Source organism: Sporosarcina sp. NCCP-2716 (assembly GCF_023707985.1).
Taxonomy (GTDB): Bacteria; Bacillota; Bacilli; order Bacillales_A; family Planococcaceae; genus Sporosarcina.
Genome location: NZ_BRCF01000001.1, coordinates 523,008 through 634,592, shown reverse-complemented (window position 1 = coordinate 634,592; position 111,585 = coordinate 523,008). Strand labels below are relative to the sequence as shown.

Below are 111,585 nucleotides of genomic sequence, written 5' to 3'. Positions count from 1 at the left end.
GATGACGATCCTGATCTGGCAGGGAATGCTCACCAGTTACCTGAATCACAGGATCGACTTGACACCGAAAGAAGCGCACGAACGGACCATCCGCTATATTTTCGAGATCATCGACCAGCATATCCGCTGATCGGCACCGTCCCCCGATACGGGTGAGGCCAAAAAAAGAGCAGCTCCGGATGTCATGTGACTGACTTCCGGAACTGCTCTTCTTCTTTGACTGCAGCAGAATCAGCAACGCTGTCCGGCAGTATTCTCACGAGACTGATGGAATTGCCGACACCGTGCAGGCTTGCGGTGAACGTTTCGATCAATTGGTGAGGCACTGCTGTCCGCAGCTCATCGAACTGGCTCTCGTCGAGGACGATATCCCAGCCCTCACTCTCCTGCTGGACCCGCGCCGCCATGTTAACCGTCCGCCCGAAATAATCGAGCACGCCGTTCGCGTTGACGGCAATGACCGGACCCGTGTGGAGACCCATCTTGATGGTCAGCGGATTCACCAGTGTGCGGTTCAGTTCCTCTGCCGACGACTGGATGGCAAGTGCTGCCCGCATCGCATCGGCACTGCTGCTGAATGCAGCCATCACCGAGTCGCCGATCGTCTTGACAATGGCGCCTTCATGGGCGCTGATGATCATCCGGAGGAATGTAAAATGTTTTTGGACGTCCGTATAGGCCGCTGCATCGCCGACCTGCTCATACAGACGCGTCGAGTCTTTCAGATCGGTGAACAGGATCGTCATCTTTCCGACACCGATCTGCATCCCGGTCGCAAGCACTTCAGTCGGCAGCAAATCCCGGAACAGCTGGAGGGATGTGACTTCCCGTGCGGTGAGTGCGTCCGGATCCCAGTCCGTTTCCTCGATTGCGATGACCAGTTCCGTCACTGTGTCATTCAAGATCGTCAGCATCGGATTCTGATGAAGGACCGATGCGGAAAGACCGGTTTCTGTAATATGCAGGGCGGTCTCTGCCCCGTCTTCCTGTTCGGCGAACGGGATTTTGAAGTTATGCTTCAGGACACGCAGCTGCAGGCCGGGCTGGCCCGGAGTCCAGCTGAAGTTCCGTTCCCCGCCGGCCGGGATGCGGAACTGCGCGACTGTGCCGGGTGAGTTGACCGGACCGTTCACGCAGAACAGCTGCTTCGACGTTTTGCGGATTGTGCCATTGACGCGGAATGTCATTTCGATATACCGGTCGAAATCCAGTTCGTAGTCCGCTCCGCACAAATCACAGTGGACAGTGTTCTTCACCCCTGCCAGCCGGTCCGTATGCTCTTTCGCCACGCGGCAGTTCGGGCACATCAGACTCCATTCGTAGTCGAGGATCCCTTCCTCGCTAGCTAGCAGGAACAGCTGGACGGCTTCCGGTCTAGTGATGCCATACTGACGGGCCCATCGATACGGCTTCATGTGGGCGACGTCTTCGTCAGACGCCGACCGGATGGTTCCTATAAGGGAACTGACGGCATTGCGGCCGAGGCCTAAATCCACCAGATGGCTCTCTGCGTCGTCCAGCAGACGTTCGTCGACCGTAATCGCCCCGCTTCCCTGAGAAGCAGGTTCTCCATCCACTAGCACCACGGCTGTGCTTGCATAATCGAACGTCTTCCGCAGCTGTGGGATCACACCGTTTTTAACAGTCAGTTTTCCGATAAGTGAACTGTATTCAAATGACCCGGCAAGCGTCAGCCGGGTATCCATATTCTCTGTCTCTTCCAGAGCGACCTTCCAGACTACGCGCTCGACAGGCCCTCTCGTATAGTTCCGTTCGATGGAATAGTAAGATTCCTCCACCCATTCGAACACATTCTCCTCCCACTCGAACGTCAGCAGTCCGTATGCCTTCCCCTTCGCTTTCCTGACAAGCCGCTCAGCACTGGAGATGAACGGGGAGAAGTCGACCGGGAACAGTCCGATGTAGCGGTTCAGCCGGTTCGTATCCGAAACGACTGCCCAGACCTCCTTGAGCGGCCTGCGGATGACCTTCGTTTCTTCCATCAGCAATTTCTTCCTCAACGTTCTTCACATCCTGTCTGCAAAGCTATCCCGGATCTCGATGAACTGCGGGAGATTCCCTAAGAACAGATCGACGAGCCTGCCGTCGAACTGGCGGTCGCGCTGTTCGGCGAAATAAGCGGTGATCTTCTCAAGCGGCCATGCTTTCTTATAGACCCGGTCACTCCCGAGCGCGTCGAACACATCTGCGATGGCAGTGATGCGGCCATAGATATGGATCTGTTCCTTCTTTAGGCCGAGCGGATAGCCGGCGCCGTCCCATCGTTCGTGATGCTGACGGGCGATGATCGCGGCCGTCTTCAGCAGCTGGCGTTCGGATTTCCGGAACACATCATAGCCGTAATCCGCGTGCTTCTTCATGATCTCGAATTCTTCATCGGTCAGTTTACCGGGTTTCAGCAGGATGGAATCCGGGATGGCCACCTTGCCGATGTCATGCATGGGCGACGCGAACTTCAGCAGCTGGGCTTCAGCACGCGGCAGGCCCGCCAGTATGGCGAGCGTGTAGGAATACCTCGCTACCCGCTTCACGTGGTTCCCTGTCTCCTGCGATCTGCTTTCCCCGATCTCCCCGAGCGTCTCGATGATCTCCTTCTGGGTTTCAATCAGTTCCATCTGTAAGATGAACGACTCCAGCGACTTACCCGCATACGTGGAGGCGAACGTCAGGAGCGTTTCATCGTCGCTTCCGAACCGTGCTGCCCCTTGTTTGTTGATCGCCTGGAAGGCGCCGATGACGAGGCCTTCCTGGTTAAGGATCGGGATGCAGAGGATCGACCTGGTGCGATATCCCGTTTCGAGGTCGACCGCCTTGTTGAACCGGTTATCCGAATAGGCGTCTTCCACATTCAGCACTTGTCCGGTGCCGATGCTCAGTCCGACAAACCCCTCATCCTCCGGTATTGCAATCCGTTCGACTCCGTGGCCGGCGACAGTCCACACGTTGTTGTGCACTTTGTCGTGCAGCCAGACCGTGCAGCGGTCGGCGTTCACGAGCTTCGTTCCCAAATCAGCCAGCAGCAGCAGCATCTTGTGCATATCCGTCTCCATCGACATCTTGCCCATGTACTCGAAAATCGTCGATAAGAGGACATCGGACTGGGAGAATCGGCTCTCGGCCAAAGAAATCGGACCTATTTGTTTGTTCATTCGGTATTTCCTCTCTCAACATAAGTTAGCAGTTTACTAGGTACTAGTTATAATAGCATGAAAACGAAAGTACTACACTTTCTTTTGGCTCTTTCACTCTTTAAAAACAGTAGAAAAAGACTATCGCCGCCGGGAATCGGACACAACTTGGTCCGTACTCCTGCTATAACCGCCCCTTTTGTTCGTCGTGGAAGCGGAAAAAGCCCGGGGAATCCGTTCTCCCCTGGCCGTGTTCCGCGTATTCAATTGTGTGTTACAAACCAGGTTTGGGCAGACTTATCTGACCAGCTTCCTGATGAGTTCGCGATTGCGTTCCTTGAACACATCATTATGCGAGCTGACCATCCCCCATTGTGTCGCTTGCGGATCCAAATACATCTTCACGCTGTTCACAGCGTTTGCAGCATCCTGGAAAGCACCCGCAATCAGGTTCACTTTGCTTTCATGGAACAGGACGTCACCCGCCGCAAAGATCCCGGCAACGGATGTGCCGCTCATGGACGTGCCAGCAATCCGATGATCTGCCGTCAGTTCCAGTTCTTCAGCGCCCTTGCCGATCAGCGACGTATCCGTTTCATAGCCGTGGTTGATGATGACATCGTCGACATCGACGAGCAGTGCATTGTTGTCAAGGCAGTCGCTCAGCTCGACCTGTTCGATCGTATCGTGGCTGTCACTGGCGATCAGCCGGGTGATCCGGGTGTTGAAGTGGCAGACAACATCACTCTGCAGAAGCTGTTCCACTTGCGCCTCGTGACCGTTCAGATCGCACTTGCGGTAGGTGAGCATGACTTTTTCCGCGATCGGTTCCAGTTCGTTCGCCCAATCGATCGCCGTGTTCCCGCCGCCAGAGATGAGCACACGCCTGCCTGCAAACCGGCGGAGCGACTTCACAGTATAATGGAGATTGGATACTTCAAAACGATCAGCGCCTTCGATGGAGATCTTCTGCGGGCTGAGGATGCCGCTCCCGATCGCGAGGATGACAGCACGGCTCCGGTGCCGGCCGCCCGAACTGCAGGAGACCGTGAAATTACCGTCGCCGTCCTTCTCAATACCTGTCACTTTCTCCCCGAGCACAAGGTCAGGATGGAACGTAGTCCCCTGTTCGACCAGGTTTTCAATGATTGAAGCTGCAGGCGCAGGGGTGACCCCGCCGATGTCCCAGATCATTTTTTCCGGGTAGACGTGCAGCTTCCCGCCGAGCTCCGGCTGGAATTCGATGATTTTGGCGGTCATGCCCCGCAGGCCGCTATAGAAAGCCGAATAGAGTCCAGCCGGCCCTCCCCCGATGATGATTACATCCGTCATTCGCGTTTCCGTCATATGTATCCTCCTAGAAAATATATTTGACAACGAGGCAATCCCTCTTTATAGTTCTTACTATACCGCGAATGATAATCATTATCAATTATTTTTTCAGTTCAGACAGGAGTGCGTGTAAATGGTGCGGTTAGCAACCGAGAACTTGCAAATTGCATATGGCGACCAGCTGATCGTCGATAATTTGTCCGTGACGATTCCCGACAGGAAAATCACGGCGATCATCGGTGCGAACGGCTGCGGGAAATCCACGTGCCTGAAAGGGATGACCCGTCTCATCCCCCGACAGTCCGGGGCCGTTCTATTGGACGGGCACGATATCAGCAGCCAGAAGACGAAAGCGCTTGCCCGCAAGATGGCCATCCTGCCCCAGACGCAGGAAGCGGCGAACGGACTGACTGCGGGCGAACTCGTCTCGTACGGCCGGTTCCCTTACCAGAACGGGCTCGGCCGGCTGACGAAAGCGGATTACGACCATATCAACTGGGCCATGGCGGTGACGAACACATCTGAGTTCAGGGACCGCCCGGTGGATGCCTTATCCGGAGGTCAGCGGCAGCGGGTGTGGATCGCCATGGCGCTCGCACAGGAGACGGACATCATCTTCCTCGACGAGCCGACAACCTATCTCGACATGGCGCATCAGCTGGAAGTGCTGGAACTGCTGGTCGAGCTGAACAAAGACCAGGGGCGGACGATCATCATGGTGCTCCACGACCTGAACCAGGCGGCACGGTTCGCCGACCACCTGATCGCCATGAAGGAAGGCCGTGTCGTCAAGGCTGGGACGGCCAAAGAAGTGATCGAGCCTGCCGTGCTCCGCGAAGTTTTCGGCATCGATGCCTTGATCGGCGAGGACCCGAGGAACGGCCGGCCGATGTGCATTACATACGATCTGCTAAAAGGAGAATAGGAAAATGAAAAAAACAGTTTTAGTACTCACATTGGCACTCATCGTCATGCTCAGTGCCTGCTCTTCAAAGAATGACAGCAAAAAAGAGGACGCCGGGCCGAAAGAGACGCAAAATGCCGACACGATCACTTATGAATCGGAAAACGGTCCTGTCGAAGTCCCGGCACAACCAAAACGGGTCGTCGTGCTGTCGACTTATGCAGGTCACGTCATGGCGCTCGGCACCCCGATCGTCGGCGTGGATTCCTGGTCGAAAGGCAACCCCCGGTTCAGTGAGAAGCTGAAAGATGCCGAGGAAGTGACCGATGCCGACCTGGAAAAGATCATCGAACTGGAACCCGATCTGATCATCGGCCTGTCTACGACGAACAACGTGGACAGACTTAAAGAGATCGCTCCAGTCGTGACGTACACGTACGGTAAACTGGATTATTTGACGCAGGCAGTCGAAATCGGCAAGCTGCTGAACAAAGAGGAAGAAGCCCAGAAATGGGTCGATGGCTTCAAGGAACGCGCAAAAGAGGCCGGAGAGCAGATCAAAGCGAAGATTGGCGAAGGCAAAACGGTATCCGTCATCGAAAACTTCGACAAGCAGCTGTATGTATACGGCGACAATTGGGGACGCGGCACCGAAATCCTCTATCAGGAGATGAAACTGCCGATGCCTGAAAAAGTGAAGGAGTCGGCACTGAAAGACGGGTATTTCGCATTGTCGTCAGAAGTGCTCCCCGATTACATGGGAGATTACGTTATTCTGAGCCGCAACAGCGCAGCCGATAATTCTTTCATGGAAACCGAGACGTTCAAAAACACACCTGCCGCGAAGAACGGACATGTGTACGAAGCGGAAGCGAGTGAATTCTTCTTCAACGATCCGCTGTCACTCGATTATCAGCTGGAATTCTTCAAAGACCATTTCCTAAAGTGAACGTGAACAAAGGAGGATTCCTTCATATTCTATGATGGAATCTTTTTTTCAGTAGAAAAGGAGTGCCCGATATGCGTGGAAACATTTTATCTTTTTCTTTGAAATTCATCATAGCGCTTGCTGTACTTGCCGTCTCCCTGGCAGCAGCGATGCTTTTTGGCGCGGCCCAAGTCTCGCCCGCTGATGTTCTTGGGGCACTGTCCGGCGATACCGGGAAAAACAGTCTGCTGCTGAGGGAACTCCGCTTCCCCCGTGAGTTGGCTGCGCTTTTCGTAGGAGCAGCACTGGCCGTTTCCGGAGCAGTCATGCAGGGCATGACGCGGAATCCGCTCGCTGATCCGGGACTCCTCGGACTGACAGCAGGTGCCAATGCGGCGCTTGCTGTCGCGTTCGCCGTGATGCCGGATATTACAACGGCCGGTATCATGATTGCATGTTTCCTCGGAGCAGCAGCCGGCGCAGGTATCGTATTCGGAATCGCTGCTGTGAAACGCGGCGGATTCTCCCCGTTTCGTCTCGTCCTGGCGGGCGCCGCCGTCTCCGCTTTCTTCTTCGCGGCTGCACAGGGCATCGGCCTGCTGTTCAATGTGTCGAAAGACATTTCCATGTGGACGGCAGGCGGCGTCATCGGCACGACCTGGGCCCAGCTCCGGATCATCGGGCCTGTTGTTCTAATCGCGATCGCCGTCAGTCTCTGCCTTGCCCGGCAGCTCACCCTGCTCAGTCTGAGCGATGAGGTGGCAGTCGGTCTCGGCCAAAACACCTTGCGCGTAAAGAGCGCATTGTTCGTGCTCATAATTATTCTGGCAGGCTCTGCCGTCGCTCTCGCCGGCAACCTGGCATTTGTCGGTCTGATGATTCCGCATATAACACGGGCTGTCGTCGGCACCGATTACCGGTTCGTCCTGCCGATGTCCGCTGTGGCGGGTGGGGCCTTCATGCTGCTTGCGGATACGGTCAGCCGGACGATGAATGCACCGTATGAAACCCCGCTAGCGGCGCTGGTGGCAGTCATCGGGCTGCCGTTCTTCCTGATCATCGTCCGAAAAGGGGGCCGTGCATTCACATGATCCAGACACATCTGCTGCGCAAACAGCGGCTGCTGCTTCTCATACTCAGCCTGCTGACACTCTTGACCGGTATTTTTGCGATCACTCTCGGCCCTGCTTCGATCGAGCCGTCTCGCATACTGCCTGCCTTGTTCGGCGGCGGCACGTTCAAGGAGGATTTCGTCCTCTTTTCCATCCGGCTGCCGCGCATCTTCATCACATTCCTCGCAGGTGCGGCACTTGCCCTGTCCGGCTCGATCCTGCAGGCGATCACGCGCAATGATCTGGCGGATCCGGGAATCATCGGTGTCAATACAGGGGCCGGCACAGCCATTGCCGTCTTCTTCCTCTTCGTGCCGGCGGAAGCGGGAGCGTTCGTCTACATACTGCCGATTGTCGGATTCCTCGGGGCCATCCTCACAGCGGTGTTCATCTATTTTTCGGCCTATGACCGGAAGACAGGCCTGCAGCCGATCCGCCTGGTTCTGACGGGCGTCGGCTTTTCCCTGGCGCTGTCAGGTGTGATGATCGTTCTCACATCCTCGGCCAGTCCCGACAAAGTGGAATTCATTACAAAATGGCTTGCCGGTAATATTTGGGGATCGGACTGGACGTTCGTTCTGGCACTCGCCCCCTGGCTGCTTGTGCTCGTTCCGTTTACGCTCTACAAAGCGAACCGGCTGAATGTGCTCGGCCTGAGTGAGCCCGTCGCGATCGGGATCGGTGTTTCCGTTGAAAAGGAACGCGCTGTCCTGCTGCTGTCGGCAGTAGCGCTTGCTGCGTCGGCGGTTTCCGTCACAGGAGGGATTGCTTTCGTCGGACTGATGGCGCCGCATATTGCGAAGTCGCTCATCGGTCCCCGCAGCCAGCTGTACCTGCCCATCGCCGTGCTGCTCGGCGGCTGGCTCCTGCTGTTTGCAGACACGATCGGCCGGAATGTGATATCTGCCGGAATGGTCCCCGCCGGACTGGTCGTTTCCCTGATCGGCGCACCTTACTTCATCTACCTGCTTCTGCGGAAATAAAAAAGGTGCCTCTTTTGCAGAGAGGCACCTTTTTTGGAGTGTCGTTTAGCGGAGTTTAGTAGCGCCGCCGTCGACCATGATCGTTTGTCCTGTGATATAGGAAGCATCTTCGCTTCCGAGGAACACGGCAACGCGGCCGATGTCCTCTTCCAATTCGCCGAGTCGGCGCATTGGAATGTTGTTAAGCATTTTTTCATACGCTTCCGGCTGGTCTTTTTTCCATTGCTGGATACCAGGGGAATTTGCAATCGGTGAAATGAGGTTGACGTTGATGCCGAATTGGCCCCATTCGTTCGCTGCTACGCGTGTGACCGCACGGATCGCTTCTTTAGCAACTGCATACGTCGACTGCATGACGTCGCCGTTGATGCCTGCGCCGGACGAGAAGTTGATGATCGCGCCTTTCGACTCCTTCAAGTACGGAAGAGCTGCCTGCATGAGGTAGAACGTCGGATAGAATCCTGTGTTGAAAGAGAAGTCCAGATCATCTTGCGTCACGTTCTCGATCAGCACCTGACGGGAAGCGTGTGCGTTGTTGATGAGGATGTCGAGTCTGCCGTAAGTGTCGATCACTTTCGTGATGATGTCTTTCAGCTTGTCCCGCTGTGTCAGGTCCGCCTGGATGAACAGGCTGTCAGGCTGGATGGCCTGCAGTTCCTTCTCCATCGCCCTGCCTGTCTCTTCGTTCAGGTCGACGATGACGACTTTCGCCCCTTCTTTCACATAGGCTTTCGCCATTCCGCTGCCGATTCCGCCGGCGCCTCCAGTGATGATTGCTACTTTGCCATCTAGTTTGCCCATGAAATCACTCCTTTACGATGGATTTAGTTTAACACTTAACGAATAGATTCAGAAACTAATCTGCTCAAGCGGATACGAAGTGTTCTGACGACCAGTCATATCTCATGCTCTGGAGGTGCCTTTGTAACTCCAGGTCGTCACCTTGAAATACCCGGTGGATATTTGGTAAGCTTGATAGGTTAAAACTTTGCGAAAAAGTGACAGACTAAACAGGAAGGGGTTGTATGTGCCGTAAAACGAGGAGGAATCGAATGAATACCAATACAGAGAAGACCAACGTAACTAACGAAGTACTGACCCCAACGACGGGGGACTACTCACTGGACCGCGTTCCCCGCAGTGAACGGAACAAAAGCTGGCTGAGTATCACCAACATCGCTTTCGGTATCGCCACTGCGATCTTCTATTTTCAGATGGGGAGCGTCATGGCCCTGTCCTACGGAGCGGCAAATGCCATGATTTCATCGGCATACGCCATAATAGTAGCTGGTATTTTAGGGACCGTCATCGCCTACTTGTCGGCCAAGACAGGTATGAATGTCAATCTCCTGTCGCGCGGCGGAGGATTCGGCTATATCGGTGCCTCACTGACGTCGTTGATCTACGCATCGAATTTCATCATGTACTGTGCATTTGAAGGACTGATCCTGGTTTCCGCAGTCCACCACTTTTTCCCTTCCCTCCCAAAATGGATTTTCATCATCATCTTCGGATCAATCGTCATCCCCTTGAATTGGTTCGGAATTGAACAGCTCGACAAGCTTCAGAAATGGTCCATGCCGATCTTCATCGTGTTCCTGATTGCGGCGATCGTCATCTCGTTCTTGAAGCCGGCGGTCTATACAGGGCCTGTATTCTCTTACTTCCCTGAAGGCGTGACACTCGGCGGCACGGCACTGCTCATGTGCATCGGCATGCATCACGGCATCATGGGGCTGACCGCCCTGCTCGCCTCGGATTATGCGCGATTCCTGAAGCCCCAGGACATCAAGCTCGGATCTGTCATGATCGGCTTCGTCCCTCAGATTTTCTGTTTCGGGGTGATGGGAGGTCTCGGCATCTGGTTCGGCGTCCGTTTCATGGAGCCGGATCCCGGTGTCTATATCGTGCTGTTGCTCGGTATCGGCGGCGCCCTGTTCACTATGCTCACGCAGCTGCGCATCAACGTCACGAATATTTACAGCAGTTCGCTGTCCCTGTCGAATTTCTTCGAAAACGTTGTCCGTTTCAAGCCCGGCCGCCGATTCTGGGTCGTCGTGTCCGGCATTTCCGCCATGGCACTTATGCTCGGCGGTATCGTCGACCACTTGAATAAACTCATGACCTTCCAGGGGGTATTCCTTCTGTCCTGGGCAGCCGTTCTCGTCACGGATGCACTGGTCTTGAAGAAAGTGATGAAGATCGGGCCGGATTATTATGTAGCCCGCCAGGAGTACTTATATGGCTGGAATCATGTCGGGGTCGTTTCCCTGGTAGCAGCCAGCCTGCTCGGCACGCTGGCTGCACTCGGTTATATGGGATTGTTCCTGCAGTCGACCGCTGCGTTCTTCGCATCTTTGCTGGCAGCTGTCCTGACAATTATCCTGGCCTATTTCACCAAAGGAAAATATTATTTATCGAGCGAGCCGGCCAACATCCATGAGCTTGACCGCTTATCCTGATTATGCACCGACCGCCTGTGAAGTTTCTGTGTTTTTCGCAATGGAGGGAGAGGCTGCGCGTGCATCCTCTCCCTCTCTTTTGTTTTTTTGCTTTTTCCAGTTGTTCTTGCTATAGTTAATACCCGTTAAAACCAAAACGAATATTACAGGGGGAATCATGAGAAAAATATCAAACGTATTCTATATTGCGATCGGACTGATCGTACTGGCAGTTGTCTACGGTGTGCTCGCGCCGGACAGCTTTGCCGAACGGACCGGCCATATCAAGAATCTCGTAGCGTCCGGCTTCGGTTGGTACTACCTGATGCTGCTGTCTGTCCTTGTCCTGCTGTGTGTCTTCCTGATCTTCAGCCCATTCGGCAAGATCCGGCTCGGGAAAGACACGGACAAACCTGAGTTCTCCACGATTTCCTGGATCGCCATGCTGTTTTCGGCAGGGATGGGAATCGGCCTCGTTTTCTATGGCGCAGCGGAACCGTTGTCCCATTATGCTGTACAGTCCCCTACGGGTGAACTGAATACAGCCGCCGCCTATAAAGACGCATTGCGCCAGTCTTTTTTCCACTGGGGCATTCACGTTTGGGCAATGTACGGGTTCATTGCGCTGACATTGGCATTCTTCCAATTCCGCAAAGGGGAGCCTGGGTTAATTTCTTCAACATTAAAGCCGATCTTTGGTGACAAGATGAATGGTCCCTGGGGCACTCTTGTCGATGTGCTAGCTGTTTTCGCAACAGCCTTCGGGGTTGCGACTTCACTCGGCTTTGGCGCTGTCCAAATTAACGCCGGACTGAATTATCTCTTCGGCGTGACGATCAGTACGCAATCGCAGTTTTTCATCATTCTGGCGGTCACCGTACTGTTCATCATGTCTGCGTGGAGCGGACTCAGCAAAGGGATCAAGTATTTGTCGAACCTCAATCTGGTGTTGGCACTGGCACTGCTCGTGCTGGTTGTCATTCTCGGACCGACCCTTCTGATCTTCAATATGTATTCGGATGCGATCGGCGGTTATTTGACCAATTTCATCAGAATGAGTTTCAGCACATCACCGCTGAATGCGGAAAACCGACAGTGGCTCGATGACTGGACGATCTTCTACTGGGCTTGGTGGATTTCCTGGGCGCCGTTCGTCAGTATGTTCATCGCCCGGGTGTCCAGGGGACGTACGATCCGTGAATTCATCGTCGGAGTCATGCTTGCGCCGACCATCCTCTCGACATTCTGGTTCACGACCTTCGGCACGACGGCCATCGAAATCCAGCGGGCCGGCGTGACGAATCTTGCCGATAAGGCGTCTGAGCTGGTCATTTTTGAAATGTTCAACACGATGCCGTGGGGTGTGTTCATCTCGATCGTGGCGATCCTCCTGATTGCTTCGTTCTTCATCACTTCCGCCGATTCGGCAACGTTCGTTCTCGGTATGCAGTCAAGTTATGGCTCCCTGATCCCGCCGAACAGCATCAAGATGATCTGGGGTGTGATCCAGTCGGCCATCGCACTCATCCTGCTGTCGGTGAACGGCCTGAATGCACTGCAGAATACGATCATCATAGCAGCACTGCCGTTTTCGTTCATCGTCCTGCTGATGATCTTTTCACTCATGAAGGGCCTGAACGCAGAAATGGCGCTCATCCGAGCGAAGGCGAGAAGGAAATAGAGCTGACGCCCGCCATCTGTCCTCCCGGATGTCCTGTATGGACATCCGGGAGGTTTTTTGGAGCTCAGTAGAAGATTCCGATTATCGTCAGTGCAGCTACAATCCAGAACCCTCCTATAGCCAGCGAGTCTGACGAGATGATCGGTTTCTTCTGAAGCAGGTCAATGGCGTGGAGATCTTTCTTCAACTCGCTGATTTCCTCTTCCATCTCTTTCACTTGTACACGCAGCATCCGTACTTCTTCTGATACCGTGCTGGGCAGCTGCCCGTTATCGCTCGTCTGCAAACTATTTTCATGCATGTGCGCCACCCCCTGTTCTAGCTTTAGTCAGTAATAGTATATCAAAGATTCCGACATTTTGACACGTACGCTTCCGATCCGTCCCTATATTCCAGACGTATTATATGGTACACTCACAGCAAAGAACAGTCGTATTGGATGGAAAGCTCCCTAAGTAGAGGTGTTGCTCGTGAAAAAGGATGAGGAATTCGATGAATCAGTAAGGACCGGCGATACAGGAAGTATGGATTACTGCGGCCATTTGCAGCAAAATGAGGAGGATTCCGCCTCTGCGGAGCGGGAACTGACACCTGAAGAGATTGAGGAGGAGAACTTCCGGCTGATGGTGCTCGAAGCGCAGCGGGAGGCACTGGAACAGGAAGAAGCGGAACGGCATTCCCCGACGGCAAAGAAGCGGAAGGTCCCCCGCTTTGCGATCTGGCTCATGGCAGCGGTGCTGCTGTTCCAGCCGATCGCCTTCCTGTTCGACATCTACTCACTGCCGGCGATCGACTTCCTGAAGACTTCCGCCGCCCTGTCCAAACAGCCGGACATTGCTAAATGGAAGAAATCGGTCGCCGTCATTCTGACAGAAGACGGGAAAGGGACTGGATTTTTAGTGGGTGATGATGGGAAGGTCATCACCAATCATCATGTCATCGAGGGAAGTTCCGGAATCACGGTCTCCTTTGATAAGGAAGGCCGCTTCCCTGCATCTGTGGTGGCGGAAGACGCAGTCAACGACCTGGCAGTCCTGCAGCTCGAAGGCATGCCGGACGTGGAGCCCCTTCCGCTTGCATCCTCCCCTGATTATGTGCCTGACAGCCCGGTCCGGTTTATCGGCAATCCGCTCAATTTCTATGGTATTGCAAACGAAGGCCACTTGATCGGCGAGACGGAGTGGGCGGGACGGACAGAGCCAATCATTCTGCTGGACGCCCCTGTCTACAGAGGCAACAGCGGCAGTCCGGTGTTCCAGGACGGTGAAGTGATCGGCGTGATCTTTGCCGTGACCGAATTGGAGCAATACGGCAAGGTCGGCATGTTCATCCGAGCGGAAGAGGCTGTGCACTTGCTTGAAACAAGTAAATAACCCGGAACTCCGCTGGTGATCACGGGAGTTCCGGGTTATTTTCACTTGTCGCGCTTATCCTCTGTTTCGCCTGCCTTGTCGGCCTTTTTGAAGTCGCTCGCGTATTCAACTTCCTGAGCCTTTTTCATATCATTGTTCTTGTCCGTCAACGTTTCGTGCGGCGGTTTCTTTTCTGTCATGGTGCACCCTCCTTTTATTCGCTGTCCAGCAAGTTTTCCCTGATGGCGGAGGGTTAAACGTTTTTCTTCACTGTCCGTTGAATTTCGGCTCCAGACGCTCCATGAATTCCTCGAGCGCGCTGTAGCCCTGCTGCTTCAGATACCAGTTGTTCGCGGCAGCCTCGATCAGACCGGCGACATCGCGGCCGGGCTGGAGCTGGATCTGGATATACGGAACCGGAACACCCATGTACTCACTGAATTTTTCATCCAGCTCGAGTTCATTGTTCAGAGAATTGTCTTTCCACTCCGTCAGCTCGATATCGAGGGCGATCCTCGTTTCCTCCTGGAAAGCGGCCCGGCCGTACAGGCGCACGACATTCATGAGCCCGATGCTCCTGAGTGCAAGGAATTCCTTGTTCGTTTCGTTGTGCGTGCCGAGCAGCGTCTGCGGACTGAGCCTCCGCAGGACGACGATGTCATCCGCGACGAGCCGGTGTCCCCTTCCGATCAGCGTGTGGGCTGTTTCACTCTTGCCGACACCCGACTTCCCTCTCAGCAGGATCCCGATCCCGGATACATTGACGATGACGCCGTGGATCGCGATTTCCTCTGCCATGGAACTGATGACGTACGCATCGAGCTTGGCGCTCGCCACGCTCATGGAATCGGGGGTCCGCAGAACGGGGATGCGGTTTTCCGTGCAATAGGTCTGCAGGCCGAACGGCTGATCCTGCTGGGACGTGATCAGGATGCACGGCGGATCGTATGTCACCAGATTGGCGATCCGCCGCTTGCACTCTTCGTCCGTCAGCGTATGCAAGTAATTGACTTCGTTCTTACCGAGTATCTGGATATGCCCTCTTGCGATGAACTCGAAATCGTCCATGAATTCAAGGCCCGGCCGGCGGACTTTCGTCTTGGTCAGCGGACGCATTAGCTGATCTGCACCCGACAGCACTTCGAAGGAAAAGGCCTGTACGATATCCTGCACTGTTAATTGTTTCATGAAGAACACCTTTCTTCGTGCATTTGCTGACTACAGTGTAGCACAGATGCAGCCGCCATGCAGTCGTCTTCTTCAATACGAAGCCGCCCCGAAACGACGGCAGGCAGCGCGCGCATCAGTCGGCAGCGAGCCACTCCGATACGGCGGCTTCCGCTTCCCTGCCCTTCTCACTGTGCAATAGATTCGTCGACATGCCGGAGACCACCGCGCGCCGCGGCGTTCCCGAGAGCAGTTCGGTTTTGATCATCTCTGCGCTGACCCGCTCCTCCTCGGTCGAACCGGTGTCCTCCTGCACCTCATCGAGAAGTCCGATCAGGGTTTCGGACGGCAGACTGTCCCCGTCCGGGACGCAATGGAATTCAATTAGCTCCCGTGTCGACAGGAATGGCGTGCCGACAGCTGCAGTGAGCGCATCCATCGCCTGGCGGATGAACGCCGGCAGCCTCGTATGATCCAGCTCCCCTTTGTTGAACACGATAAGTTCGATATAGCCTTTCAGAATGCCGTTCAGCATCGTGATGAGGTCCGGCATGCGGTCCCTGTATCCTTCTCCGTACAGATCGATGAGCAGGCGTTCCTGCATCCGGTACATCTTCCTCCTGAGATTCTCAAGCATTACACGCAGCGAGTCGCTCATCGGGTTGGCCTGTTCCCGGATCAATGTCAGGATGAATGGTGAATAGTGTTCCAGCTCTTCGAAGTAGACGGACAGCGATTGCTCGAAACGTTCACCACTCGTCAGGTCCTTTGCGAACATCCCTTCCGCCCGCTCGACGATCCTCTCGCTGAAATACGAGATGATCCCGCCCAGCAGGCTTTCCTTCGATTTGAAGGAAAGATAGAAAGATCCTTTCGAGATCCCGCAGGAGTCCGTGATCTGCTGGATCGACGTTGCATCATATCCATTCACCGCAAATAGTTCAGCAGCATTCTTGATGATCAGTTCTTTTTTTGCATTCAATATGTTCCACTCTCCTGGTGAATCCTGATGGCCGATCGTTGACTATGACTGACCGGTCAGTTACTATTACAAAGTATTATAGCAGATTGGTAAAAAATACGCGATGGAGGTAATTATGAACGCGATCATCAACTTTGTCATGAAAAACAAACTGGCTGTCTGGCTTTTGACCATCATCATCACAGTGGCCGGCGTTTATTCGGGAACACGCATGAAACTGGAGACTATTCCGGACATCACGGTTCCGATCGTCAGTGTCACGACAATCTATCCTGGCGCGACACCCCAGCAGGTGGATGATGAACTCGCCGCCCCGCTGGAACTTGCAGTGAGGAACCTGAAAGGGGTCAAGGCGGTCAGCTCGACTTCCTACCAGAACGCCTCGTCCCTCCAGATCGAGTACTCGTTCGGCACGGATATGAAATCGGCCGAAGAGGATGTCAAGGAAGCGCTGAATTCGTTCAAGCTCCCTGAAAATGCCCAGGATCCGTCAGTCGGAAGGATCAGCATCAACGCATTCCCGATCCTCGGACTGAGTGTCTCGGAAGATGATACTTCACTGGAAGAACTGACGGACCACGTCGAAAAGGAACTCGTCCCTGCGTTGGAAGGTATCGACGGTGTCTCGGAAGTGGCGGTCACCGGTCAGCAAGTGGAAGAGGTCCAGCTGACATTCCTGCCGGAGAAACTGAAAAAATATAACTTGGAGCAGGATACCGTCAAACAGCTCATCCAGGCTACTGACATGAAAATGCCGCTCGGCCTGCTGGAATTCGGCAAAGAGGAACAATCGGTCGTCGTCGACGGGAAGCTGACGACATTCGAAGAACTGAAGAACCTGGAAATCCCGGTCATGCCGCAAGCGCCGGCTGGAGCCGCCGGTGACATGCCTTCGGATATGGCAGGCAGTGCCCCGCAGGCCGGCCAGGCAATGCCCGGTCAGCTGCAGGCATCTCTGCCCACGGTGACACTCGGAGAAATCGCAACTGTCGAAACTGTCAAAGAGGCGGAATCGATTTCCAGGACGAACGGGAAAGAAGCGATCTCCCTGCAAGTGACGAAATCACAGGACGCAAATACGGTCACTGTGGCGAATGCCGTGAAAGATAAATTGGATGAATACAAGAAAGAGAACAAAGGTGTCTCCGTTTCGACGACACTTGACCAAGGGGAGCCGATTGAACAGTCAGTCGAAACGATGCTGAGCAAAGCGATCTTCGGTGCGCTGTTCGCAGTCGTCATCATCCTGCTCTTCCTGCGCAACTTCAAGTCGACGCTCATTTCGATCATCTCGATTCCGCTCTCCCTGCTCATTGCAGTGCTGCTGCTGAATCAGATGGATATCACACTGAATATCATGACACTCGGCGCGATGACCGTGGCGATCGGCCGGGTCATCGACGATTCGATCGTCGTCGTCGAAAACATCTACCGGCGTATGCATCTGCCGGACGAACAGCTGCAGGGCCGCGAACTCATACGGGAAGCGACCAAACAGATGATCAGACCGATCCTGTCGTCCACACTCGTGACAATCGCCGTATTCGTTCCGCTCGGCTTGGTAAGCGGCGTTGTCGGGGAGCTGTTCCTGCCATTCGCGCTCACTGTCGTCTTCGCCCTGCTCGCTTCCCTGCTCGTTGCGGTGACGATCGTACCGATGATGGCCCATTCGCTGTTCCGCAAAGAACTTTATGGGAAAACGAAAGCGAAAAAAGAGCATCATGGAAAACTCGCAATCTCCTACCGCCGGCTGCTGGAATGGACGCTGAACCACAAACTCATCACAGCGCTCATCTCCCTTGCCCTGCTTGCAGGCAGCCTGTTCCTCATCCCGAAAGTCGGTGTCAGCTTCCTGCCTGACGAAGAGCAGAAGACGATGTACCTGACGTACACACCTGCGCCGGGCGAACCGTTGGAGACGGTCGATGAAAATGCGAAAAAAGCGGAAGACCTGCTCATGGACCGGAAGCATGTGGAAACAGTCCAGGTTTCCGTCGGCGGAGAAAATCCGATGTCACCGGGTGCGACGAATGGCGGTCTGCTGTTCGTGACATTCGATGACGATACACCGGAGTTCTCGAAAGTGAAGGACGACACATTGGCCGACCTGCAGAAGCTGCCGTCCGACGGCGAATGGAAGTCACAGGACTTCTCCGCCAGCGGATCCAGCAACCAGATCAGCTACGGTATCTACGGCAACAACCTGGAAGACTTGCAGAAGGCTGCTGAACAGGCGGAGGAAATCCTCTCGGCGAACAGCCAGCTGAAAGAACCGAAAACGAGTCTGTCCCGTACGTACAAAGAATATACGCTCGAAGCGGATCCCGAAAAGCTCACCCAAGCCGGACTGACGACTGCGCAAATCGGCGGCGTGCTCTATCCGGATACACGGAAAGATGTTCTGACGAAACTCGATGACGATGGCAAATCGATCGACGTGATCGTCCACAAGGACACGAAACAGCTTGACACGATCGACGACTTGCTGAAGCAGACCGTCCCCTCCCCTCTCGGCACGGAGATTCCTGTTTCGGAACTCGTGACTGTGAAGGAAGGGACGACTTCAGATACGGTTTCCCGGAAAGACGGCAAACTGTATGCGAGCGTCACAGCGGACATTACATCGAAAGACGTCGGCAGCGTATCGGCCGATGTCCAGAAAAAGATCGACAAACTCGACCTGGCACCTGGTGTCCAAGTGAAGTCTGCCGGAGTGACGGAAGACATCACGGAAGCCTTCACGCAATTAGGGCTTGCAATGCTCGCGGCTGTTGCGATCGTCTACCTGATCCTCGTCATCACGTTCGGCGGCGGACTGGCACCGCTGGCCATCCTGTTCTCGCTGCCGTTCACGGTCATCGGGGCACTGGTCGGTCTCCTCATTGCCGGTGAGACGATCAGTGTATCCGCTATGATCGGACTTCTCATGCTGATCGGTATCGTCGTCACGAACGCCATCGTGCTCATCGACCGTGTCATTCATCAGGAACAGGCTGGCGCTTCAACGCGCGACGCCTTGCTGGAAGCAGGCGCAACCCGTCTCCGTCCGATTCTGATGACTGCCCTGGCAACAATCGGAGCCCTCATTCCCCTCGCAATCGGAGCGGAAGGCAGCGGCCTGATTTCAAAAGGGCTCGGCGTGACAGTGATCGGCGGACTCGTCAGCTCAACCTTGCTGACATTGGTCTTCGTACCGATCGTCTATGAGTTCCTCGGAAAGTTCCGGAGAAAAAAGACGCGTACTGATTACTGAGAATAGGTGAAAGCCCGCAGATCCGTCCAAGGATCTGCGGGCTTTCTTTCTGTTATTCCATTTTCTTGAGAAAAAAACGGCGGCCGAGCCGTTCGGTCATCCGCGGAGCGACAGCATGCAGTTTGCTCGTCACCGCCATTATGCGAGGAAGATCCACCTCACGGACGGGTTTCCGGACAGCCGAGACTGCGGCGTCTGCCACTTCAACGGGCGTCAGCAAGTGGCGGCCGACGGATTGACGATAGTTTCCCGTATCGTCTGCACTGTCAAGGAATGCAGTATCGATCGGCCCTGGGTTGATGACTGTTACATCGATGCCGGACGACCTGACTTCCATGCGCAGTGCGTTGGTATAACCGATCAGTGCGTGTTTCGTAGCGGCATAGACGGCCGCTTTCGGCGTGGCCACTTTGCCGGCCTGCGATCCGATATAGATAAAATGACCGTGTCCCCTCGCAAGCCACCCGGGCAGGAGCCGCTTGGTGATCGCGATCGGACTGATCACATTGAGCGCGAACATCCTTTCCGTCTCGGCATCGGCCGTGTCTTGGGAGAGTGCGAAGACGCCGGTGCCGGCGGAAAAGATGACGACATCGGGACTACGGATGTCTTCGAGCAGGCGGTCGGGTGCCCCGTCTTCCAGCAGATCCGTCCTGTACACGGCTGCTCCTGCCGCTTCAAGTTCCGCAAGCGACTCCGCATTACGCCCGGTCACCTGCACGTCATATCCCTCGCCGAGCAGACGGAGAGCGGTCTCATAGCCGACTCCTCCGGTCGCTCCGGTGATCAGTATGTTCTTACGTCTGCTCATACCGCTCAATCCCTTCCGGATCAGTCGTGCGGGTGATGAGGCCGGATGCCTGTAGGTAATCCATCTGGCCGAGTGTCTCCGATAAGGTCAGACCGAGTTCCCTGCGGTAGGCTGACGGGAACAGACGGACGGTCAGCTCGAAGACGGATTTCGGTCCGTCGGCGAGCATTCCATATACTTTCATCGCACGGTCGTGCTGCTTGCCGAGCCGCTGCCGGATGAGTTCGTGGGCATCCGTCACCGGGTTCCCATGTCCGCTGTAGACCGTGCCTACAGGCAGCTCCAGCAGCCGCTTCAGCGAGCGGTTGTACTGCAGGAGGGTTTCCGGTCTGTCTGCCGTCCGGTCGAGCGGCGGCTCGACGATGGGGTTCGACGACACTTTTTCAAGCAGCAGGTCCCCGCCGATAAGCACCTGCTCGTCCGCGTTCCAGAACGACAAGTGGCTCTGTGCATGGCCGAGTGTTTCAAGGGCCGTCCAGCCGGGAAGTCCGGGAAGCTCGTCCCCTTCCCCGAGGATCCGGTCGAGCGGCCGCTCCGCCATCAGCTCTGCAGCGCGCTTCATTTTTTTCACGCTGCCGAGGAATTCGCCGGGCACGCCCTGTTGCTTGAATTGATCGAGATAAAATCGGTCATGGTAGTCAAAGAATTCCGGATTGCGCGTAAGCCACAGATTATTATACACATGCCCGCTGACCTCGGCGTTCAAAAAGCCGTCTGCCCAGCCGCTGTGGTCAGGATGGTGATGGGTGAGGATGACCTGCTCGATATCCTCCATTCGGATGCCGAGCTCCTTGAGGCCGTGAACCAGGGCAGCGTGTGCTTCTTTTGTGCGCGGACCTGCGTCGATCAGAGTAAGGGCATCGCCTTTCACGAGAAAGGCATTTACATCCCCGACGGCGTAGGGTGTCGGTATTGTCAATTGCTGTATCATTCTTGTTTCCCCCAATACTGAATCACTGTTCAGTCCATTGTACAGTCTTTTTGCCCCTGCGTCATGCGCAGCTGACCGAAACACGGTTGACTTATTTTCTGTTTCGCCTAAACTGTTAGAAAACAGTACCTCAGAAGAAAGAAGGCGGAGTGATGAAAAACATTGCATTCATAGGCGCGGGTTCCATGGCGGAAGCCATCATTTCAGGCATCTGCCGGAACCATACCGCAGATCCGGCAGATGTATCGGTCTTGAACAAATCGGATGATGAACGGCTCGTCTTCCTCGGCGATGCGTACGGCGTCGCCACCACCGGATCTGCCCGGGAGAAACTGAAGGAGGCGGAACTGATCGTCCTCGCCGTCAAACCGAAAGATGCAGTGACCGCCATGGCGGAAATCGCTCCATTTGTGCCGCCGCATGCCGCGGTCCTGTCCGTTATTGCCGGGATTCCGATTTCTGCCATTGAAGCGGGGCTCGGCTGCCGCGCTGTCGCAAGGTCGATGCCGAACACATCGGCAGCCATCGGGCGGTCGGCAACCGGTGTCGCCTGGAATGACCATGTGACCGATGAACAGAAAACGGCCATCCGCTCGCTGCTCGCGTCGATCGGTACGGTTGCCGAAGTGACAGAAGACGAGCTGCATGCCGTCACAGCGCTGTCCGGAAGCGGCCCTGCCTACATCTACTATCTGGCCGAGGCGCTCGAAGACGCCGCCCGTGCAGCCGGGCTCGGTCAGGCGACCGCACGGGACCTCATCATCCAGACGATCGAAGGCGCCGGGGCCATGCTCCGCAGCAGCGGGGCGGAACCGGCGGATCTAAGGATGGATGTCACGAGTCCCGGCGGTACGACGGAAGCGGGTATACAGGGTCTCCGCGAAGGCGGGTTCCAGGAAGCGGTGTCGCGCTGCATCCGGCAGGCGGAACAGCGGTCCAGGGAGCTCGGTGCCGTGCCGGCAGTGCCGCCAAGACTCCGGTGAAGGCAGGCTGTTCGAAGTTTGCTATAGTGGAAGCATCCGAAAGAAAGGTGTGATCCACAAATGGCAATGTTATTCGAACCGTATACGATCCGGAACCTGACACTGAAGAACCGGATCGCCATGGCGCCGATGTGCATGTATTCCTGCCTCGAAGAAGACGGCATGGCAGGAGACTGGCACCGTGTCCATTATGCATCACGGGCTGTCGGTCAAGCCGGATTGATCATCCTGGAGGCGACCGCTGTCCAGCCGCAGGGACGGATCAGTCCGCAAGACCTCGGCATCTGGGGTGATGATCATATCGAAGGACTAAGAAGCATCACCTCACTCATCCATCAGCACGGCGCTGCAGCCGGCATCCAGCTTGCGCATGCAGGCCGCAAATCCGAGGTCGAGGGCCCGATCCAGGCGCCGAGTGCGATTGCGTTCAGCAATGACTATCAGACACCCGTCGAAATGAGCCGGGAGGAGATCCGGGAAACTGTCCTTGCCTTTGTCGAGGCAAGCAAACGGGCGGACAAAGCAGGCTTCGATCTGCTGGAAATCCATGCCGCACACGGGTACCTCATCAACGAATTCCTTTCCCCGCTGTCCAACCGGCGGACGGACGAGTACGGCGGTTCCGCGGAGAATCGCTATCGTTTCCTGAGGGAGATCATCGACGGAGTCCGTGCTATCTGGCAAGGTCCGCTGTTCGTTCGGATCTCTGCTGAAGACTATTCCGAAGGCGGCATGACTGCGGAACTGTACACGGAGATGGCTGTCTGGATGAAGGAACAGGGGGTTGACCTGGTGGACGTCAGCTCAGGCGCCCTCGTACCGGCTCCGATCCATCCGTATCCAGGCTATCAGGTGCCTTTCGCTGAAACGATCCGGCAAGGGGCCGCCATCCAGACCGGCGCTGTAGGGCTCATCACAAACGGGATGCAGGCGGAAGAGATCCTGCAGAACAAGCGGGCCGATCTGATCCTCCTCGGCCGGGAACTGCTGAGAGACCCCTATTGGCCATACCGTGCCGCCCGTGAACTGCATACGGAGATCGACCCGCCTGTCCAGTATTCACGCGGCTGGACATACAAGTGAGTTTCCATATGTGAACAGGAAAGAGCGCAGCACCCTCCATGGGCGCTGCGCTCTTTTCCTCCGGCGTATGTCAGCTTTTCTTGAACGCCGTCTCTTTCACTTCACCGTCCTGCAGTGTATATTGCGAAAAATCGTTAGCGACGAACACATTCGGGAAGACTGCCTGTCCTTCTTCCTTGAACGCCTGCAGATCCCCCGGCATGAACCGGGAACTGATATGGGTGGCGATCAGCGCTTTTGCGTCCGCATCTCGTGCCACCGCTGCGGCCTGCCTGATCGTCGAATGGCCGAAATCGCTGGCCAGCTGTCCGGTCTCTTCGTCGAACGTCGCTTCGTGGACAACGATATCCGCCCGTTCCGCCAATCGGCGGGAAGCGGTACAGTCGCTCGTATCGCCGAGGATGGCAATCGTGAAACCATCTTTCGGCTCACCGATGACAGAGGCGCTCCTGACGACTTTCCCATCATCCAGCGTGACATCACGGCCGTTTTTCAACTGCTGGAGCAGCGGACCTTTCGGGACACCCGCTTCCAGCGCCTTATCGATGAGCAATGTACCGGGCCGCGGCTTCTGTTCGATACGGAACCCGTAACTCGGTACTACGTGTGCGAGCAACGCTGCGGTCACGGTGAAATCATCGTCCTCGAACAGCAGGCCATCTTCATGGAATTCATGATACCGCACGTCATACATAAGATGCGTCCTCGTCAGTCGAAGTGTCGTGCGGATCCACTCCTCTATGCCTGGCGGTCCGTAAATATCGAGCGGATCGTCACCGCCGAGAAAGGACCGTGATCCGATGAAACCCGGTATACCGAACAGATGATCCCCGTGCAGATGCGTGATGAACAGCTTGTTCACCTTTCGCGGTTTCAATGTCGTATGGAGCATCTGGTGCTGGGTCGCTTCCCCGCAATCGAACATCCAGTAGCCCCGTTCTTCGGCCGACAGGTTCAGCACGATGGATGTCGTATTCCTCAGTTTCGACGGCATGCCCGCACCGGTTCCAAGAAATTGAAGTTCCATGTACTCATCCTCCTCCTTCCCCTACGAGCTGCTTCCTTTTTGGATCGTTCCTTCGCCGAACTGTTCATTCATATGCGAGACGAGCCGTTCCATCTCGACTTCTTTGCTGTGGCGTTCGAAAGTATCGAACGACAGCTGTTCGTGGATCTCCTCCACGGGTATCACATTCGACACCGTAATGCCGAGCAGGCGGATCGGCTCCCCGTCCCAATGCTGGCGGAACAGCCGGGCCGAATCCCGGAAAATATCCTCTTTGCGGTAAATCGGATTGAGCAGGGTCGTGCTGCGAGTCTGGTTGCGCCAGGCAGCGGTCCGGATTTGGATCGACAGCGATGTGCCTGCCAGATTCTTGGTTCCGAGCCTGTTCTCGACCTTGGCGGCAAGCTGACCGAAAACAGCGATGCAAGCGTCGAGTTCCGTCTCATCGACCGGAAGCGTCGTGGAACTGCCGACACTTTTCCGGTCTTCCGCCGCTTCCGGATCGACAGGCCGGTGATCGTTCCCTTTGGCACGCTCCTTCAGACGGACACCGCGTTTGCCGAGTGCCTGCTTGACTGTGTAGTCATCCGCAGCTGCCAGTTCCCCGATCGTCCGGATATGCACGTCCTCCAGTTTGACGGCACTGCTTTTGCCGACACCGTGCATATCGAGCACAGGCAGCGGCCATAACTTTTCAGCGAGCTCCCGCTTGCGGAGAATCGTGATGCCCATCGGTTTCTTCATGTCGGACGCGGTCTTCGCCAGGAACTTATTCGGTGCAATGCCAATGGAACACGGAAGATCCAGCTCGCGGAGGATCCGCTGCTGCATGTCCTCGGCAATCCCGACAGCATCCGTCAGGCCTCCGATGTCCGTGATATCGATGTACGCTTCGTCAATGGAGACAGGCTCCACCAGATCTGTATAGGTCCTCAGGATGGCGAACACGGCCCGGGAAGCCTCCCGGTATTTCTCGCCGTCCGGCGGCACAAGTACGAGTTCCGGACAGAGACGCTTCGCCTCGCCGACCGTCATCGTCGTATACACGCCGAATGCCCGGGCTTCGTACGAGCAGGTGACGAGGATGCCCCGCCGCGCTTTCGGGTTGCCTGCCACCGCAAGAGCTAGCCCTTTCAGTTCAGGGTTGTGCGCCTGCTCCACGGAAGCGAAGAAACAGTTCATATCCAAATGCAGGATCACCCGGGCCGCCGTCTGTCCTCTCTGCTCCATCTCTCCGCCTCCTTCATGAAAAGGCCAGGCAGCACGCCGCCTGGCCGGGATCGATCAGATTCCGGTCTCCTGCAAACCGACGTATTCCGTGATCTCCTGCATGCCCGTCAGTGTTTCCGACAGGATGGCCGGGTCGACCAGGGTGATGACCCGGTCTTCCAGATTGGCGACCGACGAGAAGTACGGAGTCCGCGAGTACGCCATAAGTCCTTGTGTTGTCAGCTTATCCGACGGAATGTCCAGGATCTCCTTCGCCTCCAGCACCAGCAGACCGAAGAAGAAGCCTTCCGTCTGAACGACAACGACCTTCGCCTCTGGATCATCTTTTGCAGATGTGCCGTACAGGATCTGCTGGAAATCGAGGATCGGCACGAGTTCGCCGCGGATCTTCATCAGCCCGAGCAAGTAGTCCGGCAGATGGGGGATCGGATTGACTTTCTCCAGCTGTTCGATGGAGACGGTCTGTTCGACGGGGATTGCATACTCTTCGTTGCCGCACCGGACGACGATTGCTTTGAAATCAGCCATGACCGTTGTCCTTCCTTCCGCGCGCAGCGACAGTGCGGACGATTTCAAGAAGCAGATCCGCCAGTTTGTTCAGCTCTTCGACAGGCATCCGCTCTTCTTTTGTATGGATCCCTTCGTAACCGACAGACAGGGTGACCGTCGGGAAACCATGGCCATTGAAAATATTGCCGTCACTTCCGCCCCCGCTCGTCAGCAATTCAGGTGTGCGTCCGACAGCACGGATCGCTTCGGAAGCCACCTGCACCACTTCGTCGTCTTCACTGAAGCGGAACCCGGGTGAATTGAGTTTAACATCGGTTTCAGCGCGTCCCCCCATCTCTTCCGCTGTCTCTTGGAAGGCTTGGACCATATGTTCTGTCTGTGCCTGCAATTTCGCGTAGTCGATGGAACGGGCTTCCGACAGAATGTGGACTTCATCACAGATGATGTTCGTCGCCTGGCCGCCTGAGAACTGGCCGATGTTGGCCGTCGTTTCCGAGTCGATGCGGCCGAGCTTCATTTTCGCGACCGATTTCGCGGCGATCGTGATTGCTGAGACACCTTTTTCAGGTTCCACACCGGCATGGGCGGTGCGTCCGTAGATGACCGTCTTCAGTTTCGCATTATATGGCGCGGCTGTGACGATCCCCCCGACTTTTCCGTCACTGTCGACAGCATAGCCATACTTCGCGACCATCAAATCACGGTCGATCTCGCGTGCGCCGACAAGTCCGCTTTCTTCTCCGGCTGTGATAACATACTGGATATCACCGTGCGCTTCCCCGCTCTCTTTCAGCGTACGCATCATTTCGAACAGCGCGGCAAGTCCCGCCTTGTCGTCGGATCCGAGGATCGTATCGCCAGCTGAATAGACGTAGCCGTCTTCTTTCAGCACTGGTTGTATGCCAAGCCCGGGCGTAACAGTGTCCATGTGTGAAGTGAAATAGATCGGATCGGCGTCCGTCAGCGTCCCTTTCATCGTCGCTACGAGGTTCCCTGCCCCGTGGCCTGTCCGTTCCTTCGATGTATCCTCGACGACACTGAATCCCATGTCCTCCAGTTTTTTCTTCAGGACGACGGAAATCTCTTCTTCGTGCCCGCTCTCCGAGTCGATTTTCACCAATTCGTAAAATTCTTCCAGCATCCGTACGTAGTTCATATGACCCCTCCTTATAATGGCATATTGCCGTGTTTCTTTTTCGGCCGCTGTTCCTGCTTGTTGCGCATCATATCGAGCGCCTGCACCAATTTCACACGGGTCTCCCGCGGATCGATGACATCATCGACCATCCCATTCGCTGCAGCGGCATACGGGTTGGAGAATTTCTCGCGGTATTCGGCGATTTTCGCCGCGCGGGTCGCCTCCGGATCTTCGCTGCCTGCGATGTCGCGCGCAAAGATGATGTTGGCCGCCCCTTCCGCGCCCATTACCGCAATCTCCGCATTCGGCCAGGCGAAGACGAGGTCCGCTCCGATCGCCTTCGAGTTCAGTGCGACGTATGCACCGCCGAACGCTTTCCGCAGGATGACCGTGATTTTAGGGACAGTCGCCTCCGAATACGAATAGAGGATCTTTGCGCCGTGACGGATGATCCCGCCGTGTTCCTGTTTCACACCAGGGAAGAATCCAGTGACATCCTCGAATGTGATGATCGGTATATTGAACGAATCACACGTGCGGATGAATCTCGATATTTTATCCGACGAATCGATGTCGAGCCCGCCTGCCATCACTTTCGGCTGGTTGCAGACGAAACCGACCGATTCGCCTTTAATGCGCGCGAAGCCGACGACGGCATTGCGGGCAAATTCTTTCTGGACTTCCATGAATGATCCTTCATCCGCAATCTGATCGATCACTTTGCGAACGTCATATGGACGGATCGTTTCGTACGGCACGACATCTGCGAGATCCGGACGGTAATCATCCTGCTCGGCGTATTCCGCAGCCGGAGTCTTTTCGGTGTTATTCTGCGGCAGGTACGTCAGCAGGCGTCGGACGTCTTCCAGCACTTCCTGTTCCGTCGCTCCGCGGAAATGCGCGTTGCCGCTGATCGAGTTATGCACTTTCGCACCGCCGAGGTCTTCGGATGAAATCTTCTCGCCCGTCACCGTCTCGATGACTTTCGGCCCAGTGATGAACATCTGGCTCGTCTCGTCCGTCATGAAGACAAAGTCGGTGATAGCGGGTGAATAGACCGCACCGCCTGCACATGGCCCTAAAATGACGGAAATCTGCGGGATGACACCTGAGTAGATCGAGTTGCGGTAGAAGATCTCGCCATAGCCGTCGAGCGATACGACGCCTTCCTGGATCCGGGCTCCTCCCGAATCGTTCAGCCCGATGAACGGAGCGCCGTTCTTCGCGGCGAGATCCATTACATTGGCGATCTTCATCGCATGCATTTCGCCGAGCGCACCGCCGAAGACGGTGAAGTCCTGGGAAAACAAGTAGATCGGCCGGCCGTGGACTTTCCCGTAACCCGTCACAACTCCATCTCCCGGTCCTTCCATCGCGTGCATGCCGAAGTCCTGGGTTCGGTGGACGACGAACGGGTTCAGTTCGACGAACGATCCTTCGTCCACGAGCAGGTCGATACGCTCCCGTGCTGTCAGTTTCCCTTTTTCGTGCTGCCGGGCAATCCGGTCATCGCCGCCGCCCAGTTCGATCTTCCGCTTCCTGTCATACAGTTCGTTGATCTTTTCGTAGATATCCATCTCATTCATCCCCCCGTGTCCGTTTTGCACATAATTCGACGAGCACGCCGAATGAGGATTTCGGATGCAGGAACGCGACATCCGCCCCTCCCGCTCCCCGCTTCGGCTCTTCCTGCAGGAGTGTGACTCCGTTTTCGCGCAGATCGGCCATCCTCTGCCGGATATCGCTCACTCCGAATGCGATATGGTGGACGCCTTCTCCGCGTTTGCTGATGAACTTCGAGACGGCCCCTTCCGTTCCGATCGGCTCGAGCAGTTCGAGCTTAATGTTGCCGGCATCGAGGAAGGCGACGGTGACGTGCTGTTCCGGCACTTCTTCGGTACCGAGCAGTTTCAGGCCAAGTGTATGTATGTAATAGTCCATCGATTCCTGCAAGTCCTTCACGGCAATTCCGATATGGTCCACTTTTTCCATGAGAGCACCCCTTTTGTAGTGTAAAGATCCGTAAAATCATGCGCTCCCCTGTTGAGAATTCTGCGGATTCTGTTAAACTGGAGATATCAAACCAATATAAGGGGTTATCGCGCATGAGCAATAAGAAAGTCCAGAAGATCGTCGTCTATGTCATGATCGCTACGATGATTCTTTCAACTGTCGTCATCGGGATCAGCACACTATTCTAATACGGACCGGGAAAGCGCAGGCCGGCATCAGGAAATCTGATGCCGGCCTGCTTTTTTCAGGTCAAAGCTCTTCACAGTGCTGGTCGAACTGTTCCTGCAGGTTCGTCACGACCGACATCGGGTCATGACCTTCAATTTCGTGGCGCCCCACTTCCGCAACCAGTTCGCCGTCTTTCATGAGGACGAATGATGGTGAGGAAGGAAGGTGATAGTCCCCGAAATGCATTCTTGCCTGTGCTGTCGCCTCTTTGTCCTGGCCAGCAAATACAGTGACCAGGTGATCCGGCCGTTTGTCGGAATGGATGGCATGCAATGCTGCCGGCCGTGCGATACCGCCTGCGCAGCCGCATACGGAGTTCACCATGACGAGTGTCGTCCCCGGGCGTTTGAATGCCGCTTCGACCTCGTCCGCTGTTTTCAGCTGCTCATATCCGCCCGCTTCCATTTCGCTGCGTGCCTGTCCTGTTATATCGTCCATGTAGAAATTGAAGTCCATTGTCATGATCTTTGTCCCCCTTGGTGCATGATACTTCTATCATACCAGTTTACGAGGCTGATGAAAACAGTTCAGCTATCCCGGACATCGTCTCCTGCCGTCTCCCCTTCTGCATCGAACAACTGGCTGACCGCCTGTGAAACGGTCATATCATCCCCCAGCAGCCGGGCTTCGAGTGAAGCGACCTGTTCTTTCCTCCCGGGAAGGCCGTAGAACGAATCGACGAGCCTGTCGCGGATCATCGCATGGAACCAGCTCTTCGTCTGTTCCTGCCGGCGCTTCCCCCAATAACCTGAAGCTTCCCCTGTCCTTTTGAAATCCCCGACCATCGACCACGTCTCTCTGAGTCCGGTCAGCTCGATGGATGAGACCGCGAGTGCCTGTGTCGTCCATCCGGGCGTTGCCGGCTGCAGGAAGTGGGCGAGCTGACGGTATTCCCGAACGGTCTTTTTCGCCAGGCGTTCGTTGCTGCCGTCCGCTTTGTGGACGATGATCCCGTCCGCCAGTTCCATGATCCCTTTCTTCATGCCCTGGAGTTCGTCCCCTGCGCCGGTCAGCGCAAGCATCAGGAAAAAGTCCGTCATATCCCGCACAGCCGTCTCCGACTGACCGACGCCTACTGTTTCAACAAGGATCACCCCGTAGCCGGCAGCTTCGCACAGCAGCATCGTCTCACGCGTCTTGCGGTGGACCCCGCCGAGTGTACCAGCAGAAGGCGATGGCCGGATGAACGCATTCGGCTCCCGTGCGAGCAGTTCCATGCGCGTCTTATCGCCGAGGATGCTGCCGCCCGTCACTGTTGAACTCGGATCGACCGCAAGTACGGCGACACGATGGCCCGACGCTGTCAGCATCCGGCCGAACGCTTCGATGAACGTGCTCTTCCCCGCACCCGGGACGCCGGTGATTCCGATTCGGATGCTGTTCCCGCTGTTCGGCAGCAGCTCCTGCAGCAGCTTCTGACCCGCCAAGAGATCCCGCTCGGCGGTACTCTCGACGAGTGTGATCCCTTTGGCGAGACTGAGCCGGTCGCCAGCAGCAATTTTGCCGGCAAGTCCATGGATATCCGCGGATCGTTCCTTCTTTTTGAACACCCGCCGTTTCGAACGATGCAGCCCGTCATGGGATGAAGTGATGCCGCGTGCGACATTCAGCGCCGTCTCCGTTTTCCGGTCATCGTCCTGCCTGCTCACTCGATCACTTCCTCGTAGCCGAGCTGACGGTAGATCTCCTCGATCACTTTCTGTGCGGCGACCGGAATGACTGTTCCCGGTCCGAAGATCGCTGCAGCGCCATTCTCCCGGAGGAACGCGTAATCCTGCGCAGGGATGACTCCGCCGACGATGACAAGGATGTCAGGTCTGCCGATCTTCGCAAGCTCACTGCGTAACGCCGGCACGAGTGTTTTGTGTCCCGCGGCGAGCGAACTGACGCCGATGACATGGACGTCGTTTTCAGCTGCCTGCAGCGCCGTCTCTTCCGGTGTCTGGAACAGCGGACCGATATCGACGTCGAAACCGAGATCGGCGAATGAGGATGCAATAACTTTTGCGCCTCTGTCATGACCGTCCTGCCCCATCTTCGCGACGAGGATTCGCGGCCGGCGTCCTTCGTTTTCCAGGAACTCATCGGTCATCTGCTTCACTTCTTCGATCTCTTCCGCGTTCGAGAAGTTCCCGCTGTACACACCGCTGACGGAACGGATGACCGCTTTGTGCCGTCCGGAGACAGCTTCGATGGCATCGGAGATCTCGCCGATCGTTGCACGGGCACGCGCTGCATCGACAGCAAGCGCCAGCAGATTGCCGGTGCCGGTTTCGGCTGCTTCCGTGATGGCCGCGAGTGCCTCTTTCACGGCTTCCGGGTCGCGTGCAGCTTTCATGCTGCGGATCCGTTCGATCTGCTTCTCGCGCACCAGCGTGTTGTCGATGTCGAGAATGTCGATCGGTTCCTCCTGATCGAGCCGGTATTTGTTGACACCAACGATCGTCTCGGCTTTCGAATCGATCTTCGCCTGACGTTTCGCGGCCGCCTCTTCGATCTTCATCTTCGGCAGGCCTGTTTCGATCGCTTTCGCCATGCCGCCCAGATCCTCGATCTCTTCGATGAGCGTCCAGGCTTTCTCGATCAATTCTTGGGTGAGCGTTTCGACGTAGTACGAGCCGCCCCATGGGTCGATCGTTTTCGTCATCATCGTCTCTTCCTGCAGGAACAGCTGCGTGTTCCGGGCGATCCTCGCCGAGAAATCCGTCGGCAGCGCGATGGCTTCATCAAGAGCATTCGTGTGCAGGGACTGTGTATGGCCCATTGCCGCCGCGTTCGCTTCGATCAATGTGCGGGTGACATTGTTGAATGGATCCTGCTCCGTCAGACTCCAGCCTGATGTCTGGGAATGCGTGCGGAGGGCCAGCGACTTCGGATTTTCCGGCTGGAACGTCTGCATCATCTTCGCCCAAATGACGCGGGCGGCGCGCATTTTAGCGATTTCCATGAAGTAGTTCATGCCCACTGCCCAGAAGAAGGACAGCCGCGGGGCGAACGAATCGATGCCGATTCCCGCTCTGAGACCGGTCCGGACGTATTCCAGGCCGTCCGCCAGTGTATAGGCGAGCTCAATGTCCGCCGTCGCTCCCGCTTCCTGCATATGGTAGCCGGAAATCGAAATCGAGTTGAATTTCGGCATCCGTTCGGACGTGTAGCCGAATATGTCAGCGATGATGCGCATCGACATCTCCGGCGGGAAGATGTACGTGTTCCTCACCATATATTCCTTCAAAATATCATTCTGGATCGTCCCTGCCAGCTCTTCCGGCGGGACGCCCTGTTCTTCCGCCGCGACGATATAGAAAGCCATCACCGGCAGTACAGCGCCGTTCATCGTCATAGAGACGGACATCTTGTCGAGGGGGATGCCGTCGAACAGGATTTTCATGTCTTCCACCGAATCGATTGCGACACCCGCCTTCCCGACGTCTCCTGTCACCCGCGGATGATCCGAATCGTAACCCCTGTGTGTCGCGAGGTCGAACGCAACGGACAGGCCCTTCTGTCCCATCGCCAGGTTCCGCCGGTAAAACGCATTGCTTTCTTCAGCGGTCGAGAAGCCTGCATATTGGCGTACGGTCCATGGTCGTGAGACGTACATCGTCGGGTATGGCCCTCTCGTATTCGGGGCGATTCCCGGCATGCCGCCAAGATGTTCTGCGGAAGCCGTGTCGGTTTCCGTATAGACGGAACGGATCTGTATCCCTTCGTTCGTTGTGACAGGCTCATTACAGGCAGATGCCGGACGGCTGTCCTGCCGGAGTGCGGCCTCTATATCGACATTGCTGAAATCAGACGTGTTCATCGCTGCTGCCTCCTTTGCTGAAGCTGACGATCTCTGTAAGTTTAGCGATCCGGTCCTGTCCTGCATAGATGGATCCATTCAATCCGAGTTTGTCCCATTCCTCTGCAAGAGCATCATCGACCCGGCCTGCGATGTCGACCTTCACTGCGGCAGGTTTCGCTTTAAGCAAATCCCCAGCCACTTGCTCCAGTTTGTCAGGAGCTGCGCAGAGGATCGCATAATCGGGCTGCTCAGCCGACAGCCATGCTGCCGCCTTTCCGCCCGATCCGAATTCCGGACTGATACGGGGTTTCAAACCGCCTGCAGCGAGGAACCCTGCTGCAAAGTCAGCACGGGCTTTGTAGGAAGCCTGCGTGCCGAAGACGACGAGCACACAGTCCGTAGCGTGTTCAGCTGCGGTCTTCCGAAGTACTTCAAAAGGCGCAGCAGGCCGGTTCGGAAAAGTGTCACCTGAAAGGTCCGGTGCAGCGGACGAATCGGGATCTGCATAGACGTTTGTCCCGACAAGCCGCAATTCCCCAGTTGCCGCCTCCTGCTTCCGCTGTGCTGCCTGCTGTTCGAGCTGCCCGGATGCAAGGAACGCCGCCGTGCCGCCGGATTTCTGCATATCCAGGAAGCGCCTCCAGGCAAGACGGATAAGCTGATCGGTCACCAGTTCGACGAAATACGAACCGCCGGCAGGATCAGCTGTCAGCGCGGCGTTCGTTTCTTCCCGGATGATGAGCTGCATGTTGCGTGCATAGCGTACGGATTGCTGGGTGGCGCCGGTCAGCCCATTGTAAGGAGTGACCGACAGCCAGTCGGCACCGCCGAGTACTGCCGAGAAGGCGCTGTTTCCGGCCCGCAGCAGGTTGACGTGCGGATCGATCTTCGAAAAGGACCGCATCGATGTGATTGCGCTGATTGGAACGGAAGACGGTTCGCTGAAGCCATATGCACTGCAGAACAGTTTCCAGAGTGAACGGAAGGCACGGAACTTTGCAATCTCCATGAAGAAATGGGTATCTGCCGCAAAACGGAAAAAGACCCTATCGGCAAATTGTTCGAAGTCCTCAGTCTTTTCAGCGCGTTCCGCCGCCGCTGTGAGCGCGAATGCCAATTCTGTGACGCTGTCGGCGCCTTCCATATGGACCGGTACAGTATCGATGCCGATACGGCGCAGGCTGCTGAATCCTTCCGGCAGCTCGGCTGATCCGGCGTCACAAAGCCCCTTCACCTGCATCCTCTTCTCCTGTTCGATCCGGTTGAAGACTTCAAGGATCCGGTCCTCCCCTTTAAGATTAAACCAGGCAATCGGTGTTTCCGCAATAAGCCCGGCAAGGTCATCGAGTGAACCGCTGTCCCAGTCGATAGGCTGCCCGCCGTCATAGAAGACCGCTTCGTTCCCTTTGGCCAGCCCATCCTTCACAGCTTCCAGCCAGTCCCTGCCAATCCGCCCTTCAGAACCTTGAGCGATCGTCCAGTCAGTATGCTGCGGGCGGACTGGGCTTTTGACGGGACGCTCTGTATACAGCAGATCGAGCTGGATTCCTTCCGGCGTATCCGTTCGAAGTGTCTCGAGCGGCCTGCCTTTCAGCGAATGGACAGCCGCCTGCTTCCATTCCTCCAAAGAGGGCCTGCTGAATGCCTGTTCTTTCATCGTATGTATATCGGAATTGGTCATGTGATTCCCTCCCTGATAACTGTCTGCTCTCATTGTACCTGAATACCGGCAGGATGGAAAAAACCCCCGCGTCCAATCTGCCGCTGGCCGTGGGGGTTGTATTCCTGCTTAGTAGATGGAAGTCGTCTCGGGTGAAACCGATTCGAGGATCTCCTTGACACGTGCCAGGAAGTTTCCGGCAACCAGCCCGTCGAGCACACGATGATCGAGTGACAGACACAGGTTGACCATGTCCCGGACTGCGATCATGCCGTTGTCCATGACGACTGGACGCTTGACGATCGATTCGACTTGAAGGATCGCCGCCTGCGGGTGGTTGATGATGCCCATCGACTGGACTGAGCCGAAGGAGCCGGTATTGTTGACAGTGAACGTTCCGCCCTGCATTTCAGCTGAAGTCAGCTTGCCTGAACGGACTTTCCCTGCCAGTTCCGTGATCTCCCGGCCGATTCCTTTGATCGTCTTTTCGTCCGCCTGGCGGATGACCGGTACGTACAGGGCATCTTCCGTTGCAACGGCGATCGAGATGTTGATGTCTTTTTTCTGGACGATCTTATCTCCCGCCCACATCGAATTCATCATCGGGAATTCTTTCAGTGCCTGGGATACCGCTTTGACGAAGAAGGCAAAGTATGTCAAGTTGAATCCTTCTTTTTTCTTGAAGTCCGCTTTCAGCGAATCCCGGTATTGGACGAGCTGAGTCACGTCGACTTCGACCATCGTCCATGCGTGCGGCGCTTCGTGTACCGATTTCAGCATGTTGTTCGCGATGGCGCGGCGGACGCCGGTGACCGGGATTTCGATGTCTCCGGCAGCTGTCGGTATGCTCGGTGCAGCAGGTGCTGGAGCAGGCGCAGGTGCAGACGTCGGAGCAGCAGCGGCCTGTGCTGCTGGTTGCTGCTGTGCCGGTGCTTGCGGCTGCGGCTTTTCTCCGCTGTCGATGATCGCCTGGATGTCTTTCCGGGTGATCCGGCCGTCGCGGCCTGAACCGTCGACGAGCGACAGATCGATATCATGGTCTTGCGACAGGCGAAGCACGGCCGGTGAATAACGCCCTGCCGCCTTGCCTTTTTCCTTCTTCAGCGGGTTCTCCGGTTTCTTTGAACCGGCAGCCGGCATTTCGTTCGCCGGCTCTTCTTTTGCAGGCTGTGCAGCAGGCTGTTCGGCCTCACCGCCGCCTTCCGTCTCGATCTTGCAGACGATTTCACCGACTGCTACTGTCTGTCCTTCTTCCACGATGATCTCTTTGATCGTCCCGGTGAAGGAGGACGGCACTTCCGCAGTTACCTTGTCGGTGTTCACTTCAGCAAGGGAGTCGTATTTTTCAACGTGATCCCCCGGCTTCACGAGCCATTTTTCAATCGTTCCTTCGGTGACACTTTCCCCGAGCTGGGGCATTGTAATCGATTCGACTGCCACTCGGTTCCCTCCGTCCTTCTTTAGAATTCAGCCAGTTCGCGTGCTGCTTTTTCAACTTTGTCAGGGTTGACCATGAAGAACTTCTCCATCGTCGGTGCATACGGCATAGCCGGTACATCCGGTCCTGCGAGACGCTGGATCGGCGCGTCGAGGTCGAACAGGCAGTTCTCAGAAATGATTGCTGCGACTTCACTCATGACGCTGCCTTCCTTGTTATCTTCGGTGACAAGAAGGACTTTCCCTGTCTTCTTCGCCGCTTCGATGATGCCTTCCTTGTCGAGCGGATAGATCGTCCGCAGATCGAGGATATGTGCGGAGATCCCGTCTTCGGCCAGCCGTTCTGCAGCCTGCAGGGCGAAATGGACGCATAGTCCGTATGTGATGATCGTAATGTCTTCACCTTCGCGTTTGACATCCGCCTTGCCGATCTCAATGACGTATTCCTCTTCCGGCACTTCGCCTTTGATGAGCCGGTATGCACGCTTGTGTTCGAAGAACAAAACTGGATCCTCATCACGGATCGCCGCTTTCAGGAGTCCTTTCGCGTCATATGGTGTTGAAGGGATGACGATCTTCAAGCCCGGCGTCCCCGCGAACATCGATTCAACAGACTGCGAGTGGTACAAGGCTCCGTGGACGCCCCCGCCGAATGGTGCACGGACGACGAGCGGGCAGGTCCAGTCATTGTTGGACCGGTAGCGGATCTTCGCCGCTTCCGAGACGATCTGGTTCACAGCAGGCATGATGAAATCCGCGAACTGCATTTCAGCGATCGGACGCATGCCGTACATCGCTGCACCTATCGCGACACCTGCGATCGCCGATTCCGCGAGCGGTGCATCGATTGCACGGTATTCGCCGTATTTGTCGTACAGTCCTGTCGTCGCTTTGAACACGCCGCCTTTACGGCCGACGTCTTCACCGATGACGAAGACATTGTCGTCCCGTTCCATCTCTTCAGCCATTGCGCTTGTAATCGCATCAATATATGAAATGACAGCCATCAGTCGTTCCCTCCCTGTTCCGCATAGACGTGACGGAGAGCATATTCCGGCTCAGCATACGGAGCCTGCTCTGCGTAATCCGTCGCTTCGTTCACTTCTTTCATGACCCGGTCTGCAATATCTTTACTGATGTCTTCCGTCAGGACACCGGCCTCTTTCAAATACGCTTCGAACTTCGGCAGCGGGTCAAGTTTCCGCTCTGTTTCGAGCTCTTCCGCGTCTCGGTACAGACGATGGTCGTCGTCGGAGGAGTGGGCCGTCAGACGGTAGCAGACTGCTTCGATCAGGCTCGGTCCGTCTCCGCGGCGCGCCCGGTCAGCTGCTTCCTTCACGGCTGCGTAGACGTCGAGCGGATCGGTTCCGTCCACTGTGACGCCTGGCATGCCGTAGCCTGCAGCCCGGTCAGCGACGTGTTCACATGCCAGCTGTTTCTCATATGGCACTGAGATGGCGTACTTGTTGTTTTCCACCATTACGATGGTCGGCAGTTTGTGGACGCCTGCAAAGTTCATCCCTTCGTGGAAGTCCCCCTGGTTCGAGGATCCTTCCCCGAGTGTCGTGAAGGTGATGAAATCTTCGCCTTTCATCTTGCCGGCAAGTGCGACGCCGACAGCATGAGGCAACTGTGTCGTAACAGGCGAAGAGCCTGTCAGGATGCGGTTTTTACGCTGTCCGAAGTGGCCAGGCATCTGGCGACCGCCCGAGTTCGGATCTTCTGCTTTCGCGAAAGCGGAAAGCATCAGATCTTTCGGTGTCATGCCGAAATGGAGCACGACGCCCATATCCCGGTAATAGGGAGCTATCCAGTCCTTATCTTTGTCGAGTGCGAAAGCCGCGCCGATTTGTGCCGCTTCCTGACCCTGGCAGGAAATGACGAACGGGACTTTCCCCGCACGGTTCAGCAGCCACATCCGTTCATCGATCTTTCTTGCCATCACCATCGTTTCGTACATATGCAGAACGTCTTCGTTTGAGAGCCCCAGCTCTTCATGGCGGTTCGTAGCCATCTTTTCTCCCCCTTTGGTTACATATGGATCGCTTTTCCGTCGACAGCCAGTGCTGCTTCACCGATCACTTCAGAGAGGGATGGGTGAGGATGGACGGTATGCGCAATTTCCCAAGGTGTCGCATCGAGCACCATGGCAAGACCTGCTTCGGAGATCATGTCGGTCACTCCTGCGCCGATCATATGGACGCCGAGTACGTCATCGGTTTTGCTGTCAGCGACGATCTTGACGAAGCCGTCCGCTTTCCCGTTAACGAGTGCTTTTCCGACTGCCTGGAAAGGGAACTTGCCGATTTTCACTTCGAAGCCGCGCTCTTTGGCCTGGCTTTCCGTGATTCCGACGCTTGCCGCTTCCGGACTGGAATAGATACAGCGGGAAATCTTGTCGTAATCCATCGGCTCCGGTGTCTGGTTCGCGATGTGCTCGATCGCCGCGATCCCTTCGTGGGAAGCGACATGAGCGAGCTGAAGCCCGCCGATACAGTCGCCGATTGCATAGATATGACTCTCTTTCGTCTGAAATGTCGGACGGGTCTTGATATAGCCTTTATCGATTTCGATTTCCGTGTTCTCGATGCCGATCCCTTCCGTATTCGCCTGACGGCCGACCGATACGAGCGCTTTTTCAGCGGTGAACGGCTGGACGCCGTCTGCTGTTTCGGCGGAAATCGTCACGCTGTCCGCTGACTTCTCGAGAGTTTCCGGCAGCACTTTCGCACCTGTGACGAAACGGATGCCTTTTTTCTCAAGCAGTTTCTTCATCTCTTTGGAAATGTCTGCGTCTTCCGTCGGCAGGATGCGGTCCGCGTATTCCACGACCGTCACCTCTACGCCGAAGTCATTCAGCATCGAAGCCCATTCGATCCCGATGACGCCGCCGCCGATGATGAGCATCGAAGCCGGCAGCGACTCAAGGTTCAGTGCGCCGTCCGAAGACAGGATCTGCTGTTCATCGAGCTCAAGACCGGGCAGTGTCCGCGGTCGGGAACCTGTTGCCAGGACGAGATTCTTCAGAATGAGCATCTCGTTCTCTTCGCCATTGTTCATCTCCACGGAAATCGTTCCGGGCATCGGTGAGAAGATTGACGGTCCGAGCATTCTGCCGGTCCCTTCGTAGACATCGATCTTGCCTTTTTTCATGAGCCCCTGCACGCCTTTGTACAGCTGGTCGACGATCGATTGTTTACGCTGCTGGACAGCCGAAAAGTCGAGCGAGACGGCTTCTGTGTTCACACCGAAGCTCGCGGCCTTCTCTTTCGTCAGCTGATAGACTTCCGCACTTTTCAGAAGGGCTTTGCTCGGGATGCATCCTTTGTGCAGACACGTACCGCCAAGCTTCCCTTTCTCGACAAGCGCCGTCTTCAGTCCGAGCTGGGCAGATCGGATTGCAGCGACATAGCCGCCGGTCCCCCCGCCGAGAATTACTACATCATACTCTTGAGCCATTGAATACAGCCTCCTGTTCCTTGTTAGGATACGTTTTCGGTTCTTCTTCACCGGTAAGAACACGGATTGCCCCTTCCGCAAGGGCCTGCAATTCGTCTTCCCCCGGGTAGACAGCGACGTCGGCGATCCAGTCGACATACTTCCTGATCTCTCTTGTAAACTCCCTGCCATATGCCAGACCGCCAGTCAGGATGATTGCATCCGCCTTGCCGCGCAGCACTGCCGCTGCACTGCCGATCTCCTTGGCTACCTGGTAGGCCATCGCGTCATACACTTTTTTCGCTTCCGGGTCTCCGGCTGCAATCCGCTTTTCCGTTTCGACTGCATCATTCGTCCCGAGATAACCGGTCATACCGCCTTTGCCGACAAGCATCTCCATCACTTCCTGCCGGTAATATTTACCGGAGAAGCAGATGTCGACCAAGTCCCCTGCCGGAACGGTGCCGGCCCGTTCAGGACTGAACGGGCCGTCTCCGTGGAGGCCGTTGTTGACGTCTATGACACGCCCGCCGTCATGGGCGCCTACAGTGATGCCGCCGCCCATATGGACGACGATCAGTTTGAGCTCATCGTATTTCCGGCCGATATCCGCTGCATAGCGCCGCGCCACAGCCTTCTGATTCAGCGCATGGAAGATCGAATGGCGCTCGAGCAGCCTGAAACCGGACAGCCTAGCGACCGGGGCCAATTCGTCCACGACGACCGGGTCGACGATGAACGCCGGGATACCGTGGGCTTTCGCAATCTCATTCGCCAGAATGCCTCCGAGATTGGAAGCATGCTGTCCGGAAATCCCTTTACGCAAGTCTTCCAGCATCGGCTCATTTACGGAGTAAGTCCCTCCCGAAATCGGTCGCAGCAGACCGCCGCGACCGACAACTGCAGAGAGGGCTGCCGGATCGATGCTGTTCTGTTCCAGTGCATCGACGATCAGCTCTTTGCGGAATCCGTACTGCGCAGTGATGGCAGAAAATTGAGCGAGCTCTTCAGTTGAATGACGGATCGTTTCCTCCATCAGCAGGCGGTCGTCCTGGAAGACGCCGATTTTTGTCGACGTCGAACCGGGGTTGATCGCCAAAATAGTCAGACCTTGAGCAGGCATGATCATTCTCTCCTTTCGCAGTACTCTGTTCCTTGTATGATCAGCGGCGGGACAGCACGCTTTTTTCGTTCTGCAGGAACTGGTTGCGCGCTTTCGCGACGCGTTCGATGCGCTCTTCAGCAAGACGGTCTGCGGCTACGTAGGATGGAATGCCGTCACGTTTCGAGATAGCGAAGATCTTTTCGATCGTCTGGTAGATCGTGTCGACTTTCTTCAGAGCGCGCTTCCGGTTGTAGCCGTCGAGTTCGTCAGCTACGTTGATGACGCCGCCGGAGTTGATGACGTAGTCCGGTGCATAGACCAGGCCCATTTCATGGATCTTGTCGCCGTGTTCCGGATTCTTCAGCTGGTTGTTTGCAGAACCTGCAATCACTTTCACTTTCAGCTGAGGGATCGTTTCGTCGTTGATGACCGCGCCGAGTGCACACGGGGAGAAGATATCCGCTTCCTGGCTGTAGATTTCATTGATACCGACTGCAGTAGCGCCGAAGTTGTCGACTGCACGCTGCACCGCTTCTTCGTTGATGTCCGTGACGATCAGTTTCGCACCTTCCTTGTGAAGGTACTCGCACATTGTATAGGCGACGTTCCCGACCCCCTGCACAGCGACCGTCTTGTCTTTGAGTGAGTCGCTTCCGAATGCTTCTTTAGCTGCAGCTTTCATACCTTTGTATACACCGAGAGCTGTGATCGGAGACGGGTTGCCTGAAGAACCGAATTCAGCAGAAACTCCTGTGACATAATCCGTTTCCAGGTGGATCAGGTCCATGTCCGCTTCGGTCGTACCGACGTCTTCCGCTGTTATGTAGCGGCCGTTCAGCCCTTCGATGAAGCGGCCGAATGCGCGGAACATTTCATCGTTCTTGTCCGTTTTCGGGTTGCCCATGATGACCGCTTTCCCGCCGCCGAGGTTGAGGCCGGCTGCTGCGTTCTTGTATGTCATGCCGCGCGCAAGACGAAGTGCATCTTCGATCGCTTCTTCTTCGCTCGCATATGTCCACATGCGTGTTCCGCCGAGAGCCGGTCCGAGCGTCGTGTCATGGATGGCGATAAATGCTTTCAACCCTGTCGTTTTGTCCTGGCAGATCACAAGCTGTTCATAATCGTAAGTTTCCATATATTTCATGATTTCCATTTGTAACTCCTCCAATTTATCGATCAGTTTTTACTTACAAGTAATGCGAGTGCCAATGAGTTCAGTTTCGTTTCCGCACTGTCCGCTCTTGAGGTGATGACGATGGGAGCGGAAGCCCCTTGGATGATTCCTCCGACTTTCGCGCCGGCAAAATATGTGAGTGACTTGTAAAGCATGTTGGCTGCCTCCAGATTCGGCGCAACCAGGATGTCCGCGTTCCCTGCGGCCGGACCGGTCAGGTTCTTATGGCGTGCGGCTTCCAGCGAAATCGCATTATCCAATGCGAGCGGTCCATCCACGATACAGTCCTCCAGCTGGCCTCGCTGATTCATCATCGTCAAGGCGGCAGCATCCAATGTTGCCTGCATCGCAGGGTTGACCGCTTCGACCGCGGCAAGCGGGACTACGATCGGCCGTTCCAGGCCGCACGACCGCGCAACGGCGACGGCGTTCCGGATGATCTGCGATTTGGTCTGCAGATCGGGCAGCAGGCTCATGGCCGAGTCCGTCAAATACAGTAGTTTCTTGTAACCCGGGACTTCGAACAGCGCCACATGAGACAGGACACTGCCTGTGCGCAGGCCCGATTCTTTCCGGAGTGCAGCCTTCATGAGGACCGCAGTCGTCAGGTTGCCTTTCATGAGCACTTGCGCTTCGCCGCCCGACACGGCATCGACGGCCGCCTCAGCAGCTTGTACCTGTCCAGCCGCTGCGACCAATTCCACGTCAGGGCTGCCGAGCAGTTCAGGACAGGTTTTGCGGATCTCCTCTTCCAGCTCAGCCTTATCGCCGAACAGTTTGAACACGGCGAGCCCTTTCGACACCGCATGCTGTACGGCTCTCAGGATATCGGGGTCCGCTGCGCAGGCGACGGCAGTGCATGGCCTGTCCGGAAGTGAAGCGGCCTGTTCAACAAGTTCAGCAAGTGTTTCCATTGTGCCATTCCTTTCCGTCAGATCAGTTTATATTTTTCAAGCTTATAATAGAGGGAACGGAGCGAAATGCCAAGTTTGTCGGCAGTCGCTGCTTTTTGGCCGCCGTTCTCTTTCAGTGCCGTTTGAAGTACATGTTTCTCATGGTCTTCCATGAGGGAAGCGAGTGTCCTTTTTTCAGGAATTGCGGTACCGGAGCCTGATTCGCTGCCCGTGGACAGTGCTCTGGCGATATCGTCTTCCGCGAGTTCGGAGGATCCCGTTTCCGAAAGGATCATCGCCCGGCTCAGCGCATTTTCGAGTTCACGCACGTTGCCCGGCCACTCGTAGGACTGCAGGCGCTTGAGCGCGCCGTCCGTCAGTACCGTGACGGACATGCCATACTCCTCGTTCAGCATCGCAAGCAGGACTTCCGCGAGCTTCGGGATATCTCCCGGCCGCGACCGCAGAGGAGGGATGCGGATCGACATCCTCGTCAGCTGGAAGTACAGCTCCTCGCTCAAGGAGCCGTCATGCACAGCCCTCTCCAGATTGGCGGAAGAGGAAGCGATGACACGCATCCCTGCCTGTCCCGGGCTTGAAGAGATGCCCGATTTCAAGTAGGTCAGAAGACTCTGCTGGACGGCTGGATCCAGCTCGGTGATTTCGTCAAGGAACAGCGTCCCCGTAAGTTCACCTTCCTTGATCTGCGTATGGATCCGCGACAATTCAGCGGAGTCGCACGACAGCGAGCTGCACGATATGCGGATGAACTCACCTCCGCTCCGTTTGCTGCCGGTATGGATAGCGTGGGCGAACAGCCCTTTTCCAGTGCCCGGCTCGCCCCGCAGCATGACCGGGATATCCGAGCCCGCCGAGATTTTCGCCTGGCCGACGGCGATGTTCAAGTCTTCGCTGTCGCCGATGATGTCTTCGAACGTGTAAGCCGACTCCAGTTCCCGGATCTGTGCTTTCGCATGATCGAGCTGCCTCATGAGGCTCCGCATTTCGGTGATGTCATGGATGACTCCGACACTTCCTTTGACTTCCCTGTCTACGACGATAGGCGCCACATTGACAATTACATCACGGTTGTTTCCGCCGATCCGCATATTGACACCGCGCACCGGACGCTTCGTCTCCAGGACCTTCATATGGATGCTCTCGCCGGAGCTGATGTCAGCAGTTGCCGGCTGGCCGATCACTTCCTTCTCCGACAGCCCCGTCAATCGCGTATACGCCGGGTTGATGAGGATGCCGAGTCCGTCCGCATCGACAACCGAGATGGCGTCATCACTGGAATGGATAATCGCTTCGAGCATCGTCTTGACACGCTTCAAATCGGTGATTTCTTCAGCCGTTTCGATCACGCCGGTAATGTCCTTGAAGACGGCGAATGCGCCAGTGACCGTACCGTCAGCATCCAGGATCGGATAGCGGGAGCTCAGAAGGTTCATTCCTGACGGCAGCTGCATTGCAGTATTGGAAACCGCTTCCCCGCTGCGCAGCACTTCCGGCAGCCCGGACGACGGGATGACGTCCTCGATCCGCCTGCCGGCTGCCCCGCTTCCGGGAATCCCAAGCATTTTGGAAGCGCTATCATTAAAGAGATGAATGAGACCTTCCGCATCGACAGAGATCATTCCTTCTTCGACGGAATGGAAGATAGCCTGATAGGCGGAGATGTCCGTCAGTGCTTTTTGCAAAGTCATTCAATATCCCTCATTTCACCGTGCAATCTTTTGCATTTCCCCTTCATCATACATCATCTGCTCCGTCTTGACAATCCTTGGACAGCCGGTAAAATGAAATACGATCGGAGGAGATCGTATGGCCCGTTTAACCGCCTTCATAGTCCTGATTATTCCGGGCATTGCAGCAGCTCTTGGCATCAAGCTGATGCGGGATGCCCTGTTCGGTGTCCTGTTCAGCCCATTCCCGTACATATGGCTGCAGTTCGCTGCAGGCTTCCTGCTCCTCGCGGCCGGCATCGGTTTTTTTGCCGGTTTCCTGTTCCGCCGGGATCAGCGCAAAGGAAGAATCCCGAAAAAGAAACCATAATCGAAAGAAACAGTCCCTGGCGCCGCATCACGGCATGAGGGACTGTTTTTTTCGTTCTTTTCTACAATTTCAGGAAAGGAAACGTGCGGGGTAATCGGTGATCCAGCCGCTTACATAAACAGGCGGCTGACCGACGAACGGTTCGGTGCCGTCCACGCCGTATACCCGGATCGGTTTATCGGTCCCCTGCCAGTGCGGTTCGTATGCTTCCGTCAGCATCCGCTTATGGAAATGGAAAGCATCGGCGGAAGGGTAATCGGACAGCGTGTTTTCTTTGAGTGACGATTTCCTCAGAAGGAGGGCGGACTCGATGTCAGGTGCCAACTCCTTCACGAGTTCGATCAGCCCATAGTCGAATGATGATATGTGATAGTCGCTGAGTACACTGAGCTGTCCGATAAGAGCGGGCAGGCATTCCGGACGTTCAGCTACCGTCTCCTTCAGCTCGACGTTCAGGCTCATATTTTGCATCAGGGCGAAGGACAATACGGAAGACAGGTCCGGGATGCGGTGTCCGGTGACCTTCCGCGTCCACCTGCTGCCGACACGCAATGTCCGGATCTCGGCGGCTTCGAGGTCGGAGATCCGTTTCCGGACTCCAGTGAGCCTTGCGAGATCCTCATCGTGGATAACGAAGAATACGCCGTCGCTTGATCGCTGGACGTCCAGTTCGATACCGTCAGCCCCTTCCTGCACGGCGCCTTCGAAAGCCTTCATCGTATTTTCGAAATAATTTCCGGATGCGCCACGGTGCGCATAGACACGCGGCCTCAGCCTTCCTACCATGCTCCTAACACCTCCCCGGCTGCAGTTGTCAGATGTTGAGCACACCATCCGTCAATTCGAACACCCCTTTGGTCGGGGAACTGAGGACGGATGACTTTGTGCCAACCTGGATAGTCACGCCTGCATTCGCCTCTTTTGTGATTTCGATCTGCGGACGGACCGCTGTCTTCATAATATGAAGTTTTTTCTGAATCAGTTCATCGAGAACGTATATTTCGTTCTGGCTGTCGTGTATCGTTTTTCTGACTTTCGCATACGCTTCCGCTTGAGAGCCTGCAAGCGTACTTGCAACAGCTTCAAGCGGTTCGATATGGACTTCCAGCGTGCAGATCTGCTGCTGCATGTCCTTGATGGACTGGGCGAGCTGCTGGATTTCGATCTGGAGTGCTTCCTTGTCGATCCCTCTGGCGATCAGGACGGTGTTCCGCTCGTGCTGGTTGCCGGCAGTCGCACATTCGATTCGGTACATAGCTTCCGTCCTGCCCCCGATGATCCTGCCTCTCAGCCGGTCGACATACACATGCTCGGCAGCCACTTCGCTGCCGAGCAGATACAAGCCCACCTGGATTGTCTGCGCATAGAGGATGCAGTCATTCGCATGCTTGATGAAAATGGTGCCGCTCGCTTCGAGCACCGTCGATCCCCCGCCGAAGATCCCCCCCTGGATGTAGATGTCCGATTGCTCCGATCGGATCTCTTTCGCATTGGTGACCCCTTCCTTTGCACCGACAGAGATGTCGCCTGTGGCAATTACACTGTAGCCTGCAAGGACAGTACCGGAAATGACGACCGTGCCGTCGAACGTGACCGATCCTGTTTCAGGGCCGACATCCCCTTCGATAACGAGCTGCCGGCCGACACCGACGACCCCGTTCTGGAACTCGAGCACCCCGCCATGCGCAGCCCGCAGGACGATCTTCCCCTGCTCCTCGGTTTCCTCGACGGACTTCCGGTCATAGAACAGTTTGACATCGAGTCCGCGCTTGCCCGGTATTTCGTTTCTATAGATATCCATCCCCGGCGTACCTTCTTCTGCCGGAATCTTCTCCCCGAGCCAGTCGCCTTTTTTGACAGGAGTCACGAAATTCATCTCATAGTAATTGGCGGAACCGTCTTCTCGGATGACCGGCCGTCTTTCAGGGGCTTCTATGTATTTTGTCTGTGCGTCTTTCCCTTTCAACGGTTCCTTTCCTTTCGCCGCAAGGAATGGCTGGCGGGGACGGACTGCATCCCAGTCGACCTTTAACCTGCCGCCCGTGATGCGGGCTTCGTCCAGAAGCGCATCCAAATAACCGGGAAGCGCTTCCAATTTTTCCTCCAGTTCTTCAGCCGTCAGAAGGATTTCCGCTTCGGCTTTCATGCTGCCAGAAGAAACCGACAGGACGATCTCAGGAGAATACGTGCCGATTTCCGTCATCGTTTCAACTGTCGACAAAGCGCGCCGTAATTCAGGGAATGATGATATCCTCAGACGCGGCAGCTGCTGGGTCACCTGGTCGAACGATTTCAGCGGGAATCCGCCTTTCTTCGTATAAAGGGAGACTGTATCATTTTCAAGTGTAAGGGTGATAAAGTCGTTTTCAAACAGCATCTGGTCCACCTCTCTTCTATTCCATTATAGGCTGTACCAGCGGATTGGAAATAGGTGATTGGTCCGCACTTCGCATTCCCCATTATCCAGCATCTTTTGTGAATTGCAACTTTTTACACAGGCATCATAAGGCGGTGCCGTTAATGGAGGAAACAAAAGGGCTGTCCGGCAGCGTTGGAGTTCCAACGCTGCCGGACAGCCTGAAGAATCAGCTTGCCATATGTTCAATACGGATCTTGTCTGCAATCATGGCGATAAATTCACTGTTAGTCGGTTTGCTTTTCAAGTGGTGGACCGTGTAGCCGAACGTCTTCGAGATCACATCGTAATTGCCGCGGTTCCAGGCAACTTCGATTGCATGCCGTATCGCCCGTTCGACGCGGGAAGGAGTTGTTTTATATTTTTCTGCGATTTCCGGGTAGAGAATCTTCGTGACGGCACCGAGCAGGTCGTGGTCGGCGTACACCATCTGGATCGCTTCCCGTAAGTATGAATAGCCTTTGATGTGAGCCGGTACACCGATCTCCTTGATGGTGGATGTGATGGCCGTATCGAGCATCTTCTGGGAGACAACTTCCTTCTCCTGTCCGGACGGCTGGACGGGCTGCTGCGCTTTCGCCGGTTTCTGGATACGGGCTGCCTGGAAGATCTGGTTGACGAGCTGCTCGAATTCAAACGGTTTCAGCATGAAGTACGAAGCACCGAGCCCTGCTGCCTGGGTCATGACGTCCTCCTGTCCGAACGCGGTGAGCATGATGATCTTAACATCCGACAGCTTGTCCTGCGACCGGATCGCTTCGAGAACTGCGATCCCGTCCAGATATGGCATGATGATATCGAGCAGCAGGACATCCGGCACCGTTTCCTCCAAGTTCTGCAGGCAAACCTTGCCGTTTTGCGCGGTCCAGCAGATTTCGATCTCCGGATGCTGTTCAAAATATGCGTTCATCGTTTTCACCAGTTCTTTGTTGTCGTCAGCAATTGCAATTTTTATTTTTTCCATTCCCTATTTCCCCCTTGTGATTCCCTTATTGGTTTTCTGCAGTTTCCTGTTCCCTAGACTAATTTTTTCGACAAAACTTCCCCACTTCCTTCATTCCCGGGGAAAATGAACCGTATGACATACGGTTTCTTCTTATTTCGACGGAGTTCTTCCGATTTTGACATTTTTATTAAAAAAAGAAACCAGCCGGGATATCCGGCTGGTTTCTGCGGTCATTTTCTACTTTGGTCCGTCATTTTTCCGAGGAATAGACCGGCTCCTTTTTCAGGCTGATCGACGAACATGTGCGTGACAGCACCGGCAAATTTGCCGTCCTGGATGACAGGACTGCCGCTCATCCCCTGCAGTATGCCGCCCGTCTTTTCGAGCAGCCGATTGTCTGTCAAAGTGAACAGAAACGAATCCGGGGATTTCTCCGTGATCATGATTGCGAATGACTCGACTTTCGTCCCTTCGATTGTCGTCAGGATTTCTGCGGGTCCCGCCGTCAGTTCTCCCGGCTGCATAACCTCCATCGGTTTCGTCAAGACTTCATTATAAGAAGCGTTCCATTTACCGAAAATACCGACCACACTATTCGTCACGATGGTGCCGAGTGTCTCGTTCTGATCGAGGATGGAGGAGATCTTATATCCTGGATGTCCAGGCGAACTCTTTTTGATCTGTTCAATTTCAGACAAATAGATCGAACCGCTCGTGAAATCGGGCGCACTGTTGAACGAACTGTCGATGATCTGGTGGCCGAGTGCGCCATACGTCTTCCCTTCCAGGTCGACGTAAGTCAGCGTGCCTGTCCCTTCGGTCGTGTCCTTCAGGAATGACAGCGACCGCTTGAACGTAAGGCCGTCCGTCCCGATCGCAAGTTCCTTGCCTTCCCGCTGCACTGACAGGGCAACTGTCTCTTCGTCCTGCAGCGCGGAGACCTGTTCGGTTAGCATTTGCAGAGAGTGTACCGGCGCACCATTGACATCGGTGATCCGGTCTCCCGCTTTCAATGACTGGCCTTTTCCGGATAACGGGAGATCGCCGGTTACATACACGCCGGCCAGTGTCAGCTGGATGCTGATCGAATTGCCCATCGGGATGATTGTTCCGGACGCCAGCGCTGCCACGGACTGTGCAAAGAACAACAGGACTGCCGCAACAGACGCCATGAAAAGTTTCAGCTGTCTATTCCATTCCATATGCCACCTCCTTCACATTGGGATTACCTTTAGATTGTCCGTTCGCGGACGGGTTATGAAAGGGTAAAACATGCAGAGGAGGAATGGAAAAAACGCCGGAACGGATTCCGGCGCGAAATGATTATAGAAGAGTCGTCTTCCTGGCATCCGCGAGCTGCAGAAGTTCCTCGGCATGACGCAGGGTGAGTGGTGTCACTTCAGCGCCTGAGAGCATTCTGGAAAGTTCCCGCGTGCGGTCTTCCGCCATCACATCCTGGATGGAGGTGCGTGTCCGTTCTCCGGTCACTTCCTTCTGGATCAGGTAATGGTGATCCGCCATCGCGGCCACTTGGGGCAGATGCGAAATACATAATACTTGGGAGTTCATGGCGACCATGGCGATCTTTTCGGCAATCGCCTGGGCGACACGGCCGCTGACACCGGTGTCCACTTCGTCGAAAATGATGGAAGTGATTCCCTGATGTTTCGAGAAAATCGTTTTCAGAGCAAGCATGACGCGGGATAATTCCCCGCCTGACGCCACTTTCACCAGCGGTTTCATCGGCTCCCCGACGTTTGTGGATATATAGAACGCCACATCATCGAACCCGTTATAATCGAAGACTCCGGCTTCTTTCCGGTCGATCCGCACTTCGAACACGGCCTTCTCCATATGAAGCTGCCGAAGTTGTTCCATGATCGCCGATTCGAGCATGCCGGCCGATTGTTTCCGGATTTCCGACAGCTCTCCCGCTTCGATCTCCAGATCAGCGCGCAGATGCTCGAGACGTTGCTGCTCTTTTTCGAGGCGGCCGTCCCGATTGACGAGTTCATCGAGCCGGTCAGCGATCTTGTCGCGGTACTGGAGGATTTCGTCGATGGAAGCGCCGTATTTCCGTTTCAGCGATGTGATGAGGGCGAGCCGGTCTTCCACCGCCTCGAGGCGCATCGGATCGAATTCCATTTCATCGATCATCCCTTTGATGTCGTGGGCGACGTCCTGCAAAGTATAGAAACTTTCCCCGGCAGATTCAGCTAAAGTCGTCAGATCTTTGTCGACCGTCGCAGCGTCTTCCAGGTCACTCATCGCATTGCCGAGGAAGTCGAGGGCATGCGAGTCCCCCTGCAGGGCATCATACGCATTATTCAGCCTGTCAAACAGCCTGTTGAAATGCTGCAGTTTCAGCCGTTCACCTTCCAGCGATTCCTCTTCGCCGTCCTGCAGTGCTGCTTCGTCGAGTTCGCGCAGCTGGAAGGAGTACAAGTCGATGCGCTGGGCGATCTGCTGCTCATTTTCGGAGGCGAGGCTCAGCTTCTTCCTGAGCTTGACATAATCCTCATACAGACCTGCGTAACTCTTCATAGCACCTTTGAACGGCTCTCCTGCAAAAGCATCGAGCAGGTGGATATGCTGTTTCTGGTGCATGAGTTCCTGGTTCTCATGCTGGCCGTGGATATCGATCAACTGCGAGCCGAGTTCGCGAAGGATGGCGATGGTGACAAGCTTGCCGTTCACGCGGCATGTCGTCTTGCCGCTCTGGTTCAGTTCCCGCTGCAGGATGATCGTACCATCTTCCGAGTCTATACCGAATTCGGCGAGCTTGCTGAAAACGGGATGATCATCAGAGGGGATCACGAACATCGCTTCGAGCTCCGCTTTCTTCGTTCCATGACGGATGAATTCAACGGACCCCCTGCCGCCTGCCACCAGCTGGACAGCGTCGATGATGATGGACTTCCCTGCTCCCGTCTCACCTGTCAGGACCGTCAGCCCTTCTTCGAAAGAAACGTGGAGCTCCTCTATGATGGCGAAATTTTTAATCGACAGTTCACTTAACAAGGGATGCTCCCCCTTCCTTACAGCATTGCCAGTAAGCGGTCCCTCACGGATTCCGCTCCGTTTTCTGTTCGGCAGATGATCATGCATGTATCATCCCCGCAAATCGTACCGAGCATTTCACTCCACTCCAGATGGTCGATCAGGGAACCGACTGCATGGGCGTTGCCCGGCAGCGTTTTCAGCACGAGGAAATGACTCGCCCCGTCCATGCTGATGAATGCGTCGGTCAGCATCCTGCGCAGCTTGGTTTCGAAATTGAACTGCGGCGCTGCAGGCAGACTGTACTTGTATCGGCCGTTCTGAAGCGGCGTCTTGAACAGGTGGAGCTCTTTAATATCCCGGGAAACCGTTGCCTGTGTGACATCGACCCCCGCTTGCTTCAAAGCATCCACCAGCTGGTCCTGTGTTTCGATTTCGCGTGAAGTGATTATCTCCCGTATCCGGAGATGCCGCTGCCCTTTGTTCATGTCCATCCCTCCACGTCCGGCTGCACGGCCTTCTTCTGAACGGGCCGATCGCTGTCGGCCAGCTAGTCCCGAAGCGAGGTATGTGCTTCTTTCGTCAGCCGGATAAAGTCGTCTTTTGTAAATTCAGTAGTCGGTGTCCCGCACGAGACCAGGTGGAAAAGGAACTCGATGTTTCCTTCCCCGCCGGTGACGGGGGAGAACGTCATGTCCTTCAGGCAGAATCCTTCCCTTGCTGCGAATTCGGATACGTGCTGGAGCACTTGCACATGGACCGCCGGATCCCGGACAATCCCCTTTTTCCCAACGTTTTCCTTGCCGGCTTCGAATTGTGGTTTCACAAGTGCAATAACATCCCCGCCCGGTAAGAGGATCTTCTTGAGCGGCGGCAGGATGAGCGCGAGGGAAATGAACGATACATCGATCGTCGCCAAGCCCGGAAGCCCTTCTGTGAACAGGTCGGGAGTCGCGTAGCGGAAGTTGCATTGTTCCATGACAGTGACCCGCTCATCCGAACGGATCTTCCATGCAAGCTGATTCGTGCCGACATCCAATGCGTAACAGTGGGAAGCTCCGTTCTGAAGCGCGCAATCCGTGAAACCGCCTGTTGAAGAACCGATATCCAGCATGATCTTCCCCTCTGCTGTGACATCAAACGCTTCGAGCGCTCTCTCCAGTTTCAGGCCGCCTCTGCTTACATATTTCAATGTCTTCCCCTTCACTTGCAGAGGAAGCGATGACTTGATCTTTTCACCGGGCTTATCCATCCGTAATTCGTTGGAATAGACGAGCCCTGCCATGATGGCGCGTTTCGCCTGTTCCCTCGTCTCAGCAAGACCCCGCTGGACGAGCAGGACGTCAACCCGCTCTTTCGGATCCGGATTGCTCATCGGAGTTCCTTCTTGCGTTCCTGCGCAGCAACCGCATCAGCAGTCATGTCGGCGAGGACGCCGGGTGTCATGCCGAGCTCTGCGAGAAGTGCATCCACGTCCCCATGTTCGATGAATTGGTCGGGGATGCCCATCCGGTAGATCGGCACCGCGGCTCCGCGGTCATCCGCATATTCGAGTACAGCGCTGCCGAACCCTCCGGCGAGTATCGCCTCTTCGACTGTGATGATCGGTTTCCCGGCAGCGAACAGTGAATCGAGCATCTCATGATCGAGCGGCTTGATGAACCGTGCGTTAACGATGCTGACGTCCAGCCCGCGTTCTGCGAGCATGTCCCTCGCTTCGAAAGCCATCGGGATGGTTGTCCCGAATGTCAGGATAGCTGCGTCTTTCCCTTCAGCGAGCACTTCCCATGAACCGATCGGCAGCACTTTCAGCTCATCATCCATCGGAATACCGAATCCATTCCCTCTCGGGTAGCGCATCGCAATCGGACCATCGTCGTATGCAATCGCCGTATTGACCATATGCTGTCCTTCGTTTTCGTCCTTCGGCATCATGATGACCATATTCGGCACGTGCCGGAGGAAGGCGATATCGAATACACCCTGATGCGTCTCACCGTCTGCACCGACGAGACCCGCGCGGTCGATGCCGATGAAGACATTCAGGTTCTGCCGGGCGATGTCATGGACGACCTGGTCATAGGCACGCTGCAGGAATGTCGAATAAATGGACAGGAACGGTTTCATGCCCTGTGTCGCCATCCCTGCTGCCATCGTGGCAGCATGCTGCTCTGCAATACCGACGTCGTAAAAACGTTCCGGGAATTCAGCTGCGAATCCTTCCAGTTTGGAGCCGACAGGCATGGCAGGCGTAATGACCGCCACGCGCTTGTCCTTCCGTGCGATCCTAGCGACAGTCGCTGCCACAAGACCGCTCCAAGAAGGTCCTTTCGCTGGTGATTTCACGAAGTCGCCCGTCTCGATCTTATAAGGACCTGTACCATGCCATGTGCCGATCTTGTCGTTTTCGGCCGGGTGATACCCTTTCCCTTTTTTCGTGATGACGTGGAGAAGGACAGGGCCTTCCATCTTTTTCGCATAGAGGAGGTTGCGCTCTAGTTCAGCGAAGTCATGTCCGTCAATTGGTCCGAGGTACGTAAAGCCGAGCTCCTCGAAAAAGACTCCGGAGACGACCAGATATTTCAGGCTGTCTTTCAGGCGTTCAGCGAGTGACGCCATTTTGCCTCCGACCGCCGGTATTTTCTTGATCAGATCTTCGACATCGTCTTTCACGCTGTTGTATTTGCCCGCAGTGCGGAGTTTCCCGAGGATCGAATGCAGCGCCCCAACGTTCGGAGCGATGGACATCTCGTTGTCGTTCAGAATGACGATCATATCCGTCTTCGCATGACCGATATGGTTCAGCGCCTCAAGCGCCATTCCGCCGGTCAGTGCACCGTCACCGATGATCGGGACGACATGATTGTGCTCACCTTTAATATCCCGTGCTGCCGCCATCCCCATCGCTGCGGACAGCGAAGTTGAACTGTGGCCGGTTTCCCACACATCATGCTCGCTTTCATCCCTCTTCGGGAATCCGCTGAGCCCTTTGTATTTCCGGAGTGTATCGAACTCACCCGCACGGCCTGTCAGGATCTTATGGACGTACGCCTGGTGGCCGACGTCCCAGATGAATTTGTCCGCCGGGCTGTCGAAATATTTGTGAAGCGCTATGGTCAGTTCGACGACTCCGAGATTCGGACCGATATGACCGCCTGTCACGGAGCATTTGTTGATGAGGAACTTTCTGATGTCCGCTGCCAGCTCTTCCATCTCTTCTGTATTCATGTTTTTAATATCCGATGGACTGCTGATCTTTGTAAGATCCATCTCTATCACACACCTTCATTAAGTTAATCCCTCTGTCTTCGGCTAAGTGCCCCTAGTATATCAATAACCGCCAGAACAGTACCATTTAGACGACTCGCTTCAAGCATTGCGATCAATGATATAATCGGCGATGTCCGCCGCCAGCGAACCCTTGAGGCCCGCCTCCAGAAGAGCTTCTTTGGCGCGGCGGTGGTGGTCCGCCAGTCTGCCGGCCGCACCGTCGAGGCCGAGAAGCGCCGGGTAGGTGCTCTTTTCACTCTCCGTGTCTTTGTTGGCCGTCTTCCCGAGCTGTTCAGTCGAGGCCGTGACGTCCAGTATGTCGTCCTTGATCTGGAAAGCCAGACCGATATTGCTTGAGAAGACACGCAGAGCGCTGAGCGTGTCGTCCGTCGCATGGGCAAGGAGCGCGCCGCATTCGACGCAGCAGGACAGCAGTGCGCCTGTCTTCAGGTTGTGGATCGTCTCAAGTTCCGTTAACGTCAGTTCCCTGCCTTCGCCTTCCATGTCAAGCACCTGGCCGCCGACCATCCCTTCTGCACCTGACGCCCTGCTTACAGAACGCAGGATCCGGATCATGGTTCCCGGATCGGTATGTGCAAGAGATGCGAGTTCTTCAAAAGCAAGCGTTTGCAGAGCATCAGCTGCAAGGACTGCAGCTGCCTCCCCGAATACGATATGGTTGGTCGGATTGCCGCGCCTGAAGTCGTCGTCATCCATGCACGGCAGATCATCATGGATGAGGGAATAGGTATGGATCAGTTCGATCGCGCCCGCGACCCGGATGGCGTCTTCCGACGTTGCACCTAGGTCTTCAAGGACTGCGAGGACAAGCAGCGGACGAATCCGTTTTCCGCCGGCGTCCACTGAATACGCCATCGCCTTCCGCAGCGTTTCCGGAACGTCCTTCTCATCGAACAGCCGGTCGAAATGAGTATGTAAAAGAGGCAGTTTTTCCTCCATGAACTGTTTCAGCCGCTTATTCACCCGCGTTCTCCCCTTTCGAAGGATCGAACTGAGCCGCCGCGTCCGTATTGTCGACAATCGTTATGAGCTGTTTCTCGGCATGCTGGAGCTTCTGCTGGCAGAATGCCGAAAGCTCCATCCCCTGCTTATAAAGCGTGATCGAGTCCTCAAGCGGAACGTCGCCTGTCTCAAGCTGCTGGACGATCTTTTCCAGCTGCATCATCGCTTCTTCGAACTTCATCGAATCGGTTTCCATTCATGATTCCTCCCTGTTCTGTGTGAGTGACCGGATTTCCGCAGTCGCGGTACCGTCCTGCAGTGTGATATCCACTGTATCGCCGGGCACCATGCCCTCCACGGATTTCACCATGCGGCCCTCCTTGTAGATGATGGAGAACCCGCGGTCCATCACGTTCAGCGGATTGAGTGCCTGCAGCATCCGCAGACGGGTGATGTACTGTTCCTGCTTCCTGCCCGCGATCTGGCTGATCGCTCTCGTCAGCCGTTCCTCCGAAGAGGAAGTCGCCTTCAGGCTGTTCTGCAGACGGACGAGCGGCGAGACATATTGGAGCCGTGACTGCCAGTGCTCCGCATGCTGGTTTTTGCGGTTCAGCAGCTCATTCCAGCTGCGGGTGAGCCGCTCGTCGAGCATCGCCTGTTTTTCGATGAACGGCCGGTACAGCCGATCCGGGTAGGCGAAAGGATAGGCGCTCTGCAGCCTGCCCAGCCGTTTCTGTTCACCTTGGAGACGGGAGGCGAGGAACCTGTAGATGACCCGCTTCCTGTCCAATATACGGCCCGCAAGTTCTTCTTGGGCAGGTACGGCCATTTCAGCAGCAGCAGTCGGTGTAGGTGCACGGTGATCTGCGACAAAATCGGCGATCGTCGTATCCGTTTCGTGACCGACTGCACTGATCGTCGGTATGCGGCAGGAGAACAGGGCACGGGCCACCGCCTCTTCGTTGAATGCCCATAAGTCTTCGATCGAACCGCCGCCTCGTCCGACGATGAGGACATCGATATCCGTCCGTCTGCCTGCCTGCTTGATCGCTTCGACGATCGACGGGACAGCCTGGCGTCCTTGTACTGCCGCCGGGAAGAGGACGATCTCAGCCATCGGGAACCGCCGGCCGATCGTCGAGCATATATCCTGGAACGCGGCTCCTGATTTCGCTGTCACGACGCCGACTTTCCCAGGAATCCAGGGAAGCGGCTGTTTCCAGCGTGCGTCGAACAGGCCTTCTTTACCGAGCTGTTCTTTCAATTGTTCATACGCCAGGAACAGTGCGCCGATGCCGTCCGGCTCCATCGTCTGGACATACAGCTGGTACTGGCCGCTGCTTTCATAGACGTTGACATCCCCGGTGATCAGGACGTTCATGCCGCTTTCCGGCCGGAATTGCAGCTTGGCCGCACTGCCGCGGAACATGGCCGCCTGAATCCGGCTTTTGTCGTCTTTCAAAGTGAAATAGATATGGCCGCTCGGATGCAGTTTCACGTTGGACAGTTCGCCTTTTATATAGACATTCCGCAAATGGCGGTCGGCGTCGAACTTCCGTTTGATATATTTTGTCACTGCCTGGACGGTCAAATATGGGTTGCTGGACAAGTCGGCTCCCTCCCCGCGTATAAAAAGCTGTCTCTTCTGGAAGAAACAGCATCATCGTTCTCTATGTAACGGCTGGATCAGCCATTTGTCGATATATAATTACTGCATGTTTGTGTTGCACTTTTCAGCGTGTTCTTCAGCAGCATCGTCACGGTCATCGGTCCGACGCCGCCCGGCACCGGTGTGATGGCGCTCGCTTTCTCCCGGACACTGTCGAAATCCACGTCCCCGCATCGTTTCCCGTGCTCGTCCCGGTTCATGCCGACATCGATGACGACGGCGCCCTGCTTGACGTGATCGGCGGTGATGAACTTCGCCTGGCCGATCGCTGCGATCAGGATGTCCGCCTGCCTGGTGAACGTTTCGAGGTTCTCCGTCTTCGAGTGGCAATACGTGACGGTTGCGTCTTGCTGGAGCAGCAGCTGTCCCATCGGCTTTCCGACGATATTGCTGCGTCCAAGGATGACGGCATGTTTCCCTGCGATCCCGACACCTGCCTGCTTCAGCAGCTCCATGATGCCTGCCGGTGTACAGGAGATGAATGAATCCTGCCCGATGATCATCTTCCCGACATTCTCAGGATGGAACCCATCGACGTCTTTCTTCGGGGAGATCGCCTGGATGACGGCACTTTCATCGATGTGGGGCGGCAGCGGAAGCTGCACGAGGATGCCGTGGATGGACGGATCGCGGTTCAGCCGGTCCACCGTGTTGAGCAGCGCCTGCTGGCTGACTTCACTCGGCAGTTCGATGAGCTCGGACTTCATGCCCGCAGCCAAGCTTGCTTTCTTTTTGTTCGTCACATACGTGCGGGACGCCTGGTTGTCGCCGACTAGCACGACGGCGAGTCCCGGACGGCAGCCTCTTTCGATAAGGCGGTCCGTGTCCGATTTGATCTGTCTTCTGATTTGTTCACTGATCGCTTTCCCGTCGATAATCCTTCCGGTCAAACGCGTCACATCCTTTGCTGTTCAAACTTCGAGAGAACCCCGTTGACGAAACGGCCGGACTTTTCATCGCCGAATGTCTTGCACAATTCGATCGCTTCGTTCACCGCCACTTTGTGCGGGACTTCTTCGTTATATAAGATTTCATAACCCGCCAGGCGGAGGACTGTCCGTTCGATCTTCGGAAGACGGTCCAATGACCAGTTTTCCAGTTTGTCGACGAGCGCCTGATCGATTTCTTCCTTGTGTTCGATCGTCCCCTTGACGAGAGACTCATAAAAAGGGTCAACCGGCCCTTCGATAATATAGCTGATCGCTTCTTCTGCAGGCAGTCCTGTCCCATCGAGCTGGAAAAGAGTCTGTACCGCTTTTTCTCTCGCTTCTCTTCGTTTCATACAAATGGTCTCCTTCGTTACTGTGTCGATTAGGCTTAATCATAGCACATCTGCTGCATGAAGATACAGTCGGAAACGGCAAAAGCACCATCCGAAGATGATGCTTTCACTCGTTTGCCCAATTATTGGATCGGTTCTGAGCGGATGCCGGTGACGTGGACATTGACTTCTCCGGCTTCGATTGAGGTCATATGGAAAACGGCTTCACGGATATTCCGCTGGACGTCCGTGATAAGGTGCGGTATCCGCTCTCCCTCTTCTGCGACGCAATAAACGTCGATGAGGAGACGGTTGTCCGCCCAGTCCGCTTTGACGCCTTTGCCATGCATGACTTTCCCGAATTTCTCCGCCACCCCGGCTGCAAAGTTCCCGGAAGTCATCGCAATCCCCTCGACTTCCGAAGTGGCGATGCCGATGATCACTTCGAGCACTTCAGGCGCCAGTTCGATTTTTCCGAGAGTCGCCTGTGAAGATGGGTTCGTTTCAATGAATGCAGGTTGTTTCTCAGACATGTCAGTTCGCCTCCTATCTCAGTTGGATGATCTCAGTCGGTATTCATGACATCATACTTTTCGAGGAACTTCGTATCGAAATCACCCGACTTGAACACTTCGTGATCCATCAGCTTGTAATGGAAAGGGATCGTCGTCTTGACGCCTTCCACGACGAACTCATCGAGTGCACGCTTCATACGGGCGACAGCCTCTTCCCGCGTATCTGCATGGACGATGAGTTTCGCGACCATGGAGTCGTAGAATGGCGGGATCTTATAGCCCGGATAGACAGCCGAATCGACTCGGACCCCGAAACCGCCCGGTGCCAGGTACATGTCCACTGTGCCAGGGGACGGCATGAAGTTCTTTTCCGGATTTTCGGCGTTGATCCGGCATTCGATCGCCCAGCCGTTGATTTTGATGTCTTTCTGCTTGAAAGCGAGTTCCTCACCGGACGCCACTTTCAGCTGCTGCTGGATGAGGTCGATGCCTGTGATCATCTCGGTGACCGGATGCTCTACTTGGATCCGGGTGTTCATCTCCATGAAGTAGAACTTCTTGTTGATGTGGTCATAGATGAATTCGACGGTACCGGCCCCGCGGTAATCGACCGCTTCGGCAGCTTTCACCGCCGCTTCGCCCATCTCTTTGCGCATGGCCGGCGTCAAAGCCGGTGACGGCGCCTCTTCCACGAGTTTCTGCATCCGGCGCTGGATCGAACAGTCGCGCTCTCCGAGATACAGTGTGTGGCCGTGCTTGTCCGCGAGCACCTGGATTTCAACGTGGCGGAACTCCTCGATGAATTTCTCAAGGTAGACACCCGGATTGCCGAACGCTGCGGCTGCTTCCTTCTGTGTCGTCTTGATGCCCTTCTTCAGTTCTTCCGGATCGCGTGCAACGCGGATCCCTTTTCCTCCTCCGCCGGCAGTCGCTTTGATGATGACCGGGAAACCGATCTTCTCAGCAACCGTAAGCGCTTCCTCTTCGTCGGCAACGATCCCGTCGGACCCAGGTACGATCGGGACCCCTGCAAGACGCATCGTTTCACGCGCAGCGTCCTTCGCGCCCATACGTGCGATCGATTCGGACGTCGGCCCGATGAATTCGATGTTCACCTCTTCACACATTTCTGCGAAACTTGCATTCTCCGCCAGGAATCCGTAGCCCGGGTGGATGCCGTCGCAGTCCGTCATCTTGGCTACGCTGATAATGTTGGAGAAATTCAAATAGCTGTCTTTCGATAACTTAGGTCCGATGCAGAAAGCCTCATCAGCGAGTTTCACATGCAGCGCATCGTGATCCGCCTCGGAATAAACGGCAACCGTCTGCAGCCCCATTTCTTTACATGCCCGGATAATACGAACCGCAATCTCCCCGCGATTAGCGATCAGAATCTTTTTCATCGTCCATTCCCCCTATCAGTTTTCTTTAACTAGGAAAAGAGGCTGCCCGTATTCCACGAGTTGACCGTCCTGTACAAGGATTTCAACGATCTCACCGGATACTTCGGCTTCTATTTCGTTGAACAGTTTCATCGCTTCCACGATGCAGACGACGTCTTCACTGCCGACCTTTTTGCCGATCTGAACAAACGGATCCGCCTCAGGGGACGATGATTTGTAGAATGTGCCGACCATCGGCGAAACGATCGCCTTCAGCGATGGGTCTGCAGTTTTGTCCGCTGCTGGCTCTGCTTTCGGCTGTGCCGCAGCTGGTGTTTCTTCTTTCGGCGCTGCCGGTTTCACCGGAGCCGCCTGACGGGCTGGTTCTGCGCCTGAAGCCGGATCCTGGACGTCCGGGACAGCCGGCGTCTGGTACGGTGCAGCTGAAACCGCTGATCCCGCCTGAGTGCCGCCTTTTACGATTTTAATTTTTGCCCCATCTGCTTCGTACGTGAATTTGTCGATAGATGATTGGTCGATTAGTTTGATGATTTCTCGGATTTCCTGGATCTTTAACATGAATGATTCTCCTGACTCCATATAGTTTGTAATACATCCCTCATTCTATATAGTAGTCGTTTTTAACGGATTTTGAAATAGTTAACCTTTATTTGCTCTTCAAAATCGGGAAAATAGAAAAAAAGACCCGCAGTCGGGCCTTTCTGTCGATCAGTTATTCCCTTTGAATTCGACGGATACCTGCTGGGCGCCATCCCAGCTCGCCTTGACATACTGGGTAATCTCAGCGGCCAGTTTGGCGGAATGACCTTCCGTCGAGAGGACCGTCACATTCACGTCGTTGTTATCTGTTTTCACGAATGCTTCCGGATAGCCGAGGGCTTTGATCTGCAGCTCGAGCAGCGCTTCCGCCGATTCACGCTTCGTCAGTTCCGCCATTTCGTTCATCGCATCGTTCTTCTCTTCTGCGGAGTAATCCGGAGAGGTCATCTTCGCGTTGAGCTGTGACTGTAATTTGCTGCGCTCGTCCCGGACGACCATGCGCATCTCTTCGAATACATAGGAATTTGCGAATACTGGTGTCTTCTTATCGGCATCCGTCTTCTTGCCGTCTGCCGTGCCTTTCAGGTCGTCCGAGAAGATCTGGATGCCGTCGAATGACATCGGCGCTTTTTCCTTAATATAGTAGATTGAAATGACCGCCACCAAGCTCATCAGTGTTAAAAACCAGACAGTGCGTTTATTGGTTCTCATCATCGTTCCCCCTTTTTGTCATTTCCACGATTACGATCCGGTGCTCCGGCAGCATCAGCACGGCGGACAGCAGCCGTTTCAGCTCGGACTTCACTCCTGGGTTCCCTGCTCCTTCAGCTACCACAAGCACACCTGTCGTGCCTGATTGGTCGGATGCTGGTTTCTTTGTGAAATAATCAGCCAGCGGCGACTGTTCCTTCTCCCCAGCTTCCGGATGAAGGTAGATCGCAACTTCCCCGACCCCCTCCATTTTGTGCAGTGCGTGTTCAAGTGCGGCTGTTCCGGACGTCCCCTCCTTTTCCTTGGCCTCCCCGGAGAGTTTCCAGGGAGGGGTGAATAAGATGACCGCGAGAATCGTGATGGCGGCAAAGATGAGCATCTGGACTTTCATACTCGGTTTTTCCATAGCATCACCATTTTCGTACTTCCCTTCGAGATGAGGCCTGTTCATCTATGATGCAATGTATGCACGGCAGCCGCCGTCTATAACCTGAACAGAGAAATGAGATTGAACAGCAGCCACATGCCCGCTGCCAGTTTCGCAAGCTGGGCAAACTCCTCGTGACGCGATTCGGGCAGCAGCAGAAGCAGCACGGACGACAGCACCGAGATGAGCAGGACACCTGTCAAAAAGACACCATACGCTCCCTCCATTCAGCTTCCCATCAGTTTTAAAAAGGCGATGAAGAACAGGACTGTATAGATGAATGCAAATACCAGGAGAAATGTAATACCGCTAAGGACGAACAGCGAGCGGCCGATATCATCGAGTACATCGGAAAACGCTTCCGCAGCGAACGGTTCGATGATCGCCGCCGTCCAGCGGTACAAGAAGGCGACGAGCAGTGTCTGGATGACCGGCAGCGCTGCAATGCCCCATAATGTGACGAGCATCCAGCCCCCTGCCAGCGTCCCTGCCCCGGAAGAGTACCTTCCGATAGCGCCAAGGCTGTCCGTGACGAACGATCCGACGAACGGGATGTTCTGGCGGATCAGTTCCTTCAGCGGTTCACTGGCTGTTTCGGAAAGTCCGAATGTGACCGCCCCTCCAGCGGTGATGAAGATGGAGTAAGCAGCAACGACCGCCGACACGAACGCCAGCAGGGTCGTCCGGAGCATGTCCGACAGCTTGGAATAAGGAATCCGAGGATTCATCCGCGTGATGACATCGAGAAGCATCGCCGCAGTCATGAGCGGCAGGAGGAGCCGGTCCGCAAAGTAGACGGCGCCATGGGCGAACAGGAGCAGGGCAGGCTGGAAGCTGATCAGATTCAGCGCATTCCCTGAAATCGCCATCCCGGCGGTCAGAATGGGGTAGCTGGATACGAACAGGGCAGCTGTCGATTTCATCATCGTCCGCACGAGCAGCACCTGGTCGAACGCCGGACGCAGCACGGCAAGCAGGATGACGATGAACAGCAGGTGATCCGTCCATTCGCGGAAGGCGGGAAACAGATAATTGACGACCGCAGCAAGGAGTGCAATCAGCAGGACGGTCACGAAGCTCGCGACCAGGCTTCCGATCAGCGAGTGGATGAATTGGGTCATGACTGTGCCATCCCTCCGGTTCAGGGCGTAATGAGTTGCGACAGCTGCTGGATGAGGCGGGACAGATGGGGCAGCCAGAATGACAGGATGAAGATCTTGACAGCGAGTTCCGACAGCCTGGCAAGCGACGCATAGCCGGATTCCTCCAAATGCCCAGACAGCGATTCACCGAGGAAGAAGACGAACGCACTGCCGAGCAGAAGCGGACCGAACGGCTGGGGAATTGATTCGAATGTACGGCTGAGCGTCTGCAGGAACGGGATGAACGCCTGGATCATCACATAGCCGAGCAGGAAGACGAATAGGGCACTGTGTAAGAGCGGATGCAGCTGGGGGACCGCGAAGCGGATGGCCAGCAGCAGCAAAAACACGGTGAACAGCTGAAAGAGGAGCCCCATCACATTGCCAGGGAAAGCCACTGGAGAAAGTCGGAGATTTCAGTGAAAAAGATGCGCAGGAAGCGGATCATTTCCACAGCGATATACAGATAAGCGATGAAGAACAGGAAAAAGGAGAACTCCTTCTTGCCCGTCTGCTCGAAGAAAATATGCAGACAGCCGATCACCAATCCGATGCCGGCGATCCGCAGCAGGTCATTCAGTTCCATCCGGCGATCCTCCTCCTGCTTCACTATACGCCGGAAATCGGGGGAATATGAAAACGCACAGCGGTCCGTTTCGGACTGCTGTGCGTTGGATTGTACCTATAGGATTCCTGCAGATTACGCGCGGGAAACGTATTCCCCTTCTTCGGTGTTAATGATCAGTTTGTCGCCGATGTTGACGAAGAACGGCACTTGGACAGTCAAGCCTGTTTCCATCTTCGCAGGTTTCGAACCGCCGCTCGCTGTGTCGCCTTTGATGCCCGGTTCGGTTTCAGCAACTTCCAGGATGACAGTGGATGGCAGTTCCACGCCAAGCACTTCTTCTTTGTACTGGATGACGTGCACTTCCATGTTTTCTTTCAAATACTTGAGTTCGTACTCGATCTGCTTCTCCGGCAGTTCAATCTGCTCGTAAGACTCGTTATCCATAAAGACATGGTCATCGCCGTTCGCATACAAATATTGCATGCGGCGGTTGTCGATCTGCGCTTTCGCCACTTTCTCACCCGCACGGAACGTCTTTTCATTCACGTTGCCTGAACGGAGATTCCGTAGTTTCGAACGGACGAACGCCGCTCCCTTACCCGGTTTCACGTGCTGGAATTCCATAACACGCCAAATATCACCGTCCACTTCAATCGTTAAGCCTGTCTTGAAATCGTTTACTGAGATCATTGTGTTTCCTCCAATAGCAATTATAGAATTTGCAGTTCTTTTGTCGAGTGCGTCAGCCGCTCACAGCCGTCTTCCGTGATGACCAGGTCGTCCTCGATCCGGACACCGCCGACCCCCGGCAGGTAAATACCAGGTTCAGCCGTTACCGTCATATTCGATTCGAGAACCATGTCAGAGCGGAAAGACAGCCCTGGCAATTCGTGGACTTCCAGACCGATTCCGTGTCCTGTCGAATGGCCGAACGCCTCGCCATACCCTTTTTCGGTAATGTAGTCCCGTGCAATGGCATCCGCCTCTTTGCCGGTCATTCCCGGTTTGAAGCCTTCGACTGCAAGTTTTTGGGCAGCAAGTGTGATCTCGTAAATTTCCCGCATTTGGTCCGTCGGTTCACCAACCGCAACAGTACGCGTTATATCAGAGATGTACCCATTATACAACGCACCGTAATCCATTGTCACGAGTTCTCCCGACTGAATTTTTTTATCGCTCGCGACTCCGTGCGGCAGTGCACCCCGCACGCCTGAAGCGACGATCGTGTCGAACGACGATGATGCCGCTCCCTGCCTGCGCATGAAGAACTCCAATTCGTTCGCCACTTCCAGTTCCGTCATACCCGGTTTGATGAACCCGCAAATATGTGTGAACGCATCATCAGCGATCTTGGCCGCCTGGCGCAGGATCACGAGTTCCTCAGGGGTTTTGACGATACGGAGCTTTTCAATAAGCCCCGCAGTCGGGACGAGTTCTGCCGAAATAGCGGACTTGTACAGATCATACATCCCGTACGTGAGGTCCTCTTTTTCGAAGCCGAGCGTTTTCACGTTCATCTCTTCCAATTGGTTCGCCACTTCTTCGATGATCGTCTTTTCGTGCTGCACGATCCGGAAATCCTTCACTTGCTCTGCAGCCTGTTCCATATATCGGAAATCCGTGATGAACACCGCATCGTCTTTTGACACGACGGCCACGCCGGCAGTCCCGGTGAAATTGGTCATATAGCGGCGGTTATAGCCATTCGTGATCAGCAGTGCATCGAGCTCTTTTTCAGCCAGCAGGCTGCGGAGTTTCTTCAGTTTCATAGTTCCCCATCCCTTTCCAGTTTGCGGATCAGCGCCATCACGGCCAGTTCATAGCCGTCCGTGCCGAGTCCGGTGATTTGTCCCATGCTCACAGGTGCGATCATGGACTGATGCCGAAACGGCTCACGAGTATGTATGTTGGAAATATGGACTTCCACCACCGGCAAACCGACGGACGCGACCGCGTCACGCAGCGCGATACTTGTATGGGTGTAGGCACCGGGATTGAAGATGATCGCTTTAACCCCTTCATCGGCCGCCTGATGGATCCGGTCGATCAGCGCTCCTTCGTGGTTCGACTGGAAACAGAGACACCCGATACCGCGGTTTTCACACAGCGTGCGCACGCGCCGTTCGACGTCCGCCAATGTGTCGTGACCGTAGATATCGGGTTCCCTCTTGCCTAATCTGTTCAGGTTAGGTCCATTCAACAGTAACAGTTCCATAAACGATCAGCCCCTCGTCATTTTCCCATTCATTTTATCACAACATTTAGACGAGGCAACCTATTTCGCCTTCCTTTTCACTTCTGTATCCATGAATACCGCCGTTCCGGAGACGAACCTCATGATGATCGCCGCAAGTGCCAACAATGGGATGGACACTGCACGGTACGCGGACTTCAGCGATGCAGGAGGCGTCACGGCCCATTCGACGGCGCAGACGACAATGATGGCCATGAGGATGGCCATCACGGACGGCGGCAGTTGGGAAGCAGCCGTGAAGAGGCCGTACAGCATTGCATGGAGCACGAACAGCAGCAGAATGAAAACCGTCCATTTGACCGCTGAAGGCTGCTTGGTGAGAAAGACGAACCGATCCATCCACCCGACCGGCGACCAGGATACGAAATGGAAAATGTGCAGAAACTTCAGACTCAGCGCGCTGAACAGCCCAGCGACAGCGGCGGTCCAGAAAAAAGTATGCAGTTGCATGACTGTCCCCTCCTAGTCCAAGTGTCGCCGAATTGGGAACTTTTAAACGTGAATACTGGAGCAGAGCCGCTTTTTCCTGTACAATGGAATAATCACGTCAACGACTAATTTACAATGAAGAAAGTGGGCTGTATATGGAAGAGAACCGACAAGCTCCCGCTTATGGCGGGCAGGCGCTGATCGAAGGGGTCATGTTCGGAGGCAGGCGGCACACCGTCACTGCCATCCGGCGGAAAGACGGATCCATCGATTATTTCCATGCGCTGAAAGAGACCAGTCCTGTCCGTCAGAAACTGAAGAAGATTCCGCTGTTGCGCGGTCTGATCGCGCTGGTCGAATCCGCCGGTCTCGGATCGAAGCATCTGACGTTCGCAAGCGACCGGTACGATGTCATGCCGGGCGAGGAAGTGGAGAAGAAGGAAGAGGAGTCATCCAAATTGACGATGATCCTCGGCGTGGCTGCGGTAGGCGTGCTGTCATTCGTCTTCGGTAAATTCGTCTTCACACTGTTCCCTGTCTTCCTTGCAGGTCTTCTTCAGCCGGTGTTCCCCGGAAAGACGGTGCAGATCCTGCTTGAAACCTTCTTCAAGCTCGCCCTGCTGCTCAGTTACGTTTCGCTCATATCCATGACACCGCTCATCAAGCGGGTGTTCAAATACCACGGCGCGGAGCATAAGGTGATCAACTGCTACGAGAGCGGTCTGCCGCTGACGGTCGAAAACGTGCAGAGCCAGTCGCGCCTCCACTACCGGTGCGGCAGCAGCTTCCTGCTGTTCACCGTCATCGTCGGCATGTTCCTCTATTTCCTCGTGCCGACGGACCCGTTCTGGCTGCGGATCGTCAACCGCATCCTGCTGATCCCGGTCGTGCTCGGTGTGTCATTCGAAGTGCTGCAGCTGACGAATGCCGTTCGGAATGTTCCGATCCTCCGGTATCTCGGGTATCCCGGTCTGTGGCTCCAGCTGCTGACGACGAAAGAGCCGGAAGACGACCAGGTCGAAGTGGCGATCGCCTCGTTCAATAAGCTGCTGGAAGTGGAAGTCCACGGAGAGTCCGTCCTGACGGAACCTTCACCTTTATCCGCTGAAGCGGAAATGAGCACGGTGAATCTCTGAAAATAGAGAAGGTCCGGATGCGATGTGCATACCGGACCGTTTTTCATTTTTTGAAATTCCATTCGTCATTCGCGTATTTGTTCTGCTCGATTTCTTTCACGATAGCAAGCTGTTCGTCGCTCAGTTCGAACGGGACAAGCTCGATGTCGAGTGCTTCCTCGAAACCTGTTGAAAACGCTGCCGAGCATTCTTCGATCGTGATCTGCCTGTCGGTGAGGCGGTCGATCGCCACCGCTTTTTCCGGCAGGCCCCTGCGCACCCGTTCCCGTGCTTCGTCTGATTCGAAGTTGAACAGCGAGACGAGCTTGTCTTCATCGAGGCTCAGCAGGATGGCGCCGTGCTGCAGGATCACCCCTTTTTGGCGTGTCTGCGCACTGCCCGCAACTTTTTTGCCTTCGACGACAAGCTCATACCAGCTCGGTGCATCGAAGCATACCCCGCTCTTTGGTTTTTTCAGCTGCTCTGTCAGCTGCTCACCCGGGACGGAAAATGAGGCGTCCAGTCCTAAGTTGCGGAAGCCCTCAAGCAGTCCGCCGGAAATGACGCGATAGGCTTCCGTCACCGTCTCAGGCATGTCCGGATAGTCTTCGGATACGATGACACTGTATGTAAGTTCGTGCTCATGGAGCACTCCTCGGCCGCCTGTCGGACGTCTGACGAATCCGAGTCCGAGCTTCTGCACTGCGTCCATGTCGATTTCCTTCGCGGCCCGCTGGAAGTAGCCGATGGACAGCGTCGCCGGCTCCCATTCATAAAACCTCAGGACGGGGCCGATCTCCCCCCGGCTGTGCCAGTCCAGCAGCGCTTCATCGAGCGCCATGTTATAAGAGGGGCTGCATTTGCCCGATTGTATGAAATTCCATTGCCGTTTCCCCATGACTTCGCCATCCCTTCCATATCGGACTCAATTTTATCATTGCGATTGAACAAGTGCCACATAATCTTTATAATGGAAGAGAGATAGAAAGGGGAAAATGCTTTGAACGTGAATTTGTATATTTTAGCAGCTATGCTCATCATTTTAATTGCCTACTTCGCAATTACCGCATTGCGGCTCCGTAAAGCTGTAACCAACTTATCGCAGGAGCAATTCATCGAAGGGTACCGGAAATCCCAGCTGATCGACGTGCGGGAACCGAAGGACTTCGATGCGGGCCATATTCTCGGCGCCCGGAACCTGCCCTACACGCAGCTTCGCCAGCGCTACAAAGAGATCCGTTCCGACAAGCCTGTCTACCTGTATGACCAGAACGGCGGCAGAAGTGCACGGACCGCCCTTTTCCTGAAAAAGAAGGGCTATACGCAGCTGTATCATCTGCAGGGCGGCTTCCGCAACTGGAGCGGCAAAGTGAAAAGTAAAAAATGACAAATGAAAGGACCGGGCCATATGGCTCCGGTCCTTTTCTTATGCTTTCACCAATTCTTCTTCAGTCGCAGGCGTATAGCGCAAAATCGGTTTACGCGCTGCTTTTGTTTCATCCAGCCGGTTGATGACGGTCGTGTGCGGAGCTTCCTGGACGATCTCCGGATTCTCTTCGACTTCCTTCGCGATCTGGATCATCGCATCGATGAAGGAGTCGAGCGTTTCCTTCGATTCGGTTTCCGTCGGCTCGATCATCATCCCTTCCTCCACGTTGAGCGGGAAGTAGACTGTCGGCGGATGGAAGCCGAAATCGAGGAGCCGTTTCGCCATGTCCAGTGTCCGGACACCGAGTTTCTTCTGGCGCCGGCCCGATAGCACGAATTCATGCTTGCAGTGCTGCGGGTACGGAAGATCGAAATACGGCTCGAGACGGCGCATCATGTAGTTCGCGTTCAGCACGGCATTCTCCGTGACGGACTTCAAGCCGTCCGGCCCCATGGAGCGGATGTACGTGTAGGCGCGCAAGTAGATGCCGAAGTTGCCGTAGAACGGCTTCACACGGCCGATCGACTGCGGACGGTCGTAATTGAACGTGAACACGCCGTCGTGCTTCTCAAGGACCGGTTTCGGCAAGTAAGGTGCCAGTTCTTCCGTGACACCGACAGGACCTGATCCTGGTCCTCCCCCGCCGTGCGGACCGGTGAAGGTCTTATGCAGGTTCAAGTGGACAGCATCGAACCCCATGTCCCCCGGACGGGCCTGTGACATGATCGCATTCAGGTTGGCTCCGTCATAATACAGCTTTCCGCCGGCGCCGTGGACGATTTCCGCCATTTCGAGAATATGCTCTTCGAACAGGCCGAGCGTATTTGGGTTTGTCAGCATGAGCGCTGCCGTCTGGCTGTCGACTTTTGATCGCAGATCCTCGATGTCGACAAGGCCGTTCTCGTCGGACAGGACAGTTACCGTATCGAATCCGGCGACTGTCGCAGACGCCGGGTTCGTACCGTGCGCCGAGTCGGGGACCAGCACTTTGGTGCGATCCGTGTCGCCATTCGCTTCGTGGAATGCGCGGATCATCATGAGCGCCGTCCATTCACCATGCGCACCTGCGGCCGGCTGGAGGGTAACTTCCGCCATCCCGGTGATTTCCGACAGATGCTCCTGCAGGTCATAGGCCACTTCCATTGCACCCTGGACCGTCGATTCGGCCTGGAGCGGGTGGATGTTCGCGAAGCCGGCCATACGGGCGACGGCTTCGTTGATTTTCGGGTTGTATTTCATCGTACAGGAACCGAGCGGGTAGAATCCTGTATCCACCCCGTGGTTGCGGTTCGACAGTGCCGTATAATGGCGCATGATATCGAGCTCGGACACTTCCGGGAGTTCCGGTGCGTCTTTGCGGACGAACGTGTCCGGCAGCAGTGCATCCAGATCGACTTCCGGTACATCGAGCTCCGTCAGACTGTAGCCGATCCGTCCCGGTTTCGAGACTTCAAAAATGAGTGGTTGGTTTTCGTTATGCATGGACAGCCTCCATTTCCTGCACAAGTGCATCGATCTCTTCTTTTGTCCGCTGCTCAGTGATTGCGAACAATGCATGGTTCTCCATTCCTTCATACGTACGGCTCAGGTCATAGCCTCCAATGATGCCCTGTTCCAGCAGCTGCACGTTCAGCTCTTCCACCGGACGTCTGCAGTCGACCACGAGTTCGTTGAAATGTCTGTCCCCGCCGAGTACTGTATACCCCGCCTGTTCGAATGCCTGCTTCGCGTAATGGGTCTTCGCGTAGTTCTGGTAGGCGATTTCCCGGATCCCCTGCTTGCCGAGAGCCGTCATCGCGACGGAAGCCGCAAGGGCGTTCAGTGCCTGGTTGGAACAGATGTTCGATGTCGCTTTGTCGCGGCGGATATGCTGTTCCCGCGCCTGCAGCGTCAGGACATACCCGCGGCGCCCTTCTTCGTCCGTCGTTTCACCGACGAGACGGCCGGGCACTTTACGCATCAGTTTCTTCGTAACCGCGAAATAGCCGCAATGCGGACCGCCGAACTGTTCCGGGATTCCGAATGGCTGGGCATCGCCGACCGTGATATCCGCGCCGAGCTGTCCCGGAGGTGTCAGGATACCGAGCGCGAGCGGATTGGCGGACACGACGGAAAGTGCTCCGCTGTCATGTGCCATCCTGCCGATCGCTTCGATGTCCTCGACCTGGCCAAAGAAATTCGGATATTGGACAAGGACGGCCGCCGTATCGTCTGCAAGCAGCTCCCCGAGCGCATCCATATCGGTAACGCCGTCTTTGTGGGGCACAGTGACCACTTCGATCTGCTGGCCGTCTGCATAGGAGCGTACGACGTCGCGCGCTTCCGGATGGACCGTTTCCGAGATGATCAGTTTCTTCCGTTTCGTATGACCTGCAGCCAGTGTCCCTGCTTCGGCTAGGGCCGTCCCGCCGTCGTACATGGACGAGTTCGCGAGATCCATACCTGTCAGCTCACAGATCATCGTCTGGAATTCGAAGATCGCCTGCAGCTCCCCCTGCGAGATCTCAGGCTGGTAGGGAGTATAAGCCGTGTAGAACTCAGAACGGGAAATGACATGGTCCACGATAACCGGCTTGTAGTGGTCATAGACACCTGCCCCAAGGAAAGATGCGTACTGACGTGAGTCCGCGTTTTTGGCCGCCAGGCGTGACATCTCCTTCAGCAGTGCCGATTCCGATTTCGCTTCTTTGATGTTCAGTTTCCCTTTGAACCGGATCTTCTCCGGAATGTCTGCAAACAATTCGTCGACGGATGAAATGCCAATCACCTCAAGCATCTCGTTCCTGTCTGATTCTGTCATCGGTATATAACGGTGCATCATCTGCAAATCCCCTCTTTCCTGTTATGTCGGTACCGGGTACTTCCCGCCATTATGAGCGCTTGTAGAATGGTGTTGCGATCACTTTCGCCTTCAGCCGCTTGCCGCGCACTTCGATTTCAAGCTCGCTTCCTTCGGCTGCTGCACTGCTGTCGATCAGCGCAAGGCCGATGTTCTTTTTCAATGTCGGCGACTGGGTGCCTGTCGTGACCGTGCCAACTTGTTTGCCTTCCGCATAGACGGGATAGCCGGTACGCGGGATCCCTTTGTCGATCATTTCGATGCCGGCAAGCTTACGCGGTACGCCCTGCTCTTTCTGTTTCGTGAGCGCCTCCTTGCCGATGAAATCCGCTTCCTTGTTCACTTTGACTGCGAAGCCGATCCCAGCTTCGAGCGGCGAGATCTCCGCAGACAACTCCTGCCCGTAGAGCGGCAGACCCGCTTCGAACCGGAGTGTATCACGTGCGCCGAGACCTGCAGGCACGAGACCGTCCGCTTTCCCTTCCTCAAGCAGGACGTCCCACAGTCGGACTGCCGCCTCAGGGGTGCAGTAGATCTCGAACCCATCTTCACCTGTGTATCCGGTGCGGGAGATAAGCGCTGTTTCACCTGCAACCTGTACATTCTCCTTGAAACGGAAGAATCGGATTTCCGATAACGGCACGTCCGTCAGGCGCTGCAGGATGGACTCCGCTTTCGGTCCCTGCAGTGCGAGAAGCGCCCACTGGTCGGACTGGTTATCGATCTGGACATCGCTGCCGGTATGCTGCTCCAGCCAATCGACGTCTTTCGGCGTGTTTGAGGCGTTCACGACGAGCAGGTAATCGTTTTCTCCCCGCTTGTAGACGAGAAGGTCATCGATCGTGCCTCCGTCCTCATAGCACATCGCCGTATATTGCGCCTGCCCGTCCTTCAGTTTTGACACATCGTTCGTCACGACGTTCTGGAGGAACGCAAGCGCCCCTTCCCCGCGTACTAATACTTCACCCATGTGCGACACATCGAACAGTCCGGCTGCCGTCCGCACAGCTTCATGTTCGGCTTTGATGCTTGAAAATTGGACGGGCAGCTCCCACCCGCCGAAATCGATCGTCTTGCCATTGTACGGTGCATAGCTTTCAAAAAGCGGCGTTCGTTTCAACAATTCAGACACCTTATTCTCCCCCATTCTGCAAAAAAAGAAAGAGGCCCCTTTTATAAGAAAAGAGAGCCCCTGTTCATCCGTTTGTCCGGTTCGTAATCAACCGGTCAGAACCTGCCTCAGCAGTCCAGTCCAGGAATGCGTCCAGCATGAGTCTTTTTGCCTGAGAGATTCATGAACCTGTCACTTGCTCCTTCGGCGGCGCAGTTATGCGCTCTCTCCCCATGCATTCATCCGCATTATTCAATTCCCTGACGATCTCCAGCGGGTAATTCCCCGGGAAATAGTTCAAGATTCGGAAAACTGCTGTTATCCTCCCTATCTTACCAGTTTGCCAGCTGAAGCGCAATCACTTTCGCAGACCGCGGCCGTGCGGAGTACTTGCTGCTGTTTCCGTCTCCCCGGACAGCCGTTCCATCTGGAATGCTATGTACTCGGTCACTTTGCTCAGCGAGCGCTGTTTCGTCTGGACGATAAAATGCGCCGATTTCTTGTAGGCTGGATACCTTTTCTGATAGAGCGTCTCGATTTCCGTGCGCGTCGAGCGCTGGACGATCGGCCTGTTCTTATCGGTCGCGATCCGCCTCCATATATCACGGAACGGCGCGTCGAGGAAAAAGACCAGGCCGCCGGCACGCATCAGCTTCCGGTTTTCCTCCCGCATCGCCACTCCGCCGCCTGTTGCGATAATACATTTCTCGTCCCTGAAAGTTTTCAGGAATTCGGTTTCCATGTCGCGGAACCGCTCTTCCCCGTATGTCTCGAAAATCTGAGGTATGGTCATGCCGGTCTTCTGCACAATTTCCCGATCCATGTCGTAAAATGGCAGTTTCGTATAGAAGCTGAGCCGCTTGCCGATCGCACTCTTCCCGCAGCCCATGAACCCCACCAGATATACTTTGTTCATCTGCATCATCCGCCCTGCATCTTTGTTATCGCTGCCTGTTCATAGATGGTGCCCAGCGAATCGTACGTTTCATATAGATTACTATGCCACGAAACGAATGTAAAAAGAAAGAGGGAGACGAAAAATAATAGGACGAGTGCCAGGAGCAATGTGACCCCGCGCTCATTCTTGAGCCGTTCCAACCGCAACCCTCCTTGTCCTCCCGGTTCCGTCATCCAGTACGACGTCGATGGTCAGCATTTCGTCCTGCCGGGTGAAAACGGCGGAGCGGACCGATGTGAGCAGCGGTACGTGCCCCTGCTGATCTTTCCGCCTGACAATGACACCATTGACGGAGCGGTATTCGATGAGACGTCCCCCTCCGGCCGGTATGATCGTGAACTGGGTTCCGTTCCGGTTGAAGGTGAGTGTCTCCGTGTCAGCGAGATCATGCTGCAGATCTACCAGGAACAGCTCCCACTCGATCAGACTGCTGACCGCCATACGCTCATGGACGGACTCTTTGAAAAACAGGAACAGCACGATCAGATGGAGGAAAGCAGCAGCGATCAGAATCTGGAACAGGCTTTCCAGCAAGGTGAATCCGCCCTCACGATGTTCACGGGTCATGACGTGCATAGGGTTTCCCCTTTCCCCTGACGTTCATAGGACACACAGACACGGCCGGCCTGTACGGTCCATGAATAGCGGCCGCCTTCTTCATCACGGTATCCGGACATCAGCCCGTATGATGTATGGAGGAGAGCCCCCTGGTACAGCGTTTCCTTCGCATGCATTTCCGCTTTCTTCCCCTCCAGTCCGCCCACCATCGTGAAAACAACTGGCAGGAGGGTGCAGAAGATGAGCATCGTGACCGCCAAAGTCAGGATCGCTTCCGGCCACGAATACCCGGACTCATTCATCGATGATCATCCTCCCTCTCTGGAATTGGAATTTTATCTGTTTAGCGCCGTTCTCCGTCCGGAGTGACAGCGTGCCAGTATTCAGCATGTCCCCGTTACCATTGAAACCGAATTCTTTGAATGTGCTGGACGGCTCCAGCGCAACGGACGGCGGGAAACTTGCCGCCCTCCTGTCGGCCCTGTCCGAGTACGTCACCGTATAGATCGTGCCGCCCCCGCTGAAAGTCAGCCAGGTCCTTGCCCGGTTAGCCATCGAATACGACTGCATGTGCTGGACGGTCGATTTGAACGCTTCGATGCCGTCCTGCTCGGTCTGTTCCGATGACCACCCTTTGCTGACAGGCAGCACGATCACCGTGAGGATCCCTATGATGAACAGGACGAGGAGCAATTCGAGGAACGTCATGCCTGCTTCATCCGCGATACGCATTTACGAGCCCCTGTTGAGTGTATTGACCGTCACTTTCCCGTCAGTATCGATCGACAGTTCGGAACCGTCCGGGCATTTGGCATTGTCCGGCAAGTATTCTGCCGTGCTCAATTCTCCGATAGTGGCAGGGAACTTCTTTTTGTCCATCTTATACGCCTGCACTTGGCCTTCGACCATCTTCAAATACGCGTCACACCCTTTGTCGTCGATCGACTTGGAGTGCTTCGTGACGTTGGGGATGGCGACGAGGATCAGGACGGAGATGATGAGGAGGACGATCATCATTTCAATGAGTGTGAATCCTTGTTCGTTACGCAGTTTTTTCATGGTTTTCTCTCCCTTTACATGGTTTTGATCATACCGTAAACGGGCAGCAGGAGGGCCAGATAGGCACCGATCATGCAGACAGCCAGCACGATGAACAGCGCCGGCTGCAGCATGGCGACAGCCCGGTTCACTTTCCGGTCGATGGCGTTGCCGAGCTGCTCGCTGTACAGCAAGAGTTCTTTCGGCAGGTGGCCGCTGTCCGACCCGTGTTTCGCGAAAAATGCCAGCTCCCGGGTCAGACCATCCGTCAGTTCGATAGCGATATGGAAGTGCTCGCCTTTCGACGCACGGCTGGTGACAGACAGCGCCACATGGGCGAGCAGCGGATCCAGCTTCTGCTCGCTCAGCTGCATCATCGCTTCCTGGATCGAGTTGCCGGCTGCGAGCAGGTTGCCGGTTTCCGAAGCGAACAGCCGTGTCAGCCGTTCTTTGAACAGTTTCCCGGCAATGGGAATTGCGGACAGCCTGGCGATCCGTTCCCCTGCTTCCATCCGCTTGAATACAGCTTTCATGACGAACAATCCGAACACCAGGACGGCCAAGCCGGCCAGCGCCGCATCAGGAGCAGCGGCCACGATTCTCGGTAATATGCGTTCGATGCCGGTCGACTGGGAAGCGCGCGACTCGGCAAGAGTTTCGAAATTCGGCAGGAAATAGATTTTGAAAGCGAGCAGCAGCAGCGCCATCGCACTGATAAGCACAGCTGGATACGTCGCAGCCTGGACGAATTTCTGCCGCCGCAGTTTAGCTGCTTCCAATCGGATGGACGCCCCTCTCAGCGCTTCCGGAAGCCGCCCGTCACTTTCCGACAGCTTCACAGACAGCAGGATCGTCTGCGGGAAACCGAGCATTCCGAGCACTTCGGATATGTTCTCCCCTTCGCGGAATATATCCTCCACTTTCCGGATCGCCTGCAAGCTGTCACGGCAATGGTGCGGCAGCAGCAGGGTGAAGCATTCGTGCATCGTGTACCCTTCCTGCAGCAGTTCGGATGATCGGAGCAGGAACATCGCCTGGTCGCTGATGACCGGCTGCCGTTCTTTCCTGATGAAAGGCAGGCGGCTAGGCCGGTCCGGCGGTGCCGCTGAATTTCCGTGCAAGTGCTTCCACGCTCCCTTCATACGTCATTGACGTCGGTTCGCCGTTCTTCACTGCCTGCTTCAGCCGCTCCAGCTGTTCGTCCTGGACAATCTCGAACACTGCAGCAGGACGGCCGCCAGGTTCCCGGATCAGCCGCTGTGCGGATATGCAGACAGCGGTCTGGCGGAGTTCTTCCGCGGACACTCCAAAATCCATCATCCTGTACAGGCAGCCCGCTGCGTCCTTCGCGTGGACGGTCGTCAGCACCAAGTGGCCGGTCAATGCAGCCTGCACGGCGATCTTCGCTGTCTCCGCATCGCGGATCTCCCCGATCATGATGACGTCAGGGGAATGGCGCAAAATCGCTTTGAGGCCTGCGGCATAGGACATGCCGGCACGTTCATTCACCTGGATCTGCAGCAGGTGGCGGTGAGGATTTTCGACGGGGTCTTCAAGCGTGATCACATGCCTGCCCAGCTCATTGACGCAATGGGCGGTGAGTGAATAGATGGTCGTCGTCTTCCCGGACCCCGTCGGCCCGCTGACCATGAAGAGGCCCTGCTGCTGGGCGATGGACGTTTTCAGTTTCGCCGCCCATGCAGGGTCAAGGCACAGCTGGTCGAGCGGCACGATCCTGTCGTGCTGCTGGATGCGGATGACCGCACTTTCGTTAACGTGAATGGAAGGAATGGTTGAAATACGGAAAGAGAAATTCTGATCGTTGAATTGTTTGTGGAAAGAGCCGCTTTGGGGTTTGCGGCGATCACTGATGTCGAGGGAAGATAGAAATTTATAAAACGAAATCATACGGACGGCAAGCTGTGGGGGGATGTCGCCAATCCGTTCGAGCCGGCTGCTTTTCTTATGGAAAGTTTCATAGCTTTCGCCTGCGGGCACGAGATGGATATCCGTCGCACCGTCCTCGATCGCTCGTTCCAGCAGCTGAAAACACTTATGTTCGATGATATTGTCCTGGGTTTCCAATGCACACCCCTCTTTCTCGGACACAAGACCGCTTTATGTCTTGCCCACAGTATAGCAGTCAATTCCAAAAAAGGAATACTTTTTGATAAACCCGTATTTTGGGTACGCATAGGGGTATAAAAACTCAATTGTCGAACAATTTAAAGGACAGTTTAGCTGGCTGTTTTGGCAGTCGAGTGGTGCCCTAGTGACCGGCGACGCGGTTTTCGTGCCGCCCGGGCAGTTGAGACTCTCCTTAGTGACCGGGCAACACAGTTTTCCCGATGCGCGGGCAATAGAGACTCCCCTTAGTGACCGGGCAACACAGTTTTACCGCTGCCCGGGCAATAGAGACTCCCCTTAGTGACCGGGCAACACAGTTTTACCGCTGCCCGGGCAATAGAAGCTCGTCCTAGTGACCGGCCGACACATTTTCCCCGCTGCCCGGGCAATAGAGACGCCCCCTAGTGACCGATCAACACAATTCCCACGCGACACGGGCACCAGAGTCTCCCCTTAGTGACCGCCCTAAACCGTCATTCATGAACAGCAGCTCACCGTTCTGTCACACCTCCGCCCCACTTGGAGTTTACATTTGACAGCACTATCCTTTATAATGAAAAGGAGTTTATTGTATTGTTGTAAGGAGGGACGCACTTATGGATAATATGTTCAAGCTGTGTGGTTTCTGGACAGGGATTTTCGCAGTGATGTTTTTTGTCGGTCACATGGACCAGGTCGCACTATTATTTGTAGCAAGCACGATCTTCTTCATGCTGCTCGGCTACATGAAGCTTACGGAAAGAATGTACTTGTACATGTTCGGCGCGTACTTGATGATCTTCACTGTCGGGTTTACGTATTACGCAACGTTCATCCACGTTCCGGGAGCGGGACACTAACACAAAAAAACAGCCAATATCCGGCTGTTTTTTTATTTTCATTCAAAATCCGTTCAGGAATGGGTTGCTGTCCATCTCCTGGCGCGGGGTCGTCTTCGAACCGTGCCCCGGGTAGACTTTATAATCCTCATCGAGCGACAGCAACTGCCGTTCGATCGCTGTCAGCAGCTCGTGCGTGTTGCCCCCTGGCAGGTCAGTACGGCCGATGCTCTGCTTGAAGAGCGTGTCGCCGACGATCGCAAACCGGTCGTCATGGAAGACGTAGCAGACACTCCCAGGAGAGTGGCCCGGTGTATGTCTCGTTTCGACCGTGAAAGGGCCGATTTCGAGCGTCCCGTCCTTCTGGATATGGTGATCGGCAGGCCTGCAGACGACCGCGCTGAGCTCAGGGTATTTCGCGGAGCCATTCAGCTCGGGGTTCCTCAGCCACGTCCGTTCCTGTTCGTGGAGATAGACCGGCACCTTATACCTTTCCCGGATCGTTTCAAGAGCGCCGATATGGTCGAAGTGGGCGTGAGTCAGCAGGATGGCTGCCGGAACGGCGTGCGCCTGTTCGACGGCCTGTACGATTTTTTCCGCTTCCTCCCCCGGGTCGATGATCAGGCAGTTGCCGGCATCGTCGGTGAGGATGTAGCAGTTTGCCTGGACAGGTCCAAGCGGCAATGTTTGAATTTTCATCGGAATTGACCCCCTTCTTTGTTAGAATACGAAATTCTGCTGAGGAATTCAAACAATCGTCACGTTTACGGCTCGACAAACGGAAGGTGAAACAGTACAATAGAAGGTGAGTATTGCTAGCCAGGCATTCATCTGTTCTTTTTTGAAAGGAGTGTCATCATTTATGAATCTTTTAATGGTTATTTTTGGTCTCATTGCAATTTTAGCTGTCGTAGGAACCATCCAGGGATTCAAAGAGCGCAACTTGCTCAGCATCGTATTTAACTTGTTGGCGGCCGTCATTTTTGGTGCCTTTACAATTGCTACAATTGTTACCCAGGGGTATCCGCCGAGCCTGCACTAATTGAATCAGTCCAAAAAAGAACGCCCACTGCCTCTCTGCAGCGGGCGTTTTTACTTTGTCCGTTTCCGATACACAAAGACCGCCGGGACATATCGCCCCGGCGGTCTTTTGATCAGTCTTTCCCGGTTATTTCCGGCTGGTTTTCATCGGCAGGCTGCTGGCCGTCCTTGAAACGGAGCAGATCTCCATTGATGATCGTGTCGGAGTACTCAAGCTCTTTCGAAGCCCGCTCGATGTACGGCGCACACAGTTCCAGCTCTGTCGGTTCACCCGACTCCGTGTCGTAGCACACTTCGTGGGCGTAGACATATTTGTCCGTTACAAAGCGGCCATCGCGGAAGATGACGAAGTTTTCGTGTTCCTCCGAGAACAGATCCGAACCGAACTGCAGGTCGTCTTTTGCATCGATGCCGGCCAAGTTCAGGACGGTCGGACGAATGTCCATCTGTCCGGCCAGTTCGTGCATCACTTTACCGCCGCCTTCACCCGGAATATGGATGAAGAACGGTACTTTCTGGAGCATGGCGTTGTCAAACGGAGTAAGCTCCTTATCGAGATACATGCCCATCGCTTTGTTGTGGTTCTCGGAAATCCCGTAATGGTCTCCGTACATGACGATGATCGAGTTGTCGTAAAGACCGCTCTCCTTCAAGTTGTCGAAGAGCACTTTGATGGACTCGTCGAGGTAGCGCGACGACTGGAAGTACTTGTTGAGCGTCTTCGAATTCGACGTATATGGCGGAATCAGCATATCTTCCTCATCGAGGTCGAACGGATGATGGTTCGTCAGTGTCAGAAGACGGGAAACGAACGGCTGCGGCATGTCTTTCATCATGTCCACCGACTGGTCGAAGAACGGGATATCCTTCATGCCCCAGTTGACCGCTTCGCCTTCTCCGATCGAATAGCTTTGGACGTCATAGAACTTGTCGATATCGAGCGCTTTGTACATGATGTCACGGTTCCAGAAACTGCGGTTGTTGGCATGCATCACGTTAGTGAAATAACCTTTTTCCCCGAATTTCTCGGACATCGAGTCGTACGTGTTGCCGCTGTGTGTGAAGAAGACAGCGCTTCCGTTCCGAGGGTAGATCGAGTTCTCGACGATGAATTCCGCGTCGGATGTTTTCCCGAGACCGGTCTGGTGATAGAAGTTATCGAAGTAGTACGTATCCGGATCCTTCGTCAGCGAATTCAGGAATGGTGTGATTTCGTGACCGTCCATCTCTTCGTTTATGACGAAACTCTGGAGCGACTCGAGTGAAATGATGATCACGTTCCGCCCTTCGGCTGCGCCGAACATTTCCTTACTCGGCTCTTTCCGGTTCGCATGGACATAGTTTTCCACTTCCGACAGTTCACTGCCGTCAGCGAGCACCCGCTGTGCGTGTGACTTCGACTGGACGATCAGGTCATAGATATGGTAGTTGTATGTCCCGATGTTCTTCACGAGCAGCTCGCGGTCGAAGCTGCGCGTCAGCAGCTGCGGACGCTCCGCTTCCGCCAGGCCGAGGTTCACCATGAACAGCGCCGCCGTAGCGATGAAGTACAGTCTGCGGCCCATCTTGAACTGACGGACGGGCTCAGCCGGCTGCGGCAGATACTTGACAGCGAGCGCGATGATCACGACATCCGTGAAGAAGAAAATGTCCCCTCCGTGGATGTTCGCTGTCACCGACGATGACAAGTCGCCGAAATTACTCGTCTGGAACAGCAGCGGAATGGTGATGAAATCGCTGAAGAACCTGTAGAAGACCGCATTCGCAAACATGATGACAGAAGTGATGACACTTACGGATAAAATATATAGATTCCGGCGTTTCGCGGTTTTTATGAAAAGGGCGGCTCCGTAGATCAGCAGCAGGAAACTGAGGGGGTTGATGAACAGGATCAGCTGCTGGATCATATTGTCGATGCTTAAATTGAAACTCGTTAAATAGCCGAAATAGGTCGTCAGCCAGGTTGCGAGCACAGCAATTGCCAGGACTGAGTATTTCGGCCAGTGAAATTTGCGCATTCCATCTCTTCCTTTCTTCGTCTTCAAGTTGCCGCTGTCTATACTAACGATCCAGTCTATGAATAAGTTTCACCTTTTGACCATTGAAGACAGTGCGCAACCAGACGAAACCCACCGCTTCCCTTGCTGAGACGGCTGTTTTCAGCAGTCTGCGAGTGCCTTCCGCAAAAGCAAAGTTGCAGTGAGGTAATCCTCTTTCATGATAAGTCCGTCATCGAACAGATCTTTCAGTTCGGATTGCATCAGAAGGATATCGGCTTTCGGGTCGCCCGTATAAATATATGCGCCGAACCGCCTCATCAGACGGACCACGTCCCAGTACTCCTTCAGACCGTTTTTCTGCATAGGATGACCCGCTCTTCCGTAATGATTTTGTTCACCGGGATGTCATGGGGAGAAGCAGGGATGTCCTCCACGAGCTGTGTTTCGAACGCCAGCGAGACCGTCCGCCCTCCGAAATCGTGCAGGAAGCGATCATAGTAGCCCCCGCCATACCCGATCCGGAAGCCTGCGGGCGAGAATGCAACGCCCGGCACGATGATCAGATCCAATTCTTCCGATGCTGTACGGACCGTCTGTTCTGTAATCGGTTCCAACAGATCCAAGTATACCATTTCCAATTGCGAGAAGGATGCAATTTCATAAAAGTCCATTGCCCGTGTGTCCGGAATGCATTTTGGCACGGATACCCGTTTCCCTGCCTGCCAGCACGCTTCGATGATTCTGCGGGTGTCGACTTCGCGGCCTCGCGAAACGGTGAGCGCGACAGAGTGTGCATTTGTAAACGTGCCGTCCTCCGTCAAACGGCTTAGAATCCGCGCGGACCTGCCGTCGTATTCGTCTTCCGTCAGCCGATCCAACCGGGCGAGTATCGATTTCCGGATGATAGATTTAGAGTTTCCCATGTATACTCTATTCCCCTCTTTCTAAAGAAAAAACCAAAACCGGTAAGAGGTTTTGGCCTGAGCAATTATTTTGTTTCACGGTGAAGCGTCTGCTTCATTTCACGTGAGCAATATTTTTTCATTTCGATACGTTCCGGGTTATTACGCTTGTTTTTCTTTGTGATATAGTTACGCTCACCACATTCAGTGCAAGCTAGTGTAATATTTACGCGCATGGTTGTCCCTCCCACTCATCAGCGATAGTTAAGTTATTATGAGCATGATTTATACGACTGTTCCATTGTATCATAATTTGAGATGTTGTCCAGCGGGAAATGTGAATTCCTTAATCGATTTCATTATGATACGATAGAAGAAACCGATTAGTTAAGGAGGGGGAACCCGTGTCTCTACCGATTGTCCTCATGGGTATCGGGACAGCCGCCCTGCTGCTGTCCATTTTTCTCAGCGCCCGTCCTGCAGGGTCCGATGACGCTGAACAGATGTCGATCAGCCTGTATCAGGAGACGAGCCAGCTGAAGAAACGGGTCAAGGCGCTCGAGGAGGAACTGATGATGGAAACTGGGTCACTGCCGACTCTGCCGGCCGGACAGCCGCAGGATAAGCCGGTCCACTCGATCATCGTCAGCCAGATCACCGCACTCCACGGACAGGGCTTTTCCGTCGATGAAATCGCCGCCCGCTCCACCCTGCCGCCCGCCCAAGTTCTGAGCGTCCTCCGTTCGAAAGGTGTGCGTCCGTGATGCGCCAGCTCATCCAGCTCTTCGGGGCTGTGTGCCTGACAGCGGGTGCCGTGCTGTTCTTCACGCAGCCCGCAGGACCTGCCGGAGCGGATCAGGTGAAAGCCCTGCATGAAGAGAACCGTCTGCTGAAAGATCAGCTGAAAACAGCAAAAACGGCACTTGCCGACGCCCAGAAGGCGACGTATTCGGAGAATGCTCAGGATGCCGGTAAAACCGGGCAGACGGACGGCGGAAAGGACGCCGATGAAAAGGCGGAACCCGAGACAGTGACGAAGATGATCCTGACCCTTTCCCGCGGTGACACATCGAAGGATGCGTCGGATTCGTTGGAACGCTCAGGAATCATCAAAAGCTCCTCGGAGTTCGAACGCTACTTGAACGATCAGGGCCTGTCAGGGAAGATCCAGATCGGACAGCACGAAGTCGATTCGTCGATGGATTTCGGACGGCTTGCGAAAGAACTGACAACTGTCAAACAATGAAAAAAGGCTGCAGCGCTTCTGTTCATCAGAAATCGCTGCAGCCTTTTTTTCGCTTGCTTATTCGGGTATTTCCGTATCCGCACCTGCCTTATATGGCGGCTGGATGGTCTGGGTTTCCGTCGAGAAGATCTCGGCTTCCGCCCGCTTTTTCTTCAAGGCGAAATACTCTTTCACGGCCGCCTGGACAATGTCATTGTTCGGATGCGGTGGTGTTGTCGAAGTGGAGACGTGCGGTACGATGACTGAGTACGCGATCTCCGGTTTGTCGAATGGGGCGAAACCTACGTGTGCGACCGATACGGTCTGCGTGCCCCATAAGGACCGGTCTTCCCCTTCGTAATAGCCGGACTGGGCCGTCCCGGTCTTTCCGCCGGCGTCGAATGCTTCACCGGCGAACAGGCCGTGTGCAGTCCCCCGCTGGCCGTAGTACGTATAGTACATCCCTTTTTTGATGCGCTCGATCTCTTCAGGTGAGTTGTCGATCTTATTCAGCACGACAGGATCCATATCTTTCAGCAGAGCGCCGAATTCCTTGCCGTCCTTTGATGGCTCGTAGACGGATTTCAGCAAGTGCGGAGCGATCCGGTACCCGCCGTTCGCCACGGTCGACACGTATTGTGCCATCTGCAGCGGTGTGTACGTATCGTACTGGCCGATCGATAAGTCGAGCAGTTTTCCGGGTTCCGCACGGTTCGGTTCAGGAGATGATCCGGTCACTTCACCCGGAAGGTCGATTCCCGTCTTGACCCCAAGACCGAACGACGCATAGCCGTCCCTCATCTTGTTGAAGGCATCGAAGTCGATTTTCAGTCCGCTGCCCCGTACATAATTGTAGTTGGCGATATTCATGGCGATCTTGAACATGTAGACGTTGGAGGATCGTCCGATCGCTTCCACGTCGTTGATCGGGATCCGGGAGCTCTGGTTGAAGAGCGATGATTTCGGCCGGCTGCCTTTGAAGTAGATCGGTTCATCGATCTTCACTTCACCCATACGGGCTGCCCCGTATTTGTATCCGGTGAGCATTGTCGCAAGCTTAGCCGTGGAGCCGATCTCATAGGATGTGCTGAACGTGCCGAATGTAAAGTCCTGGACGGTCTGTTTGCCGGTCTCGCTGTCCTTGACGATCTTCTTGCCGACCATCGACAGCACTTCGCCGGTGTTCGGGTCCATCATGACGAGGAAGGCGCGGTCGAGGAACCTCGAACCCGGCATCCGTTTGGCCTTCAGCAGGTTCTCCTCCACAATCTTCTCCAGATGGGCCTGCAGTTCCGTATCCAACGTAAGCATGAGGTCTTTCCCCGGCTCCCCTTCCCGGACAGTCTTCGTCTCGACCACTTTCCCGGTACGGTCCTTGATATTCTTGACGACCGTCTTCTGGCCTTTCAGCAGATCTTCATAATACCGTTCGATATAACTTTTACCGACGCGGTCATTCCGTGAATAGCCGCGGGCGAGGAAGTAATCGAGATCCGTTTTCGGGATCCCTTCGAGCGGGCTTGTCGTCGTGCCGAGAATGGCGCTGTCCGACATCTTCACCCGCTGCCAGTCAGTCGTCGTATTGACGCCCGGCAGTGAAGTAAGATGTTCGGACACGGAAGCGAATTCCCGGTCCGTCACGTCTTCACTTTTGACGATCTGCGGAGTGTAGGCATAGCCAGACATCATTTCACGGTAGATCGCAAGCACTTCCAGTTCACTTTCCGTGAAGGAGTTGAGCTCTTCTTCCGTGATGCGTTCGCGGGTGAGCGCGGTGATCTTCCGCTGCCCTTCCTTTTTGGTAATCTTCTCGTCATTCTGGATGGCGAGCTGCTCTTTTTCCGTCACTTTTCCGGCCGCTTCCTCGGGATGGAGCAGGATCCAATAATCCTTCTTATCCCCAAGTGTGATCCGGTTCGTCGGTTTCTCGATCAGTTTCGCGAGTTTCTTCGCGGTCTTGAGCATGTCCGCCGATGTGGTGGACGTTGTCTTTGTATATGTAATGGCATTGCGCGGTTCGTTATCGACGAGCAGGTGTCCGCTGCGGTCGAAGATCCGTCCTCGCGGCACGCTTGTATTGACGGCGATCTCTTCCGTCCGTTCGAGTAACTTCTTATAGTCTTCCCCTTTGACGATCTGCAAGTATCCGAGGCGGAAGATCAGCAGGGAAAACAGGACGAAGATCGAAAAGAACAGGAAATTCATACGGAAGGAAGTCAATTTACGCTGGCGGACTTTCGCCTGATCGACTTTGCGCTGGTTTTTTTTCAACAGATTCCCTCCCTCAGCAAAGTGATGATCATGAGGATTATATCATTTTCCAAACAAAAAGCACACATCTTGACGAACAAGATGTGTGCGAAGTTGCAGATGCATCTTACTTATTTTGCGCGAACAGTTTTTCGACTTCGTCCCAGTTGACGACATTCCAGAATGCAGAAATGTAATCGGGACGGCGGTTTTGGTAGTTCAGGTAGTAGGCGTGTTCCCATACATCCAAGCCGAGGAGCGGAGTTTTGCCTTCCATGAGCGGGTTGTCCTGGTTTGGAGTGGACGTGATCGCAAGTTCGCCGTTATCGACAACGAGCCATGCCCATCCGGAACCGAAGCGTGTTTTCGCCGCATTTCCGAATTCCTCTTTGAATTTGTCGAAGCTGCCGAACTTCTTGTCGATCGCTTCAGCCAATTCGCCTTTTGGAGCGCCGCCGCCGTTTGGAGAGAGAAGCGTCCAGAACAGGGAGTGGTTTGCATGGCCTCCGCCATTATTGCGGACTGCTGTACGGATGTTTTCCGGAACCGCGTTCAGATCCGAGATGAGGTCCTCGACTGACTTCGCTGCCAGGTCGTCGTGACCTTCGAGAGCAGCGTTCACATTCGTCACATACGTATTATGGTGCTTCGTGTGGTGGATCTCCATCGTTTCCTTGTCGATGTGCGGTTCAAGTGCATCATATGCGTACGGCAATTCTGGTAATTTGTAAGCCATTCCAATTCCTCCTTGAGTAAATGAATTCTTTCCTGCCCTAGTAGCGTATCAAACTTCCTATGCGCATTCAATTATCTTGATTCTCAGATGATGAAGAATATGAAGACGGCGATCATCACGATCATCACCGCCGCTTTCACGACGACGGACGTCAGGAACCCGACGAGCGAGCCGACCCCTGAGCGGAATGCCTGCTTCACTCCGGCACGCGTCACGAGCAGCTCGGCGATGACAGCGCCGAGGAACGGCCCGATCAGGATCCCAGCGACCGGTATGACGAACGGTCCTGCGATCAGCCCGATCGTACTTCCCCACCCGCCGGCAGACGTCCCGCCGAACCGCTTGACGCTGAACACATTCGCTGCCGTGTCGGCACTGAACAGCAGGATGGTGAACAGCACCTGGATGGTCCAGAACAGCCAGCCCATCGAGCTGAATGAGTCGATCAGCCCATACAGGAGGAACCCGCCGATGATGAACAGGACGGATGGGATGACGGGATAGAAAAGTCCCGCAAATGCGATGATGAAACATATACCCGCTGCAATCCAGGCGATCCACTCCATCAGTTTCCCTCCTCACGTTTTACTGTCAAGCGCGCTTTCCGAGCACTGCTTCCGCAATATTGACGGCATGGTCGCCGATCCGTTCCAAATTGGAGACGATGTCGACGAATACGATGCCCGCCTGTGCGGAACATGCGCCTTCATTCAGACGGATAATGTGGCTTTTCCGGCATTTACGTTCCATTTTATCGATCAGGTCTTCCTGCTTCGCAACCGAGCGGGCCGTCTCCCAATCGTTCGTATCTAGCGCATCGACCGCTTTCTGTACCGTTCCGATCGTCAGCTCGAACATTTCCGCAAGCTCTTCCATGGCATCTTCGGACAGTTTGACTTTGTTGACTTCGCGGAAGTCGATCAGTTCGATGATGTTCTCGAAATGGTCTCCGATCCGTTCGATATCCCGGACTGTATCCATCAGCATGACGTGCCGCACCGATTCGACCGGCGAGATATTGACCGCTGAGATCTCCACGAGGTAATCCGTGATCTTGCGGTCCAGGTTGTTGATGGCGTCTTCGATCTGATAGGCAGTTTCCGCATGGCTCTTCTTACTGCTCTTCAAGTAGTCGAATGTCTCCCCGAGACCCTGCACGGCAAACGACCCCATGCGGATGATCTCCTCTTTCGCCTGCCCGATCGCCACAGCGGGCGACTGGTGGATGAAATGACGGTCCAGGTGCTTCGGATTGTACTCGATCGTGACATCCTCACCCGGGATCAGCTTCGTGACAAAGTACGCCCATGCCCCGATGAACGGGAACTGGATGATCGTGTTCACGACGTTGAACGAACCGTGTGCGAACGCGATCTGCATCTTCTTGTCAAGGCCGAGTGTTGCAGTGATCCACTCGACATACGCCGTGAACGGGATCAGCAGGATCATGAAGATGACAGCCCCCACGATATTGAACAGCACGTGTGTCGCTGCTGCGCGACGCGCTGCGACGGATGCACCGATGGATGCGAGGATCGCCGTGATGGTCGTCCCGATGTTATCTCCGAACAACACCGGCAGTGCCGCTTTCAGGTCGATGAGATTTTCCGCGTACAAGCCCTGCAGGATGCCGACTGTCGCACTCGAACTCTGGACGATCAGTGTGAACACCGTACCCGCCACTACTCCGAGCATCGGATGATCCGCCATCGAAACCGTCAATGACGTGAATGCATCCAGCGTCCTCAGAGGGGCCATCCCGGTACTCATCAGTTCCAGCCCGAGGAACAGCCCCCCGAACCCGAAGATGACCTCACCGATATGCTTCACGGCCAGCTTCTGTATGAAAAAGATCAGGAAAGCGCCTGCTGCCATGATCGGCAGTGCATAGGCACCGACATCGAGTCCGATGATGAACGCCGTGACAGTCGTCCCGATGTTCGCCCCCATGATGACGCCGATCGCCTGCCTCAGCTTCATGAACCCTGCACTGACGAGGCCTACCGTGATGACAGTCGTCCCTGAGCTCGATTGGATCAGCACCGTGACGATGATCCCGACGAGGACTCCCATGAATGGATTTGTCGTGAAGCGGTCCAAAATCGAACGCAGCCTGTCCCCAGCGACCTTTTGAAGCCCGTCCCCCATGTATTTTATGGCGAATAGGAAAATACCGAGACCTCCTAGAAATTGAAACGCCACTTCCTGCCAGTTAATATCCATGCAATGTGCAACCTCCAATAACGTTATGTATACACCCCTATTATTGTCGCCATGTATAGGGCTTGTAAATAGACTTCAAAGAAACTTTACAAACCCTTAACATTCGACAGCACAAAACAGGGAGAAAAGAGATTTCCTGTCCAAACGGCCGCCAGCGATGATAAACTGATGAGAGACGTAGGAAAGGAGTCATCTTTTTGAAAATCCGCCAATTATTCACGGCTTCCCTGTATGAGCCCAAAAAACTCGCGGCCTTCCGCATGCTTCCGATCGGCAAGGTCTTCCAATATGTATTTGTCTTCGTCTTCCTGTCGACAGCCGTATCGTTCATCCGCTTCCTATCGGGGGATATCGATCTGTTCGGCGCTTCGGATGAGCTGATCGACTATGCTGAAACTGTCGGCGGTCTCCTCTATCCGATGGCATTCGCCCTGCAGTTCGTCATCAGTACGTTCTACCTGTTCATCCGTGTCAGTTTCTTCGGCCTGGTCGGACTCGGCATCCTGTCCGTACTGCGAAAGCGCGGCGAATATCGGCATATGTGGAGGACAGCCGCGGTTTCCGTCACGGTCCCGGTCCTCTTGTCGGTCACGCTCGATATACTGCATGTGCCGGGGGCGGTGAACTTCCCGGCAGCTGCGGCTGTCCACATCCTTTATCTGATTGCGGCAGCCCGCTATTATCCGAAAAAGCCGGCTGCACGGAAAGCGGCGGCATAATCGGCCTCCCCCTGTCATATACATATGCCAAGAAGGGGGAGCGGTATTATGAGATTCCTTATAGCTGCTTTAGCGGTTTTCGCGCTGATCTATATGCTGAAAAGCGATTTGACGGAAGGGACGATCCATCTTGCCGCATTCGCATCGGAAGAACCGGATTGCCGGGAAACGGACAAGCCTGCGTCCATCATCGTGACTGCAGTCGCCGGGGACACGATCGAATCACTGTTCGCTCTCTATCCGGATCCGTCGGCCGCTTTCCTGGACCGTCTGGCCGCATTCTACCGGATGAACCCGCATCTGCAGCTGCAGCATATCGTCGGCGGGGAGCAGATCGAGCTGCCGCTGAGCAGCGAAATCGTCACTGTTTGCACGGAAGCTTAATGTGCTGAGGGCAGTTCCTTGTCTTTTCAACACAATGATTGATAAAATATACAGTAGTATTGCGAAGTAAGGAGAGAGAATAATGACTGAAATGATACATCGATCGAAGACGCGTCCGGTAAAAGTGGGGAATCTCACGATCGGCGGCAGCAACGAATTATTTATCCAAAGTATGACGACTACGAAAACACATGATGTCGAAGCCACAGTCGCAGAGATCAAACGCCTGGAAGAAGCAGGTGTGCAGGTTGTCCGTGTAGCGTGCCCTGATGAGCGTGCAGCGTATTCCATCGGAGCGATCAAAGAGCAGATCAACATCCCGCTCGTTGTCGACATCCATTTCAACTATAAACTGGCATTGATCGCAATTGAGCAGGGTGCCGACAAAATCCGCATCAACCCGGGCAATATCGGGAAGCAGTCGAAGGTCGAGGCTGTCGTCAATGCCGCGAAAGCGAAAGGCATCCCGATCCGTATCGGTGTCAACGCCGGTTCACTCGAGAAGAAGATCCTTGAGAAATATGGCTATCCGACTGCTGACGGCATGGTGGAAAGTGCCCTTCACCACATCAAGATCCTCGAAGATCTCGATTTCCATGACATCATCGTTTCGCTGAAAGCATCCGACGTCAACCTGGCGATCGAAGCATATAAGAAAGCGGCGGCTGCATTCGATTATCCGCTGCACCTCGGCATCACGGAATCCGGCACGCTGTTCTCCGGTTCCATCAAGAGTGCAGCTGGTCTCGGCGCCCTGCTTTCAGCAGGTATCGGCAATACGCTCCGCGTCAGCCTGAGCGCAGACCCTGTCCAGGAAGTCAAAGTCGCCCGTGAACTGCTGAAAGTGTTCGGCCTGTCGTCGAATGCCGCTACGCTCATTTCCTGCCCGACATGCGGCCGCATCGAAATCGACCTGATCTCGATCGCGAATGAAGTGGAGGAATACATCTCGACCATCAAAGCGCCGCTCAAAGTGGCAGTCCTCGGCTGTGCTGTCAACGGTCCTGGAGAAGCGCGCGAAGCCGATATCGGCATCGCGGGTGCCCGCGGCGAAGGCCTGCTGTTCATGCACGGGAAGACGGTCCGCAAAGTTCCGGAAGAGACAATGGTCGAGGAACTGAAAGTGGAGATCGATAAATTGGCTGAAGAGTATTTCGAGAAGAAACGCCAGGAAGAAGCACTGGAAGAAAGCGGCGCAGCGAATTGAAGAAGTACCGTTTCGGGATCGACATCGACGGCACCGTGACAACCCCTTCTTCCCTGCTGCCGCACATCAACAGGAAATTCGGCTGCAATCTCGTGCTGGATGACATCCGTGAATACGATCTGACGGCAGCATTCGATGTCGATCCGGATGTCTTCCATGATTGGTATAAGGAAACCGAGGCGGAGATCTGCCTCGGTTCCTCCGTCCAGAAATATGCAAAACTTATCCTTGAAGACTGGCAGCGGAAACAGGCGGAGCTGTATTATATCTCCGCACGCGGACCGGAAGTATTGGATGCGACGCTGGAGTGGTTCCGACGTGAACAGATCCCGTATGACCACGTCGAGTTGATCGGCAGCCACCGTAAGATCGAGACCGCCCGCCGGTTCGGCACGGATGTCTTCTTTGAGGACAAGCATGATAATGCGGTCGACCTCCATGAAGAACTCGGCATACCGGTCATCCTGTTCGACACGCCGTACAACCGGGATGTAGTTCCGGACGGCGTTATCCGCGTCCATACATGGAAAGAAGCGGATGAATGGATCCAACAACATTTCTTCGCAAGCACCGTCCGATAACTGAAAAAAGCTGTCCATCCCTACATGCTGCATAGGGATGGACAGCTTTTTAGCTTTCGGTCGGCCGTTAGTTCACTTGCAAGACGGGCACTTACCGTACACTTCGAATTTGTGCCCTTCGATTTCGACACCCGGAAGTTCGACGGCAAGGAGATCCATCGGACAGCTCGGGATATGCTTCGTCCTTCCGCAGACCGTGCAGATGAAATGGTGATGGTGGACGCCTGGATCACAATGCATGCGGAACTGTCTCTCCCCGTGCAGATCCGTCTCTTCGAGGATACCGAGGTCTGCGAACGTCGCAAGATTCCGGTAGACCGTGTCGTAGCTCAGTCCGGGGTTCTCCCGTTTCAGGAACTCGCTCACATCCATGGCAGCCGTATATCCGTCCTGCTGCGCCAAGTAATGCAGGATCGCTTCCCTGTTCTTCGTCCGTTTGAAGGAATGATCTTTCAAAATAGTCCATGCTTTCTCCACATTCATGCCGCTTCCTCCTCCGCTTCAGGATGCCGCAGCCCGAGCAGCCGTTTTCCGCCAAGCACGGCAAGTAAAATGAGGATTGCCGTCACGACGATCGTCCCGCCCGGTGCAATATCCAAATAGAATGCCGCCACGAGACCCGCGATGACGGATGTCTCTCCAAGGATCACCGACAGCACCATCGCCGACCGGAAACTCTTTGCCACTTGGATCGCCGAAGCGACTGGCAGTGTCATGAGCGAGGAGACGAGCAGGATCCCGACGATCCGCATCGACGCACCGATCACGAGCGCCGTCATCACCATGAAGAGGATCTGGATCCATCCGCCATTCAGACCCGATGCCCGCGAATAATCCGTATCGAACGATAAGGTGAACAGTTCCTTGTAGAACAGGTAGATGAACACGAGGACCGCCGCTGCAAGCACGGCGACGACCGTCAGATCCTGCCGGCTCACCGCAGACACGGAGCCGAACAGATAGCCGACGAGGTCGGAGCCGAACCCTTTTGCGAGGGAGATGAAAATCGCCCCGAATCCGATTCCCGCCGACAGGATGATCGGAATCGCCAGTTCTTCGAAGTTCCGGTAGACCCGGCGCAGCCGCTCAATGAGAAGGGATCCGCCGACCGCGGCCGCCATCCCGAGATAGACCGGATTCAGCCCGGCAAAGAAGACGACTTGCTGGCTCAAGTACAGACTGCCAGCGATCCCCGCGAGCGACACGTGGCTCAGCGCATCAGCAATGAGCGCCAGGCGCCGCACGACGATGAACAGCCCGATCATCGGTGCGATGACCCCGATGATCAGTCCCGACAAGAAGGCATTCTGGAGGAAATCATAGGAGAACAGAGCCTCAATCATCACTTCCACCCCCTTCTTTCTGGTGGATCAGCCGTACCGGATGCCCGTACCATTTGGACAGGTCCCTGTCCCCGAGTTTCGCGAAATCCCTGCGACCGCCATGGAAATGCATCGTATGGTTCAGGCACGCGACATGTGACGCCAGATCCGTCACCAGATCGATTTCGTGGGAGACGAGAATGATGGCAATTCCGTGTTCACGATTCAGCTCCTCGAGCATAGAATAGAAAGACGCTGAATTCTGCTGGTCGATGCCGACTGTCGGTTCGTCCATGATCAGGAGCTCGGGTTCCGCAGCGAGCGCCCGTGCGATGAAGACACGCTGCTGCTGACCGCCAGATAACTCGCCGATATTGCGGCCCGTGAAATCTTCCATACCGACTGCCTGAAGTGCGCGCCTGGCTGCTTTGCTGTCGTCCTCGGTGAACCGTCTGAACAGCCCCCGCTTCACGGTCAGGCCGCTTTTGACGACTTCGAGGACAGTTGCCGGAAAGCCGCTGTTGAAGGATGCTGATTTCTGGGAGACGTAGCCGATACGCTCCTTCCGATCCGGATCCCCCGCCGGCTTACCGAACAGTTCAACCGTTCCCCTGCTCGGTTTCAGCAGGCCGAGAAGCAGTTTGATGAGGGTCGATTTCCCGGAACCGTTCGGACCGATCAGTGCCCAGAATTCCCCGGGATTCACGGTGAATGTAATATCTTTCAAGACAGCCGAGCTGCCATAACTGAACGAAACATCTGTTAACTTCACGAGACTTCCCTGCATACAACCATCCTTTGTAAATAGTAATGATTACGGTTACTATACCGATTATAAATGACAGGGCTCCGGCTGACAACTTAAAAGAAAGTTAGGTGGCGCAATGGATTATTCGAAATTTCTGTTGGACATGAAGAAAAAGCCTGATGAGGAGATGTATATGCTGGCGAGGAGTTATGGGCTGGACTTTTCAGTCGAAGAGATCCGGCAGCTCCGGCCGCTGCTGGACGAAGTGTCCTTCCACTGGATATTGACAGGGGTCCCTGAGACGTTCGTTTCGAAAGTGTCAGCGGTCATCGGAGAAGCCCGTACTTACCAGATCCTTGAGGATTATCTCAACATGAAAAAGTAGACAGCAGGACTTTCCCGGATTGACTGGGAAAGTCCTGCTGTTCACGTTTCCTTATACGCCGGTCTGCACACCGAGCAGCGCATCACGGTGGGCAGTCGTGAACTCACCGCTTTTCAGCATGCTGATTTCTTCTTTGTATGGTGCAGTCTTGTTCTTCTTGTCGGTCCCGATGAACGGGGTCTCCAGAATTTTCGGGATATCAACGAACGACGGATGATGGACGATGTAATGGAGAGGATCGAAGCCGATATGGCCGAATCCGATGTTTTCGTGACGGTCCTTCCCCGCTCCGCGCACGTTCTTGCTGTCGTTCACATGGATGACCGAAATCCGTTCCCGGCCGATGAAGTGATCGAACTCCTCGAGGACGCCTTCGAAGTCATTGACGATGTCATAGCCGGCGTCATGGACGTGGCACGTATCGAAACAGACGGAAAGCCGGTCGTTGTTCTTCACACCGTCGAAGATCCTCGCAAGTTCCTCGAAACTCCTGCCGCATTCCGTCCCTTTGCCGGCCATCGTTTCCAGCGCGATCCGGACATTTGCATCGGAGGACAGCGCCTCATCGAGCCCTTCGATGATCTTGGCGATCCCCTTGTCAACACCTTCACCGACATGGGCTCCAGGGTGCAGGACGATCTGGTCCGCGCCGAGCGCAGCTGTCCGCTCGATCTCCGACTGGAGGAAATCGACCCCAAGCCGGAACGTCTCCGGTTTCACGGTATTGCCGATATTGATGATATACGGAGCATGGACGACCATCGACGACAGACCATTCGCTTCCATATGGACGCGGCCTGCTTCGATATTCAGCTCTTCTATCGCCTTGCGTCTCGTGTTCTGCGGGGCACCTGTATAGATCATGAAGGTCGAGGCGCCGAAATCCGCTGCATCTTTACTTGAGCCGAGCAGCATGTCCTTGCCGCTCATGGATACGTGGGAACCGATTAGGATAGGCTGTTCACTCATTTCTTCTTGTTCAGTCTCCTTTCCCGCTTTTTGAAGCGTTCGACTTCCTGCGCGCGTTTTTTCTTGTAGCCCGGCTTCACTTTCGCCGGTTTTTTGATCATCGCGGCCGCTTTCTTGTCGATGTCATCCTGTTCTTTCGGGCGGTTCTTCCGGGAATGGCGTTCTTTCAGCTGCACCCATTCCCCGTTTTTAACATCTTCGTGGACGAACGGAACGCCCATCTTCTCAATTTTGACGATCGCATCGTCTTCCGAAGGGTCAAACAGCGTGATAGCTGTCCCTTTGAGTCCCGCACGCGCCGTCCTTCCGACTCGGTGGATATAGAATTCCAGGTCTTCCGGTAGTTCGTAGTTGATGACGTGGCTGACGCCGGGGATATCGATCCCGCGGGCGGCAAGGTCCGTCGCGACGATGAACTGGTACTCGAGGTCGCGGATCTGTTTCATCATACGTGTGCGTTCACGTGCGTTCAGGTCGCCGTGCAGTTTCCCGGTTTTAATGCCCTGTGCCGCCAGATAGCCGGCAAGTTCGTCCGCATTCTGCTTCGTATTCGTGAAGATGATCGCCAAGTACGGATTGACGGCCCCGATGACTTGGACGAGCTTCTTCCTGCGGTCCATACCGCGGACAGGTACGAGCGAGTAGTGCATGTTTTCCGTCAGCGGTTTTTTGGTGCCGAGCTGGATATGCACGGGCGAGTCCATATACTTCGCAAGGAACGGCTTCAGTTTTTCAGGTATCGTCGCGGAGAAGACGTACATCTCCAGATCACCCGGCATTTTTGAAGCGAACTGGTCGATGTCTTCGATGAACCCCATGTCGAAAGCGAGGTCTGCTTCATCGATGACAAGGATACGCGCTGTATGGACGGAAAGTGCTCCGTTTTCCGCCATATCCCGGATGCGTCCCGGTGTGCCGACGACAAGATGGGGATTGGACTTCAGTTTGTCCGCGGAACGCTTCTTGTCGGTTCCGCCGATGAGCAGGCTTGTCCGGATTTCGGATTTCTCCGTAAGCTTTTTCAGCTCATCGAACAGCTGGATGGCGAGTTCCCTCGTAGGTGCCGTGATGACGGCCTGCACATCGTCCTGCTTTGTATCGATACGCTGCACGATCGGGATCAGGAAACTGTGTGACTTCCCTGTGCCGGTATGGGCCTGGCCGATCGCGCTGGTCCCTTTCAGGATGAGCGGGATCATTTCTTTTTGTATAGGCGTGGGACTTGTAAAACCCAGCTCTTCAATTGCATCCCGAAGAAATGGGTTGAATTGGTAATCAGTATATCTAGACATGTTCGTGTCCTCCTATCATTCGTTCATTGTAGCATGAAACAGTGACGCCGGTCGTTTTTTTCGCATAAGATACCGTATAAAGACAGTATGCTTCAGAAAGGAGTCTGCTATGAGATACGAATCGTTTTATCCGTTTGCGAACCAGCAGCGTTATGCGGAGCAGAGGCCGCCCGTGTACCAACAGGGCTACCAGCAGAGCCAGCCCTATATGCAGCAGCCGCCGCAGTCAGGACCGCAGTCCTCTCTGCAGGCGTTCTCCCCCTTCGGTTTCGGTGCGCCGCAGCAGCAGGCAGGTGCGTCCCCTGCAGGGCAGGCGGGGCCTTCAAAGCCGGAAATGTATATGGAAACAGCCAACCGCCTCCTGACGACGGTGCAGCAATACGCGCCGATTGTCCAGCAGTTCGCGCCGATGATCCAGAACATCCCTGCGATGTGGAAACTGTACCGTGGCTTCCAGTCGCTTCCTTCTGTACCAGCTGCAGGGACCGCTGCCGCTGCTGTGAGTCCGGCTGCTGCGGCCGCCTCGGCGGCGAGAGTGCCGAGACCATCCGTCCCTAAGGTGTTCCAGCCGCCGGTCTAAGACTTTGAACCTTTCCGCCATCTCCGCTATAATGGACTGTAGATCCCTTTAGAGGAGTGAGCGTAAAATGGAAGTATTGAAGATTTCCCCGAGAGGCTATTGTTACGGGGTCGTCGATGCAATGGTGATCGCGAGAAATGCGGCACTCGACGAAACACTGCCGAGACCGATCTATATATTAGGTATGATTGTGCATAACAAACACGTGACGGATGCATTCGAACAAGACGGGATCATCACGCTGGAAGGGAACGACCGGCTGGACATCCTGAACCAGGTCGATAAGGGTACTGTCATCTTCACGGCGCACGGGGTATCCCCGGAAGTCCGTGAACTGGCACGTAAAAAGGGGCTCGTGTCGATCGATGCCACGTGTCCCGATGTGACCGTCACACACGACCTGATCCGCGAGAAGACAGCGGAAGGTTACGAAATAATTTACATCGGCAAAGCGAACCATCCGGAACCTGAAGGCGCGCTCGGCGTGGCACCGGGTAAAGTGCACCTCGTGGAAAACGCTGAGGATATTGTGAATCTCGACCTCCACAGCGACCGTCTCCTCGTCACGAACCAGACGACGATGAGCCAGTGGGATGTCGCCCACCTGATGGATATGCTGAAAGAGAAATATCCCGCTATCGAAGTGCACCGTGAAATCTGCATGGCCACCCAAGTGCGCCAGGAAGCTGTCGCGGAACAGGCCGGCGAAGCGGACTTGCTGATCGTCGTCGGCGATCCGAAGAGCAACAACTCCAATAGGCTGACGCAAGTGTCCGTGGAAATCGCAAATACGCCGTCCTACCGGATCTCCGATGTATCCGAGATCCAGCTGGAATGGCTCGAAGGGATCGGGCGGGTAGCGGTCACTGCCGGTGCTTCGACGCCGACACTCATCGTCCGGGAAGTGATCGAATTCCTGACGAAGTTTGATCCGGCCGATCCGGCCACCCATACGGCGGAACGGAAATTCGAACTGAGCCGCCTGCTTCCAAAAATCAAGAACCCATCCCCTGTCACCAGGATCGAACCTTACGTCTGAACAAAAAGGGCTGTCCCGCTAAAGTCATCTCGCTGACTTTGCGGAACAGCCCTTTTCTCTGCCTGTTTACCGAAGTATCCTGCCGGCCGGGATCAGATGAAGGTGAACGGCTCCGTCCGGATCTCCGACTGCAGGAACTCGACATCATACTTTGCATCCCGGCAGAGTGACGTCATTTTTTCCGCCACGCCTGCAATCATCACTTTTTCGACATTATGTCCGGGGTCGACGACGCACAGATCGATTGCTTCCGCATCCTGCGCCACGTGATAATACAGATCCCCCGTGACGAGGACGTCGGCTCCAGCCCGTTTCGCCGCGTGGATATACTTGTTGCCGTCCCCGCCGAGGACACCGACTTTCCGGATTTTCCGGGAGGAATTGCCGACCATCCTCACCATCGGGACGCCGAGGTGCTCCTTGACATACAGCGCAAACTCCTCCAGCGTCATCGCCGGCTCCAATGTCCCGACCCGGCCGAGACCTTCCTCTTCCGTTCCGGAGGCAGTCTTCTCTAGGATGCGGAGATCGGCAAGGCCGAGTTTCCCTGCGAGCAGGTCGTTGACTCCCCCTGCAGCTATGTCCAGGTTCGTATGTGCGGCATAGACGGAGATGTCATGCTTCAGGCACAGCCCGATCATCCGGCCCTGCGGCGTGTCTGTCCAAATATGCTTCACCGGCCGGAATAGCGGCGGATGATGCGCGATGATCAGACCCGCCCCTGCCCGGACCGCTTCTTCGACGACCGCTTCGTTCACGTCGAGGGTCACCAGCACTTTTCCGACTTGACGGTTAAGCTGCCCGATGTGGAGTCCGACAGGGTCCCCTTCCATCGCCAGCTTTTTCGGTGACCAAGACTCGAATAATTGGATGATTTCGTGACCGTTCGGTTGTTTCACTGCTGCAGCACCCTTTCGATAAGTTGTTTCGTCTCTTCGAGCTGACGCCTTTTTTCCAATGTTTCTTCGGTAGGGGTTGAAGCGTCGAGCGCCGTGCAGACGCGGGTCAGCTCCCTCAGCTCCCCTTCCCATTTTTCGCGGAATGCATCCGTTTTCTCCTTCATGAGGATCGGTCCCATCAGCAGTTCTTCCTCTGAATAGCGGGCCTCCCCCCGTTCAAGGACGAGCACTTCGTACAGTTTGCGGTCTTCTTTGAGGATGGCTTCTTCCTTCACGAGCCAGCCGTTGCCCGCTCCCCACAGCCGGATCGCTTTCGCGTGCAGGTTCGGCTGCAGGATGAGACGGGTGACGCCTTCGAGCCGGTCAGGTGCAGCTGCCAGGATGGAAGCGATCAATGTACCGCCCATGCCCGCAATGGAGATCACCGACACACCATCTTCCGGTTCGACTGCCAGCAGGCCATCTGCGAAGCGCACGGTGATCCGGTCTGCCAGCCCTTCCTTTTCCACGGTCCGCCGTGCCGATTCGAACGGTCCTTTGACGACTTCCCCTGCCACCGCTTTCTGGATCCTGCCGTTCTGTACGAGCCAGCAGGGCAAGTACGCATGGTCACTGCCTATATCTGCAAGTACGGAATCCTGTTCGACATAGGACGCTACCTGAGCGAGCCGGTCCGATAAGTTCTTTGCATTCATGCTTGTTCCACCTTTCCATTCATGCATTCCGCTGCGTGCATTTCCTGTCCATCATAACGCAAAAGTCAGGCAGGCTGCACGGAGAATACAAAAAAGCAGTCAGCAGGTGGAAACCACATACTGACCGCTTTTCACATTATCATTTCAGTGAGAGAATGTAGTCGACCATGTCGTCGATGTGAGCATCTTCGATAAGCCCACCCGGCATGCCGCCTTTACCATTCTTGATGATTTCGTGAAGTGCGTCTTTGTCTTTGTCTTCACCGTGAAGGCTAGGACCGACGTTCCCTTCAAGATTTTCACCATGGCAAGTAATACACTTCTGCTGTGCGACCGCTTCAGCATCGAACTTGCCGCCGCTTTCTTCTTTCGAACCTTCTTCAGTTGCTTCATCATCCGAACCGGCAATTTCCTTCTGCTGTGGAATTCCGTAGAGGGACATGAAGAAAATGAGTCCGATTCCGAGTGCGAAAATCAGAATATAAGGAACAACAGGATTTTTACCCAACGAACTAACCTCCTTCACCAGAAACTATTCTGTAGTATATAGTGCACACATTTCATTGTACTGTATTCCCGTCAAAATCGAAAGAGTTATCAATAGACTTTTCGATTTTGTGACAAATTCGACATACTTTGTGAAGTTTTTTAACAGCCGATCTGGCGGGCGATTACCATACGCTGCACTTCAGAGGTTCCTTCACCGATCTCGAGCAATTTAGCGTCCCTCATATAGCGTTCCACTTCATACTCCCGCATATACCCATAGCCGCCGTGTATCTGGATCGCCTGGTCCGCGACTTCCATTGCAATTTCGGAGGCGTATAATTTACACATCGCCGCCTCTTTCGTGAATGGTTTCCCCTGGTCTTTCAGCCATGCTGCCTTGTAGACCATCGTGCGCGCCAGTTCGATCTTCAAAGCCATGTCCGCAAGCTTGAACTGGGTGATCTGAAACTCGGAAAGGGATTTCCCGAACTGCTTCCGCTCCTTCGAATAGCGGAGCGCCCTGTCATAGGCCGCCTGTGCGATGCCGACCGCCATGGCACCGATGCCGATCCGGCCGCCGTCCAGCGTCACGAGGAACTGACGGAAGCCATTGCCTCTTTCACCGAGGAGGTTCTCTTCGGGCACTTGGACGTTGTCGAGGACGAGCTCCGTCGTATTGGATGCGTGCAGACCCATCTTCTCATAGTTATCGATGATCGTGAACCCCTCCGCGTCGGTCGGAACGATGATCGCACTGATTTCTTTACCGCCTGACTCCGTTCTGCCAGTGATGGCGGTAAGTGCCAGGTTCTTGGCATAGCTCGCATTCGTAATATAGACTTTCGAGCCGCTGATCGTGAACGTGCCGTCCGCAAGTTCAGCGGTCGTCTGCGTGCCGCCCGCGTCGGATCCGGCATTCGGTTCTGTCAGTCCGAAAGCGCCGAACGACGTCCCCTCACAGATCGGACGCAAGTACTTCTGCTTCTGCTCCTCCGTGCCGAATAAGTTAAGCGGTGCACCCCCGAGCGAGATATGTGCAGAATACGTGATCCCTGTCGATGCACAGGCACGGCTCAACTCCTCCGTCACGATGGCGAAGCTGATCGTATCAGCTCCCGCTCCGCCGTATTCCTCGGAAAACGGCAGCCCCATCATCCCCATGTCCGCCAGCTGCCGGAAGATTTCTATCGGAAACTCGTTTGTCCGATCCCTGTCGATGGCGCCGGGTGCGACTTCCTCCGCCGCGAATTCGCGTATCGTCCGCTGTATCATCTGCTGTTCTTCTGTCAAATTAAAATCCATGTGAATTTCCCCCTTGTTGTGAACGCTTACATCATTCATTATACCGAATTTACTAATAGTTTAACAGAAAAAAAGATTTCCGCTTAATAAGAGATGAGCAGAAATCCGATGATCAGCAGCAGCCCTGCGGATCCGGAGATTGTAAAATACAACAATTTCAGCAGCCGGCCCGCAAAAAGCCATAATATACTATTCAGCATCAGCAGCCCCAGCAGCAGCATCGTCTCCCCTTCGAAGAAAGCGAACCAGACTTTCAGGGAGATCCCGAGGATGAGCAAAGCAGTGATGATATATGTAAAGGGAACCAGCGCAGTCCTGACCTTCCTGCTGAACAGCAGACGGATGATGAGCAGCGCCGCGACGGCGGCAGCGGCGGAGACAGCAGCCGCCGGATGGTCCTTTATCAGGAACAGACCGGCAAAAAGGACCGCTGCCAGCAGGCCCATCAGAATCATCCTGTTCGTGACTGCAGAGCGTTCTTTCTCCAAGACCGCCTTGTCCGTCTTCGCCGGTTCTGCCCCTGCGGATTCCCCTTGGGCATACAGCGTGATCAGGAAATCACAATAATGTTCCGGCAGCAGCCGGTTCTTCTTCCAATACTGAATTTCCGAGATGATGATCCGCTTTCGCTGTGGATTCATAGCCGTACTTCCTTTCTCCCCAAAAAAGGCACCGGCCTCTTGTCCGGTGCCCCGCCAATCATTCCAAGAAATCTTTCAGCCGTTTGCTGCGGGATGGATGGCGCAGTTTCCGCAATGCTTTCGCTTCGATCTGGCGGATCCGCTCGCGGGTGACGCCGAACACTTTGCCGACTTCCTCGAGCGTCCGCGTGCGGCCGTCATCCAGTCCGAACCGGAGTCTCAGTACGTTCTCTTCCCGGTCCGTCAGCGTGTCGAGCACGTCTTCCAGCTGCTCTTTCAACAGCTCATACGCAGCATGATCCGAAGGTGATTGGGCTTCCGAGTCCTCGATGAAGTCACCGAGGTGGGAGTCATCCTCTTCCCCGATCGGCGTTTCCAATGAAACTGGTTCCTGGGCGATTTTCAGGATTTCACGCACTTTCTCAGGCGTAAGCTCCATTTCCTCCCCGATTTCCTCAGGCGAAGGCTCGCGTCCCAGATCCTGCAGCAGCTGGCGCTGGACACGGATCAGCTTATTGATCGTTTCGACCATATGGACAGGGATCCGGATCGTCCTCGCCTGGTCAGCGATCGCACGGGTGATCGCCTGGCGGATCCACCATGTCGCATACGTACTGAATTTGAAGCCTTTCGTATGGTCAAACTTCTCGACCGCTTTGATGAGACCCATATTGCCTTCCTGGATCAGATCGAGAAACAGCATGCCCCGGCCGACATAGCGCTTCGCAATACTGACGACAAGCCGCAGGTTCGCTTCAGCCAGCCGCTTTTTCGCTTCCTCGTCACCTGCGATGATCCGCTTGGCCAGTTCGACTTCCTCTTTGCCGGTCAGCAGGTCGACGCGGCCGATCTCCTTCAGATACATCCGTACAGGATCGTTGATCTTCACACCCGGGGGAACACTGAGGTCATTCAGATCGAATCGCTCTTCCTCGGCTGCCGGTTTGTCCGGTGCTCCGTCGGCATTGTCGTCCTTGCCTTCCATTTCAATGCCTGCCGCCTCGATCTGATCGAGAAACTCTTCAAACTGGTCAGGTTCCATTTCGAAAGAAGCCAGTTTGTCTGTCACCTCTTCCAGTGATAGCTCCCCGCTTTTCTTTCCTGTTTCAAGCAGCACCGCTTTCACTTCTTCAAGCGTTGTTTCTGTTTCACCAGTCAGTTCCTCTTTTTTAGCCATAGTAGCCTGTTCCTCCTTATTACGCCGGTCGGCTTACATTGCCGATAATGATTTCCGGAGCTGTATGATCTCACGTGCAAGCTCAAGAGCTGCTGGATGATCGTTCATTTTTTCTGCGTCTTTCGATTCGTGCATCTTCTGTTCGATCAGCTGCTGGATCCTATGTTTCTTCAAATGTCTTACACAGTCTTCCACTTCCTGTCCGGCATGCTCCGGATCCCGCTCAGCAGAAGCGGCTTCCAATACGAGCCTGCGAAGCTCGCGCTCTTCGATCATTTCGGCGAACCGATGGAAGTCCGGAGTTCCGTGCCGCTCGTAGAAACCTGCGAGACGGATATATAAGGTTGCGTACTCATCGTGGACAAAGACATTCTCATGCTGGCGGACGGTGTCAAACAGCGACCCGTCGTTGACAATGTGGCCGAGCAGCAGCCGTTCCGCCCGTTCCGTGGCAGACAGCACTTTATTCGCCGGCCGGGAAATCGCCGGTGGTGCCGGCTCGGAGAAAGTGCCGGACTGCCCCTGCCTGACCGCTTTCCCGGCTGCTTTCGCGAATTGCTGTTCCAATGCCTCGGTCGAAACACCTGTATCCATCGACAGCTGCCGAAGCATGATGTCTTTTTCGACAGGTGTCAGAATCGATGCCAATTCCTCCATCACTTCGTGGATATACTGGAGGACATCATTCTCATGTGACAGATTCTTCGACCGCTTCGCATAGGCCATCATGAACGACATATACGTATGGGGATTGCCGATGATCTTGTCCCGGAAAGCTTCCGCCCCGTATTCCGAAATGTAATCATCGGGGTCGAGCTTGCCGGGAAGGATGGCGATCTTCAGCGAAAAGCCTTTCTGCATCGCAAGATTGGCGAACCGCTTCGCCGCTTCCCATCCCGGACTGTCGCCGTCACAGCAGATGATCAGATCATTGGTGATCCGCTTCAGTTTGACGAGCTGTGTGTCCGACAGCGAGGTTCCCATGAGCGCCACCGTGTTTTCGATTCCATTGCGGTCCGCGGACAATGTATCCATAAAACCCTCGAATAGTATTACAGTACCCGTTTTCCGGGCGTTCAGCCGTGCTCTGTGGAAATTGTAGAGCAATTTGCTTTTCTGGAAGATCGGCGTCTCCGGGCTGTTCAAGTATTTCGCTTCCTTGTCGCTCTTTTCAAGGACGCGGCCGGAGAACCCGACGATCGTACCTTGATCATCATATAGCGGAAACATGATCCGTCCCCTGAAACGGTCGAAAAAGCCTGTCCCGCTGTCCCGCTCGATCACGAGACCGGCCTGAGCCATCTCGGAAAGATCGAAATTCTGGCGTTTCAACAGGGAGGTCAGCGCTTCCCAGTCATCAAGGGCGAACCCGATACCATACTTTTCGATAGTTTCCCGGGTAAATCCTCTTTGCTGGAGATATTCATAAGCTTTTTCACCTTCCACCGTATTCAGGAGCAGATGGTTATAGAAGTTTGCCGCGAAAGCATGGGCTTCATACATTTGTTTGTGGGCTGCGTTCGTTTCAGTCCGGCTGCCCATTTCGACCGATGCATCGATCGGGATATCGAGCCGGTGTGCCAGCTGGACGACCGCTTCCGTGAATGGGAGATTGCTGATATCCATCACGAAGGTGATGGCATTGCCGCTTGCCCCGCATCCGAAACAGTGGAAAAGCTGTTTGTCCTCGGACACCGAAAAAGAAGGCGTGCTCTCACCGTGGAACGGACACAGGCCGAACCAGTTCTTGCCTCTTTTCGTTAAGCGGACATGTTCGCCGATCAAGTCGACGATGTCCGTTTTGGATCTGATTTCCTCTATCGTCTGTTCAGGGATCTTTGACATGTTTTCACCAGCTTCACTGTCTTTAATTCGGCATGATGCCGGAAAACCCTTTTTATTCGACAACAAATTTCGTTTACACGGAAACTACTAGTTTACTCCGCCCGCCGTCAGATTTCCAGTCCTTGTTCTCCGCACCGGAACGAAAAAAGAGGGACCTGTCCGAGTTAGCGGAGGTCCTTCCGGATACGTTCGAATCTGCTGCTGTTCAGCTGGGAGATGATGACGTTCGCCGTCTCTTCGACGGCACGGTTCGAAACGTCGATCACGGTGCAGCCGATTTTGGAAACGACTTTGTTGAAATGTGCGATCTCCTGCTCGATCCTGTCGACTTTTGCGTAGTTCGCATCATCTTTCAGCCCGAGTGCGATGAGCCGCTCTTTCCGGATGGAGTTGAGGACGTCCGGAGAGATGACGAGACCGAAGCATTTCGCCGGATCGATATCATACAGCTCAGCCGGCGGTTCGACTTCCGGCACGAGCGGTACATTCGCCACTTTGAAACGCTGGTGAGCCAAGTACTGGGAAAGCGGTGTCTTCGACGTCCGGGACACCCCGACGAGGACGATATCCGCATTAAGCACACCTCTCGGATCCCGGCCGTCATCATATTTCACTGCGAATTCGATCGCTTCGATTTTCTTGAAATAATCTTCATCCAGCTGGCGGACTAGGCCTGGCTCTTCGATCGGCCGTTCCTCGATTTCGTCTTCGACAGCAGTCAAAAGCGGTCCGAGCAGATCGACACACTGGACATTATGGCTGCTGCACATCCGTTTCAGTGATTCGCGCATGCTGCTCCTGACCAGAGTATAGACGATGATCGCCCGCTGCTGTTCTGCAAGCCAGGCGATCTCAGCCAGCTGGCTCTCCTCTTCGATGTGGGAGAACCGCTTCATGGAAACTGTCTCCAAATCATGGCGGAATTGGCTGGCTGCCGCTTTCGCGACCAGTTCCGCAGTCTCTCCGACCGAATCGGAAACGATGAAAAATTTCAGGTTGTTCATAAGGTTCACCTCATAGCTCATGGTCTTGTGCAAGTGTCAGGAATGCGGCCGTGATATTCGTCTTCGTAATTCTGCCGACCACTTCAAGTCCCTCTGAAGAAGATCCGATGACCGGGAGCGAATCGATCTGCTTATCGATCATCTTGCGTGCCGCAGACAGCAGGGTGTCCTTTTTGTGGCAGTAGATGATATTCGGCATCCGGGTCATGATGACATGGACCGGCATCTTCTCGAGTTCCGTATTCCCGATACTCGTGCGCAGCAGATCTTTCCGCGACAGGACGCCTGTCAGGCAGGCATTGCCGTCCACGACGAACAGGGTGCCGACGTCCTGCAGGAACATCTGGCAGATCGCATCATAGACGGAATCCTGTTCAGTCACGACGACCGGCCTGGATTGGAAATCGCCGACTTTCATGCCGATCATTTCGTCGCCTGCCGAGGTGACCTGCTTCTTCCCCGAATAGAAGTAACCGACACGGGGACGCGCGTCCAAATAGCCTGCCATCGTCAGGATGGCCAGGTCCGGACGGATTGTGGCCCGCGTCAAATTGAGCCGGTCTGCAATATGCTCACCGGTTATCGGGCCGTCCGCTTTCACGATCGCCAGGATCTCCGTCTGGCGCTTGTTGAGTTCCATCACTGTCACCGTCCTAAACGTTCAATTCAACAAACCTTCCCTCAGTATATAACAAAATGAGTTCTATTGCGAAGAATCGTGAACCGTGCTAAACTGTATGCAGATTCAATATAGGCGGAGATGGGACTAATAAGTAGTGTCGAAACGAAGCGAGCGGGGATGGTGGAAGCCCGCATCCGGCACGAAACGGCATCCCGGAGCCATGGCACGTTTGAAAGAGGGCTGTGTTTAGCAGCCAATCGAGGTGGAACCGCGGGGCATGACGCACCCGTCCTCGGACAGTCTATGTCCGTGGATGGGTGCTTATTTTAATTGGAGGGATCACTATGTACACTATGGACCAGATCGTCAACGTTTCAAAACAGCGGGGCTTCGTCTTCCCGGGCTCGGAAATCTACGGAGGGCTCGCAAATACATGGGATTACGGCCCGCTCGGCATCGAGCTGAAGAACAACATCAAGAAAGCATGGTGGAAGAAGTTCGTCCAGGAATCGCCGTATAACGTCGGTCTTGACGCAGCCATCCTCATGAACCCGAAAGTCTGGGAGGCTTCCGGCCATATCGGGAACTTCAATGACCCGATGATTGACTGCAAAAAGTGCAAAACACGCCACCGCGCGGATAAGCTGATTGAAGACGCGCTCGAAGCGAAAGGGATGGAAATCGTCGTCGACGGCATGCCGTTCGATAAGATGAAAGAGCTGATCGTCGAGCATGACATTGTCTGCCCGTCTTGCGGTGCGCTCGATTACACGGATATCCGCCAGTTCAACCTCATGTTCAAGACGACGCAGGGAGTGACGGATTCATCCGCCAATGAAATCTTCCTCCGTCCGGAAACCGCACAGGGGATCTTTGTCAACTTCAAGAACGTCCAGCGCTCAATGCGGAAGAAACTGCCGTTCGGCATCGCACAGATCGGAAAAAGCTTCCGGAATGAGATCACACCTGGGAACTTCACGTTCCGCACGCGGGAATTCGAACAGATGGAACTAGAATTCTTCTGCAAACCGGGCGAGGACGAAGAATGGTATGCCTTCTGGCGCGAGACGTCGAAAAACTGGCTGCTGTCCCTCGGTCTGACGGAAGCCAATATGCGGCTCCGTGAGCACAACGAGGACGAGCTGTCCCACTACTCGAAAGGGACTGTCGATATCGAGTTCAAATTCCCGTTCGGCTGGGGCGAACTGTGGGGCATCGCAAACCGGACGGACTTCGATTTGAAACGCCATATGGAGTACTCCGGCGAAGATTTCCATTATCAGGATCCCGTGACGAACGAGAAATTCGTCCCGTACTGCATCGAACCTTCCGTCGGTGCGGACCGCGTGACGCTTGCATTCCTATGCGATGCATTCGACGAGGAAGAGCTCGAAGGCGACGACAAGCGGACGGTCATGCGTTTCCACCCGGCGATCGCGCCGGTGAAAGCAGCAATCCTGCCGCTGTCCAAGAAACTGTCTGCGGGTGCTGAGGAAGTGTTCGCTGAGCTGCGCAAGCATTTCGCTGTCCAGTACGACGATTCCCAGTCGATCGGCAAACGCTACCGCCGCCAGGACGAGATCGGTACACCGTTCTGCATCACCTACGACTTCGATTCGGAGGAAGACCGCCAAGTGACAGTCCGCCACCGCGACTCGATGGATCAGGTCCGCATGCCGATCAGCGAACTGAAATCCTATATCGAAGAACGCATCACATTCTAATTAATGCACACAAAAAAACCGGCGGGAGCAGATCATTCATCTGCTTCCGCCGGTTTTTCCTTGTCCGGCAGCAGTGCCGGCGTCCGTTCGAGCTGGTCGAGGAATGCCCGCGATTTCAGCCGCAGCCCGACTTGTTCGTCGTAGATCTGCCGGACGATTTTCTTCATGAACTGTTTAGTCGTTTTTTTGAGGGTCAGGGAACCGACCTGGGAGATCGGCACCGTCGCGAACGTGCGGATCAGCTTCAGCTGGGCAGGCGTAATGCGGACGAGGTACGGATCCCGTTCAAAACAGCGATGGCAGAGGAACCCGATCTCCTGGAATGAGAAAGCGAATTCGCCTTCCGTCGCACCGCAGGACGCACACTGATGGAGAACGGGATGGATGCCGGCGACCGGCAGCATCTTCCATTCCGCAAACAGGGCAATCGCCTCGGGGTCGTACCCTTCGTTGATCGCGTGGAGTGCGTCATACAGCAGTTCGAAGACGCCGACGAGACGGCTGCCGTCTTCCGTCAGTTTGTCGATCAGTTCAACGATATAGCTCGCATATGCCGTTGCTTCCAGGTCCTCACGGATATGACGCATCGAATCGATCGCCTCCCCCTGTTCCAGGGATCCCATGCCTTTTCCGGTTCTCAGCAGGAAGGACGCATAGACAAACACTTGCGTGATGGACGAAAGGCGGCTCGCCGGTTTCTTTGCACCGCGCGCCATGGCGGTCATCTTGCCGGCTTCACGGGTGAGGATGGTGACGATCTTGTTCGTTTCGCCATACGGGATCGTGCGCAGCACGATCCCTTCCCATTTGTTCATCATGACAGTCGCCTCCACTCAGTTGACGGACAATCAGTATTCGTCATCCCGGAAACCGAACTCTTTCAGCTGGCCGGGCTTGTTGCGCCAGTCCTTCTGCACTTTCACCCACAGTTCCAGAAAGACTTTCGAACCGAGCAGCATTTCGATATCACGCCGCGCTTTCGAACCGATCTGTTTCAGCAGGGCGCCCTGTTTGCCGATGACGATCCCTTTCTGCGAATCCCGTTCGACAATGATTGTCGCCATGACATTGACGAGCTCCTTGTCCTTCTCCCGCGAGATTTTTTCAATGACGACAGCAATCGAATGCGGCACTTCCTCACGTGTCAGATGCAGGACCTTTTCGCGGATGAGTTCGGAGATGATGAAGCGCTCCGGGTGGTCCGTCACTTGGTCGTCCGGATAATATTTCGGTCCCTCCGGCAAGTAGGACAGCAGCGTATCCATGAGCCTCTCGACATTGTTGCCATTCAGAGCGGACAGCGGGATTATCTCCGCGAAGTCATATTCGTCGACATAGGAAGTGATGATGCCGAGCAGGTCGTCAGGATGCACGAGGTCGATTTTGTTGATGACGAGGAAGACAGGGGTTTCGGTCCCTTTCAGCATCTCGATCACGAAACGGTCACCCGGTCCGATCTTTTCGTTCGCATTCACCATGAACAGGATGACATCGACTTCCTTCAGTGTGTTCTTTGCGGATTTCATCATAAAATCGCCGAGTTTGTGTTTCGGCTTATGGATGCCAGGCGTATCGATGAAAACGATCTGAGATTCCTCGTTCGTGACGACACCCTGCACCTTATTCCGTGTGGTTTGCGGCTTATCGCTCATGATGGCGATCTTCTGTCCGACGACCCGGTTCATGAACGTCGATTTGCCGACGTTCGGCCGGCCGATGATCGATACGAAACCCGATTTGAAGTTATTCTGCCCCATAATCCAGATCCTCCTTCGTGAAAGCGCCCGGCAGCAATTCGCCGACAGTCGTTTCAAGGATGCTGCCTGTCGTGTTCGTCAGGTAGACAGGCATGTCGCTTGCACAGAATTCAGAGATGACCTGGCGGCACGCGCCGCACGGGGAAATCGGCCCTTCGGTGTTGCCTGTTACGGCAAGTGCGGCAAACGAACGTGTGCCTTCGGAAACCGCCTTGAAGAATGCAGTCCGCTCGGCGCAGTTCGCCATGCTGTAGGCGGAGTTCTCGATGTTACAGCCTTCGATGACCTCCCCGTCAGCTGTCAGCAGTGCAGCGCCTACAGGAAATCTGGAATAAGGCACATAGGCGTTCTCCATTGCATGTATCGCGTGTTCAATCAGTTGTTGTTTGTCCATCTTCTACACTCCATTCAGTTATATCAGCCATTTCGGCAAAAAGATAAGCGCCCCGATGATCGCGCTCGAGATGGCGAAGACGAGGACGGCACCTGCCGCAAGGTCTTTCGCCTGTTTTGCGAGCGGATGGAATTCGCCGGTCACCAGGTCCACTGCCCGTTCGACCGCCGCATTCAACAGCTCGAGAGCGATCATGAGGCCGATGAGGATGATGATGATCATCCATTCCATCCGGCTGAGACCGGTCAGCCACCCTGCGAGGAGCACAGCTGCAGCCGCTGCAATATGTGATTTCACATTACGTTCGTGCAGCGCGCCGTGCACGATCCCCGACCAGGCGTAAGAGAACGCCTTGAAATATCGTTTCATAAGATTACCGGTTCAGCCCGTACGCTGCCAGGATTTCGTCTTGGCGGCCGAACATTTCCTTTTCATCCGTTTCGGTCATATGGTCATAACCGAGAAGATGAAGGAATCCATGGAGGGCGAGGAACCCGATCTCACGATCCACGCTGTGTCCATAGTCCGCCGCCTGCCGCTCCGCCGTCTCGACGGAGATGAGCAGGTCGCCCAAGTGGCGCGGGATGCCGGCAGTGCCGCGGATTGCGGTCTCCCCTTCCCCTTCTTCCTCGAGGGCGAACGAGATGACATCCGTCGCCTGGTCCTTACCGCGGTATTCCCGGTTGATGTGCCGGATGGCTGCATCATCGAGGAAAGTGACCGAGACTTCGGTACCGTCTTCGAGTTGTTCCGCTTCGGCAGCGAACGTCAGCAGTTCTTCGATCAGAGGCGCGGCGCTGGCGCCCTTCCCTTCTGTTTCATCGATGAAGTCAATGACAAGCATACGTCCACTCCTCCCTGAACTATTATTTCGGATATTCGATCCGGCTGTGGAAAATGCCATTCAGTGTTTCGCAGATGACCTGCTCCACTTTCCGGATTTCTTTCATCGACAAATCGCATTCGTCGAATTGGCCGTCATTCACTTTGTCCTTCACGATCGCTTCGACGAGCGCTGAGATCTTTTCAGGCGTCGGGTCTTTCATGGAGCGGACTGCCGCTTCACAGCTGTCCGCAATCGAAATGACAGCAATCTCCTTCGTCTGGGGTTTCGGCCCCTTGTAGCGGAAATCATCCTCCCGGACGCCCGGCCCCAG

The 111,585-nt window shown here is 55.0% G+C and carries 122 protein-coding genes and 1 riboswitch (2 of these 123 running past the window's edge); of the genes, 27 read left to right on the top strand and 95 right to left on the bottom strand.

Annotated elements, in window-relative coordinates:
* Positions 1-130: the 3' portion of a TetR/AcrR family transcriptional regulator gene (locus NFU03_RS03310; RefSeq protein ID WP_251636073.1), read on the top strand. Its footprint begins 524 nt before the window's first position; only the last 130 of its 654 coding nucleotides appear in the window; the start codon falls outside the window, past its left edge; the stop codon is at positions 128-130.
* Between the two features lie 52 nt (positions 131-182).
* Here NFU03_RS03310 and NFU03_RS03305 read toward each other — a convergent pair whose 3' ends face one another.
* The 3 genes from NFU03_RS03305 to NFU03_RS03295 all read right to left on the bottom strand — a co-directional run bounded on the left by NFU03_RS03305 (position 183) and on the right by NFU03_RS03295 (position 4,496).
* Positions 183-2,003, bottom strand: a complete 1,821-nt coding sequence (locus NFU03_RS03305; RefSeq protein WP_251636071.1) for an adenylate/guanylate cyclase domain-containing protein — start codon at positions 2,001-2,003, stop codon at positions 183-185.
* 24 nt (positions 2,004-2,027) lie between these two features.
* Positions 2,028-3,170: an HD domain-containing phosphohydrolase gene (locus tag NFU03_RS03300; protein ID WP_251636069.1), complete on the bottom strand. Its 1,143-nt coding sequence runs from the start codon at positions 3,168-3,170 to the stop codon at positions 2,028-2,030.
* 276 nt (positions 3,171-3,446) lie between these two features.
* Positions 3,447-4,496 carry an NAD(P)/FAD-dependent oxidoreductase gene (locus tag NFU03_RS03295; protein ID WP_251636066.1) on the bottom strand — a complete coding sequence of 350 codons (1,050 nt, stop codon included), beginning with the start codon at positions 4,494-4,496 and terminating at the stop codon, positions 3,447-3,449.
* Between the two features lie 118 nt (positions 4,497-4,614).
* On the opposite strand from NFU03_RS03295, the gene NFU03_RS03290 reads away from it, so the two are divergent.
* The 4 genes from NFU03_RS03290 (at position 4,615) to NFU03_RS03275 (ending at position 8,408) form a co-directional block, all read left to right on the top strand.
* Positions 4,615-5,406: an ABC transporter ATP-binding protein gene (locus tag NFU03_RS03290; RefSeq protein WP_251636064.1), complete on the top strand. Its 792-nt coding sequence runs from the start codon at positions 4,615-4,617 to the stop codon at positions 5,404-5,406.
* Between the two features lie 4 nt (positions 5,407-5,410).
* Complete coding sequence (locus NFU03_RS03285; protein ID WP_251636062.1) at positions 5,411-6,334, top strand: iron-hydroxamate ABC transporter substrate-binding protein; 924 nt, start codon at positions 5,411-5,413, stop codon at positions 6,332-6,334.
* A gap of 71 nt (positions 6,335-6,405) precedes the next feature.
* Positions 6,406-7,404 (top strand): FecCD family ABC transporter permease, encoded by a 999-nt coding sequence (locus NFU03_RS03280; RefSeq protein ID WP_251636060.1) that lies wholly within the window; start codon positions 6,406-6,408, stop codon positions 7,402-7,404.
* Positions 7,401-8,408: a FecCD family ABC transporter permease gene (locus tag NFU03_RS03275; RefSeq protein WP_251636058.1), complete on the top strand. Its 1,008-nt coding sequence runs from the start codon at positions 7,401-7,403 to the stop codon at positions 8,406-8,408. Before NFU03_RS03280 ends, NFU03_RS03275 begins: the two co-directional genes overlap by 4 nt.
* 45 nt (positions 8,409-8,453) lie before the next feature.
* Here NFU03_RS03275 and NFU03_RS03270 read toward each other — a convergent pair whose 3' ends face one another.
* The gene (locus tag NFU03_RS03270) at positions 8,454-9,209 is read right to left on the bottom strand and encodes an SDR family NAD(P)-dependent oxidoreductase (protein ID WP_251636056.1); all 756 of its coding nucleotides are present in this window, start codon (positions 9,207-9,209) and stop codon (positions 8,454-8,456) included.
* A gap of 251 nt (positions 9,210-9,460) precedes the next feature.
* Between NFU03_RS03270 and NFU03_RS03265 the strand changes: the two genes are divergently transcribed.
* Positions 9,461-10,870 carry a purine-cytosine permease family protein gene (locus NFU03_RS03265; protein WP_251636054.1) on the top strand — a complete coding sequence of 470 codons (1,410 nt, stop codon included), beginning with the start codon at positions 9,461-9,463 and terminating at the stop codon, positions 10,868-10,870.
* A gap of 157 nt (positions 10,871-11,027) precedes the next feature.
* Complete coding sequence (locus tag NFU03_RS03260) at positions 11,028-12,530, top strand: glycine betaine uptake BCCT transporter (protein WP_251636052.1); 1,503 nt, start codon at positions 11,028-11,030, stop codon at positions 12,528-12,530.
* Between the two features lie 64 nt (positions 12,531-12,594).
* Here the strand turns inward: NFU03_RS03260 and NFU03_RS03255 are convergent, their stop codons facing one another.
* Positions 12,595-12,831: a hypothetical protein gene (locus NFU03_RS03255; RefSeq protein WP_251636050.1), complete on the bottom strand. Its 237-nt coding sequence runs from the start codon at positions 12,829-12,831 to the stop codon at positions 12,595-12,597.
* A 169-nt stretch (positions 12,832-13,000) separates the two neighbouring features.
* On the opposite strand from NFU03_RS03255, the gene NFU03_RS03250 reads away from it, so the two are divergent.
* Positions 13,001-13,903, top strand: coding sequence for a S1 family peptidase (locus tag NFU03_RS03250; RefSeq protein ID WP_251636048.1), 903 nt, complete (start codon positions 13,001-13,003; stop codon positions 13,901-13,903).
* Between the two features lie 41 nt (positions 13,904-13,944).
* Here the strand turns inward: NFU03_RS03250 and NFU03_RS03245 are convergent, their stop codons facing one another.
* The 3 genes from NFU03_RS03245 to NFU03_RS03235 all read right to left on the bottom strand — a co-directional run bounded on the left by NFU03_RS03245 (position 13,945) and on the right by NFU03_RS03235 (position 16,031).
* Positions 13,945-14,082 carry a YfhE family protein gene (locus NFU03_RS03245; protein WP_251636047.1) on the bottom strand — a complete coding sequence of 46 codons (138 nt, stop codon included), beginning with the start codon at positions 14,080-14,082 and terminating at the stop codon, positions 13,945-13,947.
* 67 nt (positions 14,083-14,149) lie between these two features.
* Entirely contained in the window at positions 14,150-15,070 is a 921-nt protein-coding gene (hprK, locus tag NFU03_RS03240; protein WP_251636046.1) for an HPr(Ser) kinase/phosphatase, read from the bottom strand.
* Between the two features lie 115 nt (positions 15,071-15,185).
* On the bottom strand, positions 15,186-16,031 hold the full coding sequence (locus tag NFU03_RS03235) for a TetR/AcrR family transcriptional regulator (protein WP_251636045.1): 846 nt from the start codon (positions 16,029-16,031) through the stop codon (positions 15,186-15,188).
* A 115-nt stretch (positions 16,032-16,146) separates the two neighbouring features.
* Between NFU03_RS03235 and NFU03_RS03230 the strand changes: the two genes are divergently transcribed.
* Positions 16,147-19,284, top strand: a complete 3,138-nt coding sequence (locus tag NFU03_RS03230) for an efflux RND transporter permease subunit (RefSeq protein ID WP_251636044.1) — start codon at positions 16,147-16,149, stop codon at positions 19,282-19,284.
* 52 nt (positions 19,285-19,336) lie between these two features.
* Here NFU03_RS03230 and NFU03_RS03225 read toward each other — a convergent pair whose 3' ends face one another.
* Complete coding sequence (locus NFU03_RS03225; protein WP_251636043.1) at positions 19,337-20,095, bottom strand: SDR family NAD(P)-dependent oxidoreductase; 759 nt, start codon at positions 20,093-20,095, stop codon at positions 19,337-19,339.
* Complete coding sequence (locus NFU03_RS03220; protein ID WP_251636042.1) at positions 20,082-21,026, bottom strand: MBL fold metallo-hydrolase; 945 nt, start codon at positions 21,024-21,026, stop codon at positions 20,082-20,084. The genes NFU03_RS03225 and NFU03_RS03220 overlap by 14 nt, the downstream gene beginning before the upstream one ends.
* Before the next feature lie 152 nt (positions 21,027-21,178).
* Between NFU03_RS03220 and proC the strand changes: the two genes are divergently transcribed.
* Both proC and namA read left to right on the top strand, forming a co-directional pair.
* Positions 21,179-22,009 carry a pyrroline-5-carboxylate reductase gene (proC, locus tag NFU03_RS03215; RefSeq protein WP_251636041.1) on the top strand — a complete coding sequence of 277 codons (831 nt, stop codon included), beginning with the start codon at positions 21,179-21,181 and terminating at the stop codon, positions 22,007-22,009.
* Between the two features lie 60 nt (positions 22,010-22,069).
* Positions 22,070-23,092 (top strand): NADPH dehydrogenase NamA, encoded by a 1,023-nt coding sequence (gene namA / locus NFU03_RS03210; protein WP_251636040.1) that lies wholly within the window; start codon positions 22,070-22,072, stop codon positions 23,090-23,092.
* 70 nt (positions 23,093-23,162) lie between these two features.
* Here namA and rnz read toward each other — a convergent pair whose 3' ends face one another.
* The 6 genes from rnz to mce are packed head-to-tail and all read right to left on the bottom strand — an operon-like array spanning position 23,163 to position 28,968.
* Positions 23,163-24,119 carry a ribonuclease Z gene (rnz, locus tag NFU03_RS03205; protein WP_251636039.1) on the bottom strand — a complete coding sequence of 319 codons (957 nt, stop codon included), beginning with the start codon at positions 24,117-24,119 and terminating at the stop codon, positions 23,163-23,165.
* Positions 24,120-24,140: 21 nt separating this feature from the next.
* Positions 24,141-25,328 (bottom strand): DNA polymerase IV, encoded by a 1,188-nt coding sequence (locus tag NFU03_RS03200; protein ID WP_251636038.1) that lies wholly within the window; start codon positions 25,326-25,328, stop codon positions 24,141-24,143.
* A 54-nt stretch (positions 25,329-25,382) separates the two neighbouring features.
* Positions 25,383-25,856: a chemotaxis protein CheW gene (locus tag NFU03_RS03195; RefSeq protein WP_251636037.1), complete on the bottom strand. Its 474-nt coding sequence runs from the start codon at positions 25,854-25,856 to the stop codon at positions 25,383-25,385.
* The gene (locus NFU03_RS03190) at positions 25,849-26,994 is read right to left on the bottom strand and encodes a M20/M25/M40 family metallo-hydrolase (RefSeq protein ID WP_251636036.1); all 1,146 of its coding nucleotides are present in this window, start codon (positions 26,992-26,994) and stop codon (positions 25,849-25,851) included. Before NFU03_RS03190 ends, NFU03_RS03195 begins: the two co-directional genes overlap by 8 nt.
* An 11-nt stretch (positions 26,995-27,005) precedes the next feature.
* Complete coding sequence (locus tag NFU03_RS03185) at positions 27,006-28,553, bottom strand: acyl-CoA carboxylase subunit beta (protein ID WP_251636035.1); 1,548 nt, start codon at positions 28,551-28,553, stop codon at positions 27,006-27,008.
* A 1-nt stretch (position 28,554) separates the two neighbouring features.
* Positions 28,555-28,968: a methylmalonyl-CoA epimerase gene (gene mce, locus NFU03_RS03180; protein ID WP_251636034.1), complete on the bottom strand. Its 414-nt coding sequence runs from the start codon at positions 28,966-28,968 to the stop codon at positions 28,555-28,557.
* Between the two features lie 113 nt (positions 28,969-29,081).
* On the opposite strand from mce, the gene prli42 reads away from it, so the two are divergent.
* On the top strand, positions 29,082-29,177 hold the full coding sequence (gene prli42 / locus NFU03_RS03175; RefSeq protein WP_251636033.1) for a stressosome-associated protein Prli42: 96 nt from the start codon (positions 29,082-29,084) through the stop codon (positions 29,175-29,177).
* Between the two features lie 61 nt (positions 29,178-29,238).
* Here the strand turns inward: prli42 and NFU03_RS03170 are convergent, their stop codons facing one another.
* The 12 genes from NFU03_RS03170 to NFU03_RS03115 all read right to left on the bottom strand — a co-directional run bounded on the left by NFU03_RS03170 (position 29,239) and on the right by NFU03_RS03115 (position 44,420).
* The gene (locus tag NFU03_RS03170; protein ID WP_251636032.1) at positions 29,239-29,679 is read right to left on the bottom strand and encodes a BrxA/BrxB family bacilliredoxin; all 441 of its coding nucleotides are present in this window, start codon (positions 29,677-29,679) and stop codon (positions 29,239-29,241) included.
* A 65-nt stretch (positions 29,680-29,744) separates the two neighbouring features.
* Positions 29,745-30,866: a methylmalonyl Co-A mutase-associated GTPase MeaB gene (meaB, locus tag NFU03_RS03165; RefSeq protein WP_251636031.1), complete on the bottom strand. Its 1,122-nt coding sequence runs from the start codon at positions 30,864-30,866 to the stop codon at positions 29,745-29,747.
* Positions 30,863-33,022, bottom strand: coding sequence for a methylmalonyl-CoA mutase (gene scpA, locus NFU03_RS03160; RefSeq protein ID WP_251636030.1), 2,160 nt, complete (start codon positions 33,020-33,022; stop codon positions 30,863-30,865). The genes meaB and scpA overlap by 4 nt, the downstream gene beginning before the upstream one ends.
* On the bottom strand, positions 33,009-34,685 hold the full coding sequence (locus NFU03_RS03155) for a methylmalonyl-CoA mutase family protein (RefSeq protein ID WP_251636029.1): 1,677 nt from the start codon (positions 34,683-34,685) through the stop codon (positions 33,009-33,011). The genes scpA and NFU03_RS03155 overlap by 14 nt, the downstream gene beginning before the upstream one ends.
* Before the next feature lie 108 nt (positions 34,686-34,793).
* Complete coding sequence (locus tag NFU03_RS03150) at positions 34,794-36,104, bottom strand: dihydrolipoamide acetyltransferase family protein (RefSeq protein WP_251636028.1); 1,311 nt, start codon at positions 36,102-36,104, stop codon at positions 34,794-34,796.
* Positions 36,105-36,124: 20 nt separating this feature from the next.
* Positions 36,125-37,108 (bottom strand): alpha-ketoacid dehydrogenase subunit beta, encoded by a 984-nt coding sequence (locus NFU03_RS03145; protein WP_251636027.1) that lies wholly within the window; start codon positions 37,106-37,108, stop codon positions 36,125-36,127.
* Entirely contained in the window at positions 37,108-38,115 is a 1,008-nt protein-coding gene (locus tag NFU03_RS03140) for a thiamine pyrophosphate-dependent dehydrogenase E1 component subunit alpha (RefSeq protein ID WP_251636026.1), read from the bottom strand. The genes NFU03_RS03145 and NFU03_RS03140 overlap by 1 nt, the downstream gene beginning before the upstream one ends.
* A gap of 17 nt (positions 38,116-38,132) precedes the next feature.
* The gene (gene lpdA / locus NFU03_RS03135) at positions 38,133-39,560 is read right to left on the bottom strand and encodes a dihydrolipoyl dehydrogenase (protein WP_251636025.1); all 1,428 of its coding nucleotides are present in this window, start codon (positions 39,558-39,560) and stop codon (positions 38,133-38,135) included.
* Positions 39,544-40,662, bottom strand: coding sequence for a butyrate kinase (gene buk, locus NFU03_RS03130; RefSeq protein WP_251636024.1), 1,119 nt, complete (start codon positions 40,660-40,662; stop codon positions 39,544-39,546). The genes lpdA and buk overlap by 17 nt, the downstream gene beginning before the upstream one ends.
* Positions 40,663-40,702: 40 nt before the next feature.
* Positions 40,703-41,797, bottom strand: a complete 1,095-nt coding sequence (locus tag NFU03_RS03125; RefSeq protein ID WP_251636023.1) for a Leu/Phe/Val dehydrogenase — start codon at positions 41,795-41,797, stop codon at positions 40,703-40,705.
* A gap of 23 nt (positions 41,798-41,820) precedes the next feature.
* The gene (locus tag NFU03_RS03120; protein WP_251636022.1) at positions 41,821-42,732 is read right to left on the bottom strand and encodes a bifunctional enoyl-CoA hydratase/phosphate acetyltransferase; all 912 of its coding nucleotides are present in this window, start codon (positions 42,730-42,732) and stop codon (positions 41,821-41,823) included.
* A 17-nt stretch (positions 42,733-42,749) separates the two neighbouring features.
* On the bottom strand, positions 42,750-44,420 hold the full coding sequence (locus tag NFU03_RS03115; protein ID WP_251636021.1) for a PAS domain-containing protein: 1,671 nt from the start codon (positions 44,418-44,420) through the stop codon (positions 42,750-42,752).
* A 118-nt stretch (positions 44,421-44,538) separates the two neighbouring features.
* On the opposite strand from NFU03_RS03115, the gene NFU03_RS03110 reads away from it, so the two are divergent.
* Positions 44,539-44,769, top strand: a complete 231-nt coding sequence (locus tag NFU03_RS03110; protein WP_251636020.1) for a DUF2627 domain-containing protein — start codon at positions 44,539-44,541, stop codon at positions 44,767-44,769.
* A 69-nt stretch (positions 44,770-44,838) separates the two neighbouring features.
* Here the strand turns inward: NFU03_RS03110 and NFU03_RS03105 are convergent, their stop codons facing one another.
* The 26 genes from NFU03_RS03105 to NFU03_RS02980 all read right to left on the bottom strand — a co-directional run bounded on the left by NFU03_RS03105 (position 44,839) and on the right by NFU03_RS02980 (position 66,304).
* Positions 44,839-45,555 (bottom strand): glycerophosphodiester phosphodiesterase, encoded by a 717-nt coding sequence (locus NFU03_RS03105; RefSeq protein WP_251636019.1) that lies wholly within the window; start codon positions 45,553-45,555, stop codon positions 44,839-44,841.
* Between the two features lie 28 nt (positions 45,556-45,583).
* Positions 45,584-47,146, bottom strand: a complete 1,563-nt coding sequence (locus NFU03_RS03100) for a flagellar assembly protein A (protein ID WP_251636018.1) — start codon at positions 47,144-47,146, stop codon at positions 45,584-45,586.
* 208 nt (positions 47,147-47,354) lie between these two features.
* Positions 47,355-48,149, bottom strand: a complete 795-nt coding sequence (spo0A, locus tag NFU03_RS03095; protein WP_251636016.1) for a sporulation transcription factor Spo0A — start codon at positions 48,147-48,149, stop codon at positions 47,355-47,357.
* A 212-nt stretch (positions 48,150-48,361) separates the two neighbouring features.
* Positions 48,362-49,333, bottom strand: a complete 972-nt coding sequence (locus tag NFU03_RS03090) for a SpoIVB peptidase S55 domain-containing protein (RefSeq protein ID WP_251636014.1) — start codon at positions 49,331-49,333, stop codon at positions 48,362-48,364.
* Positions 49,334-49,454: 121 nt separating this feature from the next.
* Positions 49,455-51,152, bottom strand: a complete 1,698-nt coding sequence (gene recN, locus NFU03_RS03085; RefSeq protein WP_251636012.1) for a DNA repair protein RecN — start codon at positions 51,150-51,152, stop codon at positions 49,455-49,457.
* 17 nt (positions 51,153-51,169) lie between these two features.
* Entirely contained in the window at positions 51,170-51,619 is a 450-nt protein-coding gene (gene ahrC, locus NFU03_RS03080; RefSeq protein ID WP_251636010.1) for a transcriptional regulator AhrC/ArgR, read from the bottom strand.
* Between the two features lie 62 nt (positions 51,620-51,681).
* Positions 51,682-52,506, bottom strand: coding sequence for a TlyA family RNA methyltransferase (locus NFU03_RS03075; protein WP_251636008.1), 825 nt, complete (start codon positions 52,504-52,506; stop codon positions 51,682-51,684).
* Positions 52,503-54,401, bottom strand: a complete 1,899-nt coding sequence (gene dxs / locus NFU03_RS03070; RefSeq protein ID WP_251636006.1) for a 1-deoxy-D-xylulose-5-phosphate synthase — start codon at positions 54,399-54,401, stop codon at positions 52,503-52,505. Before dxs ends, NFU03_RS03075 begins: the two co-directional genes overlap by 4 nt.
* Before the next feature lie 99 nt (positions 54,402-54,500).
* Entirely contained in the window at positions 54,501-55,385 is an 885-nt protein-coding gene (locus NFU03_RS03065) for a polyprenyl synthetase family protein (RefSeq protein ID WP_251636003.1), read from the bottom strand.
* Complete coding sequence (gene xseB, locus NFU03_RS03060; RefSeq protein WP_251636001.1) at positions 55,378-55,620, bottom strand: exodeoxyribonuclease VII small subunit; 243 nt, start codon at positions 55,618-55,620, stop codon at positions 55,378-55,380. The genes NFU03_RS03065 and xseB overlap by 8 nt, the downstream gene beginning before the upstream one ends.
* Entirely contained in the window at positions 55,621-56,973 is a 1,353-nt protein-coding gene (gene xseA / locus NFU03_RS03055; RefSeq protein WP_251635999.1) for an exodeoxyribonuclease VII large subunit, read from the bottom strand.
* A 77-nt stretch (positions 56,974-57,050) separates the two neighbouring features.
* Complete coding sequence (gene folD, locus NFU03_RS03050; protein ID WP_251635997.1) at positions 57,051-57,923, bottom strand: bifunctional methylenetetrahydrofolate dehydrogenase/methenyltetrahydrofolate cyclohydrolase FolD; 873 nt, start codon at positions 57,921-57,923, stop codon at positions 57,051-57,053.
* 5 nt (positions 57,924-57,928) lie between these two features.
* Positions 57,929-58,315, bottom strand: a complete 387-nt coding sequence (gene nusB, locus NFU03_RS03045) for a transcription antitermination factor NusB (RefSeq protein ID WP_251635996.1) — start codon at positions 58,313-58,315, stop codon at positions 57,929-57,931.
* Positions 58,316-58,437: 122 nt separating this feature from the next.
* A complete protein-coding gene (locus NFU03_RS03040; protein WP_251635994.1) occupies positions 58,438-58,827 on the bottom strand; it encodes an Asp23/Gls24 family envelope stress response protein in 390 nt (129 codons plus the stop codon).
* A gap of 32 nt (positions 58,828-58,859) precedes the next feature.
* A complete protein-coding gene (accC, locus tag NFU03_RS03035; RefSeq protein WP_251635992.1) occupies positions 58,860-60,212 on the bottom strand; it encodes an acetyl-CoA carboxylase biotin carboxylase subunit in 1,353 nt (450 codons plus the stop codon).
* A gap of 15 nt (positions 60,213-60,227) precedes the next feature.
* Positions 60,228-60,770, bottom strand: a complete 543-nt coding sequence (gene accB, locus NFU03_RS03030) for an acetyl-CoA carboxylase biotin carboxyl carrier protein (RefSeq protein WP_251635990.1) — start codon at positions 60,768-60,770, stop codon at positions 60,228-60,230.
* A 150-nt stretch (positions 60,771-60,920) separates the two neighbouring features.
* Positions 60,921-61,463, bottom strand: coding sequence for a SpoIIIAH-like family protein (locus NFU03_RS03025; protein WP_251635987.1), 543 nt, complete (start codon positions 61,461-61,463; stop codon positions 60,921-60,923).
* A complete protein-coding gene (locus NFU03_RS03020; protein ID WP_251635985.1) occupies positions 61,450-61,869 on the bottom strand; it encodes a hypothetical protein in 420 nt (139 codons plus the stop codon). The genes NFU03_RS03025 and NFU03_RS03020 overlap by 14 nt, the downstream gene beginning before the upstream one ends.
* Before the next feature lie 77 nt (positions 61,870-61,946).
* Positions 61,947-62,117, bottom strand: coding sequence for a hypothetical protein (locus NFU03_RS03015; protein WP_251635983.1), 171 nt, complete (start codon positions 62,115-62,117; stop codon positions 61,947-61,949).
* A complete protein-coding gene (locus NFU03_RS03010) occupies positions 62,118-63,011 on the bottom strand; it encodes a stage III sporulation protein AE (RefSeq protein ID WP_251635981.1) in 894 nt (297 codons plus the stop codon).
* Between the two features lie 20 nt (positions 63,012-63,031).
* Positions 63,032-63,409: a SpoIIIAC/SpoIIIAD family protein gene (locus tag NFU03_RS03005; protein WP_251635978.1), complete on the bottom strand. Its 378-nt coding sequence runs from the start codon at positions 63,407-63,409 to the stop codon at positions 63,032-63,034.
* Positions 63,409-63,618 carry a stage III sporulation protein AC gene (locus tag NFU03_RS03000; RefSeq protein WP_251635976.1) on the bottom strand — a complete coding sequence of 70 codons (210 nt, stop codon included), beginning with the start codon at positions 63,616-63,618 and terminating at the stop codon, positions 63,409-63,411. The genes NFU03_RS03005 and NFU03_RS03000 overlap by 1 nt, the downstream gene beginning before the upstream one ends.
* A 114-nt stretch (positions 63,619-63,732) precedes the next feature.
* Complete coding sequence (efp, locus tag NFU03_RS02995) at positions 63,733-64,290, bottom strand: elongation factor P (RefSeq protein WP_251635975.1); 558 nt, start codon at positions 64,288-64,290, stop codon at positions 63,733-63,735.
* Between the two features lie 20 nt (positions 64,291-64,310).
* Positions 64,311-65,369, bottom strand: coding sequence for a M24 family metallopeptidase (locus NFU03_RS02990; RefSeq protein ID WP_251635973.1), 1,059 nt, complete (start codon positions 65,367-65,369; stop codon positions 64,311-64,313).
* Positions 65,366-65,815: a type II 3-dehydroquinate dehydratase gene (gene aroQ, locus NFU03_RS02985; RefSeq protein WP_251635970.1), complete on the bottom strand. Its 450-nt coding sequence runs from the start codon at positions 65,813-65,815 to the stop codon at positions 65,366-65,368. The genes NFU03_RS02990 and aroQ overlap by 4 nt, the downstream gene beginning before the upstream one ends.
* A gap of 60 nt (positions 65,816-65,875) precedes the next feature.
* A complete protein-coding gene (locus NFU03_RS02980; RefSeq protein WP_251635968.1) occupies positions 65,876-66,304 on the bottom strand; it encodes a hypothetical protein in 429 nt (142 codons plus the stop codon).
* A gap of 134 nt (positions 66,305-66,438) precedes the next feature.
* Between NFU03_RS02980 and NFU03_RS02975 the strand changes: the two genes are divergently transcribed.
* Positions 66,439-67,419 carry a DUF1385 domain-containing protein gene (locus tag NFU03_RS02975; RefSeq protein ID WP_251635966.1) on the top strand — a complete coding sequence of 327 codons (981 nt, stop codon included), beginning with the start codon at positions 66,439-66,441 and terminating at the stop codon, positions 67,417-67,419.
* Positions 67,420-67,462: 43 nt separating this feature from the next.
* Here the strand turns inward: NFU03_RS02975 and NFU03_RS02970 are convergent, their stop codons facing one another.
* On the bottom strand, positions 67,463-68,296 hold the full coding sequence (locus tag NFU03_RS02970; protein WP_251635965.1) for a lipoate--protein ligase family protein: 834 nt from the start codon (positions 68,294-68,296) through the stop codon (positions 67,463-67,465).
* Positions 68,297-68,428: 132 nt separating this feature from the next.
* Between NFU03_RS02970 and NFU03_RS02965 the strand changes: the two genes are divergently transcribed.
* The gene (locus NFU03_RS02965; RefSeq protein ID WP_251636220.1) at positions 68,429-68,785 is read left to right on the top strand and encodes a rhodanese-like domain-containing protein; all 357 of its coding nucleotides are present in this window, start codon (positions 68,429-68,431) and stop codon (positions 68,783-68,785) included.
* Between the two features lie 39 nt (positions 68,786-68,824).
* Here NFU03_RS02965 and gcvPB read toward each other — a convergent pair whose 3' ends face one another.
* From gcvPB to comGA, 11 genes are all read right to left on the bottom strand, one after another.
* Positions 68,825-70,309 carry an aminomethyl-transferring glycine dehydrogenase subunit GcvPB gene (gene gcvPB / locus NFU03_RS02960; protein WP_251635964.1) on the bottom strand — a complete coding sequence of 495 codons (1,485 nt, stop codon included), beginning with the start codon at positions 70,307-70,309 and terminating at the stop codon, positions 68,825-68,827.
* Entirely contained in the window at positions 70,302-71,648 is a 1,347-nt protein-coding gene (gene gcvPA, locus NFU03_RS02955) for an aminomethyl-transferring glycine dehydrogenase subunit GcvPA (RefSeq protein ID WP_251635963.1), read from the bottom strand. Before gcvPA ends, gcvPB begins: the two co-directional genes overlap by 8 nt.
* Before the next feature lie 49 nt (positions 71,649-71,697).
* Positions 71,698-72,789, bottom strand: a complete 1,092-nt coding sequence (gene gcvT, locus NFU03_RS02950; RefSeq protein WP_251636218.1) for a glycine cleavage system aminomethyltransferase GcvT — start codon at positions 72,787-72,789, stop codon at positions 71,698-71,700.
* A gap of 138 nt (positions 72,790-72,927) precedes the next feature.
* A riboswitch (glycine riboswitch) is annotated at positions 72,928-73,020 on the bottom strand.
* A gap of 115 nt (positions 73,021-73,135) precedes the next feature.
* A complete protein-coding gene (locus NFU03_RS02945) occupies positions 73,136-73,693 on the bottom strand; it encodes a shikimate kinase (protein ID WP_251635962.1) in 558 nt (185 codons plus the stop codon).
* Between the two features lie 5 nt (positions 73,694-73,698).
* Positions 73,699-73,875, bottom strand: a complete 177-nt coding sequence (locus tag NFU03_RS02940; protein WP_251635961.1) for a hypothetical protein — start codon at positions 73,873-73,875, stop codon at positions 73,699-73,701.
* Positions 73,856-74,311, bottom strand: coding sequence for a competence type IV pilus minor pilin ComGF (gene comGF, locus NFU03_RS02935; RefSeq protein WP_251635960.1), 456 nt, complete (start codon positions 74,309-74,311; stop codon positions 73,856-73,858). Before comGF ends, NFU03_RS02940 begins: the two co-directional genes overlap by 20 nt.
* Positions 74,299-74,595, bottom strand: a complete 297-nt coding sequence (locus NFU03_RS02930) for a hypothetical protein (RefSeq protein WP_251635959.1) — start codon at positions 74,593-74,595, stop codon at positions 74,299-74,301. Before NFU03_RS02930 ends, comGF begins: the two co-directional genes overlap by 13 nt.
* Positions 74,588-75,025 (bottom strand): type II secretion system protein, encoded by a 438-nt coding sequence (locus tag NFU03_RS02925; protein WP_251635957.1) that lies wholly within the window; start codon positions 75,023-75,025, stop codon positions 74,588-74,590. The genes NFU03_RS02930 and NFU03_RS02925 overlap by 8 nt, the downstream gene beginning before the upstream one ends.
* Positions 75,026-75,352, bottom strand: a complete 327-nt coding sequence (gene comGC / locus NFU03_RS02920; RefSeq protein ID WP_251635955.1) for a competence type IV pilus major pilin ComGC — start codon at positions 75,350-75,352, stop codon at positions 75,026-75,028.
* Positions 75,353-75,366: 14 nt separating this feature from the next.
* The gene (gene comGB / locus NFU03_RS02915; RefSeq protein WP_251635953.1) at positions 75,367-76,452 is read right to left on the bottom strand and encodes a competence type IV pilus assembly protein ComGB; all 1,086 of its coding nucleotides are present in this window, start codon (positions 76,450-76,452) and stop codon (positions 75,367-75,369) included.
* Positions 76,415-77,416, bottom strand: a complete 1,002-nt coding sequence (gene comGA, locus NFU03_RS02910) for a competence type IV pilus ATPase ComGA (protein ID WP_251635951.1) — start codon at positions 77,414-77,416, stop codon at positions 76,415-76,417. Before comGA ends, comGB begins: the two co-directional genes overlap by 38 nt.
* Before the next feature lie 638 nt (positions 77,417-78,054).
* Here comGA and NFU03_RS02905 point away from each other — a divergent pair.
* The gene (locus NFU03_RS02905; RefSeq protein ID WP_040286609.1) at positions 78,055-78,297 is read left to right on the top strand and encodes a DUF2626 domain-containing protein; all 243 of its coding nucleotides are present in this window, start codon (positions 78,055-78,057) and stop codon (positions 78,295-78,297) included.
* Positions 78,298-78,339: 42 nt separating this feature from the next.
* Here the strand turns inward: NFU03_RS02905 and NFU03_RS02900 are convergent, their stop codons facing one another.
* Positions 78,340-78,975 (bottom strand): MBL fold metallo-hydrolase, encoded by a 636-nt coding sequence (locus tag NFU03_RS02900; RefSeq protein WP_251635949.1) that lies wholly within the window; start codon positions 78,973-78,975, stop codon positions 78,340-78,342.
* A gap of 163 nt (positions 78,976-79,138) precedes the next feature.
* On the opposite strand from NFU03_RS02900, the gene NFU03_RS02895 reads away from it, so the two are divergent.
* Positions 79,139-79,318 carry a DUF2759 domain-containing protein gene (locus NFU03_RS02895; RefSeq protein WP_251635947.1) on the top strand — a complete coding sequence of 60 codons (180 nt, stop codon included), beginning with the start codon at positions 79,139-79,141 and terminating at the stop codon, positions 79,316-79,318.
* A 112-nt stretch (positions 79,319-79,430) separates the two neighbouring features.
* On the opposite strand, the gene NFU03_RS02890 is transcribed toward NFU03_RS02895, so the two are convergent.
* From NFU03_RS02890 to rpmG, 4 genes are all read right to left on the bottom strand, one after another.
* Positions 79,431-81,335 (bottom strand): LTA synthase family protein, encoded by a 1,905-nt coding sequence (locus NFU03_RS02890; RefSeq protein ID WP_251635946.1) that lies wholly within the window; start codon positions 81,333-81,335, stop codon positions 79,431-79,433.
* A gap of 141 nt (positions 81,336-81,476) precedes the next feature.
* The gene (locus NFU03_RS02885; RefSeq protein WP_251635945.1) at positions 81,477-81,680 is read right to left on the bottom strand and encodes a YqgQ family protein; all 204 of its coding nucleotides are present in this window, start codon (positions 81,678-81,680) and stop codon (positions 81,477-81,479) included.
* Complete coding sequence (locus NFU03_RS02880) at positions 81,662-82,240, bottom strand: 5-formyltetrahydrofolate cyclo-ligase (RefSeq protein WP_251635944.1); 579 nt, start codon at positions 82,238-82,240, stop codon at positions 81,662-81,664. The genes NFU03_RS02885 and NFU03_RS02880 overlap by 19 nt, the downstream gene beginning before the upstream one ends.
* 65 nt (positions 82,241-82,305) lie before the next feature.
* Positions 82,306-82,455: a 50S ribosomal protein L33 gene (rpmG, locus tag NFU03_RS02875; RefSeq protein ID WP_082023335.1), complete on the bottom strand. Its 150-nt coding sequence runs from the start codon at positions 82,453-82,455 to the stop codon at positions 82,306-82,308.
* Positions 82,456-82,623: 168 nt separating this feature from the next.
* On the opposite strand from rpmG, the gene NFU03_RS02870 reads away from it, so the two are divergent.
* Positions 82,624-82,983, top strand: a complete 360-nt coding sequence (locus NFU03_RS02870) for a hypothetical protein (RefSeq protein WP_251635943.1) — start codon at positions 82,624-82,626, stop codon at positions 82,981-82,983.
* Positions 82,983-83,465 (top strand): MltG/YceG/YrrL family protein, encoded by a 483-nt coding sequence (locus tag NFU03_RS02865; protein ID WP_251635942.1) that lies wholly within the window; start codon positions 82,983-82,985, stop codon positions 83,463-83,465. Before NFU03_RS02870 ends, NFU03_RS02865 begins: the two co-directional genes overlap by 1 nt.
* A gap of 57 nt (positions 83,466-83,522) precedes the next feature.
* On the opposite strand, the gene NFU03_RS02860 is transcribed toward NFU03_RS02865, so the two are convergent.
* From NFU03_RS02860 to NFU03_RS02845, 4 genes are all read right to left on the bottom strand, one after another.
* Complete coding sequence (locus tag NFU03_RS02860; protein ID WP_398289712.1) at positions 83,523-85,718, bottom strand: peptidoglycan D,D-transpeptidase FtsI family protein; 2,196 nt, start codon at positions 85,716-85,718, stop codon at positions 83,523-83,525.
* Positions 85,719-85,821: 103 nt separating this feature from the next.
* Positions 85,822-86,430 carry a superoxide dismutase SodA gene (gene sodA / locus NFU03_RS02855; protein ID WP_251635940.1) on the bottom strand — a complete coding sequence of 203 codons (609 nt, stop codon included), beginning with the start codon at positions 86,428-86,430 and terminating at the stop codon, positions 85,822-85,824.
* A gap of 83 nt (positions 86,431-86,513) precedes the next feature.
* On the bottom strand, positions 86,514-86,996 hold the full coding sequence (locus NFU03_RS02850) for a DUF456 domain-containing protein (protein WP_251635939.1): 483 nt from the start codon (positions 86,994-86,996) through the stop codon (positions 86,514-86,516).
* Positions 86,997-87,021: 25 nt separating this feature from the next.
* On the bottom strand, positions 87,022-88,653 hold the full coding sequence (locus NFU03_RS02845) for a Na/Pi cotransporter family protein (protein ID WP_251635937.1): 1,632 nt from the start codon (positions 88,651-88,653) through the stop codon (positions 87,022-87,024).
* Between the two features lie 197 nt (positions 88,654-88,850).
* On the opposite strand from NFU03_RS02845, the gene NFU03_RS02840 reads away from it, so the two are divergent.
* The 4 genes from NFU03_RS02840 to NFU03_RS02825 all read left to right on the top strand — a co-directional run bounded on the left by NFU03_RS02840 (position 88,851) and on the right by NFU03_RS02825 (position 91,544).
* The gene (locus NFU03_RS02840) at positions 88,851-89,372 is read left to right on the top strand and encodes a DUF1189 family protein (protein WP_251635936.1); all 522 of its coding nucleotides are present in this window, start codon (positions 88,851-88,853) and stop codon (positions 89,370-89,372) included.
* 48 nt (positions 89,373-89,420) lie between these two features.
* The gene (locus tag NFU03_RS02835) at positions 89,421-89,756 is read left to right on the top strand and encodes a hypothetical protein (protein WP_251635934.1); all 336 of its coding nucleotides are present in this window, start codon (positions 89,421-89,423) and stop codon (positions 89,754-89,756) included.
* An 82-nt stretch (positions 89,757-89,838) separates the two neighbouring features.
* A complete protein-coding gene (gene ispG / locus NFU03_RS02830; protein WP_285835403.1) occupies positions 89,839-90,963 on the top strand; it encodes a flavodoxin-dependent (E)-4-hydroxy-3-methylbut-2-enyl-diphosphate synthase in 1,125 nt (374 codons plus the stop codon).
* The gene (locus tag NFU03_RS02825; protein WP_251635932.1) at positions 90,960-91,544 is read left to right on the top strand and encodes a 5' nucleotidase, NT5C type; all 585 of its coding nucleotides are present in this window, start codon (positions 90,960-90,962) and stop codon (positions 91,542-91,544) included. Before ispG ends, NFU03_RS02825 begins: the two co-directional genes overlap by 4 nt.
* A 72-nt stretch (positions 91,545-91,616) precedes the next feature.
* On the opposite strand, the gene NFU03_RS02820 is transcribed toward NFU03_RS02825, so the two are convergent.
* Genes NFU03_RS02820 through NFU03_RS02810 form a run of 3 tightly spaced genes read right to left on the bottom strand, consistent with a single transcriptional unit; the run spans position 91,617 to position 93,653 of the window.
* The gene (locus tag NFU03_RS02820; RefSeq protein ID WP_251635930.1) at positions 91,617-92,027 is read right to left on the bottom strand and encodes a Fur family transcriptional regulator; all 411 of its coding nucleotides are present in this window, start codon (positions 92,025-92,027) and stop codon (positions 91,617-91,619) included.
* On the bottom strand, positions 92,024-92,887 hold the full coding sequence (locus tag NFU03_RS02815) for a metal ABC transporter permease (protein ID WP_251635927.1): 864 nt from the start codon (positions 92,885-92,887) through the stop codon (positions 92,024-92,026). The genes NFU03_RS02820 and NFU03_RS02815 overlap by 4 nt, the downstream gene beginning before the upstream one ends.
* Entirely contained in the window at positions 92,880-93,653 is a 774-nt protein-coding gene (locus tag NFU03_RS02810) for a metal ABC transporter ATP-binding protein (RefSeq protein ID WP_251635926.1), read from the bottom strand. Before NFU03_RS02810 ends, NFU03_RS02815 begins: the two co-directional genes overlap by 8 nt.
* Positions 93,654-93,750: 97 nt before the next feature.
* On the opposite strand from NFU03_RS02810, the gene NFU03_RS02805 reads away from it, so the two are divergent.
* Positions 93,751-93,999, top strand: coding sequence for a hypothetical protein (locus NFU03_RS02805; protein ID WP_251635924.1), 249 nt, complete (start codon positions 93,751-93,753; stop codon positions 93,997-93,999).
* 51 nt (positions 94,000-94,050) lie between these two features.
* Here NFU03_RS02805 and NFU03_RS02800 read toward each other — a convergent pair whose 3' ends face one another.
* A complete protein-coding gene (locus NFU03_RS02800) occupies positions 94,051-94,953 on the bottom strand; it encodes a deoxyribonuclease IV (protein WP_251636216.1) in 903 nt (300 codons plus the stop codon).
* Positions 94,954-94,964: 11 nt separating this feature from the next.
* The gene (locus NFU03_RS02795; protein ID WP_251635922.1) at positions 94,965-96,260 is read right to left on the bottom strand and encodes a DEAD/DEAH box helicase; all 1,296 of its coding nucleotides are present in this window, start codon (positions 96,258-96,260) and stop codon (positions 94,965-94,967) included.
* Between the two features lie 109 nt (positions 96,261-96,369).
* Here NFU03_RS02795 and NFU03_RS02790 point away from each other — a divergent pair, with 109 nt between their 5' ends.
* Together NFU03_RS02790 and NFU03_RS02785 are read left to right on the top strand one after the other, a co-directional pair.
* Positions 96,370-96,840 carry a YqfQ family protein gene (locus NFU03_RS02790; protein WP_251635920.1) on the top strand — a complete coding sequence of 157 codons (471 nt, stop codon included), beginning with the start codon at positions 96,370-96,372 and terminating at the stop codon, positions 96,838-96,840.
* Between the two features lie 67 nt (positions 96,841-96,907).
* Positions 96,908-97,879, top strand: coding sequence for a 4-hydroxy-3-methylbut-2-enyl diphosphate reductase (locus tag NFU03_RS02785; protein WP_251635918.1), 972 nt, complete (start codon positions 96,908-96,910; stop codon positions 97,877-97,879).
* Positions 97,880-97,971: 92 nt separating this feature from the next.
* Here NFU03_RS02785 and NFU03_RS02780 read toward each other — a convergent pair whose 3' ends face one another.
* The 9 genes from NFU03_RS02780 to ccpN all read right to left on the bottom strand — a co-directional run bounded on the left by NFU03_RS02780 (position 97,972) and on the right by ccpN (position 106,580).
* On the bottom strand, positions 97,972-98,778 hold the full coding sequence (locus tag NFU03_RS02780; RefSeq protein WP_251635917.1) for a Nif3-like dinuclear metal center hexameric protein: 807 nt from the start codon (positions 98,776-98,778) through the stop codon (positions 97,972-97,974).
* A complete protein-coding gene (locus NFU03_RS02775) occupies positions 98,775-99,473 on the bottom strand; it encodes a tRNA (adenine(22)-N(1))-methyltransferase (protein WP_251635916.1) in 699 nt (232 codons plus the stop codon). Before NFU03_RS02775 ends, NFU03_RS02780 begins: the two co-directional genes overlap by 4 nt.
* A gap of 139 nt (positions 99,474-99,612) precedes the next feature.
* On the bottom strand, positions 99,613-99,981 hold the full coding sequence (gene cccA, locus NFU03_RS02770) for a cytochrome c550 (protein ID WP_251635915.1): 369 nt from the start codon (positions 99,979-99,981) through the stop codon (positions 99,613-99,615).
* 140 nt (positions 99,982-100,121) lie between these two features.
* Positions 100,122-101,264 carry an acyl-CoA dehydrogenase family protein gene (locus NFU03_RS02765; protein WP_251635914.1) on the bottom strand — a complete coding sequence of 381 codons (1,143 nt, stop codon included), beginning with the start codon at positions 101,262-101,264 and terminating at the stop codon, positions 100,122-100,124.
* Positions 101,265-101,347: 83 nt separating this feature from the next.
* Positions 101,348-101,905: a hypothetical protein gene (locus NFU03_RS02760; RefSeq protein ID WP_251635913.1), complete on the bottom strand. Its 558-nt coding sequence runs from the start codon at positions 101,903-101,905 to the stop codon at positions 101,348-101,350.
* 58 nt (positions 101,906-101,963) lie between these two features.
* On the bottom strand, positions 101,964-103,082 hold the full coding sequence (rpoD, locus tag NFU03_RS02755; RefSeq protein WP_251635912.1) for an RNA polymerase sigma factor RpoD: 1,119 nt from the start codon (positions 103,080-103,082) through the stop codon (positions 101,964-101,966).
* Positions 103,083-103,115: 33 nt separating this feature from the next.
* A complete protein-coding gene (gene dnaG / locus NFU03_RS02750) occupies positions 103,116-104,927 on the bottom strand; it encodes a DNA primase (RefSeq protein ID WP_251635911.1) in 1,812 nt (603 codons plus the stop codon).
* A gap of 164 nt (positions 104,928-105,091) precedes the next feature.
* Positions 105,092-105,931 carry a pyruvate, water dikinase regulatory protein gene (locus NFU03_RS02745; RefSeq protein ID WP_251635909.1) on the bottom strand — a complete coding sequence of 280 codons (840 nt, stop codon included), beginning with the start codon at positions 105,929-105,931 and terminating at the stop codon, positions 105,092-105,094.
* Positions 105,932-105,941: 10 nt separating this feature from the next.
* Complete coding sequence (gene ccpN, locus NFU03_RS02740) at positions 105,942-106,580, bottom strand: transcriptional regulator CcpN (RefSeq protein ID WP_251635907.1); 639 nt, start codon at positions 106,578-106,580, stop codon at positions 105,942-105,944.
* A 317-nt stretch (positions 106,581-106,897) separates the two neighbouring features.
* Here ccpN and NFU03_RS02735 point away from each other — a divergent pair, with 317 nt between their 5' ends.
* The gene (locus NFU03_RS02735) at positions 106,898-108,277 is read left to right on the top strand and encodes a glycine--tRNA ligase (protein ID WP_251635905.1); all 1,380 of its coding nucleotides are present in this window, start codon (positions 106,898-106,900) and stop codon (positions 108,275-108,277) included.
* A gap of 32 nt (positions 108,278-108,309) precedes the next feature.
* Here NFU03_RS02735 and recO read toward each other — a convergent pair whose 3' ends face one another.
* The 6 genes in view from recO to NFU03_RS02705 are tightly spaced (at most 30 nt apart) and all read right to left on the bottom strand, a layout consistent with a single transcriptional unit that may run on beyond the window.
* Complete coding sequence (recO, locus tag NFU03_RS02730) at positions 108,310-109,095, bottom strand: DNA repair protein RecO (RefSeq protein ID WP_251635903.1); 786 nt, start codon at positions 109,093-109,095, stop codon at positions 108,310-108,312.
* A 30-nt stretch (positions 109,096-109,125) separates the two neighbouring features.
* Complete coding sequence (gene era / locus NFU03_RS02725; protein WP_251635901.1) at positions 109,126-110,034, bottom strand: GTPase Era; 909 nt, start codon at positions 110,032-110,034, stop codon at positions 109,126-109,128.
* The gene (locus NFU03_RS02720; RefSeq protein WP_251635900.1) at positions 110,021-110,428 is read right to left on the bottom strand and encodes a cytidine deaminase; all 408 of its coding nucleotides are present in this window, start codon (positions 110,426-110,428) and stop codon (positions 110,021-110,023) included. Before NFU03_RS02720 ends, era begins: the two co-directional genes overlap by 14 nt.
* Positions 110,429-110,446: 18 nt before the next feature.
* Positions 110,447-110,797, bottom strand: coding sequence for a diacylglycerol kinase family protein (locus NFU03_RS02715; RefSeq protein ID WP_251635898.1), 351 nt, complete (start codon positions 110,795-110,797; stop codon positions 110,447-110,449).
* A gap of 4 nt (positions 110,798-110,801) precedes the next feature.
* A complete protein-coding gene (ybeY, locus tag NFU03_RS02710) occupies positions 110,802-111,272 on the bottom strand; it encodes an rRNA maturation RNase YbeY (protein WP_251635897.1) in 471 nt (156 codons plus the stop codon).
* Positions 111,273-111,294: 22 nt separating this feature from the next.
* Positions 111,295-111,585, bottom strand: the 3' portion of a protein-coding gene (locus tag NFU03_RS02705; protein ID WP_251635896.1) for an HD family phosphohydrolase. 1,827 nt of this gene lie beyond the right edge of the window; the window shows 291 of its 2,118 coding nt (coding positions 1,828-2,118); the start codon falls outside the window, past its right edge — the gene reads right to left on this strand; its stop codon occupies positions 111,295-111,297.

What these genes read in the sequence shown, in the direction of transcription:
- NFU03_RS03305 (WP_251636071.1), bottom strand. Translation starts at nt 2,003, where the DNA reads ATGGAAGAAACGAAGGTCATCCGCAGGCCGCTCAAGGAGGTCTGGGCA.
- NFU03_RS03300 (WP_251636069.1), bottom strand. Translation starts at nt 3,170, where the DNA reads ATGAACAAACAAATAGGTCCGATTTCTTTGGCCGAGAGCCGATTCTCC.
- NFU03_RS03295 (WP_251636066.1), bottom strand. Translation starts at nt 4,496, where the DNA reads ATGACGGAAACGCGAATGACGGATGTAATCATCATCGGGGGAGGGCCG.
- NFU03_RS03290 (WP_251636064.1), top strand. Translation starts at nt 4,615, where the DNA reads ATGGTGCGGTTAGCAACCGAGAACTTGCAAATTGCATATGGCGACCAG.
- NFU03_RS03285 (WP_251636062.1), top strand. Translation starts at nt 5,411, where the DNA reads ATGAAAAAAACAGTTTTAGTACTCACATTGGCACTCATCGTCATGCTC.
- NFU03_RS03280 (WP_251636060.1), top strand. Translation starts at nt 6,406, where the DNA reads ATGCGTGGAAACATTTTATCTTTTTCTTTGAAATTCATCATAGCGCTT.
- NFU03_RS03275 (WP_251636058.1), top strand. Translation starts at nt 7,401, where the DNA reads ATGATCCAGACACATCTGCTGCGCAAACAGCGGCTGCTGCTTCTCATA.
- NFU03_RS03270 (WP_251636056.1), bottom strand. Translation starts at nt 9,209, where the DNA reads ATGGGCAAACTAGATGGCAAAGTAGCAATCATCACTGGAGGCGCCGGC.
- NFU03_RS03265 (WP_251636054.1), top strand. Translation starts at nt 9,461, where the DNA reads ATGAATACCAATACAGAGAAGACCAACGTAACTAACGAAGTACTGACC.
- NFU03_RS03260 (WP_251636052.1), top strand. Translation starts at nt 11,028, where the DNA reads ATGAGAAAAATATCAAACGTATTCTATATTGCGATCGGACTGATCGTA.
- NFU03_RS03255 (WP_251636050.1), bottom strand. Translation starts at nt 12,831, where the DNA reads ATGCATGAAAATAGTTTGCAGACGAGCGATAACGGGCAGCTGCCCAGC.
- NFU03_RS03245 (WP_251636047.1), bottom strand. Translation starts at nt 14,082, where the DNA reads ATGACAGAAAAGAAACCGCCGCACGAAACGTTGACGGACAAGAACAAT.
- hprK (WP_251636046.1), bottom strand. Translation starts at nt 15,070, where the DNA reads ATGAAACAATTAACAGTGCAGGATATCGTACAGGCCTTTTCCTTCGAA.
- NFU03_RS03230 (WP_251636044.1), top strand. Translation starts at nt 16,147, where the DNA reads ATGAACGCGATCATCAACTTTGTCATGAAAAACAAACTGGCTGTCTGG.
- NFU03_RS03225 (WP_251636043.1), bottom strand. Translation starts at nt 20,095, where the DNA reads ATGAGCAGACGTAAGAACATACTGATCACCGGAGCGACCGGAGGAGTC.
- NFU03_RS03220 (WP_251636042.1), bottom strand. Translation starts at nt 21,026, where the DNA reads ATGATACAGCAATTGACAATACCGACACCCTACGCCGTCGGGGATGTA.
- proC (WP_251636041.1), top strand. Translation starts at nt 21,179, where the DNA reads ATGAAAAACATTGCATTCATAGGCGCGGGTTCCATGGCGGAAGCCATC.
- namA (WP_251636040.1), top strand. Translation starts at nt 22,070, where the DNA reads ATGGCAATGTTATTCGAACCGTATACGATCCGGAACCTGACACTGAAG.
- rnz (WP_251636039.1), bottom strand. Translation starts at nt 24,119, where the DNA reads ATGGAACTTCAATTTCTTGGAACCGGTGCGGGCATGCCGTCGAAACTG.
- NFU03_RS03200 (WP_251636038.1), bottom strand. Translation starts at nt 25,328, where the DNA reads ATGGAGCAGAGAGGACAGACGGCGGCCCGGGTGATCCTGCATTTGGAT.
- NFU03_RS03195 (WP_251636037.1), bottom strand. Translation starts at nt 25,856, where the DNA reads ATGGCTGATTTCAAAGCAATCGTCGTCCGGTGCGGCAACGAAGAGTAT.
- NFU03_RS03190 (WP_251636036.1), bottom strand. Translation starts at nt 26,994, where the DNA reads ATGAACTACGTACGGATGCTGGAAGAATTTTACGAATTGGTGAAAATC.
- NFU03_RS03185 (WP_251636035.1), bottom strand. Translation starts at nt 28,553, where the DNA reads ATGGATATCTACGAAAAGATCAACGAACTGTATGACAGGAAGCGGAAG.
- mce (WP_251636034.1), bottom strand. Translation starts at nt 28,968, where the DNA reads ATGGAAAAAGTGGACCATATCGGAATTGCCGTGAAGGACTTGCAGGAA.
- prli42 (WP_251636033.1), top strand. Translation starts at nt 29,082, where the DNA reads ATGAGCAATAAGAAAGTCCAGAAGATCGTCGTCTATGTCATGATCGCT.
- NFU03_RS03170 (WP_251636032.1), bottom strand. Translation starts at nt 29,679, where the DNA reads ATGACAATGGACTTCAATTTCTACATGGACGATATAACAGGACAGGCA.
- scpA (WP_251636030.1), bottom strand. Translation starts at nt 33,022, where the DNA reads ATGAACACGTCTGATTTCAGCAATGTCGATATAGAGGCCGCACTCCGG.
- NFU03_RS03155 (WP_251636029.1), bottom strand. Translation starts at nt 34,685, where the DNA reads ATGACCAATTCCGATATACATACGATGAAAGAACAGGCATTCAGCAGG.
- NFU03_RS03145 (WP_251636027.1), bottom strand. Translation starts at nt 37,108, where the DNA reads ATGGCTGTCATTTCATATATTGATGCGATTACAAGCGCAATGGCTGAA.
- NFU03_RS03140 (WP_251636026.1), bottom strand. Translation starts at nt 38,115, where the DNA reads ATGGCTACGAACCGCCATGAAGAGCTGGGGCTCTCAAACGAAGACGTT.
- lpdA (WP_251636025.1), bottom strand. Translation starts at nt 39,560, where the DNA reads ATGGCTCAAGAGTATGATGTAGTAATTCTCGGCGGGGGGACCGGCGGC.
- buk (WP_251636024.1), bottom strand. Translation starts at nt 40,662, where the DNA reads ATGCCTGCTCAAGGTCTGACTATTTTGGCGATCAACCCCGGTTCGACG.
- NFU03_RS03125 (WP_251636023.1), bottom strand. Translation starts at nt 41,797, where the DNA reads ATGGAAATCATGAAATATATGGAAACTTACGATTATGAACAGCTTGTG.
- NFU03_RS03120 (WP_251636022.1), bottom strand. Translation starts at nt 42,732, where the DNA reads ATGGAAACACTTGCTGAACTTGTTGAACAGGCCGCTTCACTTCCGGAC.
- NFU03_RS03115 (WP_251636021.1), bottom strand. Translation starts at nt 44,420, where the DNA reads ATGACTTTGCAAAAAGCACTGACGGACATCTCCGCCTATCAGGCTATC.
- NFU03_RS03110 (WP_251636020.1), top strand. Translation starts at nt 44,539, where the DNA reads ATGGCCCGTTTAACCGCCTTCATAGTCCTGATTATTCCGGGCATTGCA.
- NFU03_RS03105 (WP_251636019.1), bottom strand. Translation starts at nt 45,555, where the DNA reads ATGGTAGGAAGGCTGAGGCCGCGTGTCTATGCGCACCGTGGCGCATCC.
- NFU03_RS03100 (WP_251636018.1), bottom strand. Translation starts at nt 47,146, where the DNA reads ATGCTGTTTGAAAACGACTTTATCACCCTTACACTTGAAAATGATACA.
- spo0A (WP_251636016.1), bottom strand. Translation starts at nt 48,149, where the DNA reads ATGGAAAAAATAAAAATTGCAATTGCTGACGACAACAAAGAACTGGTG.
- NFU03_RS03090 (WP_251636014.1), bottom strand. Translation starts at nt 49,333, where the DNA reads ATGGAATGGAATAGACAGCTGAAACTTTTCATGGCGTCTGTTGCGGCA.
- ahrC (WP_251636010.1), bottom strand. Translation starts at nt 51,619, where the DNA reads ATGAACAAAGGGCAGCGGCATCTCCGGATACGGGAGATAATCACTTCA.
- NFU03_RS03075 (WP_251636008.1), bottom strand. Translation starts at nt 52,506, where the DNA reads ATGAGCAATCCGGATCCGAAAGAGCGGGTTGACGTCCTGCTCGTCCAG.
- dxs (WP_251636006.1), bottom strand. Translation starts at nt 54,401, where the DNA reads ATGGATCTTACAAAGATCAGCAGTCCATCGGATATTAAAAACATGAAT.
- xseB (WP_251636001.1), bottom strand. Translation starts at nt 55,620, where the DNA reads ATGGAAACCGATTCGATGAAGTTCGAAGAAGCGATGATGCAGCTGGAA.
- nusB (WP_251635996.1), bottom strand. Translation starts at nt 58,315, where the DNA reads ATGAAACGAAGAGAAGCGAGAGAAAAAGCGGTACAGACTCTTTTCCAG.
- NFU03_RS03040 (WP_251635994.1), bottom strand. Translation starts at nt 58,827, where the DNA reads ATGTCTGAGAAACAACCTGCATTCATTGAAACGAACCCATCTTCACAG.
- accC (WP_251635992.1), bottom strand. Translation starts at nt 60,212, where the DNA reads ATGAAAAAGATTCTGATCGCTAATCGCGGGGAGATTGCGGTTCGTATT.
- accB (WP_251635990.1), bottom strand. Translation starts at nt 60,770, where the DNA reads ATGTTAAAGATCCAGGAAATCCGAGAAATCATCAAACTAATCGACCAA.
- NFU03_RS03025 (WP_251635987.1), bottom strand. Translation starts at nt 61,463, where the DNA reads ATGAGAACCAATAAACGCACTGTCTGGTTTTTAACACTGATGAGCTTG.
- NFU03_RS03020 (WP_251635985.1), bottom strand. Translation starts at nt 61,869, where the DNA reads ATGGAAAAACCGAGTATGAAAGTCCAGATGCTCATCTTTGCCGCCATC.
- NFU03_RS03015 (WP_251635983.1), bottom strand. Translation starts at nt 62,117, where the DNA reads ATGGAGGGAGCGTATGGTGTCTTTTTGACAGGTGTCCTGCTCATCTCG.
- NFU03_RS03010 (WP_251635981.1), bottom strand. Translation starts at nt 63,011, where the DNA reads ATGACCCAATTCATCCACTCGCTGATCGGAAGCCTGGTCGCGAGCTTC.
- NFU03_RS03005 (WP_251635978.1), bottom strand. Translation starts at nt 63,409, where the DNA reads ATGGGGCTCCTCTTTCAGCTGTTCACCGTGTTTTTGCTGCTGCTGGCC.
- NFU03_RS03000 (WP_251635976.1), bottom strand. Translation starts at nt 63,618, where the DNA reads ATGGAACTGAATGACCTGCTGCGGATCGCCGGCATCGGATTGGTGATC.
- efp (WP_251635975.1), bottom strand. Translation starts at nt 64,290, where the DNA reads ATGATCTCAGTAAACGATTTCAAGACAGGCTTAACGATTGAAGTGGAC.
- NFU03_RS02990 (WP_251635973.1), bottom strand. Translation starts at nt 65,369, where the DNA reads ATGAAACTGAAGAAACTCCGCAGCCTGCTGGCTGAAAAAGAGCTCGAT.
- aroQ (WP_251635970.1), bottom strand. Translation starts at nt 65,815, where the DNA reads ATGGAACTGTTACTGTTGAATGGACCTAACCTGAACAGATTAGGCAAG.
- NFU03_RS02980 (WP_251635968.1), bottom strand. Translation starts at nt 66,304, where the DNA reads ATGCAACTGCATACTTTTTTCTGGACCGCCGCTGTCGCTGGGCTGTTC.
- NFU03_RS02975 (WP_251635966.1), top strand. Translation starts at nt 66,439, where the DNA reads ATGGAAGAGAACCGACAAGCTCCCGCTTATGGCGGGCAGGCGCTGATC.
- NFU03_RS02970 (WP_251635965.1), bottom strand. Translation starts at nt 68,296, where the DNA reads ATGGGGAAACGGCAATGGAATTTCATACAATCGGGCAAATGCAGCCCC.
- NFU03_RS02965 (WP_251636220.1), top strand. Translation starts at nt 68,429, where the DNA reads ATGCTCATCATTTTAATTGCCTACTTCGCAATTACCGCATTGCGGCTC.
- gcvPB (WP_251635964.1), bottom strand. Translation starts at nt 70,309, where the DNA reads ATGCATAACGAAAACCAACCACTCATTTTTGAAGTCTCGAAACCGGGA.
- gcvPA (WP_251635963.1), bottom strand. Translation starts at nt 71,648, where the DNA reads ATGATGCACCGTTATATACCGATGACAGAATCAGACAGGAACGAGATG.
- NFU03_RS02945 (WP_251635962.1), bottom strand. Translation starts at nt 73,693, where the DNA reads ATGAACAAAGTATATCTGGTGGGGTTCATGGGCTGCGGGAAGAGTGCG.
- comGF (WP_251635960.1), bottom strand. Translation starts at nt 74,311, where the DNA reads ATGCACGTCATGACCCGTGAACATCGTGAGGGCGGATTCACCTTGCTG.
- NFU03_RS02930 (WP_251635959.1), bottom strand. Translation starts at nt 74,595, where the DNA reads ATGAATGAGTCCGGGTATTCGTGGCCGGAAGCGATCCTGACTTTGGCG.
- NFU03_RS02925 (WP_251635957.1), bottom strand. Translation starts at nt 75,025, where the DNA reads ATGCGTATCGCGGATGAAGCAGGCATGACGTTCCTCGAATTGCTCCTC.
- comGC (WP_251635955.1), bottom strand. Translation starts at nt 75,352, where the DNA reads ATGAAAAAACTGCGTAACGAACAAGGATTCACACTCATTGAAATGATG.
- NFU03_RS02905 (WP_040286609.1), top strand. Translation starts at nt 78,055, where the DNA reads ATGGATAATATGTTCAAGCTGTGTGGTTTCTGGACAGGGATTTTCGCA.
- NFU03_RS02900 (WP_251635949.1), bottom strand. Translation starts at nt 78,975, where the DNA reads ATGAAAATTCAAACATTGCCGCTTGGACCTGTCCAGGCAAACTGCTAC.
- NFU03_RS02895 (WP_251635947.1), top strand. Translation starts at nt 79,139, where the DNA reads ATGAATCTTTTAATGGTTATTTTTGGTCTCATTGCAATTTTAGCTGTC.
- NFU03_RS02890 (WP_251635946.1), bottom strand. Translation starts at nt 81,335, where the DNA reads ATGCGCAAATTTCACTGGCCGAAATACTCAGTCCTGGCAATTGCTGTG.
- NFU03_RS02885 (WP_251635945.1), bottom strand. Translation starts at nt 81,680, where the DNA reads ATGCAGAAAAACGGTCTGAAGGAGTACTGGGACGTGGTCCGTCTGATG.
- NFU03_RS02880 (WP_251635944.1), bottom strand. Translation starts at nt 82,240, where the DNA reads ATGGGAAACTCTAAATCTATCATCCGGAAATCGATACTCGCCCGGTTG.
- rpmG (WP_082023335.1), bottom strand. Translation starts at nt 82,455, where the DNA reads ATGCGCGTAAATATTACACTAGCTTGCACTGAATGTGGTGAGCGTAAC.
- NFU03_RS02865 (WP_251635942.1), top strand. Translation starts at nt 82,983, where the DNA reads ATGCGCCAGCTCATCCAGCTCTTCGGGGCTGTGTGCCTGACAGCGGGT.
- sodA (WP_251635940.1), bottom strand. Translation starts at nt 86,430, where the DNA reads ATGGCTTACAAATTACCAGAATTGCCGTACGCATATGATGCACTTGAA.
- NFU03_RS02850 (WP_251635939.1), bottom strand. Translation starts at nt 86,996, where the DNA reads ATGGAGTGGATCGCCTGGATTGCAGCGGGTATATGTTTCATCATCGCA.
- NFU03_RS02845 (WP_251635937.1), bottom strand. Translation starts at nt 88,653, where the DNA reads ATGGATATTAACTGGCAGGAAGTGGCGTTTCAATTTCTAGGAGGTCTC.
- NFU03_RS02835 (WP_251635934.1), top strand. Translation starts at nt 89,421, where the DNA reads ATGAGATTCCTTATAGCTGCTTTAGCGGTTTTCGCGCTGATCTATATG.
- ispG (WP_285835403.1), top strand. Translation starts at nt 89,839, where the DNA reads ATGACTGAAATGATACATCGATCGAAGACGCGTCCGGTAAAAGTGGGG.
- NFU03_RS02820 (WP_251635930.1), bottom strand. Translation starts at nt 92,027, where the DNA reads ATGAATGTGGAGAAAGCATGGACTATTTTGAAAGATCATTCCTTCAAA.
- NFU03_RS02815 (WP_251635927.1), bottom strand. Translation starts at nt 92,887, where the DNA reads ATGATTGAGGCTCTGTTCTCCTATGATTTCCTCCAGAATGCCTTCTTG.
- NFU03_RS02810 (WP_251635926.1), bottom strand. Translation starts at nt 93,653, where the DNA reads ATGCAGGGAAGTCTCGTGAAGTTAACAGATGTTTCGTTCAGTTATGGC.
- NFU03_RS02805 (WP_251635924.1), top strand. Translation starts at nt 93,751, where the DNA reads ATGGATTATTCGAAATTTCTGTTGGACATGAAGAAAAAGCCTGATGAG.
- NFU03_RS02795 (WP_251635922.1), bottom strand. Translation starts at nt 96,260, where the DNA reads ATGTCTAGATATACTGATTACCAATTCAACCCATTTCTTCGGGATGCA.
- NFU03_RS02790 (WP_251635920.1), top strand. Translation starts at nt 96,370, where the DNA reads ATGAGATACGAATCGTTTTATCCGTTTGCGAACCAGCAGCGTTATGCG.
- NFU03_RS02785 (WP_251635918.1), top strand. Translation starts at nt 96,908, where the DNA reads ATGGAAGTATTGAAGATTTCCCCGAGAGGCTATTGTTACGGGGTCGTC.
- NFU03_RS02775 (WP_251635916.1), bottom strand. Translation starts at nt 99,473, where the DNA reads ATGAATGCAAAGAACTTATCGGACCGGCTCGCTCAGGTAGCGTCCTAT.
- NFU03_RS02765 (WP_251635914.1), bottom strand. Translation starts at nt 101,264, where the DNA reads ATGGATTTTAATTTGACAGAAGAACAGCAGATGATACAGCGGACGATA.
- NFU03_RS02760 (WP_251635913.1), bottom strand. Translation starts at nt 101,905, where the DNA reads ATGAATCCACAGCGAAAGCGGATCATCATCTCGGAAATTCAGTATTGG.
- rpoD (WP_251635912.1), bottom strand. Translation starts at nt 103,082, where the DNA reads ATGGCTAAAAAAGAGGAACTGACTGGTGAAACAGAAACAACGCTTGAA.
- dnaG (WP_251635911.1), bottom strand. Translation starts at nt 104,927, where the DNA reads ATGTCAAAGATCCCTGAACAGACGATAGAGGAAATCAGATCCAAAACG.
- NFU03_RS02745 (WP_251635909.1), bottom strand. Translation starts at nt 105,931, where the DNA reads ATGAACAACCTGAAATTTTTCATCGTTTCCGATTCGGTCGGAGAGACT.
- NFU03_RS02735 (WP_251635905.1), top strand. Translation starts at nt 106,898, where the DNA reads ATGTACACTATGGACCAGATCGTCAACGTTTCAAAACAGCGGGGCTTC.
- recO (WP_251635903.1), bottom strand. Translation starts at nt 109,095, where the DNA reads ATGATGAACAAATGGGAAGGGATCGTGCTGCGCACGATCCCGTATGGC.
- era (WP_251635901.1), bottom strand. Translation starts at nt 110,034, where the DNA reads ATGGGGCAGAATAACTTCAAATCGGGTTTCGTATCGATCATCGGCCGG.
- NFU03_RS02720 (WP_251635900.1), bottom strand. Translation starts at nt 110,428, where the DNA reads ATGGACAAACAACAACTGATTGAACACGCGATACATGCAATGGAGAAC.
- NFU03_RS02715 (WP_251635898.1), bottom strand. Translation starts at nt 110,797, where the DNA reads ATGAAACGATATTTCAAGGCGTTCTCTTACGCCTGGTCGGGGATCGTG.
- ybeY (WP_251635897.1), bottom strand. Translation starts at nt 111,272, where the DNA reads ATGCTTGTCATTGACTTCATCGATGAAACAGAAGGGAAGGGCGCCAGC.